The 113,932-nt window shown below is 64.3% G+C and carries 98 protein-coding genes and 1 tRNA gene (2 of these 99 running past the window's edge); 44 read left to right on the forward strand and 55 right to left on the reverse strand.

The annotated features are described in order from the left end of the window. On the forward strand, positions 1–284 hold the 3' portion of the coding sequence (locus tag EAH73_RS01195; RefSeq protein ID WP_140464475.1) for a LytR/AlgR family response regulator transcription factor. Its footprint begins 496 nt before the window's first position; the window shows 284 of its 780 coding nt (coding positions 497–780); its start codon lies beyond the left edge, outside the window; the stop codon is at positions 282–284. A 185-nt stretch (positions 285–469) separates the two neighbouring features. Here the strand turns inward: EAH73_RS01195 and EAH73_RS23945 are convergent, their stop codons facing one another. Beyond that, entirely contained in the window at positions 470–2,074 is a 1,605-nt protein-coding gene (locus tag EAH73_RS23945) for an OmpA family protein (protein WP_140464476.1), read from the reverse strand. A 1,064-nt stretch (positions 2,075–3,138) separates the two neighbouring features. Here EAH73_RS23945 and EAH73_RS01205 point away from each other — a divergent pair. From EAH73_RS01205 to EAH73_RS01225, 5 genes are all read left to right on the forward strand, one after another. Beyond that, on the forward strand, positions 3,139–6,258 hold the full coding sequence (locus EAH73_RS01205) for a SusC/RagA family TonB-linked outer membrane protein (RefSeq protein WP_140464477.1): 3,120 nt from the start codon (positions 3,139–3,141) through the stop codon (positions 6,256–6,258). Between the two features lie 85 nt (positions 6,259–6,343). Next, entirely contained in the window at positions 6,344–7,903 is a 1,560-nt protein-coding gene (locus tag EAH73_RS01210) for a RagB/SusD family nutrient uptake outer membrane protein (RefSeq protein ID WP_140464478.1), read from the forward strand. 77 nt (positions 7,904–7,980) lie between these two features. Next, a complete protein-coding gene (locus tag EAH73_RS01215; protein ID WP_140464479.1) occupies positions 7,981–8,790 on the forward strand; it encodes a hypothetical protein in 810 nt (269 codons plus the stop codon). 48 nt (positions 8,791–8,838) lie between these two features. Continuing rightward, positions 8,839–10,050 (forward strand): alkaline phosphatase, encoded by a 1,212-nt coding sequence (locus EAH73_RS01220; RefSeq protein WP_140464480.1) that lies wholly within the window; start codon positions 8,839–8,841, stop codon positions 10,048–10,050. A 331-nt stretch (positions 10,051–10,381) separates the two neighbouring features. Continuing rightward, positions 10,382–10,858, forward strand: a complete 477-nt coding sequence (locus tag EAH73_RS01225) for a fasciclin domain-containing protein (RefSeq protein WP_240047135.1) — start codon at positions 10,382–10,384, stop codon at positions 10,856–10,858. A gap of 79 nt (positions 10,859–10,937) precedes the next feature. On the opposite strand, the gene EAH73_RS01230 is transcribed toward EAH73_RS01225, so the two are convergent. Further along, positions 10,938–11,216: a GNAT family N-acetyltransferase gene (locus EAH73_RS01230; protein WP_161599404.1), complete on the reverse strand. Its 279-nt coding sequence runs from the start codon at positions 11,214–11,216 to the stop codon at positions 10,938–10,940. Positions 11,217–11,360: 144 nt separating this feature from the next. Here EAH73_RS01230 and EAH73_RS01235 point away from each other — a divergent pair, with 144 nt between their 5' ends. Continuing rightward, entirely contained in the window at positions 11,361–11,825 is a 465-nt protein-coding gene (locus EAH73_RS01235; RefSeq protein ID WP_140464482.1) for a hypothetical protein, read from the forward strand. A 62-nt stretch (positions 11,826–11,887) separates the two neighbouring features. Then, positions 11,888–12,181 carry a hypothetical protein gene (locus EAH73_RS01240; protein ID WP_140464483.1) on the forward strand — a complete coding sequence of 98 codons (294 nt, stop codon included), beginning with the start codon at positions 11,888–11,890 and terminating at the stop codon, positions 12,179–12,181. Positions 12,182–12,333: 152 nt separating this feature from the next. Here EAH73_RS01240 and EAH73_RS01245 read toward each other — a convergent pair whose 3' ends face one another. Further along, positions 12,334–14,451, reverse strand: a complete 2,118-nt coding sequence (locus EAH73_RS01245; protein WP_140464484.1) for a TonB-dependent receptor family protein — start codon at positions 14,449–14,451, stop codon at positions 12,334–12,336. Between the two features lie 112 nt (positions 14,452–14,563). Here EAH73_RS01245 and EAH73_RS01250 point away from each other — a divergent pair, with 112 nt between their 5' ends. The 6 genes from EAH73_RS01250 (at position 14,564) to EAH73_RS01275 (ending at position 22,372) form a co-directional block, all read left to right on the forward strand. Then, positions 14,564–15,271 (forward strand): hypothetical protein, encoded by a 708-nt coding sequence (locus tag EAH73_RS01250; RefSeq protein ID WP_140464485.1) that lies wholly within the window; start codon positions 14,564–14,566, stop codon positions 15,269–15,271. Positions 15,272–15,310: 39 nt separating this feature from the next. Further along, on the forward strand, positions 15,311–15,868 hold the full coding sequence (locus EAH73_RS01255) for a hypothetical protein (protein ID WP_140464486.1): 558 nt from the start codon (positions 15,311–15,313) through the stop codon (positions 15,866–15,868). 62 nt (positions 15,869–15,930) lie between these two features. Next, on the forward strand, positions 15,931–16,218 hold the full coding sequence (locus EAH73_RS01260) for a hypothetical protein (RefSeq protein ID WP_140464487.1): 288 nt from the start codon (positions 15,931–15,933) through the stop codon (positions 16,216–16,218). 200 nt (positions 16,219–16,418) lie between these two features. Further along, on the forward strand, positions 16,419–19,232 hold the full coding sequence (locus tag EAH73_RS01265) for a S8 family peptidase (RefSeq protein WP_140464488.1): 2,814 nt from the start codon (positions 16,419–16,421) through the stop codon (positions 19,230–19,232). Positions 19,233–20,036: 804 nt separating this feature from the next. After that, the gene (locus EAH73_RS01270; RefSeq protein WP_140464489.1) at positions 20,037–21,017 is read left to right on the forward strand and encodes an aspartate carbamoyltransferase catalytic subunit; all 981 of its coding nucleotides are present in this window, start codon (positions 20,037–20,039) and stop codon (positions 21,015–21,017) included. Between the two features lie 77 nt (positions 21,018–21,094). Further along, entirely contained in the window at positions 21,095–22,372 is a 1,278-nt protein-coding gene (locus EAH73_RS01275) for a dihydroorotase (protein WP_140464490.1), read from the forward strand. A gap of 341 nt (positions 22,373–22,713) precedes the next feature. Here the strand turns inward: EAH73_RS01275 and EAH73_RS01280 are convergent, their stop codons facing one another. Next, the gene (locus tag EAH73_RS01280; protein WP_140464491.1) at positions 22,714–25,011 is read right to left on the reverse strand and encodes a GH92 family glycosyl hydrolase; all 2,298 of its coding nucleotides are present in this window, start codon (positions 25,009–25,011) and stop codon (positions 22,714–22,716) included. 289 nt (positions 25,012–25,300) lie between these two features. Between EAH73_RS01280 and EAH73_RS01285 the strand changes: the two genes are divergently transcribed. Then, positions 25,301–25,549, forward strand: a complete 249-nt coding sequence (locus tag EAH73_RS01285; RefSeq protein WP_140464492.1) for a hypothetical protein — start codon at positions 25,301–25,303, stop codon at positions 25,547–25,549. Positions 25,550–25,638: 89 nt separating this feature from the next. Here the strand turns inward: EAH73_RS01285 and EAH73_RS01290 are convergent, their stop codons facing one another. Then, positions 25,639–26,364, reverse strand: a complete 726-nt coding sequence (locus tag EAH73_RS01290) for a TIGR02117 family protein (RefSeq protein WP_140464493.1) — start codon at positions 26,362–26,364, stop codon at positions 25,639–25,641. Between the two features lie 90 nt (positions 26,365–26,454). Between EAH73_RS01290 and EAH73_RS01295 the strand changes: the two genes are divergently transcribed. Further along, the gene (locus EAH73_RS01295) at positions 26,455–26,877 is read left to right on the forward strand and encodes a hypothetical protein (protein WP_205012948.1); all 423 of its coding nucleotides are present in this window, start codon (positions 26,455–26,457) and stop codon (positions 26,875–26,877) included. Positions 26,878–26,940: 63 nt separating this feature from the next. Here EAH73_RS01295 and yiaA read toward each other — a convergent pair whose 3' ends face one another. Beyond that, entirely contained in the window at positions 26,941–27,342 is a 402-nt protein-coding gene (gene yiaA, locus EAH73_RS01300) for an inner membrane protein YiaA (RefSeq protein WP_140464494.1), read from the reverse strand. A 126-nt stretch (positions 27,343–27,468) separates the two neighbouring features. Here yiaA and EAH73_RS01305 point away from each other — a divergent pair, with 126 nt between their 5' ends. Next, positions 27,469–28,230: a glycosyltransferase family 2 protein gene (locus EAH73_RS01305; RefSeq protein ID WP_161599405.1), complete on the forward strand. Its 762-nt coding sequence runs from the start codon at positions 27,469–27,471 to the stop codon at positions 28,228–28,230. A gap of 34 nt (positions 28,231–28,264) precedes the next feature. On the opposite strand, the gene EAH73_RS01310 is transcribed toward EAH73_RS01305, so the two are convergent. From EAH73_RS01310 to EAH73_RS01320, 3 genes are all read right to left on the reverse strand, one after another. Next, positions 28,265–29,227: a molybdate ABC transporter substrate-binding protein gene (locus tag EAH73_RS01310; protein ID WP_140464496.1), complete on the reverse strand. Its 963-nt coding sequence runs from the start codon at positions 29,225–29,227 to the stop codon at positions 28,265–28,267. 108 nt (positions 29,228–29,335) lie between these two features. Continuing rightward, a complete protein-coding gene (locus EAH73_RS01315) occupies positions 29,336–29,815 on the reverse strand; it encodes a DsrE family protein (RefSeq protein ID WP_140464497.1) in 480 nt (159 codons plus the stop codon). Between the two features lie 39 nt (positions 29,816–29,854). Next, complete coding sequence (locus EAH73_RS01320; RefSeq protein ID WP_140464498.1) at positions 29,855–30,934, reverse strand: c-type cytochrome; 1,080 nt, start codon at positions 30,932–30,934, stop codon at positions 29,855–29,857. A 555-nt stretch (positions 30,935–31,489) separates the two neighbouring features. On the opposite strand from EAH73_RS01320, the gene EAH73_RS01325 reads away from it, so the two are divergent. The 8 genes from EAH73_RS01325 (at position 31,490) to EAH73_RS01355 (ending at position 35,757) form a co-directional block, all read left to right on the forward strand. Beyond that, positions 31,490–31,852 carry a hypothetical protein gene (locus EAH73_RS01325; RefSeq protein ID WP_140464499.1) on the forward strand — a complete coding sequence of 121 codons (363 nt, stop codon included), beginning with the start codon at positions 31,490–31,492 and terminating at the stop codon, positions 31,850–31,852. Positions 31,853–31,964: 112 nt separating this feature from the next. Next, the gene (locus tag EAH73_RS01330; protein ID WP_140464500.1) at positions 31,965–32,390 is read left to right on the forward strand and encodes a GreA/GreB family elongation factor; all 426 of its coding nucleotides are present in this window, start codon (positions 31,965–31,967) and stop codon (positions 32,388–32,390) included. A gap of 281 nt (positions 32,391–32,671) precedes the next feature. Continuing rightward, entirely contained in the window at positions 32,672–32,809 is a 138-nt protein-coding gene (locus EAH73_RS23525) for a heme-binding protein (RefSeq protein WP_240047096.1), read from the forward strand. Between the two features lie 9 nt (positions 32,810–32,818). Beyond that, positions 32,819–32,929: a heme-binding protein gene (locus EAH73_RS23530; RefSeq protein ID WP_240047097.1), complete on the forward strand. Its 111-nt coding sequence runs from the start codon at positions 32,819–32,821 to the stop codon at positions 32,927–32,929. Positions 32,930–33,024: 95 nt separating this feature from the next. Continuing rightward, positions 33,025–33,444: a hydroxyisourate hydrolase gene (gene uraH, locus EAH73_RS01340; protein WP_140464501.1), complete on the forward strand. Its 420-nt coding sequence runs from the start codon at positions 33,025–33,027 to the stop codon at positions 33,442–33,444. Between the two features lie 24 nt (positions 33,445–33,468). Further along, on the forward strand, positions 33,469–33,915 hold the full coding sequence (locus EAH73_RS01345) for an META domain-containing protein (protein ID WP_205012949.1): 447 nt from the start codon (positions 33,469–33,471) through the stop codon (positions 33,913–33,915). 70 nt (positions 33,916–33,985) lie between these two features. Further along, positions 33,986–35,212: an amidohydrolase family protein gene (locus tag EAH73_RS01350; protein ID WP_140464503.1), complete on the forward strand. Its 1,227-nt coding sequence runs from the start codon at positions 33,986–33,988 to the stop codon at positions 35,210–35,212. A 38-nt stretch (positions 35,213–35,250) separates the two neighbouring features. After that, positions 35,251–35,757, forward strand: a complete 507-nt coding sequence (locus tag EAH73_RS01355; RefSeq protein ID WP_170214065.1) for a nucleoside deaminase — start codon at positions 35,251–35,253, stop codon at positions 35,755–35,757. Between the two features lie 279 nt (positions 35,758–36,036). Here EAH73_RS01355 and EAH73_RS01360 read toward each other — a convergent pair whose 3' ends face one another. After that, positions 36,037–36,978: a DMT family transporter gene (locus tag EAH73_RS01360; RefSeq protein ID WP_140464504.1), complete on the reverse strand. Its 942-nt coding sequence runs from the start codon at positions 36,976–36,978 to the stop codon at positions 36,037–36,039. Positions 36,979–37,041: 63 nt separating this feature from the next. Further along, complete coding sequence (locus tag EAH73_RS01365) at positions 37,042–39,333, reverse strand: aconitate hydratase (protein ID WP_140464505.1); 2,292 nt, start codon at positions 39,331–39,333, stop codon at positions 37,042–37,044. A 156-nt stretch (positions 39,334–39,489) separates the two neighbouring features. On the opposite strand from EAH73_RS01365, the gene EAH73_RS01370 reads away from it, so the two are divergent. Both EAH73_RS01370 and EAH73_RS01375 read left to right on the forward strand, forming a co-directional pair. Further along, positions 39,490–40,809: a TlpA disulfide reductase family protein gene (locus EAH73_RS01370; protein WP_140464506.1), complete on the forward strand. Its 1,320-nt coding sequence runs from the start codon at positions 39,490–39,492 to the stop codon at positions 40,807–40,809. A 115-nt stretch (positions 40,810–40,924) separates the two neighbouring features. Further along, entirely contained in the window at positions 40,925–41,779 is an 855-nt protein-coding gene (locus tag EAH73_RS01375) for a universal stress protein (RefSeq protein WP_140464507.1), read from the forward strand. Here the strand turns inward: EAH73_RS01375 and EAH73_RS01380 are convergent. Next, complete coding sequence (locus EAH73_RS01380) at positions 41,776–43,209, reverse strand: cytochrome P450 (protein WP_140464508.1); 1,434 nt, start codon at positions 43,207–43,209, stop codon at positions 41,776–41,778. The genes EAH73_RS01375 and EAH73_RS01380 overlap by 4 nt on opposite strands. A 141-nt stretch (positions 43,210–43,350) precedes the next feature. Between EAH73_RS01380 and EAH73_RS01385 the strand changes: the two genes are divergently transcribed. Continuing rightward, positions 43,351–43,662: a hypothetical protein gene (locus EAH73_RS01385; protein ID WP_140464509.1), complete on the forward strand. Its 312-nt coding sequence runs from the start codon at positions 43,351–43,353 to the stop codon at positions 43,660–43,662. Between the two features lie 77 nt (positions 43,663–43,739). Here EAH73_RS01385 and EAH73_RS01390 read toward each other — a convergent pair whose 3' ends face one another. Continuing rightward, positions 43,740–44,741, reverse strand: a complete 1,002-nt coding sequence (locus EAH73_RS01390; RefSeq protein ID WP_140464510.1) for a polyprenyl synthetase family protein — start codon at positions 44,739–44,741, stop codon at positions 43,740–43,742. Positions 44,742–44,879: 138 nt separating this feature from the next. Here EAH73_RS01390 and EAH73_RS01395 point away from each other — a divergent pair, with 138 nt between their 5' ends. Both EAH73_RS01395 and folK read left to right on the forward strand, forming a co-directional pair. Beyond that, positions 44,880–45,740, forward strand: a complete 861-nt coding sequence (locus EAH73_RS01395; RefSeq protein WP_140464511.1) for an alpha/beta hydrolase family protein — start codon at positions 44,880–44,882, stop codon at positions 45,738–45,740. Next, complete coding sequence (gene folK / locus EAH73_RS01400; RefSeq protein ID WP_140464512.1) at positions 45,737–46,231, forward strand: 2-amino-4-hydroxy-6-hydroxymethyldihydropteridine diphosphokinase; 495 nt, start codon at positions 45,737–45,739, stop codon at positions 46,229–46,231. The genes EAH73_RS01395 and folK overlap by 4 nt, the downstream gene beginning before the upstream one ends. Positions 46,232–46,267: 36 nt before the next feature. On the opposite strand, the gene EAH73_RS01405 is transcribed toward folK, so the two are convergent. The 3 genes from EAH73_RS01405 to EAH73_RS01415 form a co-directional block, all read right to left on the reverse strand. Then, positions 46,268–47,449, reverse strand: coding sequence for a hypothetical protein (locus tag EAH73_RS01405; protein ID WP_140464513.1), 1,182 nt, complete (start codon positions 47,447–47,449; stop codon positions 46,268–46,270). Next, positions 47,446–48,360, reverse strand: a complete 915-nt coding sequence (gene fabD, locus EAH73_RS01410; protein WP_262711066.1) for an ACP S-malonyltransferase — start codon at positions 48,358–48,360, stop codon at positions 47,446–47,448. The genes EAH73_RS01405 and fabD overlap by 4 nt, the downstream gene beginning before the upstream one ends. 300 nt (positions 48,361–48,660) lie before the next feature. Next, positions 48,661–51,531 (reverse strand): gliding motility-associated C-terminal domain-containing protein, encoded by a 2,871-nt coding sequence (locus tag EAH73_RS01415; RefSeq protein WP_161599407.1) that lies wholly within the window; start codon positions 51,529–51,531, stop codon positions 48,661–48,663. Positions 51,532–51,787: 256 nt separating this feature from the next. Here EAH73_RS01415 and EAH73_RS01420 point away from each other — a divergent pair, with 256 nt between their 5' ends. From EAH73_RS01420 to EAH73_RS01440, 5 genes are all read left to right on the forward strand, one after another. Further along, entirely contained in the window at positions 51,788–52,543 is a 756-nt protein-coding gene (locus EAH73_RS01420) for a succinate dehydrogenase cytochrome b subunit (protein WP_140464515.1), read from the forward strand. A gap of 1 nt (position 52,544) precedes the next feature. Next, positions 52,545–54,479 (forward strand): fumarate reductase/succinate dehydrogenase flavoprotein subunit, encoded by a 1,935-nt coding sequence (locus EAH73_RS01425; protein WP_140464516.1) that lies wholly within the window; start codon positions 52,545–52,547, stop codon positions 54,477–54,479. A gap of 139 nt (positions 54,480–54,618) precedes the next feature. After that, on the forward strand, positions 54,619–55,374 hold the full coding sequence (locus EAH73_RS01430; RefSeq protein ID WP_140464517.1) for a succinate dehydrogenase/fumarate reductase iron-sulfur subunit: 756 nt from the start codon (positions 54,619–54,621) through the stop codon (positions 55,372–55,374). A gap of 172 nt (positions 55,375–55,546) precedes the next feature. After that, positions 55,547–56,074: an NADPH-dependent FMN reductase gene (locus EAH73_RS01435; protein WP_140464518.1), complete on the forward strand. Its 528-nt coding sequence runs from the start codon at positions 55,547–55,549 to the stop codon at positions 56,072–56,074. A gap of 39 nt (positions 56,075–56,113) precedes the next feature. Continuing rightward, positions 56,114–57,250, forward strand: a complete 1,137-nt coding sequence (locus EAH73_RS01440; RefSeq protein WP_161599408.1) for an acyltransferase family protein — start codon at positions 56,114–56,116, stop codon at positions 57,248–57,250. A 149-nt stretch (positions 57,251–57,399) separates the two neighbouring features. Here the strand turns inward: EAH73_RS01440 and ftsZ are convergent, their stop codons facing one another. The 13 genes from ftsZ to mraZ form a co-directional block, all read right to left on the reverse strand. Continuing rightward, on the reverse strand, positions 57,400–58,869 hold the full coding sequence (ftsZ, locus tag EAH73_RS01445; protein WP_140464520.1) for a cell division protein FtsZ: 1,470 nt from the start codon (positions 58,867–58,869) through the stop codon (positions 57,400–57,402). Between the two features lie 117 nt (positions 58,870–58,986). Further along, on the reverse strand, positions 58,987–60,375 hold the full coding sequence (ftsA, locus tag EAH73_RS01450; protein WP_140464521.1) for a cell division protein FtsA: 1,389 nt from the start codon (positions 60,373–60,375) through the stop codon (positions 58,987–58,989). A gap of 84 nt (positions 60,376–60,459) precedes the next feature. After that, the gene (locus EAH73_RS01455; RefSeq protein ID WP_140464522.1) at positions 60,460–61,218 is read right to left on the reverse strand and encodes a cell division protein FtsQ/DivIB; all 759 of its coding nucleotides are present in this window, start codon (positions 61,216–61,218) and stop codon (positions 60,460–60,462) included. A gap of 111 nt (positions 61,219–61,329) precedes the next feature. After that, on the reverse strand, positions 61,330–62,730 hold the full coding sequence (gene murC / locus EAH73_RS01460; protein WP_140464523.1) for a UDP-N-acetylmuramate--L-alanine ligase: 1,401 nt from the start codon (positions 62,728–62,730) through the stop codon (positions 61,330–61,332). Between the two features lie 57 nt (positions 62,731–62,787). After that, positions 62,788–63,876, reverse strand: a complete 1,089-nt coding sequence (murG, locus tag EAH73_RS01465; RefSeq protein WP_140464524.1) for an undecaprenyldiphospho-muramoylpentapeptide beta-N-acetylglucosaminyltransferase — start codon at positions 63,874–63,876, stop codon at positions 62,788–62,790. Between the two features lie 77 nt (positions 63,877–63,953). Next, positions 63,954–65,153, reverse strand: a complete 1,200-nt coding sequence (locus EAH73_RS01470; RefSeq protein ID WP_140464525.1) for an FtsW/RodA/SpoVE family cell cycle protein — start codon at positions 65,151–65,153, stop codon at positions 63,954–63,956. 29 nt (positions 65,154–65,182) lie between these two features. Further along, entirely contained in the window at positions 65,183–66,553 is a 1,371-nt protein-coding gene (gene murD / locus EAH73_RS01475; RefSeq protein WP_140464526.1) for a UDP-N-acetylmuramoyl-L-alanine--D-glutamate ligase, read from the reverse strand. A 2-nt stretch (positions 66,554–66,555) separates the two neighbouring features. Next, on the reverse strand, positions 66,556–67,776 hold the full coding sequence (gene mraY, locus EAH73_RS01480; protein ID WP_140464527.1) for a phospho-N-acetylmuramoyl-pentapeptide-transferase: 1,221 nt from the start codon (positions 67,774–67,776) through the stop codon (positions 66,556–66,558). Between the two features lie 37 nt (positions 67,777–67,813). Beyond that, positions 67,814–69,262: a UDP-N-acetylmuramoyl-L-alanyl-D-glutamate--2,6-diaminopimelate ligase gene (locus EAH73_RS01485; RefSeq protein WP_240047098.1), complete on the reverse strand. Its 1,449-nt coding sequence runs from the start codon at positions 69,260–69,262 to the stop codon at positions 67,814–67,816. Positions 69,263–69,330: 68 nt separating this feature from the next. Then, on the reverse strand, positions 69,331–71,781 hold the full coding sequence (locus EAH73_RS01495; protein ID WP_205012950.1) for a penicillin-binding protein: 2,451 nt from the start codon (positions 71,779–71,781) through the stop codon (positions 69,331–69,333). Continuing rightward, positions 71,778–72,668 carry an FtsL-like putative cell division protein gene (locus EAH73_RS23335; protein ID WP_193560171.1) on the reverse strand — a complete coding sequence of 297 codons (891 nt, stop codon included), beginning with the start codon at positions 72,666–72,668 and terminating at the stop codon, positions 71,778–71,780. The genes EAH73_RS01495 and EAH73_RS23335 overlap by 4 nt, the downstream gene beginning before the upstream one ends. Positions 72,669–72,802: 134 nt before the next feature. Beyond that, a complete protein-coding gene (gene rsmH, locus EAH73_RS01505) occupies positions 72,803–73,726 on the reverse strand; it encodes a 16S rRNA (cytosine(1402)-N(4))-methyltransferase RsmH (RefSeq protein WP_140464529.1) in 924 nt (307 codons plus the stop codon). 2 nt (positions 73,727–73,728) lie between these two features. Further along, a complete protein-coding gene (gene mraZ / locus EAH73_RS01510; protein WP_140464530.1) occupies positions 73,729–74,190 on the reverse strand; it encodes a division/cell wall cluster transcriptional repressor MraZ in 462 nt (153 codons plus the stop codon). A 190-nt stretch (positions 74,191–74,380) separates the two neighbouring features. Here mraZ and EAH73_RS01515 point away from each other — a divergent pair, with 190 nt between their 5' ends. The 4 genes from EAH73_RS01515 (at position 74,381) to EAH73_RS01530 (ending at position 78,848) form a co-directional block, all read left to right on the forward strand. Then, on the forward strand, positions 74,381–75,409 hold the full coding sequence (locus EAH73_RS01515; RefSeq protein WP_140464531.1) for a PEP-CTERM sorting domain-containing protein: 1,029 nt from the start codon (positions 74,381–74,383) through the stop codon (positions 75,407–75,409). A gap of 78 nt (positions 75,410–75,487) precedes the next feature. Beyond that, positions 75,488–75,925, forward strand: a complete 438-nt coding sequence (locus tag EAH73_RS01520) for a hypothetical protein (RefSeq protein WP_140464532.1) — start codon at positions 75,488–75,490, stop codon at positions 75,923–75,925. Between the two features lie 94 nt (positions 75,926–76,019). Continuing rightward, positions 76,020–78,365, forward strand: coding sequence for a TonB-dependent receptor domain-containing protein (locus tag EAH73_RS01525; protein ID WP_140464533.1), 2,346 nt, complete (start codon positions 76,020–76,022; stop codon positions 78,363–78,365). A gap of 108 nt (positions 78,366–78,473) precedes the next feature. Continuing rightward, complete coding sequence (locus EAH73_RS01530; protein ID WP_140464534.1) at positions 78,474–78,848, forward strand: heavy-metal-associated domain-containing protein; 375 nt, start codon at positions 78,474–78,476, stop codon at positions 78,846–78,848. Positions 78,849–78,926: 78 nt separating this feature from the next. On the opposite strand, the gene EAH73_RS01535 is transcribed toward EAH73_RS01530, so the two are convergent. The 12 genes from EAH73_RS01535 to EAH73_RS01590 form a co-directional block, all read right to left on the reverse strand. Further along, positions 78,927–79,661, reverse strand: a complete 735-nt coding sequence (locus EAH73_RS01535; protein ID WP_140464535.1) for a fatty acid desaturase — start codon at positions 79,659–79,661, stop codon at positions 78,927–78,929. A 17-nt stretch (positions 79,662–79,678) separates the two neighbouring features. Next, positions 79,679–80,521 carry a 4-hydroxy-3-methylbut-2-enyl diphosphate reductase gene (locus EAH73_RS01540; protein ID WP_140464536.1) on the reverse strand — a complete coding sequence of 281 codons (843 nt, stop codon included), beginning with the start codon at positions 80,519–80,521 and terminating at the stop codon, positions 79,679–79,681. A gap of 48 nt (positions 80,522–80,569) precedes the next feature. After that, complete coding sequence (locus tag EAH73_RS01545) at positions 80,570–81,763, reverse strand: carboxypeptidase-like regulatory domain-containing protein (protein WP_140464537.1); 1,194 nt, start codon at positions 81,761–81,763, stop codon at positions 80,570–80,572. 109 nt (positions 81,764–81,872) lie between these two features. Then, complete coding sequence (locus EAH73_RS01550; protein ID WP_161599409.1) at positions 81,873–84,779, reverse strand: T9SS type A sorting domain-containing protein; 2,907 nt, start codon at positions 84,777–84,779, stop codon at positions 81,873–81,875. An 839-nt stretch (positions 84,780–85,618) separates the two neighbouring features. Further along, the gene (locus EAH73_RS01555) at positions 85,619–86,089 is read right to left on the reverse strand and encodes a hypothetical protein (protein WP_140464539.1); all 471 of its coding nucleotides are present in this window, start codon (positions 86,087–86,089) and stop codon (positions 85,619–85,621) included. A 121-nt stretch (positions 86,090–86,210) separates the two neighbouring features. Beyond that, on the reverse strand, positions 86,211–87,053 hold the full coding sequence (locus EAH73_RS01560) for a phytoene/squalene synthase family protein (RefSeq protein ID WP_140464540.1): 843 nt from the start codon (positions 87,051–87,053) through the stop codon (positions 86,211–86,213). 80 nt (positions 87,054–87,133) lie between these two features. After that, positions 87,134–88,621 (reverse strand): phytoene desaturase family protein, encoded by a 1,488-nt coding sequence (locus EAH73_RS01565; RefSeq protein WP_140464541.1) that lies wholly within the window; start codon positions 88,619–88,621, stop codon positions 87,134–87,136. 131 nt (positions 88,622–88,752) lie between these two features. After that, a complete protein-coding gene (locus tag EAH73_RS01570; protein WP_140464542.1) occupies positions 88,753–89,304 on the reverse strand; it encodes an RNA polymerase sigma factor in 552 nt (183 codons plus the stop codon). 255 nt (positions 89,305–89,559) lie between these two features. Beyond that, a complete protein-coding gene (locus EAH73_RS01575; RefSeq protein WP_140464543.1) occupies positions 89,560–90,048 on the reverse strand; it encodes a sterol desaturase family protein in 489 nt (162 codons plus the stop codon). Positions 90,049–90,101: 53 nt separating this feature from the next. Continuing rightward, entirely contained in the window at positions 90,102–90,908 is an 807-nt protein-coding gene (locus tag EAH73_RS01580) for an enoyl-CoA hydratase/isomerase family protein (protein WP_140464544.1), read from the reverse strand. Positions 90,909–91,112: 204 nt separating this feature from the next. Then, complete coding sequence (locus EAH73_RS01585; protein ID WP_161599410.1) at positions 91,113–93,386, reverse strand: ComEC/Rec2 family competence protein; 2,274 nt, start codon at positions 93,384–93,386, stop codon at positions 91,113–91,115. Positions 93,387–93,435: 49 nt separating this feature from the next. Beyond that, positions 93,436–93,870, reverse strand: coding sequence for a GNAT family N-acetyltransferase (locus EAH73_RS01590; protein WP_140464546.1), 435 nt, complete (start codon positions 93,868–93,870; stop codon positions 93,436–93,438). A 239-nt stretch (positions 93,871–94,109) separates the two neighbouring features. Here EAH73_RS01590 and EAH73_RS01595 point away from each other — a divergent pair, with 239 nt between their 5' ends. Continuing rightward, positions 94,110–94,430: a DUF3817 domain-containing protein gene (locus tag EAH73_RS01595; protein ID WP_140464547.1), complete on the forward strand. Its 321-nt coding sequence runs from the start codon at positions 94,110–94,112 to the stop codon at positions 94,428–94,430. A 77-nt stretch (positions 94,431–94,507) separates the two neighbouring features. Here EAH73_RS01595 and EAH73_RS01600 read toward each other — a convergent pair whose 3' ends face one another. Continuing rightward, complete coding sequence (locus EAH73_RS01600) at positions 94,508–95,599, reverse strand: PhoH family protein (RefSeq protein WP_140464548.1); 1,092 nt, start codon at positions 95,597–95,599, stop codon at positions 94,508–94,510. A 136-nt stretch (positions 95,600–95,735) separates the two neighbouring features. Between EAH73_RS01600 and EAH73_RS01605 the strand changes: the two genes are divergently transcribed. After that, positions 95,736–96,506, forward strand: a complete 771-nt coding sequence (locus EAH73_RS01605) for an S-adenosyl-l-methionine hydroxide adenosyltransferase family protein (protein WP_140464549.1) — start codon at positions 95,736–95,738, stop codon at positions 96,504–96,506. A gap of 88 nt (positions 96,507–96,594) precedes the next feature. Here the strand turns inward: EAH73_RS01605 and EAH73_RS01610 are convergent, their stop codons facing one another. Together EAH73_RS01610 and EAH73_RS01615 are read right to left on the reverse strand one after the other, a co-directional pair. Beyond that, positions 96,595–97,752: an alpha/beta hydrolase gene (locus EAH73_RS01610; protein ID WP_140464550.1), complete on the reverse strand. Its 1,158-nt coding sequence runs from the start codon at positions 97,750–97,752 to the stop codon at positions 96,595–96,597. A gap of 191 nt (positions 97,753–97,943) precedes the next feature. After that, positions 97,944–99,920 (reverse strand): beta-L-arabinofuranosidase domain-containing protein, encoded by a 1,977-nt coding sequence (locus tag EAH73_RS01615; RefSeq protein ID WP_140464551.1) that lies wholly within the window; start codon positions 99,918–99,920, stop codon positions 97,944–97,946. 196 nt (positions 99,921–100,116) lie between these two features. On the opposite strand from EAH73_RS01615, the gene EAH73_RS01620 reads away from it, so the two are divergent. The 3 genes from EAH73_RS01620 to EAH73_RS01630 all read left to right on the forward strand — a co-directional run bounded on the left by EAH73_RS01620 (position 100,117) and on the right by EAH73_RS01630 (position 102,165). Further along, positions 100,117–100,674, forward strand: coding sequence for an iron-sulfur cluster co-chaperone HscB C-terminal domain-containing protein (locus tag EAH73_RS01620; RefSeq protein ID WP_140464552.1), 558 nt, complete (start codon positions 100,117–100,119; stop codon positions 100,672–100,674). Between the two features lie 37 nt (positions 100,675–100,711). Continuing rightward, a tRNA-Leu gene (locus tag EAH73_RS01625) sits at positions 100,712–100,793 on the forward strand. 118 nt (positions 100,794–100,911) lie between these two features. Beyond that, the gene (locus tag EAH73_RS01630; RefSeq protein ID WP_161599411.1) at positions 100,912–102,165 is read left to right on the forward strand and encodes a tyrosine-type recombinase/integrase; all 1,254 of its coding nucleotides are present in this window, start codon (positions 100,912–100,914) and stop codon (positions 102,163–102,165) included. Between the two features lie 28 nt (positions 102,166–102,193). Here the strand turns inward: EAH73_RS01630 and EAH73_RS22940 are convergent, their stop codons facing one another. The 11 genes from EAH73_RS22940 to EAH73_RS01680 form a co-directional block, all read right to left on the reverse strand. Beyond that, positions 102,194–102,346: a hypothetical protein gene (locus tag EAH73_RS22940; protein WP_161599412.1), complete on the reverse strand. Its 153-nt coding sequence runs from the start codon at positions 102,344–102,346 to the stop codon at positions 102,194–102,196. A 157-nt stretch (positions 102,347–102,503) separates the two neighbouring features. Further along, entirely contained in the window at positions 102,504–103,079 is a 576-nt protein-coding gene (locus EAH73_RS01635) for a recombinase family protein (protein ID WP_140464556.1), read from the reverse strand. After that, positions 103,076–103,723 carry a hypothetical protein gene (locus tag EAH73_RS01640; protein ID WP_140464558.1) on the reverse strand — a complete coding sequence of 216 codons (648 nt, stop codon included), beginning with the start codon at positions 103,721–103,723 and terminating at the stop codon, positions 103,076–103,078. Before EAH73_RS01640 ends, EAH73_RS01635 begins: the two co-directional genes overlap by 4 nt. A 133-nt stretch (positions 103,724–103,856) precedes the next feature. Further along, complete coding sequence (locus EAH73_RS01645; protein ID WP_140464560.1) at positions 103,857–107,204, reverse strand: phage tail tape measure protein; 3,348 nt, start codon at positions 107,202–107,204, stop codon at positions 103,857–103,859. 13 nt (positions 107,205–107,217) lie between these two features. Beyond that, positions 107,218–107,658, reverse strand: coding sequence for a hypothetical protein (locus EAH73_RS01650; protein WP_140464562.1), 441 nt, complete (start codon positions 107,656–107,658; stop codon positions 107,218–107,220). After that, positions 107,655–109,136, reverse strand: coding sequence for a hypothetical protein (locus EAH73_RS01655; RefSeq protein WP_140464564.1), 1,482 nt, complete (start codon positions 109,134–109,136; stop codon positions 107,655–107,657). The genes EAH73_RS01650 and EAH73_RS01655 overlap by 4 nt, the downstream gene beginning before the upstream one ends. 2 nt (positions 109,137–109,138) lie before the next feature. Beyond that, positions 109,139–111,238 (reverse strand): hypothetical protein, encoded by a 2,100-nt coding sequence (locus EAH73_RS01660; protein WP_140464566.1) that lies wholly within the window; start codon positions 111,236–111,238, stop codon positions 109,139–109,141. Continuing rightward, complete coding sequence (locus EAH73_RS01665) at positions 111,238–111,783, reverse strand: hypothetical protein (protein WP_140464568.1); 546 nt, start codon at positions 111,781–111,783, stop codon at positions 111,238–111,240. Before EAH73_RS01665 ends, EAH73_RS01660 begins: the two co-directional genes overlap by 1 nt. Further along, a complete protein-coding gene (locus tag EAH73_RS01670; protein ID WP_140464570.1) occupies positions 111,783–112,604 on the reverse strand; it encodes a hypothetical protein in 822 nt (273 codons plus the stop codon). The genes EAH73_RS01665 and EAH73_RS01670 overlap by 1 nt, the downstream gene beginning before the upstream one ends. 510 nt (positions 112,605–113,114) lie before the next feature. After that, positions 113,115–113,351, reverse strand: coding sequence for a hypothetical protein (locus EAH73_RS01675; protein WP_140464584.1), 237 nt, complete (start codon positions 113,349–113,351; stop codon positions 113,115–113,117). A 1-nt stretch (position 113,352) separates the two neighbouring features. Continuing rightward, positions 113,353–113,932: the 3' portion of an amidoligase family protein gene (locus EAH73_RS01680; protein WP_140464586.1), read on the reverse strand. Its footprint extends 401 nt past the window's final position; the window shows 580 of its 981 coding nt (coding positions 402–981); its start codon lies beyond the right edge, outside the window — the gene reads right to left on this strand; the stop codon is at positions 113,353–113,355.

The following is a 113,932-nucleotide window of genomic DNA, read 5'->3' on the forward strand; positions in this document are numbered from 1 at the left end:
ACATGGCGCACTTGGTTATCCAGCACAGCCTGGTGCACCTCACTACTTTCGACGGGCAACAGTACGCCGTGGACAGTAGCCTCGACGAATTGGAGGCGCAGCTAGACCCACAGCAGTTTTTCCGCGCCAACCGGCAGGCGCTACTGGCCCGCGCCAGCGTGGTAGCCCTCGAGCCCCACCACAACGGCCGCATGCTGCTGCACTTGCAGCCCCCCGCCGCCGAGGCGGTCATCGTGCCGAAGCCGCGGGTGGCCGAGCTACGCAAGTGGGTGAGCGGCGGCTAGGGCCCCTATCCTCGCGCACAACCCAAGCAAATAATTGGGGCCCTTAAAAACACAAAACCCGCCCCCGGTGCCTCGTAAGGCGCCAGGGGCGGGTTTTATTGGGTAAGCTAAATTGCTTAAGAAAGTAATTAGAGCCTTTTGAATCGCCTAGAGCCTTTTGATGGGCCCTAGGCGATTCCGGTCACTTACTTCTTGCGCTTAGCGGGAGCCTTCTTGGCAGGAGCCTTTTTAGCGGGCGCCTTTTTCGTGCCGGGGAGGGCTTTGCCATCCTTCAGGATTTCAGAAATCGTGGGGGCAGCACCATACTTCACTTCGGCAGCGTTGGTCTCGCCGGTGAGGTAGGGGTCGAAGTCCACACGACGGTTCAGGGCCTGGCCGGCGGCCGTTTTGTTGTCGGCAACTGGGTGGGTCTCACCGTAGCCGCGGGCTTCGATGCGCTCGGCGGGGATGCCTTTGCTCAGCATGTAGGCACGGGCCGAAGCGGCGCGCTCGTAGCTCAGTTTCAGGTTGTAGTTGTCATCACCCTTGCTGTCGGTGTGGCCAGCGATGCTGAGCGAGTAGTCGGGGTACTCGTTCATGATCTGCACCATCTGCTGCAGCTTGGGGAACGACGAGGGCTTCAGGGTAGCCTTGTTGAAGTCGAAGTTGATGTACTTCGTGGCTTCGTTGAGCACCTTTTTGGTCTCGGCCTTCATCTCGGGGCAGCCTTTGTTGCTGGCGGGGCCGGCACGGTCGGGGCAGCGGTCTTCGTAGTCAGCTACGCCGTCGCCGTCGCGGTCAAGCGGGCAGCCATTGGCATCAACTTGCACACCAGCGGGGGTGTTGGGGCACTTGTCTTGGAAGTCAGGCACTTTGTCGCCGTCGGCGTCAAGCGGGCAGCCCGAAGCATCGACGCGTACGCCGGCCGGGGTGTTGGGGCACTTGTCGTCGTTGTCAGCCACGCCGTCGCCATCGGCGTCGGGGCAACCTTGCAGGGCAGCCAGGCCCTTCACATCGGGGCACTTGTCTTGGTAGTCGGCCACGCCGTCACCGTCCGTATCAACCGGGCAGCCATTCACGTCAACCTTAACACCGGTTGGGGTGTCGGGGCATTTGTCTTTTTTATCCGACACGCCGTCGCCGTCGGTGTCTTTGGCTTTGCCCAGGTTAGCACGAATGCCAGCCGTGAACTGCATGTAGCGGTCTTTCTTGTCCCAGAACGTGGTAGAGCTGCTGGTGAAACCGTCGAGGTTCTCGTCTGAGGTCTGCAGGTAAGCCTGCGAAGCCTGCACGTAGAAAACGGCCGACTCGCCCAAGTGGAAGTCAAGGCCAGCGCCTACCTGGCCACCGAAGGAACCAAAGCGGCGGAAGTTATTGGGGGCCGTACGCGAAGCGTAACGGTCGGTCAGCACCCACGAGTACTGGGGCTCTACCAACAAGTAAGGGTGCAGGAAGAAGCTATCCTTGATCGGAGCCTTCAGCTTGAAGCCCAAGCCAGCCTGGTACATCTGCGCCTTGAAGCGCTGGCCGGTGCTGTTAAACGTGCCCTCGTTTTGCGGGAAACGCAGGCGGGTGTAGTCCAAGTCTAAGCGCAAGTCAAGCCAACGGCCCACGTACCGGGTGATGTCGAGGCCACCGCTGTAGGGCATATTGTCCCACTTCCAAAAGGCGCTGCCAAGGTCGCCCTTGTACTGCGTAGCGTTGGCGTGGAGGCCAATTGAAGTTTTGCGGTCGGCCGTTTGCGCGTTGGCTTCCGAGGCAGCCAACAACCCAACCCCGAGGAGGGCGGCTTTGTAACAGAGGTGTTTCATAAAAAAAGGGCTACGCGGTGTTAACGCAGGCTTTGTTTAGGTAAAAAAGAGAGAAAAGTTTTAGTTGAAGACCTGCTAAAACCGGCGTAACCGGGGCTGCAGGAAGGATTTGCTATCTTAATATTGGGCTAATACGAGAATGAGAACTAAAAGTCTTATTATTGCCTTAGCGTTGTTGCAGAAATTCCCTTAATTAATGTTTCACTGCTAGTTAATTTTTGGCATTGAGAATCATAGAGTTTCTATACTGGGCTATTTGAGCCAGACTGGGCTATTTGAGCCAGCGCGGCAGCAAATAGCACGCCAAAACCAGTCAAATCGCGGCAAATAGATAACGGAAGCAAGAACAAGTTGGCTTCCGCAAAGAAGCCAGATAGTTCCCTTGAACGGCAATGGCCATAATACGTTTGGCAAAACCACCCGAATGCCCCGAATTAGTGGCTGAACGCACCTAATTAGCCCCTGAAGCACCGCCGAAGCTGCCAATGACAACGGCGTAGCCCTCCGCAGCGGTCCAAGGTTTGTCCTAGCGGTGCTGGCCTGCCCCAGCGGCCCCGCACGCCTGCTGCCCCACTGCACCTATACCGATGGAATAAGCCTAACAGGGGCCCCGCCGGCTTTTCCGTCGGGGCCCTAGTGTTTTCCGGACGGGCACTATTCTTAGCTGGTATTACCGGCCGACGCATTGGCGAACAATGCGTAGAACCTGGATTTCAGGGTGCTATTTGAGGAACAAGTGCCCGGGCGGGACACGAGAGCGGGCCTACCAGGCTTGCTCCGTAGCCGCTACCGGCCAGTAGGGCCCCCGGTGGCCGGGCCAGGCGGCCACTGCCCGGCAGGCTTCGTGACAATTGCATAATACAGGCAACATATTGGCTAAACCTTAGCCCGGGAACTTTGCAGCACCGAAGCCAACCCCTACCAGGATAGCGCCAACGGCCTTTTCGAGCCCTTTCCGCTGCTTGCTCGCCCTGCCCCACTGCCCGCCCTGGGGCCCTACCCTCCTGCTGCTTTTGCCACTCCCGACGCCGGCGCTGCCCGGCGCCTCACCCTTTTGTTGCCCTATGCCCAGACGCCTACCCCAGTACCGCACCGCTGCCACCCTCGCCCTCGGCCTAGCCGGACCAGCTGCCCTCACGCTGGCCCTGCCCACCACCACCCGCGCCCAGGCCCCCGCCGCGCAGACCGTGGCCGGCCAGGTAACCGACGCCGTCGGCCAGCCCCTGCCCGGCGTGACGGTGCTGGTGAAGGGCACCAACAACGGCGCGGCCACCAACGCCGAGGGCCGGTTTGAGCTGCGCGTGGCCAGCCCCGCGCAGGCCGTGCTGGTGCTCTCGTTCGTGGGCTTTGAACCGCAGGAGGTGCCCGTGGCGGGCCGGGCCAGCTTCAGCATCAGCCTCAAGCCCAGCCTGACGGGCCTCGACGAAGTGGTAGTGACGGGCTACGGCACCACCAAACGCGAAAACCTGACCACCGCCGTAGGCTCGCTGCCCAACCCCGAGAAGCAGGCCAACCGCCCAATTACCAACGTGGCCAGCATGCTGCAGGGCAACGTGGCCGGCGTGACGGTGCTGACCCAGGGCGGCGACCCCACGGCCACGCCGCAGGTGGTTATCCGCGGGGCGGGCTCGACCAGCAGCGAGCAGCCGCTGTACGTGGTGGACGGCATGCCCTACTACGGGGGGCCCCTGAACCCCAACGACATCGCCAGCATTACGGTGCTGAAAGACGCGGCCGCCGCCGCCATCTACGGCGCGCAAGCCGCCTCGGGCGTGGTGGTGGTGACCACCAAAAGTGGCAAAAGCGGCACGCCCCGCGTGACCGTGGACACCTACCAGGGCTGGCAAACGGCCTACCGCCGCCCCGGGGCCCTAAACGCCGCCGAGCAGGCCGCCGCCTACAACCTGGCCGCCGACAACGCCGGCGTGGGCCGCCCCGCCGCCCACGACGCCACCAAAAACCCCTGGGGCCAGACGACGCGCACCAACTGGCTCGACGATATTTTTCGCACCGGCAGCATCTACAACCTCAACGCCACCGTGAGCGGCGGCAGCGAGCACGGCCGCTACCTGTCGTCGTTCGGCTACCTCAAAAACGAGGGCCTGCTGGTGGGCACCAATTTGCAGCGCTACACCCTGCGCCTGAAGTCGGACTACGACCTGAGCGACAAAATAACGGTGGGCCAGAACGTGTACATCAACCGCACCAACGGGCGCGGGGCCAACACCAGCAACAGCTACTCGGGCGCAATTATCAACGCCATTTACATGCCCCCGGCGGCCACCGTGCGCTACCCAGACGGCAGCTTCGGCGGCGTGACGCCACTCGCGCCCGACCCGGCCTTTCAATTTGCCGGGGCCTACGGCGACGTGTACAACCCGGTGGCCCTGCTGCTGCGCCCGGCCATCGACAACCCCGTGCTCAACGTCAACGGCATCGGCTACGTGGAGTACGCGCCGCTGGAAGGCCTGAAACTGCGCAGCAGCTTCGGCCTCGATTTGCTGAACGAGAATTACAAGCGCTTCGACCCGCGGGTGCCCGAGCCCGGCCGCAGCAACACCATGAACTACTTGACCCAGAGCCAGTCGGCCCGCACCAAGTGGATTTGGGACAACCAGGTGAGCTACCAGAAAACCCTGGGCCGCCACGCCCTCGACCTCACGGCCGTGTACTCGGCCCAACGCACCAACTACGAGTACTCGTGGCTGCAAGGCCAGAACTTCGACCGCGAGGACGACTGGTACCAGTACATCGGCAACGCCAAGGAATTTGTGGTGAAGCCCACCAGCAGCGTGTACCAGGACGCCCTGACCTCGGCCATCGGCCGCGTCACCTACAGCTTTGCCGACCGCTACTTCTTGATGGCCAGCGCCCGCCGCGACCAAACCTCGCGCCTGGCCACGTATAATTCCGACTACTTCCCGGCCGTGTCGGGGGCCTGGAAAGTCTCCTCCGAATCGTTTTGGAACCCAAAGCTCATTCAGACGCTGAAGCTGCGCGGCTCGTGGGGCCAGATTGGCAACATCCAGTCCGTCAACTACTACGCCTACAACGTGCCGCTGGTGGCCGGCCAGGCCTACCTGGGCGGCGCGCCCGGCTACGGCACGGCCTACTACGTAGATAAGCAGTCGAACCCCAACCTGAAGTGGGAGCGCTCCGAAACCTTCGACGCGGGCCTCGACCTGGGGCTGCTCGATAACCGCCTCACCTTCAGCGTCGATTACTTCCGCAAATACACCCGCGGCCTGATTCTGCCCATCGCCCCCAACACCGGCTCGGGCGTGGGCGAGGGCCCCACCGCCAACGTGGGCACCGTGCGCAACCAAGGCCTGGAGCTGAGCCTGGGCTACAACGGCCAGGCGGGGGCCCTCACCTACCAAGTGAACGGCAACCTGGCCACCCTCCAAAACCAGGTGCTGGACCTGGATGGCTACGGCAACAGCTACATCCAGCACACCGACAACGTGCGCACGCAGCTCTACCCGTTCCGCTCCACGGTGGGCCAACCGCTGTACGCCTACTACCTCATCCCGGCGCAGGGCTTGTTTAAGTCAGACCAGGAGGCGGCCGCCTACACCACCGCCGACGGGCAGCGCATTCAGCCCAACGCCAAGGCTGGCGACCTCAAGTTTCAGGACGTGAACGGCGACGGCAAAATCGACGACAACGACCGCGTGTACCGGGGCAGCGCCATGCCCAAGCGCACCTACGCCCTCACCCTGAGCGGCCAATACAAGAGCTTCGACCTCAGCGTGTTCTTGCAAGGCGTGAGCGGCGTGCAGCTCTTCAACGCCTACAAATTCTCGACCTACAACGCGGGCCTGCAGGGCTACAACCTCGACCGCCGCGTGCTCGACGCCTGGACGCCCAATAACCCCGACGCCACCATCCCGCGCCTGTCCACGGCCGATGCCAACCAGAACTTCAGCCGCGCCTCCGACTGGTACCTGGAAGATGGCTCCTACTTGCGCCTCAAAAACCTGACCGTGGGCTACACCCTGCCCGCCGCCCTCAGCGGCCGCGTGCGCACCGGGGCCAGCCTGCGCCTCTACCTCACGGCCGAAAACCTGGTCACCTTCACCAAATACACCGGCCTCGACCCCGAAGTGGGCAACCGCGGCCTCGACGTGGGCACCTACCCGCTGCCGCGCACCCTCACGGTGGGCCTGAACCTGGGGATTTAAGCGGCCACCAGACGGGGCACCCGGGAGCATCTCCCCCCCAGCCAGATGGCCCAACCAGCATAAAATTGAAATTTACCTACTGATAATGAAACCCACTACTACCTTCCTGCTTGCCGCTGCGCTGCTCGCCACCGCCACCGGCTGCAAGAAATCCTTCACCGACCTCACGCCCCAGGGCACCATCACGGCGGCCAACTTCTGGCAAACGGCCGATGATGCCACGGCCGCCTCCAACGCCCTCTATACCTACATGCGCGACGACGACATGTTCGGGCGCGGCTTTTTCTGGTTCATCAACGCCTCCGACGACATGGTGACGGGCCGCGTGCGGGCCACCGCCGCCAACACCCGCAACTTCACGGCCACTGGCTCGGAGGGCGACATCAACAAGATGTACGGCTACTCGTACCGGGCCATCCGGCGCTGCAACGAGGTGCTCAAGAACGTGCCCGGCATGAGCATCAACGCCAGCCTCAAAAACCGGGTATTGGGCGAGGCCTACTTCATGCGCGCCTTCTCGTACTTCCACATCGCCACCCGCTACGGCGACCAGCGCGCCGGCGTGCCCATCGTGACGGAAGCCACCATGGACCAGAACGACTTCCCGCGCCCGGCCAGCGTGGTAGATAATTACGCCATGATGGTCAGCGACTTCCAGAAAGCCGCCGAGTTGCTGCCGCTCATCACCACCTACAGCAGCACCGACCAGGGCCGCGCCCACAAAGACGCCGCCCTCGCCTACCTGGCCAAAACCTACACCTTCTGGGCGCAGTACGACCGCAGCAAGTGGGCCCTGGCCGAAGCCGCCGCCACGGCCGTGGCCACCTCCGGCTCGGGCCGCGCACTGCTGAATACCGGCAACCCGGCGGCCGACTTCCGCAGCGTGTTCAGCATCGACAAAAACTGGTCGAGTGAGTACATCTGGTCGGCCGTATCGGGCCGGCAGGACGGCAGCATTCTACCCGGTGTGGTGCTCGAAAACAAGGGCTGGGGCCTGTATAACGGCTGGGGCTACTTCCAGCCCACGCTGGGCCTGTATAATGAGTTTGAAACCGGCGACGTGCGCCGCGCCGCCACCGTGCTGAGCTTCGGCGACTCGTTCCAGTTTTTGGGCAGCACGCGCCGCTACTTTTCGTCTAACTCGCTCACGGGCTTCCAGTTTAGCAAGTACATGCAGCCCTTCGCCACGCCGGTGAGCGACCACATCAACGCCAACGGCGACAAGCCCACCACCGACCTCAACGTGCCGCTGCTGCGCTACGCCGAGGTGCTGCTGCTCAAGGCCGAAGCCCAAATCATGCAGGGCAAAAGCGGCGACGACGCCCTCAACGCCGTGCGCCGCCGCGCCGGCCTGGCCGCCAAAACCGGCGCCACCCTCGCTGACCTCAAGCACGAGCGCCGCGTGGAGCTGGCCGGCGAGTTTGCCGACCGCCACGCCGACCTCGTGCGCTGGGGCGATGCCCAGGCCGCCTACGCCCAACCCCAGCTCGGCCGCGCCTACGCCAACCAGACCGACCCCAACTCGACCTTCAAGGTAGTGACCGTGTGGCCCGCCCGCACCTTCAACCCCGCCGTTCACCACGTATGGCCCATCCCGCCCAACGACTTGGCCAACTCGCACATCGCCCAGAACCAGGGCTGGTAATTATCCGCTTCCGAGATACTTGTTCCCCTATTCCGCCCCGCTGGCCCCACCGCCAGCGGGGCCCCTGTTTTCAGCCCATGCGCCTCTTTTTCTGCTTGGTGGCCAGCCTCTGTTTCTTGGCCACGGCCCGGGCTCAGCCCACTGGCTTCCAGCCCGCCGCGCCCCTGGGGCAGGGCCACTCGCACAACGACTACTGGCGGCCCCACCCGCTGTTCGATGCCCTGGCGCTGGGTTTCCAAAGCGTGGAGGCCGACGTTTTTCTGGTGGATAGTACCTTGCTGGTGGGCCACGAGGCCGCCGCCCTGCGCCCCGGCCGCACCCTCGAAAGCCTCTACCTTGACCCGCTGCGGCAGCTCGGCGCGGGTCGCTACGCCCGCCCAGCCGAGCTGTGGCTGTTCATTGACGTGAAAACCGACGGCCCGGCCACCTACGCCCGCCTGCGGCGCGTGCTGGCCCGCTACGCGCCACTGCTCACCACCCCGTTGCACCCGCGCCCCAACGGCGTGCGCGTCATCCTCACTGGGGGCTACCCGCGCGCCGAGGTGCTGGCCGATACTAGCCGTTTGGTCTTCCTCGACGGGCAGCTGCCGGTCGACCTCCGCCCCGAGCTGGCGGCGGCCATCCCCACCGTCAATGCCGACTGGCAGGTGCATTTCCACTGGACTGGCCAGGGGCCCCAGCCCGCCGCCGAGGCCGCCCAGCTGCGCCAGTGGGACGCCCTGGCCCGCCGCAGCGGCCAGCGCATCCGGTTCTGGAACCTGGCTGCCGCCACGCCGGCCCAGCGCCGCGCCGTGTGGCAGGCGCTGCTGGCCTACCCCAGCCTGCTCGTGGGGGCCGATGAGCTGGCCGAGCTGGCCCAAGTCGTTGGCGAGAACCGGGCGCGCTAGCCCTACCCCACCCCACCGGGGCCCCAACAGGGCCCCCTTGCCCGTTTTATGAAACACCTCACTTGCACCCTGCTGAGCCTATTGGCGGCCCCGGCGGTGCACGCCCAGGCCCCGGCCCCTTCCCGCAGCGTCATCATCGAGGCGCTCAAGCACCAGCCGCCGCCCGCGCCGGCCACCGCCGAGCCGCTGTATAAAACCCAGTACGAGGCCCCGCAGGCAGCCTACGCCGTGCCGCCGCTGGCGCCCTACGGGGGCCCCCGCAAACCCATCAAAAATGTCATCTTTATGATTGGCGACGGCATGGGGCCCGCCCAAGTAATGGGGGGCCTGCTCGCCAACCACGGCCAGCTGTTTATGCAGCAGGCGCAGGCCACGGGCCTGTCCTTAACCCAAAACCAGTACGGCAAGATTACCGACTCGGCGGCCAGCGCCACGGCCATGGCCACGGGCCACAAAACGTACAACGCCGCGCTGGGCACCGACTCGGCGGGCCACCAGTTCCGGTCCATCATGCACGATGCGCGGGCCCACGGCAAGGCCACTGGCCTGGTGGTGGCCTGCGAGCTGACCGATGCCACGCCCGCCGCCTTCGCCATCGTGCACCCCAACCGCAACGAGCACGAGGCCATCGCGGCCAAGTTTCTGGCCGCGCCCATCGACTTTATGTACGCCGGTGGGGCCCAGTATTTTACCCAGCGCCAAGACCACCAGAACCTGCTCGAAAAGTGGCAGCGCCTGGGCTACCAAGTGGCCACCACGCCCGCCCAGGCCGCCGCCCTCACGGGGCCCCGGGCCGTGGCGCTGCTTGCCCCCGGGGGCCCCAAGCCGGTGGCCGAGCGCACGGCGGCCTACATGCGCTTGGGCTTCGGCAAGGCGCTGGAAATTTTGGGTCGCAAGAAAGAGGGATTTTTTCTGATGGTGGAGGGCTCGCAGATTGACGACGCGGGCCACTTCAACAACGCCACCTACAACGTGGAGGAAGTGCTCGATTTCGACCAGCAGGTGGGGCGGGCTTTCGCCTTTGCTGCGGCCAACGGCGAAACGCTGGTCGTCGTCACGGCCGACCACGAAACCGGCGGCTACAGCCTGGTGGAGGGCGATGCACAGGCCGGCAAAGTCGTGGCCAACTTCGCCAGCCACCAGCACACCGCCGTGATGGTGCCGGTGTTTGCCTACGGCCCCGGCAGCGAGCTGTTCACGGGCATGTACCAGAATACCGACCTCTACTTCCGCCTCAAGCGAGCCCTGGGCTGGCCGTAGCCAAGCCCGGGCCCGCTACATCCAAACTGGGCGAGGGGCCGTATAGGGCCCCGGGCGCGCAGTTGGCGCGGCCGCTATTTCAACTGTTCTTTCTTCTTACACGATGAACACCAAGCACTTCCTCGCCACCCTCGGCCTCGCCCTCGCTTTCACCGCCCCCGCCTTTGCCCAAACCGAGGTGTCGGACGGCGGCGACAAGGTGAAGACCACGCAGGACGGCGTGATGACCAAAACCAAGGTTGCCGACGACGGCAAAATGAAGGTGAAGGCCAAAACCGACGCCGGCGACCGCCTGAAGGCCACCACCAAGCCCCGCAAGGGCGAAAAAGGCATGAAAATGGGCAAGGGCGTGATGGTGGGCGGCGCCATGATGACCCCCGATAAGGACATTGTGGACAACGCTGTGAATTCGAGCGAGCACACCACGCTGGTGGCCGCCGTGAAAGCCGCCGGCCTGGTGGAAACGCTGAAAAGCGCCGGCCCCTTCACCGTGTTCGCCCCCACCAACGCTGCCTTCGACAAGCTGCCCGCCGGCACGGTGGACCAGCTGGTGCAGCCCGACATGAAGGATAAGCTCACCACCATCCTCACCTACCACGTGGTGCCCGGCCACCTGATGGCCGCCGACCTGAAGGACGGCCAGGAGCTGACCACCGTGGAAGGCGAAGTCATTAAGGTGTCGAAAAAAGGCAAAACCGTGATGCTGACCGACGCCAAAGGCGGCACGGCCACCGTTACCATCCCCAACATCATGGACTCGAACGGCGTGACCCACGTCATTGACACCGTGCTGATGCCGAGCAAGTAAGCTGCCCGTCTCGCACAAGAAAGAGGGCCCCGCCGGATGATTCGGCGGGGCCCTCTTTTTTATGTGGGGGCTGGGGGCCCTAGGCGGCCAGCACGTCGGCGTATTCGGCGTGGTGGCGCTGGGCAAAGCTGGCCATGAACGAGCACGTGGTGCGGGCCTTCAGGTGCTGGGCGCGGGCGTAGGCCAGGCCGGCGCGGGCCAGCTCGTCGGCTACGCCCTGGCCACGCAGAGCTTCGTCGACGAAGGTGTGCACGAAGTCGATGACGCCGGTTTTGGGCAGCTCGTACACCAGCTCGCCGGTGCCCTCGGGCTGGGTGGCGGTGAAACGATGGGCAGCTGAGTCGTGTTGAATGGACATGGGAAGGGATTGATTGGTTGGGGGTTGAAGTACGAAAGGTGGCGTTTGGGGAGCGGCGGGTGAACGGCGGCGGCAGATTTGCGTAAGCATACGGGAAGGCTCCTCCGCGGGGCGTTCATTCTGCCCACTTCTCCTCAATTCCCAATGGATACGCAAGATTCCCCCCACACGTCGGCCCCTGACCAGCGGGAGCGCGCACAGGAAGCCCGCCTCAACCCCAACGACCCCGCCAAAGATCCTTCGTCTTCGCCCCAGTACGGTGACTTCGGCAAGCCCGCCGATGCCGCGCCGACCGCCGACAAGCCCGAGGGCCGCAGCGGCTCGAACGATAACCCCGACGAGTTCAGCGAATTCCGCAACGAAGAAGAAGCCAAAGCACACCCCGACAAGCTGGAAGACCAGCCCGGCCACGTGATGCAGAACCAGGACACGGCGGGCGTGGCCGAGGCCCAGGCCGAAGGTGCCGACACCGACGAGCTGCGCGCCGCGTGGTCTAAGGACGACCCGCGCTACGCCGGCGGCGGCTCGCACAACAAGGTATACAACGAAGCCCCCGGCGAAGCCAAGCAGAACGCCCGCGACACCGACCAGGCACCTAACACACTGTAGGCCCGCCTACTTGCACATTGGGGCCCCGCTCGCGTGGCCCCTTCACTCCTTACCCGCTTCCCATGTCCCCCAATACCCCCGACGCCAACCAGCAGGAGCAGCCCGAAGAGAACGGCCTGTCCACCCCCATGCTCGACGCAGCCACCTACGGCCAGCAGCTCGACAACAACAACTCGTCGGGCCAGGAAATGGCCGACGAGATGGATGACTCGCTGCGCAATTACGAGCAGGAAATGGCCGTCAACGACCGCATCAACGGCGAATTTGTGTCGTCGGACCCCGACGCGCTGCCCAAGGAGCTGACCGACCCCAGCGACCGCGCATTCACCCTGCCCGAAGAGCAGGAGCCTAAGTAAGGCTGCGTTCTATTGATAAAAAAGGGGCCCTGGCAAATATGCCAGGGCCCCTTTTTTATTGGTCTAAATACTATTACGGAGAAATAAAAAACCAGGCGGTCACGCAGCGCGCATTGGAGCATGACCGCCCGCTTGGGTAGCCCACGGGGGCCCTACCACGCCCAGCCCACCTGGGCGCCGCCGTAGTAGCTGCGGCCGGGCGCGGGCTGAAAGAAGCGGTTGCCGAAGGCGTTCAAGTCGTTGCCGAGGCTGTAACGGCGGTCCAGGGCATTGTCAAGGCCGGCGAATAGGTTGACGTCCAGGTGGCCGGCCAGGGTGTGGCGCCAGCCGCCGCGGGCCCCGTACACCCAGTAGCCCACGGCCGCCGCCGAGTTGGCGTCGTTGAGCTGAATGCGGGCCTGGTGGCCGAGGTTGGGGCTGAGGTAGAAGCCGGTGCGCTCGCTGAAATCGAGGCCCGCGCTGAGGGTTTGGGGGGCCGTGCCGGGCAGGCGGTTGCCGCTGGCGTCGCCGCCCGCCCCCGCGTAGGCGCTGCCGAAGCGGAAGTTGTTGTAGGCGAAGCTGGCCCAGGCGCGCAGGCCCCTGGGGCCCTGGCCGGGGGCCCCAGGGCCCCCCGCCGCGCCCGCCGGCTGCCACAGCCAGCCGCTGAGGCCGGCCTCCACGCCGCGCTGGTGGGTGGCGCCGGCGTTGTTGAACACGGCGATGCCTTGGGCGGTGGTGCTGCTGGTGATGGTTTGGCGCAGCTCAAAATCGAACACCGCCACCTCGTAGCGCAGCCGGTTGGCGAAGAAAGCGCCCCGGGCCCCTACCTCGTAGCTCACGCCGCGCTCGGCCTGCAAGCCGCCGTTCAGGCTGCCGTCGGAGGGCCGGATTTCCTCCACCGTGGGCGGCGAGAAGCCGGTGCTCACGCTGGCGTACACCGACGCGGCGGGGCTGAATTCCTTGAGCAGCGCTACCCGGGGCGACACCTCGGGGCGGAAGCTGCGCTGGAAGCGGTAGGCATCGGGCCGCGCGAGGGCGTCGCTCACGCGCTCGATGTTGTAGTGCAGGCGGTTGTAGCTGGCGGCCACCGTCAGGAGTAAGCCGGCGGGCAGCTCGTAATCGGCCTGCGCAAAGGCAAAGCCGGTGGTGGTCGTGATTTCGTCGTCGTAGCGCAGGGCCCCGGGCGTGCCGGCCAGGTTGGCGTAGCTGCGGCCGTTCACGAAGCCAAACTGGTACTCGCCGCCGGCTTGCAGGCGCAGCACGCGCCCGGCCAGCGCCGTGCGGTAGCGCAGGGCCGTGCGCCCGCCCAACCCCAAGCCAGTATTGCGTTCGTAATCCACCAAGTACGGCGTGCGAATGGCCGTGCCGCTGCCGTAGAGCGTGGTTTCGAGCCCCAGCGCGTCGGTGAATTGGTACGTGTGGGTGAGGCCCAGCAGCGCCGTGCGCGAGGCGTAGAACGTGCGCTGGGCCACGGTGCCGGGCGCGGCGGCGGTGCTGGGGCGGGCCTGCCGCGGGTCGGCCTCGTACTGGGCGCGGGTGAGGCCCCCGGGCAGCTGGTAGTTGAGGTCGGTGTAGAGGAAGTGGGCGGCCAGGGTGGCTTTCTCGCCGGCGGTGGTGCGGGCGTCGAGGGCCAGCACGTCGCGGCGCAAATTGCTCTGCTGGCGGTAGCCGTCGAGCTGCTGGTGGGCGTACTGGGCGCGTACGGCGCTGGTGGCGGTGGCGGCCTCGGCGGTGGCGCCGTAGCGCAGCAGGCCGTAGCTGCCCACGGTGGCCCCGGCGCTGGCGCGGGCGGTACCGGCGGCCACAGCGGGCGTTTCGAACAGGGCCACGCCGCCGGTACCGGCCCCGTACACGCTGCCGCCGGGGCCCTTCACCACCTCCAGCCGCCCGATGATGGCGGGGTCGAGCAGGTTGAGCGGCGTGGTACCGCCGGCGTCGGTGAAGGGAATGCCGTTGTAGTACGTCTTCACGTTGCGCACCCCGAAGGGCGAGCGCAGCGTGCTGCCCCGGATGCTGAGGCGGTAGCTGGCGGTGGCGCGCTCCTCCAGCCGCACGCCGGGCAGCGTGTTCACAGCCTGCGTGAGGGCGGCGGGGTTGAAGCGGTTAATCGTCTGGGCGTCAATCACGCCGATGGCGGCGGCGGTGCGGCGCAGCGGCAGGCGCTGGCCGTAGCCGGTCACGGGCACGTCGGGCAGGCGCACGGTGCGGGCGGTGTCGGGCAGCGGCGGGGCGGCGGTTTGGGCCAGGGCCCCCAGCGGGGCCAGCAGCAGCAGGGAGTAGCGAAGCATCATAAGTAGCAGTAGCGGCGGGCAGGGGCCCCAGGGCCCGATACGGCAATTTTGCGCCGGCCGCCGCCGTTGGCGTCATTAATTTCACCGCCGCCTCACCTAATGGCCCACCGCCATGCACCTCTACCTGCCTCGCCGCCACCGCCGCCCACTACTGTTTCCGCCGGGCCTGCTGGCGCTGGCGGGGCTGCTGTGGTTGGGCTGCGTGGCGCTGGGGCCCTGGCAGGACCGGCTGAAACTGCGGAGCGTGCTGCAACTGACAATGCCACCTATAGGTGCATTGTCGCCTGCCGAGGCAAAGACCTGTCTTTTTTGCGCGTCTACTCTACCTAAAATAATACGCGCCATGGGCCCTTGGCAGAAAAATCATCTTACTGGTAAGCCCGAAAATCAGTCACAAGAACGGATTCACGTAACCACTGCTATATGTGCTATGATGGCTGACTCCAGTCACCGCGGCCGGGTAAGTATTAGCCTTGACCCTACAGCTCATTATAAGGATTTGATCTTTCTGCTAGATTTAATGAATCGTGAAAACACCAGAAAGTATTGGCTTGACATCGTGCATAAACCTATCACGCTGTATGCTCTAACTGAAATAAGAAATCGGCAGGATCAGCATGTGTATGGTGACGTTATCCTGACTCCATATACGAGTCCTCAAATTCCATTATGGACCCGCCTTAAGGATATAGATAATTGGTGGCCCTTATTTGAAGTGCAACCTGAGAAGTGGCAACTACTGGCTCTACCTGTGTGGCGCTGGCCGTTGGCTCTACTAGCGCTCGTAGCAGGATTAGCCATTTGGCGGTGGCGGCCTTAGTAGAGCAACCCGGTGCTGCCGCGTGCGGTATTACCATTTATGCCTGCCCTCCCGCCCGACCTGCGCAAAGCCTTATTCCAACTGCCGCAGAAGGAGAAAGACCAGCTCCTGGCCCGCCTCGTGGCCCAGGACGCGGTGCTGACCGAGCAGCTCGCCTACCGCCTGCTGGAGGGCCCCGACGCCCTGGAAACCCGCCGCGCCGCCCTGCGCGCCCTGGTCGACGACCCGGTGCGGGGCTTCCACCACACGCCCAACGACTTGCTGGTGGTGCTGCGCCAGGTGCAGGCCCGCCTGGCCTACCACGCCAAGGTTACCGACGACGCTTTTGGCGAGGCCGAACTGAGCTGGCGCCTGCTGGCCAACGTGTTCCGGCACCAGGGCCCCACCGTGGCGCGGCTGCACGGCCCCACCCAGCCGCTGCTCCAGCACCTGGTGCGCCGCGCCCAGGAAGCCCTCAAGCTCAGCCAGCGCCTGCACCCCGACTACCACCTGGAGCTGGCCGCCACTGCCACCGATGTGCTGGGGGCCCTGGGGCAGTCGGGGGCCGCGCCGCTGGCCCGCGAGGCCGGCCTGCCGCGCGCCTGGGGGCCCCAGTAGCAGCGGGCACATCTTTTCGGGGCTGGTGGCAGTACAATGAGTTCTCACTTCCCTTCCGCACCATGTCCGATTCCGCTGCCCCCGTCCCGCCCCTTTCCGCCGCCGATTTGCGCCACGCCCTCGACGAGCTGGACGCCAAAATCCACACCCTGCGCCAGCGCGCCCATGCCACGGCCGCCGGCTCGCCCGCCACCTACCTGGCCCACGCCGACGCCCTGGAGGCTAAGCGCGCCCGCTTGGCCATCCAGCTCACGGAGCACGCCGCCGCGGGCGCGGCCGAGCCGGGGGCCTGGGCCAGCATCTGGCGCGGCATCGAGGCATTGCGCGAAGATTTGCGCAACATTTTGTAGCGCCGACGCCGGCGCCCGCCCCGCCTAGTAGGGGCCCTGACCGCGGTTTTCGTTTGGCATTTTCGGGAAAAAATAGCACCCTGGCGGCACGCCTTGCAAACTTGCAAATTTGCTGGATACGGCACCGCGCAAGTGGGCAAAATATTCCCGTATTTTACCGATAATCAAGGTGTTTACTAACGCCTGCGACTTATCGGAATATGGCTAAACTATTACGTATCTGCTATTTACTGCTGTGGTTTGGCACGGTGGGGGCCCCGGCCAGCGCCGCGCCGCCCACCATCCCCGGCCGCCTGGTGCTGAAGCTGCGGCCCGGGGGCACACCCGCCGCGCTGGCAGGGGCCCTGGCGCAGCTCGGGGCCACGGGCTGCCGCCAGAAATTTCCGCACGCGCTGCCGCTTGATTTGGAGAAGCCCGGGGCGGTGGACCTGCTGGCCGTGTACGAGGTGGCCGTGCCGCCCGGCCTGCCCCTGGCCCGGGCCCGCAAGCTGCTGCTGGGCACCGGCGAGGTGGCCTACGTGGAGCCCCTGTACGTGCGCGCCCCCCTGCAACAGCCCAACGACCCGCGGGCCGACTCGACCCTCACCGACCCCAACCAGGGCCAGTACTACCTCCGGCAAATCGGGGCCTACCGGGCCTGGGACCTGGCCCCGGGCGACAGTACGCTGGTCATTGGCATCACCGACGGCGGGGTGCGCTTGACCCACGAAGACCTCAAGGGCCACGTGCAGCACAACTACGCCGACCCCATCAACGGCATCGACGACGACAAAGACGGCTACGTGGACAACTTCACGGGCTGGGACCTGGCCAACGGCGACAACAACGCCGGCTTCGACGCCGCCATCATCCACGGCACGCTGGCGGCGGGCGTGTGCGCCGCCACCCCCAACAACGGCCGCGGCATTGCCGGCGCGGGCCTCAACTGCCGGTTCCTGCCCCTGAACATTTACCCCAACGTGCCCAGCGGCGCATTTGCCGGCTTCGAGGCCATTGTGTACGCCGCCGACCACGGCTGCCGGGTCATCAACATGTCGTGGGGCGGCACGGGCGGCTACTCCCAGTTTGAGCAGGACGCGTGCACCTACGCCGCCGTGAACCGCGACGCTGTGCTGGTGGCCGCCGCCGGCAACACCAACGCCGACCTGCTCTTCTACCCTGCTTCCTACGAGCACGTTATCTCGGTGTCGGGCGTCGACAACGCCGACCGCAAGGCCCCCAACGCCACCTACTCGTGGCGCGTGGACCTGGTGGCCCCCGGCATCGACATCCTCACCACCTACGGCTACCAGGGCACCACCCCGTCGGGGGCCCCCGATGCCGACTACATCGCCGTGGGCGGCACCTCGTTTGCGGCCCCGCTGGTGGCGGCGGGCGCGGCACTGGTGCGGCAGCGGTTTCCAGCCTACACCGCCGCCCAGGTGGCCGCCCAGCTGCGCCAAACCACCGACCCCATCGGCGCCGTGGCCGGCAACGCCGCCTTTGCCGGCCGCCTCGGCACCGGCCGCCTCAACCTGTACCGGGCCGTGGCCGCCCCCGCCCGCGAGGTGCGCGTGACGGCCAGCACCGTGGCCCCCCTGCGCCGGTCCTACGCCCCGGGCACCGCCCTGCGCCTCACGGCCACCGTGCAAAACCTGCTGCAACCCGTGGCCGGCCTCACCGTCACGCTCACATCCCTCTCGCCCTACGTGGTGGTGACGCAGGGCGCGTTTGCCGTGGGCAACTTGCCTACCCTGGCCACCGCCGACAACGCCGCCGCGCCCTTTACCGCCGCTGTGGCCGCTACCGGCGTGCCGCTCAACGCCACGGCCGTGCTGCGCTACCGCCTCACGGCCGCCGATGGCTACCAGACCGACCAGTTTGTGCCGCTGCTGCTCAACCCCGACTACGTGACCCTCGACGCCGGCGACCTGCACCTGACCGTGACCAGCCGCGGCAAGCTGGGCTACGACGACCTCGCTGCCACCCTCGGCGACGGGGCCACCTACCAAGGCGAGGGGCCCCTGCTCAGCGAGGGCGGGCTGCTGCTGGCCACCGCCCCCGCCCGCGTGGCCGACCGCCTGCGCACCAGCGGCGGCAACGTGCGGCAGTCGTTTTTCAGCACGGCCCAAGTCGGCTTTGGGGCCCTGGGGCCCCGGGCCGACCAGCTGGCCACGGGCACGTTTCAGGATTCTGTGCCGGCCGCCGGGGCCCCCGTGCGCTCGGTGGGCGTGCGCGTGCGGCAGCGCGCCTACGCCTGGGCCACGGCGGCGCGCAAAGATTTTGTGGTGCTCGAATACACGCTGCGCAACCTCACCGCCGACACCCTGAAACCCCTGTGCGCCGGCCTGTTCATGGACTGGGACCTGCCCAGCGCGCCCGGCCGAAACGCCGCCGCCTACGACTCGGCCCGCGCCCTGGGCTACTGCTACGACCTTGCCACGGCCCGCCTCTACGCCGGCGTGCAGCTGCTGCGCGGCGGGGCCCCGGCCGTGTACTCGCTTAATAACAATGCCCCCGCCGGCAGCCCCGTGCGCCTGGCCGACGGCTTCTCGCCCGCCGAGAAGTACCTCACCGTGAGCAGCGGCACGGCCCGTACCCAGCGCATCGCCGGCCTGCCCAACGGGGCCGATGTGTCGCAGGTGGTGGGTACCCGCCTCGCCCGCCTGGCCCCCGGCGATTCGGTGCGGGTGGCCTTCGCCGTGCTGGCCGCCCGCTCGCTGCCCGAGCTGCAAGCCGCCGCCGACGCGGCCCGCCTCGCCTACGCCATCGTGCTGCCCACGCGGGCCACCGCCGGGGCCCCCGGCTTCGCTGCCTTCCCCAACCCCACCGCCGGGCCCCTGCGCCTGGAGCTACCCCCCGGCTTCGGCCTCACCGAAATCCAGGTGCTGAACGCCCTGGGCCAAACGGTGCTGCGCCGTCCCAGCAGCGGCGCCTCGGCCGAGTTGGATTTGAGCGGCTTGGCCCCGGGCCTTTACATAGTCAGGGCCCGGGGCACGGGCGGCGTGCTGGCACGCGGGGTGGTACGGCGGTAGTTCCGTCGAACGGCTCAACCACAGAAGTATTTGCAGCTGAACCTAATGAGCTTCATATACTGCGGTGGCCGATGCCGGCGCGACAGGGCATGTGCCAGCGGCGCCAGCGCCTACCACGCCTTGCCCAACCAACACCGGTGCCGGCACCCGGGGCCCCAGCGTCTCAGAACCGAGGCGCTGGCCCCCCCCGGGTGGCTAGGGCTCCGCGGCCTGGCCCACCCGTGGGGCCCCAGCAGGGCCGCTCATTTCGATTATTGCAGCCGCAAGCGCCGCCAACTGGCACTCGTCTTCCTGGCTTCACAAGCCTTTTACCTTCAATAACTTGCAAATAATGACCTGAATGTTCGTGCTTGATTGGGTCACCTCATCTTTGGTTAACATGGTCGAAATACACGTAACAATGCCGTAGCTTTGCACCGTGCTTCAACCAAAAAACCTGTTGACGAAGCGCGGAATCCTGCTCGGCTGGGAACCGCGAATGGACCGCAAGGTCTTCGCCACCATTGGTTTTCCTGATTTTGCCTTTGGCGTTTCCGTTGTTTTTTCTGATTGTTGCCCCGCCGCCGTTTCGGATTCCGAAACGGTTTTTTTATGCCCGTTGAGTGCGTGGCTGCTGCCGGGCAATCCTGCCAGCCAGCGTCCCCTGGGCTCCCCCTGGGGCCCCCACCCCCTGCCCCAGCCGGGCCGGCGGCCGCCATTGCCTCGGCCCGTGCCGGCAGCCGGCCACTCCGCCAGAAGCATTGGCAGATAATACTTTACCTTATTCGTTTCAGCTAGTCAACCTCATTTTTCCTTCCATTCGGTATGGCACGTAAAGACCTGCTCGACATCGCATCCCTTCAGCGCGAGGAAATCGAGTTCCTACTCGACCAATCCACGTCCTTCAAGAAACTGTTCACCCACTCGGTGAAGAAAATCCCCGCCCTTGAGGGCAAGTCCGTGCTCATGCTGTTCTACGAGGCCAGCACCCGCACGCACTCCTCCTTCGAGGTAGCGGCCAAGCGCCTCTCGGCGGAGGTCACCAATTTCGACGTCGCCCACTCCTCCATCACCAAGGGCGAGTCGGTGCGCGAAACGATTGAGACGCTCCAAGCCATGCGCACCGATTACATCATCGTGCGCCACAGTCACCCTGGCCTACCCGGCATGATAGCCCGCCAGACCACGGCGTCGGTCATCAACGCCGGCGATGGCGCCCACGAGCACCCTACCCAGGCCCTGCTCGACGCCTTCACCATTCGGGAGAAATTTCCCGACCCTAGGGGCAAAAAAGTCCTCATCATCGGTGACATCCTTCACTCCCGCGTGGCACGCTCTACCAGCACGCTGCTGCAAAAGCTGGGAGTCGAGGTTGCGTACCTCGGGCCGGGCTCGCTGGTGCCTAAATACGTCCCGGAAAGCATCCCCCGCTTCACCGACTACGAAGCGGCCATGGCCTGGGGCCCCGATGTGGTGTACCTGCTCCGCGTGCAAATGGAGCGCCAGGACGTGCAGTTTTTCCCCAGCGTGCGCGAATACCACCGGGTCTACGGCATTACCACCGCCCGGCTGGCCGAAATCCGCGACCGTGGCCTCTACATCATGCACCCCGGCCCCGTAAACCGGGGCGTGGAGCTCTGCGACGCCGTGATGGACTACGAGCGCAGCCTCATCACCAACCAGGTTGAAAACGGGATTTCCATTCGCATGGCCGTACTCGACTGGCTCACGCCGGGCGGGGAATTCCCGAAGCAAGAAGCCTATACCGCGCGGCAACGGACTAGCTCGTCGGTGATTATGCCCTAAGCGTCCGCCACGACGACTGACTCCACTCTTTAGTTACATCTCTCATAACCCTAGCGGTTTACAGCAATTACTACTTCATGCTGCTTCTTCAAAACGCCCGCATCGCCTCCGAAAATTCATCCGTGCTGCTTGAGAGCGATGTCCTGATTGTCGAAGGAAAAATTCAGGACATCGGCCCCAACCTAGCCGTTCCCAAGGATGCCCGCGTTATCGACGCGCGAGGCCGGGTGCTGATGCCAGGCATGTTTGATGCCCACGTCCACTTCCGCGCTCCCGGCTTTGAAAACAAGGAAACCATTACTACGGGCAGCGAGGCGGCCATCAACGGCGGCATTACCGGCGTGGTGATGATGCCTAATACCCGCCCGGCCCTCGACTCGGCGACTACCGTGGCTACGGTGCTGGAGAATGCGAAGGACCGCTCGCGCATTCCGGTGTATACCTCTGGCTGCGTCACCAAGAACCGCGAGGGCAAGGAACTGGCCGAAATTGAGGGCATGCGCGGCCTCGGCGTGAAAATGCTCACCGACGACGGCGACACCACCAACGACCCGGCCGTGCTGCTGCGGGCGATGCAGTACGCCACCGAGTTCGGGATGTTTTTTGCCAGCCACTGCGAGGTACCGGAGTTAGCTGGGCCGCGCGCCCTCAACGAAGGCGTGATGAGCTACCGGCTCGGCATCAAGGGCTCGCCAGCGTGCGCCGAGGAAATTATTATTGACCGCGACATCCGGCTGGCCCGGGCGGCGGGCGCGCACGTGCACATCCAGCACGTGTCGAGCAAGCTCGGTATGGAGACCATCCGCTGGTGGAAATCGCGCGGTGATGTGAAAGTGACGGCCGAAGTGGCTCCGCACCACCTACTATTCACCGACGAGCACATCGGCGACTACGACACGAACTACAAGATGAACCCGCCGCTGCGCACGCAGGCCGACTGCGACGCGCTGCTCGAAGGGCTTAAGGAAGGCGTTTTCGACCTTATCGCCACCGACCACGCGCCGCACACGCCGTTCGAGAAAGCCCAGGATTTTATCAGCGCGCCCAATGGTATTACCGGCCTGGATACAGCCCTGGTGTCGCTTCACCACTTCTTCGTCGAGCCCGGCAAATTTGGGTGGGACCTGGTGGTAAAGCGCTACTCGGCTGAGCCCCGCCGCTTGATGGGGCTGCCGGTACCCGCCATCGAAATCGGCCAGCAAGCCAATTGTGTCTTGTTCGACACCGAAGCAGAAACGACCTTCACGCGAGATTTCATGAAATCTAAATCCCAGAATACGCCCTTCATCGACCAGACGTTGAAAGGCCGGGTGGACCTAGTGATTTTAGGCACCGAAATCCTGCTGGAGCGCTAATTAGTTAGTACCCCCAGTCCTGAAATATCCCGGAATTCGAGGGAATTCCGGGATATTTTTTTGCAGCATTTCCGTCCACAAAACACACCAGGAGCACGGGAACAATCCATTAAAACAACTGGCTTGCAGCTATAAATCAGCACCATAAAGCGCGTTTTTCATCGACCGGGAATCCTGATAAATGCCCACTTTTAATTATTTATCGGCTCAATTTATGAGGTCTATTCCCGAATTAGAGAAACAAAAAAAGGTGAACGCGCTCCGCTCGGCATGTTCACCTTTTTAATTGCAATCCTATTTATTAAAAAGCAATAAACAGCGCTGGCTCAATTGCCCAGATTTTATTGCTTCTTCGGCTTACTGCCCATCACAAACGCCAGCTCACCGCCGCTCATCACTTCGGCTACGGGGAGGAACGGGCGCGTCAGGAGCTTGCCGTTGAGACGGGCGGACTGGACGTAGACGTTTTTGGTGCCCTGGTTTTTGACGGTGACGGTGAAGGTTTTGCCGTTTTCGAGGCGCAGCGTGGCGCCTTGCACGGCAGGGCTGCCCAGGGCGTACTCGCCCGAGGCAGGGGCCACGGGGTAGAAGCCCAGGGCGCTGAAGATGTACCAGGCGCTCATCTGGCCGCAGTCGTCGTTGCCGCCCAGGCCGTCGGGCGTGGGGTGGTACATCTTGGGCAGGATCATGCGCACGCGGGCCTGGGTTTTCCAGGGCTGGTCGGTCCAGTTGTAGAGGTAGGCCACGTGGTGGGCGGGCTCGTTGCCGTGCACGTAGTTGCCGATGATGCCGTCGCGGGTGATGTCCTCGGTTTCGGCGAAGAACTTGTCGGGCAGGCTCATCGTGAACAGCGAATCGAGGTGCGGCACGAAGCGGGCGTTGCCGCCCATCTTGGCAATCAGGCCGGCGGGGTCGTGGGGCACGGCGAGGCTGTAGTTCCAAGCGTTGCCCTCGATAAAGCCCTGGCCGTTGGTGCTCAGCACGTCAAACTTGGCCCGGAACGTGCCGTCGGCCGCGCGGGGCCGCATGTAGCCGATGCGGGCGTCGTACACGTTTTGCCAGTTGCCGGCCCGCTTGCTGAATTCCTGGTAGAGGTCGGCGTGGCCCAGCTTTTGGGCCAGCTGGGCAATGCACCAGTCGTCGAGGGCATACTCGAGGGTGGTGGACACAGAGGTGCCGCTGCGGCCGTCGGGCACGTAGCCGCGGTCCAGGTAGTCGCCCAGCCCGTCGTACCAGCGGTGGCGGGCGGTGGCCACGCAGGCGGCCAGGGCCCGCTCGCCCTGCGCCGCCGGCACCGTGCCGGTGAGCACGGCGTCGGCCAGCACGGAAACGCTGTGGTAGCCGCTCATGCACCAGTTTTCGTTGGCGTAGTGGCTCCACACGGGCAGCATGTGTTCGGCGCTCTGGTCGTAGTGCGCCAGCATGGATTGCACCATGTCGGCGTTGCGCTTGGGCTGAATCAGGTTAAAGAGCGGGTGCAGGGCCCTAAACGTGTCCCAGAGCGAAAACGTGGTGTAGTTGGTGAAGCCCTCGGCCTGGTGGTTGTTCTGGTCGAGGCCGCGGTACTGGCCGTCCACGTCCTGGTACATGGTCGGGGTGAGGCAGGCGTGGTACATGGCCGTGTAGAAGTTGTCCTTGTCCGTTTTCGAACCCTGGATTTCGACCTTGCCCAGCTCCTGCTGCCACAGCTGCTGGCCCTGGCGGCGCAGGGCGTCGAAGTCCCAGCCCGGGGCCTCAGCGCGCAGGTTGCGCAGGGCCCCGGCGGTGCTCGTGGAGGAAAGCGCCATTTTCAGCAGCACCTGCTCGCCGGCCTTGGTGGCGAAGTCGAAGTGCAGGCGCAGCTGGTGGCCGGCCAGGTCGGGCCAGTCGTGCACCTGGTCGAAGCGGCCCCAGAAGCCGCGGTAGGGCTCCTTCTGGTCGTAGTTGCGGCTGCCAAAGTGGGCGAAGGGCTTGGAAAAGGCCAGCGCGAAGTATTCGGTGCGGGTGCGGCCCCAGCCGTTGGTTTGGCGGTAGCCGGTCACCAGCGAGTCGTTCTCCACGCGCACAAACGTCCACACGTTTTTGCCCGGGTAGTTGTAAATCCCGGCCATCAAATCGAGCACGATGTGCGCGTCGTTGGCCTGCGGAAACGTGTAGCGGTGCACGCCCACCCGGGCCGTGGCCGTGAGCTCGGCCAGCACGCCGGGGTCGTCGAGCTTAACGCGGTAGTAGGCGGGCTCGGCCACCTCGGTTTTGTGCGAGTAGCGCGAGCGGTAGCCGCTGCCGGGCCGGGCGGCGGTGCCGGGGTTGAGGCGCAGGGGCCCCACGGTGGGCATCACCAAAAAGTCGCCGAGGTCGGAGTGGCCCGTGCCGCTGAAGTGCGTGTGGCTGAAGCCCACGATGGTGGGGTCGTCGTACTGGTAACCGGCGCAGTAGCGGTACACGTCGGGGTTGTACTTGCCGTCGGCCGTGGCGTAGGCCAGCGTGTCGGTGTCGGGGCTGAGCTGCACCATGCCGAAGGGCACCGTGGCGCCGGGAAAGGTGTGGCCCATTTTGGCGGTGCCCACCAGCGGGTGGGCGTACTGCACGAGGTTGGCGGGGCCCTGGGCATGGGCGGCCCCGGCCAGGCCCAGGAGCAGGGCCAGCGTTGCTGTTTTCATGCCAGCAAATAAAGGCCGCCGGTCCATATACGGGCCGCTGGCGGGGCCGGGGGCCCTATTTTGCAACCCCCGGGGCCCTTTCGCTCAGCAGCTATTATGTTTAGCAAATAGCCGTTTTCGCGGCAGAAAGGGGCCCAGGCCGCAATGGCGCGTTTGGGGCCCTAATGGGGCATAAAGTATTTTTAATGAGATTTTAATCTGAAACTCATAACAATTTTCTAGTATTGACGCTGTAATAAAAATACTGCCAATATTTTTAGCGTATCACAATTATTTCGTATCTTTGAGTATGTCCAACGTCAAGCTCCCGACCCCCGCTCCCGTGCAGCTTTTCGCCCGCTGCGTGAACGCCGACCACCGCCCCACCGACTTCATCGGCGACTGGCCCGCGGCTGGCCGCGTGTACCCCGTGCGGGTGCTGCCCCACGTGCACACCGGTGCGCCGCAGGTGCACGTGCTGGGTTTCCACGCCGAGCGCCCCTACGGTGCCTTTGCCGCCCACCGCTTCGAGCAGGTGGCCGAGCTCTGGCTCAACTAACCCCATCCTTCGCCCGCAGCCAAGCTGCGAAAAGCCCCGACGGCCAACGGCCCGCGGGGCTTTTTCATGCGCGGTGGGGCCCCGGGGCCCTACTCGGCGGTGCCTTCGGGCGGCTTGCCGCTGCGGCCGTACTGGTAGAAGATGCCCCCCTCGAAGGGTGTCCAGAGGCTAGCCTTCTGGCCGGCCACTTTCAGGGCGTTGTTGGTCCAGGTGTTGCAGGTGTAGAGGATGCTGTAGGTGCCGTGCGCTTCGTAGAAGGCGTCGTCGCGTCCGTAGCTGTGGCCCGGAATCCAGCGCACGTTGCCCGCCGCGTCGTGCTGGAAGCTGGCCTGGATGTAGGCAATGAGGCGGGCGTACTCGGCGCGGCTCAGGTGCAGCGGCACGCAGGCGGGCGAGGGCGCCAGGTCGGCGGCGCGGTAGAAGGTGGCGTGCATGGCCGTGGTGCTCAGCCAGAATCCGGCCTTGATGGCCGTGCTGGCCTTGAGGTCGGCCCAGGTGGGCGTGTCCATGTAGAAGCCCTTGTCGCCCCACCCGATGCCCACGTAGCCAAACGACGGGTCGTTGGCCTGGGTGTGGGCGTAGGGCAATTGCCGCGACCAGTCGAACTGGTCGGTGCGCACGGGCAGCACCAGGTCGGAGTGCACGCCGTTGGTGAAGATGAATATTTCTACGTCGGCCGGGGCCCCGGGGTCGGCCTTGGCCACCGGAATGCGCTCAAGCACCAGGGCCGTGCCCATGTACAGGGCCACGGTGCCCACCACTGCTCCCACCGTGTAGCCGGCAATCTTCAAAGTTGTGCGGAGGAAAGCGGCCATGATACGGTTGGGTTTAGGGCCGCAAGTACGGCACGGGGCCCCCGGAAATAACGCGCCGGGGGCCCCTACCTTTGGTTTTTAGCCGCGCCCATGCCCGTTCCCCCCGCCCCCGCCGACGAAGAAATCTACCAAATCCCGGCCGCGTACCGGAAGATGGAAAACACCCACATCCTGTTCTGGCTCGTTAAGGACATCAGTTGGTGCATGATCTGGAAAACGCTGGGCCTGCTGATGGTGGGCCCCACGCTGGGCATCGCCCTGGTCATCGCCTGGCGCACGCGGGCCTACAAGTCGGAACTGGCCCACAACCTGGCCATCGTGTTTTGGATCACGGCCAACTCGTACTGGATGGCCAGCGAATTCTTCCACTTCGATACGGTGATGGTGGCCCCGGGCATCACCGGCAAGCACCTGGCGCTGGTGCCGTTCCTCATCGGGCTCGGCATTCTGCTCTACTATTACCTCGTGCAAAAGCCCCGCGAAACGCGCGAAGCACAAGTGGCTACGCTTTAAGCAGATATGGGGGCCCCAGCGAAGCGCTTGATTTACCGGGCAGGTGCCATTTAGAGCCCCGGCCTAGCCCTGCGCGGTGGGCCGGTTGGCGTCGCGCGTGTTTTTCTGCACGGCGATGGCGGCGAACAGGGCCAGCAAAAACGACATGCCGTAGAAGCCTTTTTCGCTGAGGGCCAGCGTGGCGTTCCACAGGCCCACCACCAGCAGCCCGATGGCCAGCACGGTAGAAAACCAGCTCAGGCCGTAGTAAATGTTGGTGACGGGGATGCCTTCAAGGCGGTCGCGCACGCTCTTTTGCAGCGAAATGGCCGAAAACAGCCCGTACATGAGGATGGTGAAGTAGTAGCCCTTTTCGTTCAGGGGCATCACGGCGTTGAACAAGCCCACCATGAAGGCGCCCATGCCCGCCACCAGGGCCACCCAGGAAGCACCAATAAAAGCAGGCGACGGTTGTTGAGGCGACATGGCGGTAACTGGAATTAGGTGAGGGGCGAATGAAGCGGCAAGTAAGGCAGAAACAATATATTTCCGGCGCAATGCCGGGGCCCTGAACGCAACCTTATGGGCGCACCGGCCGAACAAGGGCCCACCATGCACTTTTCCGTCATCACCCCTACCCTCGACCGCCGCGCCCTGCTGCCCGAGGCCGTGGCCAGCGTCCGGGCCAGCACCGGCGCTCCGCTCGATTTCTCTTTTGATCACCTCGTGTTCGACAACGGCTCGCAGGACGATACCGCTGCCTACCTACGCACCGCCGCCGCCCAGCCGGGGCCCCCACTGCGCCACTGGCACCACGCCACCCCCCAAACCGTGGGCCGCGCCCGCAACCTGGCCATCCGCGAGGCGGCCCCCGATGCCTGGCTCGTGCCCCTCGACGACGATGACCTGCTCCTCCAGCGCGCCCTCTACCACTACGGGGCCCAAATTGAAACCAACCCCGGCCGCCCCTGGCTGGTGGCCGATTTCCTGCGCGTGGACGAAAACCTGCGCTACATGCCAGGCGAGGATTACTACGCCTGGAAATTCGACACGCCTACAGCCATGCTCCAGGCCATTTTCCGGGCCGAGCACTTCCTGCAAGGCAACGTGTGCTACAGCCACGCCCTCATCGACCAGGTGGGCGGCTACGACGAGGAGCTGAAGATGGCCGAGGACCTGGATTTGTACGTCCGCTTCTTGCTGGCCGGGCACCTGCCCGTGGTGTGCCCGCACGTCAGCCACCTGCACCGCTTCCACACCCGCAACGTGAGCATCGGGGTGGACGCCGCTAAGCACAACGCCGACCTGCGGGTGATTTACCAGAAGTACGCCGCGCAGCTGGGGGCCCTGGGCATCGCCGAGCCGGGCCGGTAGCCGGGGCGATCGAGAACACGCTGCGCTAAATCAGCTACTTCACCGGGGGCAGGAAGCAGTACTTGCGGTACACGGCCTGCCCGGCGGGGCTGGTGAGAAAAGCCACAAAGTCCTCGGCGGCCTGGGCGTGGGGAGCGGCTTTCATCACCCCGGCCACGTAGTTGGCCGTGATGTTTTCCTTGGCCGGAATCTCAATATTTTCCACCGGGTGGCCCAGCATTTTCTGGTAAAACGCCTCCGTGTACCACACCGGGGCGGCGTCGGACTGGTTATACAGCACCCGCATGGGCGACTGCCGGTGGTGAATTTGGGTTAGGAACGTGCTACCGGCCTGCACTTTACTCGTCATCACGGCGGTGCGCAGCGCCGCGCCACCGGCCTTCTCGTACGCTTCCTCGATGCGCTTGCCAATGCCTTCCCAGGCGGGGTTGGGCATGCTCACCCGCACCTCGGGCCGGCCCAGGTCGCGCAGGCCCTGCACCTTTTTGGGGTTGCCCTGGCGCACCAGTATGGCCAGCCGGTTTTGGGCATAGCTGCTGGTGTGGGCAAACCACTCGGGCGTCATATCCATCCGGCTTTTGCCAGCCGCGTACACGTCGGGCTTCAGGGCGATGCGCAAGTTGCCCACCACCAGGGCCCCACCCTGTGCAATCTGCTTGGCCAGGATGCCGGGGGGCAGGGTTTCGACGAAAATGCGCTGGTATTGGGGATGGGCCTTGCGGAATTCGCGCAGCAAATCATCGAGCACCATGAACTGATTGCCGCCAAAAAACACCACCAGCTGCGGGTCTACCACGTCGCCGTAGAGGTCGGGCACGTTGTCGATGCCGGGCACCGTGAAGGCCTCACCGGTCTGAAACGGCGCATTCCAGGGCGGGTCGAAGCGGTGGGCCGGCTCGGGCGGGGCGGGCTTCTGGGCGGGCATGGCTTGGGCGAGAGCAGCGGCTGGAACCAGCGCCAGCGCGGCCAGGGCAAGCAGGTGAGAAAAGCGTTTCATGGGTAACCAATTCTTTGGCTGTCAGCTATTAGCTGTTAGCTTTTCCGTTAACTAATAAGTAGTTGCGGTAACTATTACTCAACTCAAAAGCTAACAGCGCAGTACTCCCTACGGGTGCACCAGGGCCCAGCCCTGGGCCTGCCGGATTATCAACTCCCCGTTGCCGCTGGGCACGTAGGAGATGATGGGCAACAGCTCATCCTTGCTTATCTTCCTCTCCCTGATTGTGTTGAGGCACTGCGCCAGGATAACGCCCTTCTGCTTAAGGGCCGTGAGTTGCGCCTCGTAGGGCTGGTCTTTGCGAAAAACGGCCGTGCCGTTGGCAAAAGCCACCAGCTCGATGGTAATCTTGCCCTTTAGACGCGTGTCTTCCAGCGCGTTGCTGAGGTTGCGCAGCGTCTGCTGAATCAGCTTGGGGTCGTCGCTATCGAGCTGGTACACGGCGTTGTAGTGGGCAAGGTCGGCGGTGGCCCCCTGGAAGGTGCCCTTCTGGAAAGCTTCGGCGTCGGACATGGCAGCGGAGGTTTGGGCGTGGCTGGAAAAGGCGAAGCCAGCGGCGAGCGCGGCGGTCAGGAGCAAGGTTTTCATGGGCAGGAAATAGGAATTAGAAAGTTAACTGCCAGCCAATTACTCCGCACCTTTCTTGCCCTGGTTCATGGCCGCGTAGGGCCCCACCTGGTGCTGGTGCTGCGTAAACTGGTCGGCGTAAGGAGGATAGGGGCAGTCGACCGGCTTCTTACGCAGGTCGGGGTAATCGTGGTCGAGGTGGGCCATGTGGGGCCGGGGCATCGAGTTGATGTAGGCCGCCACGTCGTAGGCCGCCGCGTCGCTGAGCACGGTGTGCTCGGCGGTGGCCCCAAAGGGCATGTTGGCCTTGATGAAGCGGGCCGCCGTTTGCAGGCGGTGCATGCCGGCCCCGTCGTTGTAGCTGTCGGGGCCCCAGAGCGGCGGGTACTGGTACTGCGCGTCGGCGCCGACGCGCTGGCCCTGGCCGCCCGCGCCGTGGCAGCTGGCGCACTGCTGGGCAAACACGATTTTGCCCTGGCCCAGGTCGGCCGCCCGGTTGGGCATGGTAAACTTCACAAAGCCCTGGCCCTGCACCTTCTCCCCCACCGGTACCTGGCGGCCCAGCCATTTCATGTAGGTGATGATGGCCTTCATCTCCCTGCCAGCAAGCGGCAGCGGCCGGCCGTTGAGGCTGCGGGCCATGCACCCGTTGATGCGCTCCTCGAGGGTGCTGATGGCGTTTTCGCGGCCCTTGTAGGTGGGGTAGATGCCCCAAATGCCCACGTAGGGGGCCGAAAAGGCCTTTTGGCCGGCTTGCAGGTGGCAGTTCTGGCAGGCCAGGTTGCTGCCGGCCAGGCGCAGCAGCGGGGCCTTGGCCCGGGGCCCCAGGTACTGCGGCGTGTGCGCAATCAGCGCGTGGCCGTAGCGAATGAGCTCGCCCTCGGGGTTGTGCGCCACGCTGTCGAGCAGGAAGCGGGCCGGGGCGAAGAAGTTGGCGGACTGGCTTTTAGCCGGGGCCGGCGCGGTCGCCGTGGCGGCCAGCGGCGCGGCGGGCCGGGGCGGAAACACCAGCAGGTAGGCCGTCACGGCCACCACCAGCATTAGCAGGCCGGTGAGCCAGGTGAGCAGGCCCGCCACCTTCACAAACACCTGCTTGTCTTCGGGTTGCAGGCGGGAAGCAGGATCAGGGGGCGGGGCCATGGCGAAGCGGATTACTAAGTATTAGGCTAATGACTGCTATTTAATCTTCTCAATAACAATATCTTACATTAAAAGCAATGCCTCCTTGATTTTGTCCAATTGCTTAACAATAACTGGCTATCAGCCGGCTAATATCGCCCCGGCCACCCATACATACCGCCTGCAGAACCCCCTGGGACGAAGCCGCGGAAACGACTACCCGCAGCGGCGCGCTCAAGGCGTAGGGTGGGCGGCCCACCAAGCGCTACCCCGCCGGGCCAAGCGCCCCAAATTATTGAACATCAAGTTTCAGCTCCGGTAACTTACCAATATCGGGCTACTGCACTGGGGCGATGAACGCACGAGCCTTCAACAATTCAACAGGACCCGGTCAATTAAAACGGGTTCTTGAAAAGAGCGTATATGAAGATATTATGAATTTTAGATCCCTCGGGGCCTGCCGCCAGTAGCTATCTTAGTATCCGGCGTAGGGCTCCTGGCCAGGGGCCCTACGCCGGGCGCGGCACCCGCCGGCTGTCTTATTCTTCTGCTTCCTTGTCCTTTCCCACCCACGTCATGAAAAAGGTCTTGCTATCGATTACCCTTGCCCTAACCGCCCTCGGCGCGTGGGCCATCTACCCGCAGGCCGCCGCGCCCAAGGGCTACTTGATGCTGGTGGGTAGCGGCCGGCCAGGCACCACAGGGGCCCCAGAGCTGACCACCGTGTGGCCCGACGGCCGCCGCGAGGTGCAGTCGCTGCGCACCATTAAAACCGGCACAGAGCGCTCCAGCACCTCAGCTGCCGTCGATCTGCACCAGGCCGAAGTGGTCAAGCTCAACGCTTTGTACAACCAGCAGTGGCGCTTGGTGAGCGTGGCCCAGAGCACCGTGGGGGTGGGTGCCACCACCGAAACCATCTACTTGCTGGAGAAGCGCTAAGCCAGGGCCCCTAGCCCTGGTAGCTGGGCACGCTCGTCACTTGCGGCTCACTTTATAAAATCTTGCTGGCCAGAAGCTAAGCCTCTGGCCAGCGATTAACTACCTATTGCTTATGGCAACGATTCAACGGCTTCCAGGCAGCATCTACGTGACCCGGTTGGACTACGGGCGCCTGACCGACCTTGTGCGCCAGCCGCCGCCGGGCGCCTCGCCCGAGTTGGTAACTGTGCTGGGGCAGGAGCTGGCACGGGCGCAGCTGGTCGATTCTTACGAGATTCTGCCGCACGTCGTCACCATGAACTCGCGCCTCAAGTTGCGCCAGCTCCGCAGCGACGACGAGCTGTGCTTCACGCTAACGTACCCCCCGGCGGCCGACGAAGCCGCCGGGCAGCTCTCGGTGCTGAGCCCGCTGGGCGTGGCCGTGCTGGGCTGCTGCCTGGGCGACCAGTTTCAGTTGCAACAGCCCGGGGGCCCTGCCAACTACTGGGTCGAGGCCATCCTCCACCAACCCGAAGCCGCCGGCGACTGGGACAGCTAAACGTGCCTGCTGAGGGCTTGCTGATGGATTTTTGGAGTGATGCACACGCGCCACAGGGCCCCAAAATCAGTTGGCACCGTAAATTATATGGCTGACTTCAAGCCGCTTGGGTGAGCAACCAGGCGCCTAGCCCTCACGTGCTCGTATGACAGGCCAGTTCAAGCCGTCTTCATTCAAGCTCGTTTTTTGAAAAAGCTATTCATCTGCCTGCTGGCGGCCCTGCCACTGCCGGGCACGGTAGCGGCCCAGGCTGCCCGGCCGGCCGCCCCCACCGCCTACGTGTGGTTCCCACCGCTCGCCTCACGCTGGCCGCCGCCCTGGAAATAGCTGCCCGTGCCCGCGTCAAGGTTGCCACCCTCGATAAGCAAGTGTCGGTGGCCGTGGTGGATGCCAGCGGCCGAACCATCCTGCTGCTGTAGGGCGACGGCGTGGGGCCCCACAACACCGAGGCTGCCCGCCGCAAGGCCTACACCGCCCTCTCCACCAAACCCGCCACCCTGCTGCTGGGCCGCAGCGCCCGCGCCAACCCCGATACCTAGAACCTGGCCAACCTGCCCGAGCTGCTGCTGGGCGGTAGCCGGTATTACCACTCCGTAGCCAACTGTTTAACTGCGTTTTATTTTAATTTTTTTGCATGAAAACCCTGTTCATTGCCCTGCTTAGCCTGCTGCCCCTGCTGGGCCTGGCCCAGCAAACGCCGCCCGCCTACCAGCTCAGCACCCACATTCTCGACATTAGCCGGGGCCTGCCCGCGCCCGGCGTCACGGTGCGCCTCGAGCGGTACGACGTCGCCAAAAAAACCTGGAGCTCGGTAGCCGAAAAGCAGACCGACGCCGCCGGCCGCATCGCCGACTTCCTGCCCACCGCCGGCCAGAAAACGCCCGCCACCGGCACCTACCGCCTCACCTTCCTCACCAAGCCCTACTTCGCGGCGCAGCAGCAAACCTCGTTCTACCCCTTCATCGAAGTGGTATTTGAGCTCACCGACGGCGCCCACTACCACGTGCCGATTACGCTGTCAGCCTTCGGCTATTCCACCTACCGCGGCAGCTGATAAATACTTGCTTAACTGTTGCTTGTGAAAAATATTCTGTTCGCCCTGCTGCTCGCGCCCGCCGTACTGGCGGGCTGCGAAACTGCCCAGAAAACGCCCGCCGCCACAGCTTCGCGCCCCGAGGGCATCGTTAATAAATACTGGAAGCTGGTGACGCTGGAAGGCCAGCCCGTGACGATGGGCCCCGGCCAGGAGCGCGAGGCCTTCTTCACGCTGCGCGACAGCAGCCGCGTCACGGGCTTTGGGGGCTGCAACGCGCTCAGCGGTAGCTACGAGCTGAACGAGCGCCAGTTGCGCCTGCGCTTCACCAACGTGCTCACCACCCTCAAGGCCTGCCCCGGCCCCGGCCCCGAACGCGGCTTTCTGAACGTGCTCAACCGGGCCGACAACTACACCGTGCGCGCCGACACGCTGCGGCTGAACGTGGGCCGCCGCGCCCCACTAGCCGTGTTTCACGCCGTTTATTTTTAAGCGAAAGGCGTATTTTTTATTTTCAAATTATTGATTGTAAGTAATATATTTCCCATTCCCACCTGTGCAAATGCTTGACTTACTCGTAAAAAACGCGCGGCTCGACGACCACGAGGCCAGCGTAGACATCGGCATCGTGGGCGAGCAGATTACGCTGCTGGAGGCCGGCATTACGGCCCCGGCCCGCGTGGTGCTCGACGCCGAAAACCAATTTGTGTGCGCCGGCTTCTACGAAACCCACATTCATCTCGACAAAGCCTGTATTCTGAACCGCAGCCAAATAAAGGAGGGCACCAAGGAGGAGGCCACCAAGCAAACGCTGGAGGCCAAAAAGGATTTTACGGAGGACGACGTGTTTGCCCGCGCCAGCCGGGTGGTCGAAATGGCCATCAAGAAAGGCACCATGGGCCTGCGCACCTTCGTCGAAACCGACCCCCGCGCCGGCCTGCGCTCCCTGGCGGCCCTCAAGCGGGTGAAGGCAGCCTACGCCCCGGCCATCGACATCGAGCTGTGCGCCTTTGCCCAGGACGGCCTAACCCAGGAAATGGAAACCTACGAGCTGCTGCGCCAGGCCCTGCAGCAGGGCGCCGACCTGGTGGGCGGCTGCCCCTACACCGACGACGACCCCGACCGCCACGTGGAATTGATTTTCGACCTGGCCGAGGAGTTCGACGTGAACGTAGATTTTCACCTCGATTTTGACCTCGACCCCGCCCAGTCGGGCATTCCCAAGATTGCCGAGCAAACCCGGCTCCGAGGCTACCAAGGCCGCGTGTCCATCGGGCACGTCAACAAGCTGAGCGCCATGCCCCCGGCCCGGCGCGCCGAGCTGGTGCAGCTGTTGCTGGACGCCGAAATCGCCCTCATCGTGCTGCCCGCCACCGACCTGCTGATGATGGGCCAGGAGCATACCCACCTTATTCCCCGGGGGGTAGTGAATGCCAACGAGCTCAGCACCAAGGGCCTACTCACCACCATCGCCAGCAACAACATCCTCAACGCCTTCACGCCCTACGGCGACGCCTCGCTGGTGCGCATGGCCAACATGTACGCCAACATCGCGCAGCTCAGCACGGACGAGGAAATCCGCGCGGCCTACGAGATGGTGACCACCAACGCCGCCCGGTTGCTGGCCCGGCAGGCCCGCCTGCGGGTGGGCGGCCCGGCCACTTTCGTGCTGCTAGAGGCCCCCAGCGCCACCGATGCCATCCGCACCATCGCGCAGCCGCTGCTGGGCTACAAGAACGGCCGGCCCACGTTTGCCAACCCAAAGGCCGTGCTGTACCCGGCTGGTTAAGCGGATCGCCCAACAAGCAACTCCCCACCCCTCCTCTCATGCCCACCAACCTGCCCCTCACGCCCGCCGACTTACCCCACCTGCGCCACTGCCTGGCCCTGGCCACCGAGGCCCTGCACGCCGGCGACGAGCCCTTTGGCTCCCTGCTGGTGGGCCCCGATGGCACGGTGCTGGCCCAGGCCCGCAACCGCGTCAACGAACTCAACCACCTGGCCCACCCCGAACTGGAGCTGGCGCAGTGGGCCGCTGCCCACCTCGCGCCCGAGGCCCGCGCCGGCGCTACCCTCTACACCAGCGGCGAGCACTGCCCCATGTGCGCCACCGCCCACGGCTGGGTGGGCCTGGGCAAAATCGTGTACCTCGCCTCGGCCCAGCAGCTTACGCAGTGGCTGCTGGAGCTGGGCGCACCAGCCGGGCCCGTGCGCATGCTGCCAGTGCAGGAGCTCATTACCGATGCCCAGGTGGCCGGGCCGGCCGAGGGCGAGCTGCTGGCTGCCATCCGGGCGTTGCACGTGGCCTACCACACGCAGCGGCCGGCGGCGTAGCAGCTCCTAATAGCTTTTAGCAAAAGCATGGATAGGACACATTCTGCACATTTCCGAACGGTTTCGACAGGGGCCCCAGGCCTTGGAAATAGGGGCCCCAGGAATTGGCAAGCGTGCTACGACGACAGAAAAAGTAGCTAAACTAATTCATCTCGACCCTTCTACTTATTACTTGTTTCTGGATTGCAAAAACGCCAAACCCAAGCATTCATTCAGTGAATGGATGCTTGGGTTTGGCGTTTTTCAGCTTGAGAATAATTCTACAATTTACGGAATATTTTAATTGGCGTTAACGGTAATTTCTGCGGGTTTTCTTTTCCAGCCAATTAATAAAACGACGATAATTACTAGGGCCGTGCCGCAAATTTGCTCGAAGAATATTTTCTCGTGCAGGAAGAAATGTGCTTGCAAAATGGTGGATACCGGCCCGATGCCGCTGATGATGGCCACATTGTTGGCGCCGATGCGCTTGAGGCCCTGCGACAGCATAAACGAGGGCAGCACGGTGGCCACCACGGCTAGCGCCAACCCATAGGCCCACAGGCCTTTGCTGGTCACCAAGGCCTGGGCATTGCCCGCAAGGGCAAAGTGCACGAAGATGCCCCCGGTGGCGGCCAGCATGGCGTAGGCCGTGAATTTGTTGGCCCCGACGCGGGGAATAACCCAGCCGCTGCCCGCAATGTAAATGGAGTATGTAATGGCGCACAGAAACACCATGAAGCTGCCGAGGTAGAAGTTCGGATTGCCCGCATCCAGCCGTAATTCGCCGAAATACGCCAGCGCAATGCCGGCATACGTGAGCAGCAGGGCCCCTTTCTGCACGGCCGTTATGCGCTGCTTAAATAAATAGACATTAATAAATACGGCGAAGCTGGGGTAGAGAAACAGGATGAGCCGCTCCAAGCCGGCCGATATGTATTGCAGGCCAATAAAATCGAACAAGCTGCTCAAATAATAGCCGCACAGCCCGAGGCCAATTACCAGCAGCCACTCCCGCTGCGTCAGTTTGGCGCTACTCTTTTGCCCGGCTACCAGAAAGGCTGCGGCCGCGTAAAAAGGCAGCGCAAACACCATGCGGAGAGTGAGCAGCGTCAGGGCATCGACGTGCGTACTGCCGAAAGCCAGCTTGACGATAATGGCTTTGGTAGAGAATAAGATAGCCCCCGCAACGGTGAGCAAAAAGCCCGGCACCGAGCGGGCGGGCGGCAACGAATTACGCATGGAAGACCGCACAAAAAAAGCCGCCCCAAGCGGAGCGGCTCTTTGCAAATGATTAATTACCGATTACTTCTGCGACAGCTGGGCTTCGCCGCTCTCTTTCAGGCGGATCAGGTTCAGGGCCGAACCGGCCTTAAACCACTCAATCTGGCCCTCGTTGTAGGTGTGGTTGAGGGTAATGAGGTCGGTGTCGCCGTCGTCGTGGCGCAGGCGCGCCTGTAGGGGCTTGCCGGGCTGGAAGTCCGTCAGGCCGAGGATGTCGATGAGGTCGCCTTCCTGAATCAGGTCGTAGTCAGCCTTGTTGGCAAAGGTGAGGCCGAGCATACCCTGCTTCTTCAGGTTGGTTTCGTGGATGCGGGCGAAGCTCTTCACAATCACGGCGCGCACGCCGAGGTGGCGGGGCTCCATGGCGGCGTGCTCGCGCGAGCTGCCTTCGCCGTAGTTCTCGTCGCCGATTACCACCGTGCCGACTTTCATGCTCTTATAGGCGCGGGCCGACTGGGGCACCGTGGCGTAGCCGTCGCCCTGCACGGCGAAGTTGCGCACCGAGTTGGTCTCCTCATTGAAGGCGTTAGTGGCCCCGATGAGCATGTTGTTGGAGATGTTGTCCAAGTGGCCGCGGTACTTCAGCCAGGGCCCGGCCATGCTGATGTGGTCGGTGGTGCACTTGCCTTTGGCCTTGATGAGGATGCGCAGATCCGTTAGGTCGGTGCCTTCCCATGGCTTGAAGGGCTCGAGCAACTCGAGGCGGTCGGAGGCGGGGTTAACCAGCACTTGCACGCCCGAGCCGTCGGCGGCGGGGGCCTGGAAGCCGGCGTCCTCCACAGCGAAGCCGCGGGGGGGCATTTCCACGCCCACTGGCTCATCAAGCTTCACGGGGCCGTTGGTGCCGGGCAGCGTGTCGGTGAGGGGATTGAAGGTCAAATCGCCGGCGATGGCGAAGGCGGTCACGATTTCGGGCGAAGCCACGAAGGCGTGGGTGTTGGGGTTGCCGTCGTTGCGCTTGGCGAAGTTGCGGTTGAAGCTCGTGATGATGGAGTTCTTGCGCTTGGGGTCGTCGGTGTGGCGGGCCCACTGCCCGATGCACGGGCCACAGGCGTTGGCCAGCACCACGCCGCCCATCTCGGCAAACGTATCGAGGAGGCCGTCGCGGGCTACGGTGTAGCGCACCAGCTCCGAGCCGGGCGTGATGGTGAACTCGGCGGCTACGTGCAGGCCCTTGGCCACGGCCTGCGCGGCGATGGAGGCGGCGCGGGTGATGTCCTCGTAGCTTGAGTTGGTGCACGAGCCGATGAGGCCCACTTCGAGCTTCTCGGGCCAGCCGTGCTCTTTCACAGCGGCGGCAAACTCCGAAATCGGCCAAGCGGCGTCCGGCGTGAACGGGCCGTTCACGTAGGGCTCCAGCTCGGAGAGGTTGATTTCGATGAGTTGGTCGTAGAACTTGCCCGGGTCGTTGTACACCTCATCGTCGGCGCGCAAGTGGGCCCCCACGGCAGCAGCGGCTTCGGCAATTTCGGCGCGGCCGGTGCCACGCAGGTAGTCGCCCATCTTCTCATCGTAGCCAAACACCGAGGTGGTGGCCCCGATTTCCGCGCCCATGTTGCAGATGGTGCCCTTGCCGGTGCAGCTCAGGCTTTCCGCGCCTTCGCCGAAGTACTCCACGATGGCGCCGGTGCCGCCCTTCACGGTGAGGATACCGGCTACTTTCAGAATTACGTCTTTGGCCGAGGTCCAGCCGCTCATTTTGCCGGTCAGCTTCACGCCGATGACCTTGGGAAACTTCAATTCCCAGGCCATGCCGGCCATCACGTCCACGGCATCCGCGCCGCCCACGCCGATGGCCACCATGCCCAGGCCGCCCGCGTTGGGTGTGTGCGAGTCGGTGCCGATCATCATGCCGCCCGGGAAGGCGTAGTTCTCAAGCACCACTTGGTGGATGATACCGGCGCCGGGCTTCCAGAAGCCGATGCCGTATTTATTGGAAACCGAGGCTAGGAAGTCGTACACTTCCTTGTTTTCGGAGTTGGCTTCGGCCAAATCCTCGGTGGCGCCGTCTTTGGCCTGGATGAGGTGGTCGCAGTGCACGGTGCTGGGCACGGCGGCGGTGGGCTTGCCGGCCTGCATGAACTGGAGCAGCGCCATTTGGGCGGTGGCGTCCTGCATGGCCACGCGGTCGGGGGCAAAATCAACGTAGGAAACCCCGCGCTCGTACGCCTGCTTCACTTCGCCGCCGTAGAGGTGAGCGTAGAGAATTTTCTCGGTGAGGGTGAGCGGGCGGCCCACCGCGGCGCGGGCCGCCTCGATGCGGGCCCCCATGCCGGCGTACACGCCGCGAATCATTTCCAAGTCGAATGCCATAGGAGAAGTATAAAAAGTGGTTGTGCAAATGTAACATCCCCGATTAGGTTGCGCCTAATCCGGCGGGCGGCCGTTATTTAGTGGCCCGGCCTATACTTATAACTTAGTTGGGGCGGTCTGGGTTGTGGCCATTCACGTTTGCTTTTTGCCGTTGCCATGAAGAATGTTGCATTTGCGTTGCTGGCTGGGGCCCTATTGAGCCTGGCGGGCTGCCAGGGTACCTCCTCCCCCACCGGCGCCGCGGCGGCCGGCGGCACCTCGGCAACGGCGCTGCTCACGCCGGGGCCCTGGCGCGGCGAGCTGGCCATGCAGGGCCAGCAACTACCGTTCCTGTTCGAAGTGAAGACCGAAGCCGGCCAGCCGGTGGTGTACCTCATCAACAAAGGCCTGAACGGCGAGGAGCGCCTGCGCTGCCCCGAAATATCCGCCGCCGGCGACTCGGCCACCATCCGGCTCCACGCGTTCGACGCGGCCTTGGTGGTGCGGGCCGACGGCGCCGGCAAGCTGAAGGGCAACTGGGTGAAGTACGATGCCAAGGGGCCCTACCGCGTGCCGCTTGTGGCTTCGGCGGGGGCCCAACCACTATTCGTTGATGACGATAGCGGCGAAAAAAAGTTTATAGTTAAAGTGTCTGGCGGAAAAAGTGTTACCTTAAAAGTTCTATTTGAAGACGAAAAGGGAAATTCGTATCCAGCTGTTGGTGTCCTTTCTAACACCGGCAAAAACTATACAGGAACGTTCCTAACTACAACTGGCGACTACCGGTATTTAGCAGGCAACCTCGTTGGTCGAAAAGACAGTCCTCATCTATTATTATCAACTTTTGATGGAAGCCATGCCTTCCTTTTCGATGCAAAAGAGCAGCCCAACAGCACTTTAAAAGGCGACTTCTACTCGGGCAAAAGCGGACATGAAACCTGGACGGCCGTTCCCGACCCCAAGGCCAAGCTGCCCGACGCCGACACGCTGACCTACCTCAAAAAGGGCGAAAGCCGGCTGAGCTTCAAGTTTCCGAGCGTTGTGCCGGGGGCCAGCATTTCTCCCACCGACCCTAAGTACCGCGGTAAAGTAGTGGTGCTGCAAGTGCTGGGCTCGTGGTGCCCCAACTGCATGGACGAGACCAACTTCCTGGCCCCGTGGTACGAGAAAAACAAGCAGCGCGGCGTCGAAATCATCGGCCTGGGCTACGAGCGGATGCCCGAGTACGACAAGGCCGCGGCGCGTCTGCGCGGCATGAAGGAGCGGTTCAACATCGGCTACGACGTGGCCGTGGCCGGCGTGTCGAACAAAGATTCGGTGGCCAAGTCGCTGCCCCAGCTGGCCAAGTTTCTGGCCTTTCCCACCACCATCTTCATCGACAAGAAGGGCGCCGTGCGCAAGATCCACACCGGCTTCAGCGGCCCCGGCACGGGCAAGTACTACGCGGAGGAAACGGCGGCCTTCAACCAGGAAATCGACAAGCTGCTGAAGGAATAGGGCCCCGGTGGCGGGAACAAGCGCGGGTGTACTATATTACTAATCAATCGGTAGCCGTTTGCAACGGTCGATGATTGATTGGTAATTTTCTCCTCCACCCCCACCCGCCCCGGTCATGAAAAACATCCTCGTTGCCACTGATTTTTCGCCTGAAGCGCACCACGCCTTCGAGGTTGCCGTGCAATTGGCCCAGCACACGGGCGGCCAGCTCACGCTGCTGCACGTGCAGGAAGACGCCGACGGGGCGGGGGGCGCTTTCAGCACCGTGGGCGGGCCGGTGAGCGGCCACAGCATCGACCAGATTTTCACCCTCAAACTGCTGGAAACCACCAAGCGCCGCATGCACGCGCTGCAAGCCGAAGCCGCGCAACTGGCCCCCGGCGTGCCGGTGCAGGACGTGGTGGAGGTGGGGCGCGTGGGCGAAGGCATCCTGGCGGCCATTCAGCGCCACGGCACCGAGCTGGTGGTGGTGGGCGCGCGCGGCCACGGCGCCACGGAGCACTTCTTCGTTAGCTCGACCACCGAGCGCCTGATTCGGCTGGCTCCCTGCCCCGTGCTCACGGTGAAGCACCCGGAGCTGGCCTTTAAAGTAAAGCAGATTGTGTTTCCGTCCGATTTTGCGGAGGATGCCACCGGGGCCCTCGACGGCTTACGCCAGGTGCTGGCCGCGTTCCCCGACGCGACGCTGCACCTGCTGCACGTGGCCGCAGGGGACGGTGACCACGTGGCCCAGCAGCAAATGCAGGACTTTGCCCGGCAGCACCAGCTGGCCCACGTCGTGGTGGCCGAAGTGGCCGCGAACCGCACCAGCGCGGGCATCGAGGAATACGCTCGGCGCGTGGCCGCCGACCTGGTGGTGATTCCGACCCACGTGCGCTTGGGCCTAAGCCACTTTTTCAGCGCCAGCATCGCCGAAACCGTGGCCACCCACGCCTTCCCTCCGGTGCTCACGTACCACTTCGCCGGCTAGCCGGCAGCCGCCTGGGGCCCCTCCCGCAAGCGCAACCGCACCTGGAAGTCGCCCCGCGGCCGCAGGGTGATGAGCGGCTGCTTAACTACCAACGGCTGGCCGGCGGGCCACTCCACGTCGAACACGCGCAGCAGCTCAATGGCCACCAGCTGCATTTCGGTGAGGGCAAATTGCAGGCCCACGCACAGCCGGGGGCCCCCGCCGAAGGGCGCGTAGGCAAACGGCACGAGCGGGCGCGGCGCATCGGGGGCGAAGCGGGCGGGGCGGAACTCGGTGGGCGCGTCCCAGTGCTGCGGGTCGCGGTGCAGGCCGTAGAGGTAGAGCGAGAACAGGGTGCCCTTCGGAATGCGCAGGCCCCGGTAGTCGTCGTCGGCCAGCGCCACGCGGTCCACCATCCAAGCGGGCGGGTAGAGGCGCATGGTTTCCTGCACGGCCTGCAAGGCGCGGCCGAGGCGGGGCAAATCGGCAAACGTGGGGGCCCTATCGCCCAGCACTTCAGCGGTTTCAGCTTGGATGTCCCGCGCCTCGGCCGGGTGGTGGGCCAGCAGGTACAGCAGCCAGGTGAGGGCGTTGGCGCTGGTTTCGTGGCCGGCCACGAGCAGAATCAGGGCTTCGTCGAGCAGCCGGTCGGGGGCCATCGGCTCGCCGGTGTCCTCGTAGCGGGCATCGAGCAGCATTTGCAGCAGGTCGTCGGGCGGGGCGGGGGCCCCGGGGGCGGCGCTGGCGGCCTGGCGCTGGGCAATGTAGCGGCCCAGCAGCGCCCGCAGCTCGGCCGTGAGGCGGTCGTGGTGGCGGAACTGGCCCCGCAGCCGCCGCCACCAGTTCAGGTACGGCTGGCGGATGGTGCGGATGTAAAACGCCTGAATCTCCGTAATAAGCTGGGCCAGGCGGTCCAATTCAGCCTCGGCGAAGCTGGTGCTGAACACCGAGCGGGCAATGATGCGGAACGTGAGCCGCGTGAGCAGCGCGTGGGCTGGCACGGCCACCGCCCCGCCGCTTTTGGCCGCGGCCTGCGCCAGGGGCCCCAGCGTGTCGGCCACCACTTCCTGCATCAGCCCGGTGAGGCCGGCCACCCGCTGGCGGTGGAAGCCGGGCTGGATGAGCCGGCGCTGGCGCAGCCAGTCGGGGCCCTCGTTGGTGAGCAGGCCGTGGCCGATGTAGCGCGCAAAGCCGAGCGTAAACTTCGATTTGGCGTAGTTGCGGTGGTTTTTCTGCAAAATGTGCTGCACTAGGCCGGGGTCGCGGGTGAGCACGCTGGGCTGCACCCCGCCGATGTAGAGCCGCGCCGTGTCGCCGAAGCCGGCGTGCACGGCGTCGAGGGCCCCGATGGGGTCGGCCACGAGCCGCAGCGAGCCGCGGATGGAGTGCCAGCGCGGCACTTGGGGCAGGACCAAGGGCGGGGTTTGGGGCCCCAAAGTATCGTCGGCCATAGTGCGGGCGGGGCCCTAGTGGGGCCGCGCCCAAAGGTAGGCCGGGGCCCCGGGCCATCCTTTTGCCGGGCAGCCGCGTAAACCCGGGCAGGCCCCGCCGCGGGCCGCCGCTCTTTCTTCCAAAACCAACCCGATTGCCCCATGTGGATTGCCCAAAACCCCGACCAAAACGCTCCCCTCGAAGACCTGCAAGGCCGCGCCGTGGGCCTCAAGTTTGAGTGCAACAAGTGCCACACCGAAGTCTTTACCGACCTGCTCGGCGTGCCCACCCCCGACCCAATGGCCGACTCGCTGGCCGACACCGACCAGTACGAAAAAGAGGAAGTAAAATGCCCCGGCTGCGGCATGATCCACACCCTGGAGGTGGACGCCACCTTCGACGGCGTGAAATTTAAGGTGAGCGACGTGGCCCCCGGCAGCGTCAGCTACCAGCTGGCCGAGCCTAAAGGCTAGGGCATTGCGCACCGCTACAGAAAAGGCCGTTCCCTAGGGAACGGCCTTTTTTAATGCTCCCCAGGAGTTCCAGGGCCCTATTTTTCCCGCTCAATGGTGTAGTTGATGAGCTGCTCGAGCGAAGTGCGGCTGGCCGATTCAGGAAAGGTGTGGAGGATGGCCAGGGCCTCGTCGCGGTACTTTTTCATGGTGGCCACGGCGTAGTCCAGCCCCCCCGACTGCTTCACAAACTCGATGACCTGCTGCACCCGCTCGCGGTGGCCCTCGTTGTTCTTGACGTTGAAAATCATGCGGCGCTTTTCCAGCCAACTGGCCTGCTGGAGGGCGTAAATCAGCGGCAGCGTCATCTTTTTTTCCTTGATGTCGATGCCCACCGGCTTGCCAATTTCGGCCGTGCCGTAGTCGAACAGGTCGTCCTTTATTTGGAAGGCCATGCCCACTTTTTCGCCGAAGAGGCGAGCGCGCTCCACGGTTTCCGGATCGGCGCCGGTGGAGGCGGCCCCCACAGCGGTGCAGGAGGCGATGAGCGAGGCCGTTTTTTGGCGGATGATGTCGAAGTACACGTCCTCCGTGATGTCGAGCTTGCGGGCTTTTTCGATTTGCAACAGCTCGCCCTCGCTGAGCTCGCGCACGGCCCGGTTCACGATTTTCAGCAGCTGAAAGTCGTCGTGCTCCAGCGCTAGCTGCATCCCGCGCGAAAGCAGGTAGTCGCCCACCAGCACGGCTATTTTATTCTTCCACAGCGCATTGATGGAAAAAAAGCCGCGGCGGTAGTTGCTTTCGTCCACCACGTCGTCGTGCACTAGCGTGGCCGTGTGCAGCAGCTCGATGAGGGTGGCGCCGCGGAAAGTAGCTTCGGGCAGGGGCCCCGCGGCGTCGGGCAGGGCGATGCGGGCCGAAAAGAACACGAACATCGGCCGGATTTGCTTGCCCTTGCGCTTCACAATGTAGCCCATTATCTTGTCGAGCAGCAGCACGTTGGTGCGCATCGACTGGCGAAATTTGTGCTCAAACTCCGCCATTTCGGCCGCAATGGGGGCCTGGATCTGGTCGAGGGAAGCGGAGGTGGGCTGCGGCATGGCGTGGCAATATTACGGCGTAACGGACGAGGCAGGGGCCGCCCGGGCGCAAAACTTTTGCGCCCCGAATGCCTTACTTGCGGGGCCCGCCCGCTGGCTGCGCCGCGGGGGCCCCGCCTCACCCCTGCCCCTGCACCCATGCTCGCCCACGTTCCGTTCATTCTCACCGGCTTGCGCCACGGCCGGCCGTTTGCCGCCGATGCCACCTACCGCGCCGACGGCCGCGCCAAGCCGGTGGTGGTGTTTGTGCACGGCTTCAAAGGGTTTAAGGATTGGGGGCACTTCCCGCAGCTGGCCGATTTTTTTGCCGAGCAGGGCTTTGTGTTCGTTAAGCTGAACCTCTCGCACAACGGCGTGGTGGTGGGCGGCACCGGCGACCTGGAGGACCTGGACGCTTTCGGGCGGAATAATTTTAGCATCGAGCTCGACGACCTCGGCCAGCTCCTCGACGCCCTGCACGCGCCCGGGGCCACGCCCCTGCCCGCGGCCGAGCTGGATTTGGGCCGGCTCGCGCTCGTGGGCCACAGCCGCGGCGGGGCCCTGGTGCTGCTCAAGGCCGCCGAAGACGCCCGCGTGCGGGCCGTGGCCACCTGGGCCGCCATCGCCGACATCGACCAGCGCTGGGGCCCCGAGGTGCTGGCCGAGTGGGCCCGCGCCGGCCACCTCCTGGTGCCCAACAGCCGCACCGGCCAGCCCCTGCCCATGTACTACCAGATTGTGGAGGACTACGAGGCCAACCGCGCGCGGCTCGACATTCTGGCCAACGTGGCGCACAACCTGCCCCAGCCCCTGCTCATCGTGCACGGCGACGCCGACGAAACCGTGCCCCTGGAGGCGGCCCACGCCTTGCACGCCGCCAAGCCGGGCGCCGAGGTGCTGGTGGTGCCCGGGGCCACGCACATGTTCGGCGGGGCCCACCCCTGGCCCACCGCGGGGCTACCCGAGCCCGCCGGCCTGGTGGCGGCGCGCACGGCCGATTTTTTTAATCGCCAAGCGTGAGCGCGCCCGCCCTGGCCTACCTGCTGCTGGGCAGCAACCTCGGCGACCGCGCCGCCTACCTGCAAGCGGCGCGCACCGGCTTGGCCGCTGCGGGCGAAATCGTGGCCGCCTCGGGCATTTACGAAACCGCCGCCTGGGGCCCCGCCGACCAGCCCGCCTACCTCAACCAGGCCGTGGCACTGCGCACCGCGCTGGCGCCAGGGGCCCTGCTGGCCCACTGCCTGGCCACCGAAGCCGCCGCCGGCCGCGAGCGGCACGAGCGCTGGGGCAGCCGCACCCTCGACGTGGACGTACTCCTCTACGACGACCTCATCATCGACACCCCCGCCCTGACCGTGCCGCACCCGCGCCTGGCGCAGCGCCGGTTCGCGCTGGGGCCCCTGGCCGAAATTGCCGCCGCGCGGGTGCACCCGCAGCTACACCTCACCGTAGCTGAGCTATTGGTTATCTGCCCTGACCCGCTGGCCGTGCGGCCGTGGGCAGAGGAATAGAGCGGCGCCATTGCGCTTTGGCTTAAGGCTCTTGGCTCAGCGCCGGGGCCCTACTAGGGGCGGGCGCAGGCGCAGCTCGGCCACGTTGTGGCCCACGCGCAGGGCCGAGTAGCCCAGCCAGGCGGCCAGCACCAGGCCGTTCAGCACCTGCCGCCAGCGCACCGGGCCGGCTGCCGGCCACCGGGCCAGGGCCAGCAGCAGCATGGGGCCGGCCACCGGGGCCATGTAGCGTTCGGCGTCGTGCACCCCGCCGGTGCCCAGCCGGAAGGTGACGGCCACCATGTGGCCCAACACGTTGGCCACGACCAGCCACCAGCACAGCTGCAAGGCGGCCGTGGCCGACGACAGTGGCACGCGCCCCGGCCGGCCGCCTGGCCACAGCCACGCCAGCAGGCCCACCAGGCCCAGCGCCCACCAGGCATAGGGCACGGCCCCGTACCACCCCGCGGCCAGGGGCCCAAACCAGCGTAGCATCACAAACCCGTACTGGGCCTGTAGCTCGGCGAGCATGGACCACCCGCCGGGTATCCGCACGACGCGGGGCCCCGCCAGCGCCGCGTGGATGCTCCACAACACTTCCCCGCTGGCGCAGCCGAGGCCGTGCGCCACCAACTGCCAGCGGCTGCGCGTGCGCCAGGCCCCGTTGGCCAGCAGGGCCACGCCGGCTCCTACCAGCAAAAACGCCCCGGAGGTGCGCTGCAAGGGCAGCAAGCACCCAACTAGCGTGGCCCAGCCCAGCCACCGGCCGCTGTTGGTGCGCAGCCAGGCCAGCAGCGCACCGCTGTAGGCGGCGGCCAGCAGAAAGAACACCGGCTCCGACCAGATGAACTTGGCTGGCACCAGCACGGCCGTGCTCAGGGCCAGGGCCAGGGGCAGCGCCCCGGCCCGGGGCCCTGGCAGCAAGCGGCGGCCCGCCCTGCTCCACAGCAGCAAGTGGCCCAGCAAAGCCAGGGCATACAGGCTACGAATGGCCCCAAACGAGCCGAATACGCTCAGCAGGGCCGGGTACAGGGGCCCCCACAGGCGGTAGGGCAGCCCGTCGGGGCCCAGCAGCTGGCCGCTGGCGCGCAGGCTGCGGGCCGCCGACAGGTAGCTGTACGAGTCGGCGGTGCCGCCAAACCCGCCCTGGCTGAGCACTCCGTACAGGCCCAGCACGACCAGCGCCGCGAGGCCCAGCGCCCAGTGGTAAGCACGGGCCGGGCCGGCCGCTGGCCTCACTGCGCCGAGGCGACGGTGGCCGTGGGCACAATCTTCTTCACCAGGCCCTGGAGCACCTTGCCGGGGCCGCACTCCACAAACTCCAGGGCCCCATCGGCGGCCATGCGCTGCACCGATTGCGTCCAGCGCACGGGGGCCGTGAGCTGGGCCAGCAGGTTGGCCTTGATTTCGGCGGGGGCTTGGTGGGGCTGGCCGTCCACGTTTTGGTACACGGGGCAGCGGGCTTCGCGGAAGGTCGTCTTCTCGATGGCCTCGCCCAGGGCCGTGGCGGCCGACTGCATCAGGGGCGAGTGGAAGGCGCCGCCCACCGGCAGCAGCAGGGCGCGCTTGGCCCCGGCGGCCTTCAGCTGCTCGCAGGCCAGCTCCACGCCGCGCACCGCCCCCGACACCACCAGCTGGCCGGGGCAGTTGTAGTTGGCGGCCACCACCACGTCGCCCCCGGCGCTGATTTCCTGGCAGATGCGCTCCACCACGTCGTCGGCCAGGCCCAGGATGGCGGCCATCGTGCCGGGCTGCTCCTCGCAGGCGGCTTGCATGGCCTGGGCGCGCCGGGCCACCAGGCGCAGAGCATCGGCAAAGTCGAGGGCCCCGGCCGCCACCAGGGCCGAGAACTCGCCCAGCGAGTGGCCAGCGGCCATGCCCACCGCCCGCCCGGGCACGGCCACAAACTGGGCCACCGAGTGCACGAAAATGGCCGGCTGCGTCACGTCGGTGCGGCGCAGGTCGTCCTCCGAGCCGTTGAACATCAGCTCGGTGAGCGAAAAGCCGAGAATGTCGTTGGCCTGGGTGAGGAGCTGGCGGGCGGCGTCGTTGTTATCAAACAGCTCGCGGGCCATGCCCGGAAACTGGCTGCCCTGGCCCGGAAATACAAAAGCCGGAGCCGGCAGCGAAGACGAAGAAGAAGGGGTCACGGAGAAGGAAGCGCGGGGGCGGAAAGTGGGTGGAAAGAGGGCCCCGGGCGGCGGGCGGCGGTGCCGCGCCCGCCCGGGGCAAGCGGGGCGCAAGCTGCACAAAAGCCCGCGGCCCACCAAATCGGGGCCGCTGCCTGGGGCCCCGCTGGCCGCCGCGGGGGCCCTAAAAAGCTATCCGGGCCAGGATTTATCACCCCGCCGTGGGGCCCCTAAAAAGCAAAAGCCGGACGACTCCCGTGAGGAATCCGCCCGGCTTTTAGTTGCCTGCGAATGGAAAGCTATCAGCTAAAAGCTCAGCAATTACCGCACAATCTGCACCCAGCCTTTGTAGGTGATTTTTGTGTTGGCGGCGTCGGCAAATTCGACTTCAGCCAGGTAGTAGTACAGGCCGTCCGATACCTTGCCGCTGCTGCCGCTTTCGCCCACAGCCCCGCCGCCGTCCCAGTTGATGAAGATGCGCGACGTGGTGGTGCTCTCAAAAACCTTCGCCCCCCAGCGGTTGAACGCCTTGAAGTGCACGCTCCGCAGCGGGCTGGCCGACTTGGGCTGGAAGATTTCGTTCACCCCGTCGCCGTTGGGCGTGAAGATGTTGGGCAGGATGAAGAACGGGCAATTGTTCTGGCACACCACGTTGCTGAGGGCGCTGCGCAAGCCGCCCGTGCTCACGGCCTGCACGGCGTAGCAGCCGCCCAGCTCGGGTAGGTTGCGGTGCACGTAGCTCATGGTATTGGTGGAGTCGAGCAGTGCCAGGGCCCCATCGACCGTGGGCCGGTAGAACACACGGTAGTAGGCAATGGGTGCACTACAGCCGGTGGGCACGGCGCTGGCGGTCCAGCGCAGGGAATTAGCGTAGGTCTGGTTGTCGCTGGGCGGGTTGCGGGCCAGGCTGTCGCAGTTCACTAAGGCCAGCGACAGCACCGGCACGCAGGGCTGGTCGGTCAGCGTGGTGCAGATGATCTGGCTCTTGTTGAGCAGCTCGCTGAGGTAGCCGGTGGGGTTGTACTGGCCATTGGTCTGCACGTAGTAGCAGTAGGTGTTGCCCTTCACGAGGGCGGGATCTTTGTCCACGAAGGTGCCACCGGCGGTGGTCGACGTCACCGACCCTACTTGCGCGAAAGGGCCCCCGGCCGTGCCGCTGCGGAATACCAGGGTGGGCTTTTTGGTGTTGTCCCACGGCGTCTGGTAGGTCCAGTTCACGGTGATTTGCTTGTTGGGGCTGTCGGGCACCAGCGCGGTGCGCACGCTGCTGGCCGTGCCAGCGGGCTCCACAATCTCGGTGGTGCTGCCCGCAGCCGAGGCGTAGAACAGGTCGAGCTTGTAGGTGTACTGGTTGGCCGCGGTGTTGACGTTGGTATCCACAAACACCGAATCGGTGAGCGAAAACGGCGTGGCGCGTACCACGGTGTAGGCCGTGGCGGCCGGCGACAGGCCCACGGCCCGCGAGAGGCGGTAGCCCGAGGGCGTGTTCAGCAGCTGCGTGGTGGCCAGCTTGGCCGGCGACCACCGCACCGTAATCTGGCCCGTGGCGCTGGTCTGGTCCACGTCTACGTTCTTGAGGCGCGCCGACGAGCCGCCCACAGTGGCGCAGGCTTCGGCCGAGGCAATGCTGGCCCCAAGCGCGGGTAACGGGAAATCGGCGTAGATGCGGTAGCAATACGTCTTGCCCCGGTCGAGGCCCCGGCCCGCGTTGTCGTCCTTAAAGGCCGACAAATCAGCCGTTACCGAGCCCACCAGCGTGTAGCCCGCACTCGCCGGAATACCCGTGTCGCAGGGCCCCGGCACGAAGTTCGACGAGTTCTCCTTGCGGTAAATGCGGATGAAGCTGGCGTTGGAACAGATGTAGCGGTCCCAGGTCAGGGTCACTTGGTTGCCGGCGGGCACGGCGCGCAGGTTTTGGGGCGGGGGCCCCACCACAGTGATGCGCCACACCTGCTCGTCCACCAGCGGGAAATCGGGGCTGGGCGGGCTGTCCTGGGCTCGGAAGACGACCGAGTAGGGCTCCTTGGCCACGTTGCTGCAATCGGTGGCCCAGGTGAAGCGGCCAGTGGCCGTGGGGGGCCCCTTGGCGCTTTGCGTGAACACGGCCGGCGGCAAAATGCCCGAGTAGGCATTCAGGGTAACGGGGGTTGGCGCGGCGCTGCCCGCGGCACTGCCGTCGGTGGCCGTCACGGTGCCGGTCACAGTAGTGCCGGCTATCACGCACAGGTCGGGCGGAATCGTGAGGATGGGCCGCAGGTTGTTGGTGGGTATTACGATAATCTGTATGTCTTGTATTACCGTTCCAATCTGTTGCGCAGGAAATCCATCTATCCTCCGCCATTCCTGCACTTCAAAAGCTACGTTGTAAAAACCGGTTTGCAACGGCGCATTCCACGTAATTTGGCCAGTGCGTGAGTCCTGCTGGAAAATGGCCGCCCCCGATCCGTTGGATGCAGGTACCCCGTTGTAAGGCACTTGCCTGGCGTTGGCGTTGCCCGGCGTTTTGTCGGGATACACAAAGCCGGCGATGACGGCCGGCACCGGCCTATTGTTGGTAGGCGTCGACGGGGCTTGCTGCGAAGGGCGCAGCTTGAACACCATCGAATCGCCGTCAGCATCATAGGCCCCGGGATTGTGCAAATACACTTGGTTTTGGCCAGCCTTGTCTACGGCCGGCGTGCGCAGTATGGGGCTGCGGTTGAGGCCCAGCGCCGGATCGATGGTGAGGGCGGTGCTGACGTAGAAGGACTGCGTATTAGACTGTGTGCCAATAAAGTTTAAGATGCCCTGGTTGCGGTTTTCGCCAATAAAACTCGCAGTAAACTTACCCGCCGCTGGGTAGGTATGGTCGAAGTAAAAGACATCGAGGCCGGTATCGGGGCTGCCAGCAATCGGAATCACCTGTTTATTACCAGTACCAGATACGCGGTTTACCGTCTGCGAAGTACCGTCGCCGAAGTACAAAGTGGCCGTTGGCTGGTCGGCGCTGGCCGGCGACAAATCCTGGTAGATGATCAGCTTGAAGAAGATCCGGTTGGGGTTGTGGGCAGCCGTGGTATCCACCTTGGCCTCGATGTTGCCAGCGCGGATGTGGGAGGCGCGTGCCGTGCCCGGCAGCAGGGCCCCCAGCACCAACAACAACCCAAAGGTGGCCAACTGCCAATTGTACCAAATTGCGGAAAGTGCCTTCATAACCGTTTCGTTGTGATTGAGGGCCCGCCAGCCGTCCCGCCGCGGGCCCGTAATAAACCTGTGTGCGAAGCTAACTTTTTTTTGCCCGTGCTGGTTACTTAGCCAGCCCACAACGCCGCCAACGACAGGCTCCCCCGATAAATTCACTGCCCCCGGCGCGTGCGGGCCAACGGCCTGGTTTTTTTGCCCGCTTAGCCCCTCGGCCCTACCTTTGGGCAGCACAAACCTACTATTTCTCCGCCCTGCGGACCGTTTTATGAGTTGGATTTCCAAAACTTTCTCCAGTAGCATCGGGCGCAAAATTGTCATGTCTCTCACGGGCTTGTTCCTGTGTACGTTTCTGGTGGTACACCTCATTGGCAACTTGCAGCTGTTCAAGCACGACGGTGGGACGGCCTTCAACATTTATTCGCATTTCATGGGTACCAACCCCATCATCCGCACCATCGAGTGGGGCCTGGTGTTGGGCTTTGGCTTCCACATCTACGAGGCGCTGATGCTGACGCGCCGCAACCAGGCCGCCCGCCCCCAGAAATACGTGGTGAACCACTCGGAGCAGAACTCGGAGTGGACCTCGCGCAACATGGGTATCCTGGGCAGCCTCATCCTCATCTTCCTCATCGTTCACCTCTACAACTTCTTCTGGCGCGCCCGCTTCGGCGGCCTCGACAAGATTGGTGGCACCGACGTTGAAACCCGCGACTACGACAACCTCTATATGGCCGTTGTGTCGTCGTTCCACGTGTGGTGGTACGTGCTGCTGTACGTGGCCGCGCAGTTCTCGCTGGGCTACCACCTGTGGCACGGCTTCGGCTCGGGCTTCCAGACGCTGGGCCTGAATCACCGCAAGTACACCCCGCTCATCAAGGCTGTGGGCTACGGCTTCGCCGTGGTGGTATCGGCGGCCTTTGCGGCAATGCCCCTCTACTTCTTCCTGTTTACGGACGACAACGGCCAGCTCACTTCGGCCGTGTCGCCCCTGGTCCACTCCCTCACGCTAGCCCTGAAATAATATGTTTCTCGATTCAAAATCGCCCGAAGGCCCCCTAGCCGAGAAGTGGGACCAGCACAAATTCAACGTTAAGCTCGTCAATCCTGCCAACAAGCGCAAGTACGACGTGATTGTAGTGGGCACCGGCCTAGCTGGGGCCGCTGCCGCCGCTTCGCTGGCCGAGTTGGGCTACAACGTTCACGCCTTTACTTACCACGACTCGCCGCGCCGGGCCCACTCCATCGCGGCCCAGGGCGGCATCAACGCGGCTAAGAACTACCAGAACGATGGGGACTCGGTATTCCGTTTGTTCTACGACACCATCAAGGGCGGCGACTACCGCGCCCGCGAAGCCAACGTGTACCGCCTGGCCCAGGTATCGGTAAGCATCATCGACCAGTGCGTGGCCCAGGGCGTGCCCTTCGCCCGCGAGTACGGCGGCCTGCTGGCCAACCGCTCCTTCGGGGGGGCCCAGGTGAGCCGCACGTTCTACGCCCGCGGCCAAACCGGGCAGCAGTTGCTGCTGGGGGCCTATTCAGCCCTAAGCCGCCAGGTGGCCTACGGCAAAGTGAAGCTGCACACCCGCTCCGAGATGCTGGACCTGGTAGTGGCTGACGGTAAAGCCGCTGGCATCGTGACCCGCAACCTGCTGACGGGGGCCATCGAAAACCACGCTGCCCACGCAGTAGTGTTGGCCACCGGCGGCTACGGCAACGTGTTCTACCTGAGCACGAACGCCATGTATTGCAACGTAACCGCCGCTTGGCGTGCCCACAAAAAGGGCGCGTACTTCGCCAATCCTTGCTTTACCCAGATTCACCCTACCTGCATCCCGGTGTCGGGCGATTACCAGTCGAAGCTGACGCTGATGTCGGAGTCGCTGCGCAACGACGGCCGCGTGTGGGTGCCCAAGACCAAGGAGCTAGCCGAGCGTCTGCGCAAGGGCGAAATCAAGGTGAAGGATCTGAAAGAGGACGACCGCGACTACTTCTTGGAGCGCAAGTACCCCGCCTTTGGCAACCTAGTGCCGCGCGACGTGGCTTCGCGCAACGCCAAGCAGATGTGCGACGAAGGCCGCGGCGTGGGCAGCACCGGCCTAGCCGTGTACCTCGATTTTGCCGACATCATCCAGCGCACCAGCGCCGAAGCAGTGAGCCAGAAGTACGGCAACCTGTTTGAGATGTACGAGAAAATCACTGACGAGAACCCCTACGAGCTGCCGATGCGAATCTACCCGGCGGTGCACTACACCATGGGCGGCCTCTGGGTGGATTACAACCTGCAAACCACCGTGCCCGGCCTGTACGCCGCCGGCGAGTGCAACTTCTCCGACCACGGCGCTAACCGCCTCGGCGCTTCTGCCCTCATGCAGGGCTTGGCCGACGGCTACTTCGTGATTCCGTACACCATCGGCGATTACCTCGCCAAAACGGCTCCCAAGCCGGTGAACACCGAGCACCCCGCCTTTGCCGAGGCCGGCAAAGCAGTGCAGGAACGCACCGCCAAGCTACTCAGCATCAAAGGCAACCGCACCCCCGACCAGTTCCACAAGGTGCTGGGCCACATCATGTGGGAGTACTGCGGCATGGCCCGCAGCGCCGAGGGCCTCACTCACGCTAAAGCCGAAATCCAGAAGCTGAAGCGCGAGTTCTGGCAGGACTTGAAACTAACCGGCACTAACGAGGAGCTGAACCAGGCGCTGGAGAAAGCCGGCCGCGTGGCTGACTTTATCGAGCTCGGCGAACTCATGATTGACGACGCCCTCGACCGGAACGAGAGCTGCGGCGGCCACTTCCGCGAGGAGTACCAGACCCCCGAGGGCGAGGCCCTGCGCGACGACGAAAACTACGCCTACGTAGCGGCCTGGGAGTTCATGGGTGAAAACCAGCCTGAGCGCCTCAACAAAGAGGAGCTGCAATTCGAGAACGTGAAGCTGACCCAGCGCAGCTACAAATAATTTTTCAGCTGTTAGCCATTAGCTGTTAGCTGTTAGCTCTGTGCCAATAGTTTAATAGCTCTGATGAAAACTAACAGCTAATAGCCAACAGCTAACAGCTAGAGAGAAAATGGCCGGTTCCAACCCCAACGCTAAACCGATGAACCTGACCCTGAACGTATGGCGGCAGCCCAGCCCCAAAGCGCAGGGAAAGATTGTGGAGTACCAAGTGAAAGACATTTCGCCTGAAATGTCCTTCCTGGAGATGCTCGACGTGCTGAACGAAGACCTGCTACACAAGGGCGAAGACCCGGTGGCTTTCGACCACGACTGCCGTGAGGGCATCTGCGGCTCGTGCGACTTGTTCATCAACGGCCGTTCGCACGGCCCGGAGAAGGGCACTACTACGTGCCAACTCCACATGCGCAAGTTTTCGGACGGCGACACCATTACCATAGAGCCCTGGCGCGCCAACTCCTTCCCAATCAACAAAGACCTAAGCGTGGACCGCTCGGCCTTTGACCGCATCATCCAGGCGGGCGGCTACGTGAGCGTGAACACCGGCGGGGCCCCCGACGGTAACGAGATTCCTATTCCGAAGGACATTGCCGACCGGGCGTTTGAAGCGGCTACCTGCATCGGCTGCGGCGCGTGCGTGGCGGCATGCAAGAACGCATCGGCCATGCTGTTTGTGTCGGCCAAGGTATCGCAACTGGCCCTGCTTCCCCAGGGCGACGTGGAGCGCAAAACCCGTGTCGAGAACATGGTGGCGCAGATGGACATCGAAGGTTTTGGGGCATGCACTAACATTGGCTCATGCGCTGCCGAATGCCCGGTGGGCATCTCGCTCGAGAACATCGCCATCCTGAACCGCGAGTTCTTGACTGCCAAGGCTACGTCAAATAATTTGGCATAAGCTCATAAGCAAGTACCGGAAGGGTGCACTAGCTTAGCTAGTGCACCCTTTTTTTTGGCCATTGCCCCCTTTTTGTCGTAGAATTCCCGATATCATCTTATCAACGGTCATACAACTAACGGTCGTAGGAGCGGTTTAACCGTTGACTTTTGCTCCCTTATCCGCTTTTGCTTTGATTACCCTAATTGTCGGCACTAACCGCCCCAACTCCCGTGCCCGCCGCGTGGCCACGCTCTACGCCACGCTGCTGCACGCATTAGGCGCCGAAACCCAGCTCCTGGACCTGGCTCACCTGCCCGCCGATGCGCTGGAGAGCACCCTTTACCACAACGCTGGTCAGCACGAAGCCTTCAACCACCTCGCCGCCAGCCTCGACGCCAGCGCCAAGGTGGTATTTTTCGTGCCTGAGTACAACTGCTCATTTCCCGGGGCCCTCAAGCTCTTCATCGACGGCCTCCCCTACCGCGGCGGCCTACGCGGTAAAAAGGCCGCCCTGGTAGGCCTGGGTACCGGCAGCCAGGGCGGTAGCCTGGCGCTGAGCCACCTCACCGACGTGCTCATGTACCTCGACTCGGCCGTGCTGCCCCAGCGTGTGCGCCTGCCCTTCATCGACAAAGAGTTGACTGCCGACGGGCAACTGGCTACGCCCCTACTTATGGAGCTGCTGCGCACGCAAGCGGCGGCGCTGCTGGCGTTTTAGCTTTGCGGGGTTCGTTGCTCACCCCCTCCCCTGCTTAGCTTGTCTGATTCTGCTTCCGTTGCGCCAGCTCCCGCGGGCCTTGCCGTGCCCGGCAGCCTACCCTCGGGCTACCGCCCGGCCCTAAACGGGGTGCGGGCCCTGGCCGTATGGCTGGTGGTGCTGGGGCACTGGACGCTGCTGCCCTTCCCAGTGGGCGAAATGGGCCGGCTGACGTTTTTTGTCCTCAGCGGCTACCTTATTTCGGGCATCGCCTGGAAGCAGGGGTTGTACCAGGGCCCAGCGCGCCGGTGGTGGGGGCCCTTGCGCACCTTCTACGCGCGGCGGGTGCTGCGCATTATTCCGCCTTACTACGCGGCCCTGGCCCTGGGGGCCCTGCTGCCCCTGGCCACCCTACGCGAGTACCCGGGCTGGTTTCTGCTGCCCGCTTCCAACCTGCTCTTCTACCGCCTGCAGCGCTGGGGCGAGGGCGTGGGCCACTTCTGGACCATGGCCGTCGATGAGCAGTTTTACTTGCTTTGGCCGCTGCTGCTGGCCGTGGTGGGCCGCCGCACTGCCGCCTTTCTGGCCGTTGCGGTGGCCAGCCTGCTGTTTCGCATTTGGTGGGGCACCCACCAGGGGTCGGGGTTTGTGTTGGTGCTCCTGCCGGCCTCCCTCGATCTGTTTGCCTTGGGCGCGGTGCTGAAGCTAGTGGAGCGCCGGCCCGCAGTGCAGCGGTGGGCGCAGGGACGGTGGGCTTGCCTCGCCTGGGCGACCTGGGTGGCCTTTTGGTTTGCCACGCACCTCACCAACGCCCACGGCCTTTGGCTGTTGCTTTACCCCACCGTGGGCAGCGGGGCCGCGTTCCTCACCCTGAATTGGGTGTTGAGCCTGCCCGCCCGGCCGGCCGCAGGGCAGCGCCCCAGCCTACTGCTGCACCCCGCCTTGCAGTGGCTGGGCCAGCGCAGCTACGGCTGCTACCTCTACCACCTGATGCTGCCGGTGCTCTACCAGCGGGTGGTGTACCGGCTGTTTGCCGGGGCGGGCACGCGGGCCGAGTTGCTGGGGCCCCTGCCCACGGCCCTGCTCCTCACACCGGTGCTGCTGCTGATCACGGCGGCCTCGTGGCGGTGGATGGAAGCCCCCCTCGACCGCCTCAAGCACCGCCTATCCTACACGTCCACGAGCACCGTTTCGTGAGGCCCGCGCAAACCAAATCCCCTGTTGAGTAAGCACTAAAAAACCAAAAGCGTGGAGAGGCGTTTGCTTTTGCGCAACTACTAAAACGCGCAACGGCCCGCCCCGAATACTCAGGGCGGGCCGTTGTGCGTTGGGCCAGGGGCCCTAAGCTAGTCCACGTTATCGTGCAAAAAGCGGTTGTCGCCCAGCAGCTCGTTATCGTCGGAGAGGTTAAAACGAGAAATGTTTTGCTCCGAGCTGGGCACCACGGTTTCCAGCTTCACCTGGCGGCGCAGGTAGGCCGGGGCCTCGTACTGCGTCACGGCATCGGGCGGCAGGCCGTGGCTCAGCTCCTGCATGCGGCGGCGGCGCTCCTCAGCCTGGGCGTCCAGGGGACGCGGGCGGGCCGGGGCGGTAGTGGCGTTGGCCGGCAGCAGCACCGGCTCGCCGGGGCCCGTAATGGGCTGGCCCGTCAGCGGGGGCGTGTTGCCGGTCAAGCCAGGGCCGTCCAGGGTGAGGTGCACGCGGGCGGGCTCGGCCGGGGGCGGGCCGAAGCTCGGCACGAAGGGCGCGGCGGGGGCCCCAGCGGCGCTGGCGGGCGGCGCGGGCTGGCGCTCCGGCTCGGCAGCGGCTTCGGGGGCCGGGCGCTGGCCGGGCGTGGTGATGGTGTGCGCCTCGCGGGCAAAGCCCGTGGCAATCACCGTCACCCGGATGCTCTGGCCCAGCGTTTCGTCCACGCCGTGGCCGAAAATCATCTCCGCGTCCTGCCCAGCCTTGTCCTGGATGTATTCGGTGATTTCCGTTAGCTCGTCCATCTCCAACTCGTGCTCAATGCCCGACATGATGGAGAGCAGGATTTTTTGGGCCCCGTGGATGTCGGTGTTGTTGAGCAGCGGCGAGTTCAGGGCCTCCTCGGCGGCACGGCGGGCGCGGTTTTCGCCGTCGGTGATGCTACTGCCCATCACGGCCGCGCCCGACTGCTTCATGGTCGTTTTCACGTCCTCGAAGTCCACGTTCACGTCGCTCGTCACCGTAATGATTTCGGCAATCGACTTGGCGGCTGTCGTCAGCACGGTATCGGCCTTGGCGAAGGCGGCGCTCATCGTCAGGTTGCCGTAAATCTGGGGCAGCTTGTCGTTAAGAATCACCAGCACCGTGTCGCAATGCGCACTCAGCTCCTTGATGCCTTCCTCGGCCTGCAGGCGCTTTTTCTTACCTTCAAACAGGAAGGGTGCCGTTACGATGCCCACCGTCAGGATACCCAGTTCCTGCGCTACTTGCGCAATGACCGGGGCGGCCCCGGTACCAGTGCCGCCGCCCATGCCTGCCGTGATGAAGAGCATTTTGGTACCCTGGTTCAGCAGCTCGCGGATTTGCTCCTTGCTTTCCAGCGCAGCCTGGCGGCCGCGCTCAGGCTTGGCGCCGGCACCGAGGCCCTCGGTCAGGTCCACCCCAATCTGGAGCTTGTTGGGCACCGTCGAGCTTTGCAGGGCCTGCTGGTCGGTATTGCAAATGATAAACTCCACGTCCTTGATGCCCTGCTTGTGCATGTGCTTCACGGCGTTGGAGCCACCGCCGCCCACCCCAATCACTTTAATGATGGATTTGGTCTGGGCAGGAATATCAAATTTGTAATTCATATGAATTCATTTAACATTTAGCAATTAACATTTAACATTTTCGCTCGCAGCCCCCAATTGGGGCCCCCGAAATAAAAATGTCAGTTGTTAAATGATAAATGATAATTGTTAAATGATTTAGTAAGATTTATCGTCGTAGTCGTCAATCAGCAGCCCTTTGGTGCGGCTGAGGATGTCCTTAAAGAAGCCCGCGGCGCGGCTGGGCTGCTTGGGCTCTTTCTTGGGCTCAGGAACCGGGGCAGCCACTGGGCGCGCCGGCAAGGCGGCCTGCGGCGCAGGGGCCGCGGGCAGCGCTACGGGCGGCACCACGTAGGCGCTGGGCTCCTCGTCGAACAACGAGCGCGGGCTGCGCTCCTCTAGGCCCTGATAGCCCGAGAGCACAAGGCCCACGGTAGTGGCGTACATCGGCGATTTCACAGCTTCGATGCGGCTCTTGCCCAGGTGCTGGTTGGGGTATCCGATGCGCGTGTCAAGGCCGGTGATGTACTCGGTGAGCTGCTCCAGGTTTTGGAGCTGCGAGCCGCCGCCAGTTAGCACGATGCCGGCCGAAAGCTGGTCGTGCAGGCCCATGCGGTAAATCTCGGCGTACACCAGCTCCATAATCTCCGACATCCGGGCCTCAATGATAAAGGCCAAGTTCTTCAGCGAAACCTCCTTAGGCGGGCGGTTGGGCAGGCCGGGGATGCTCACAATTTCGTGGTCGCTGGCTTCCTCGGCAATGGCCTTGCCGAATTTCACCTTCAACTGCTCGGCCTGGCCGGGGGCCACGTTGCAGCCCTGCTTGATGTCTTGGGTGATGATGTTGCCGCCGAACGGCAACACCGCCGCGTGGCGGATGATGCCGTCCTTGAAAATAGCCAGGTCGGTGGTGCCGCCCCCAATGTCAATCAGGGCCACGCCGGCCTCCTTCTCCTCCTCCGAGAGGATGGATGTGGCGCTGGCCAGCGGCTCAAGGATGAGGTCGGCAATTTCCAACCCCGCCTTCGTCACGCACTTGTTGATGTTATTAATGGCCGTGCTCTGGGCCGTGATGATGTGGAAATTGCCTTCCAGCCGCACGCCCTCGTAGCCCACCGGGTCCACAATGCCTTCCTCGTAGTCCACCTTGTAGTCCTGGGGCATTACGTGGATGATCTGCGAGCCGGGCTGCGTCACGAGCCGGTACATGTCCTGGGTGAGGCGGTTTACGTCGTCGGGACCGATCGTATCGGCCGAATTGCGCGTGATGCTGCCGTTGTGGCGCAGGCTTTTGATGTGCTGCCCGGCAATGCCCACATTCACCACGCCGATGCTGATGCCCGACTGTTCTTCGGCCTGCCGGATGGCGCGGCGGATGGCATCCACCGTCTTGTCGATGTTGAGCACAATGCCCCGCGAAACGCCCTCCGACACGGCTTTGCCCATGCCCAAAATTTCGAGTTTGCCGAATTCGTTTTTGCGGCCCACCAGGGCGCAGATTTTTGTGGTGCCGATGTCGAGCCCGACGACGATTTTATCCTGTTGCATGAGAGGGGTGCCTGGCGAAAGCAGTGGGGGCGGGTAAAAAAAAGAGCGGGCCGTCGCCCAATGTAGTTATATATCAGCGAATTGCTATTCGCAGATGATTTGATTCTGGTACTCCACATTCACCCGATGGTAGGTATCCCACCCGAGGACTGAAGGAATTTGGCGGTAAAATACCATAAGCTTAGCGAATTTCTCGGGAATGTTGTCCGGGGGCCCGAACTCTACGCGCTGGTCGCCCACTTGCTGAGTGAAAGATAAGCGTCCATCGGCCCCGATAATTACCTCCGCCACCTGTGCCCGCCAAAAGGGATGTTCGTCCACGAAACGCAAAAACCCGAGGCAGCGTTGCCCCGTGCTGTCCTGAAAAAAATCGGCCGGCAGCGCCGCCCCGCCCGGCCGGGCCACCGTGGCCACCCGCGCCGTGTAGAGGGGCGAGAGGGGCAGCGGCCGGCCGGCGGCGTCCACGTAGGTGTCGAGGCGGGCGTCGGGGTGGGTGAGGCGGGCAATGGGGCGGTTCTGCGTCACGTCGGCGTGCAGGTCGCCCGAAAGGTCGCGGTACACCTGGGCGGTGCGCACAAACGGGTGGGCCGCGAGGCGAGCTTCCAATTCGCGCAGCCGGGGGCCCTCGGGGCGGGTGCCCAGCACGGGCTCCTGCCCGCCCTTGGTGAGCAGGGCCGTCACGCCCCGCTCGCTGATGAAATAATTATCAAACTCGTTGGCGATGCGCACGTCTACGGCCCCCACCGGCCGGTGGGCTTGGCGCACGGCCGCAAACACGCCCAGCCCGCCCAGCACCAGGAGGCAAACGACAACAACTGAAAAATTACGAACGGTGCGGTGCATAAGTAACGGCAAGAAATCGAAGAAATAAATTAATTATTGTGCTTCGCAGAATTCAAAAATTGGATGCTGATTTTAATTTTACCAAGCCAAAATTTAGCGTTGCGGAATTAATTATTTTTTCCAGCGCTCGGCAAAAATCGCTCTTAATTCTGGCACGAGGGTATCAATGTCGCCGGCCCCCACCGTGGCCAGCACTTCGAGCGGGTCGGTTTGGGCCCCGGCGAGCACCTGGGCCTTGGTTTGGATGGATTTGAGCGGGCTGGTGAGGCCGGCCAGGATGATATCCGACGTGACGCCAGGCAGTGGCAGCTCGCGGGCTGGGTAAATATCCAACAGAATTACCTCATCTGCAATACTTAAACTCTGCGCAAAACCCTCGGCAAAATCGCGGGTGCGGGTGAACAAGTGGGGCTGGAACACTACCCGCAGCCGCCGCCCCGGGTACAGGGCCCGCACCGACCGCAAAAACGCCTCGATTTCGCGCGGGTGGTGGGCGTAGTCGTCCACGTACACCTGCCCCTGGGGCCCCGTGGCCACAAACTCAAACCGCCGCTTCACGCCCCGGTAGGCGGCCACGGCGGCCGTGATTTGTGCTGCATCTAGGCCTTCGATCTGCGCCACGGCGGCGGCGGCCAGCATGTTTTCCACGTTGTGGAAGCCGGGCACGGCCAGCGCCAGGCCTGGCAGGGCCCCCAGGGGCCCGTGCAGGTCGAAGTGGAACTCGTGGCCCTGGGCCGTCACGTCGGCGGCAAATAGCTCGCGGCCCGGCGCGGCGGCCAGGCCGTAGTGGATGACGCGGGTGCCAGCGGGCACGGCCGCGGCCACGCTGGGGTCGGCGGTGTGGTTGATGAGCAGCGTGCCGCCGGGCTTGATTTGCCCCACAAACTGCCGAAACGAATCAATCAGGGCCCCTTGGGTGCCGTAAATGTCCAGGTGGTCGGCATCGGTGCTAGTCACAATGGCCACATCGGGGCGCAGGGTGAGGAAGCTGCGGTCGTATTCGTCGGCCTCCACCACCACGGGGGCCCCGGGCGACTGCGGCAGCAGCAGGTTGCTGCCCAGGTTTACGGCGATGCCGCCCAGGAAGGCTCCGGCGTCGTGGCCGGCGTGGTGCAACAGGTGAGCCACCATGCTGCTGGTGGTGGTTTTACCGTGGGTGCCGGCCACCGCAATCGTGCGCCGGCCCTGCGTGAGCACGCCCAGTACCTGGCTGCGCTTGCGGATGTCGTAGCCCTCGGCGCGCAACCAGGCCCACTCGCGGCTATCGGCCGGAATGGCGGGCGTGAGCACCACCAGCGTTTGCGCCTTGTTTTCCCGCACCGCGGCCGGAATATTTTCTACCGCGTCGGCGTAGTGCACGGCAATTCCTTCCGCTTCCAAAGCCTGCGTGAGCGGCGTGGCGGTTTTGTCGTAGCCGCTGACCTGGTGGCCGTTGGCGCGAAACCACCGCGCCAGCGCCGACATGCCGATGCCCCCAATGCCCAGGAAGAAAATGTACGGAAACTGATCCAAGTGGCAATTATTAATTAGAAACAATAAATCGAAACAGCGACGCTTTAATTAATTAAATTACTGCTTAATTAATTTCAATAGTTCATCGACGATGGCCGTGGTGGCATTGGGCCGGGCCAGCTCGCGCACCCGCGCTTGCAACTGCTGCTGCCGGGGCCCATCGGCCAGCAGGCGCAGGGCCTCGTCGTAGAGGCGCTCGGCGGCGTGGGCGTCGGTGATGAGCACGGCGGCACCTTTCCCCACCAGGGCCAGGGCATTTTTGGTTTGGTGGTCTTCGGCCACGTTGGGCGACGGCACTAGGATGCTGGCCTTGCCCGTGAGAGCCAGCTCACTCACCGACAGGGCCCCGGCGCGGCTCACTACCACATCGGCAACAGCGTAGGCCAGGTCCATGCGGCGAATGAATTCGTGGGCGAACAGGCCGTCGGCGGCGTAGGGGGCAGCCTGCTGCTTGGCCTCGGGGTAGTAGAGCTTGCCGGTTTGCCAGAGCAGCTGCACGCCGGCGGCTTGCAGGCGCGCCAGGGCGGCGGCCGTGGCCAGGTTGAGGGTGCGGGCCCCCAGGCTGCCGCCCACCACGAGCAGCGTTTGCTTAGCCGGGTCGAGGCCGAAAAACGCCAGGGCCTCAGCCCGGTCGCCGCCCACAATTTCGGCCCGCACGGGGTTGCCGGTCAGCACCACCTTATCGGCGGGAAAGAACTTCTCCATACCCTCGTAGGCCACGCAGATGCGCGCCACCCGCCGGCCCAGCAGCTTATTAACCAAGCCCGCGTAGGAATTCTGCTCCTGAATGAGCGACGGAATGGCGCGGCTGGCGGCGGCCAGCAGCACCGGGGCCGAGGCGTAGCCGCCCACGCCCACCACGGCGTCGGGCAAAAAATCTTCGATGAGCTTGCCAGCCCGGCGCACCGAGCGGAACACCTTCACCGGAAACAGCAGGTTTTGGGGCGTGAGGCGGCGCTGCAAGCCGCTGATGTCGAGGCCCACGATGTCGTAGCCGGCCTCGGGCACGCGCGTCATCTCCATGCGGCCATTGGCGCCCACGAAGAGGATAGCCGCGTCGGGGTGGCGGCGGCGCAGCTCGTTGGCTATGGCCACCGCTGGGAAGATGTGCCCGCCGGTGCCGCCGCCGCTGATTATGATTCGCATAGTTTAAGCTGTTGGCTATCAGCTATTGGCTGATAGCTGCTTGTGCAATGATAATTAAAAAAGCGAACAGCTACCGGCTAATAGCTAACCGCTACTTTTGGGATGCGGGGCGCGTCGGGGTCGGAGCCCACCACGGGGCGAATTTCGGGCTCGCCCCGGCTCACGGCCAGGATGATGCCGATGCTGATGCCGGTGAAAATCAGCGAAGTGCCGCCCATGCTCAGCAGCGGCAGCGGCAGGCCCGTGATGGGCCCCAGGCCCACGGCCACGCCCATGTTTACCAGTGCTTGCAGCACCAGGCTGAAGCTGAGGCCCGCCGAAAGCAGGCCCCCGAAGGCGCCGTAGCTGTTCATCACCGTTTTCAGGCCCCGGTACAGCAGGGCCAGGTACAGCAGCAGCACCACGGCCCCGCCCAGCAGGCCGTATTCCTCGATGATGATGGCAAAAATGAAGTCGGAGTACGGGTGGGGCAGGATGTTGCGTTCGGTGCTTTTGCCGGGGCCCTTGCCGGCCACGCCGCCGGTGGCAATGGCGATGTAGCTGTGCTCAAGCTGGAACGGCGTCTTTTTATTAGGGTCGGAGAAGCTCGACACGCGCGACATCACGGTGCCCAGGCGCTGGCCGGCGGCCAGGCCCGCGCCGCCTAGCACCACGCCGATGCCCACCATCACGGCCATTTGCTTGAGCGGCACGCGCCCAATGAACATCAGCAGCATGCAGGTGGCAAACAGCAGCAGAGCCGTAGAGGCATTGCTGAGAATAATCAGGCCGCAGATGACGCCCACCCACAGCATTACCGGCAGCAGCGTGGATTTGAAATCGTGCAGGTGCTGCTGGCGGCGGCTGAGCATGCTGGCCAGGTGCGAAATCAGGGCCAGCTTGGCCAGGTCGGAGGGCTGGAAGGTGAGGTGGATAACCGGAATGGTGAGCCAGCGCGAGGCATCATTGAGGGTGGTGCCGCCCACGAAAAACGTGAACAGCAGCAGCGGCACCGAAATCAGCAGCGCGTAGAGCGATAGGCGCGAGTAGTGCCGGTAATCGACGCGGTGCGCCAGCCACATCAGGGCCAGGCCCATGAAGATGAGGCCGCTGTGCTTGAGCACAATCATCTCTGCCGAGCCGGGCCGGCCGCGCATTTCGTTGCGGTAGGCCAGCGTGCCGGTGGCCGAGTACACCACGGCGATGCTGATGACGGAAAAGATGAGCACAATGGCCCACAGAATGGGGTCGCCCTTAAGGTTGCGCTGGAGCCAGTTGGGCCGGAAAGTGGTTTCCATAAATCGCAGGTTATGCAGATTATATTGATTTACGCAGATTCAGACGGGCGTAATTCCTGCACGGCGGCAGCGAACTGACGGCCGCGGTCTTCGTAGTTTTTGAATAAATCGAAGCTGGCGCAGCAGGGCGAGAGCAGCACCACGTCGCCGGGCTGGGCCAGGGCCCCCGCGCGGCGCACGGCGTCGGCCATGCTTTGGGTTTCTTCCAGGTGCGGCACCACGCCCTCAAACGCGGTGCGTAGCTTGGCATTGTCCACGCCCAGGCAGACCAGGGCCCTAACTTTTTGGCCGGCCAGGTCCAAGAGCGACGAGTAGTCGTTGCCCTTGTCGGTGCCGCCAGCAATCCACACAATTGGGGTTTTGATGCCCTCCAGTGCGTACCAGGCGGCTTCCACGTTAGTGGCTTTACTGTCGTTAATATATTCTACCCCAGCAACCTCGCCCACGGCTTGTAAGCGGTGGTCGGCATTGCGGAAGGTGGCCAGGGCCCCTTCGATCTGGGCAATGCCTACGCCCGCTGTGCGCGCGGCCAGCACAGCGGCCAGCACGTTCTGGCGATTGTGCTCACCAATGAGCGGCGACTGCGCTGTATTAATTGTTTCGGTTTCGCTGTAATAGCCGGGCAGCAGGTCCACGCAAAGCTGTGTCGCCGCTTTGTAGTAGCCCGCAAGGTGCAGGTCGGCCCGGCGCTCCATACCAAAAGGCATTTTCATCACCGGTCGCAGCGCGGCCTGGAAGTGGCGCGTGATGTTCTCGTCGTCAGCGTTATAGATAAAGTAGCCGCTGCTGTCCTGCTTGCGGGCGATGCGCAGCTTGGCGTGGGCGTACTCGCTCAGCGAATAGTTGTAGCGGTCGAGGTGGTCGGGAGTGATGTTGAGCAGCACGGCAATCCAGGGTCGAAACTCATGGGTATCGTCGAGCTGGAAGCTACTGATTTCCAACACGTAGTAGTCGTGCTCATCGGCGATGACCTGCTCGGCAAAGCTGCGGCCCACGTTGCCGCCCAGGCCCACCTTCAGGCCCGCCTCCTTCAGCAAGTGGTAGGTGAGCAGCGTGGTGGTGGTTTTGCCGTTGGTGCCGGTGATGCAGATGCACTTGGCCTTGGTGTAGCGGCCCGCAAACTCAATTTCGGAAATAATTGGCGTTTGCTGCTCGCGCAGGGCCTGGATGACCGGGGCTTTTTCAGGGATGCCGGGGCTCTTGACCACCTCATCGGCGGCCAGGACCCGCGCCAGCGTATGCTGGTTTTCCTCGAATTCGATGCCTGCCTGCATCAGCTTTTCCTTGTAGCTGGCCAGAATGGCGCCGCGGTCCGACACGAACACGGCGTGGCCCTTGGCCTGCGCCAGCAGCGCCGCCCCTACCCCACTTTCGGCCGCGCCGAGAATGACAATGTTCATAGTTAGCGCAGCTTAAGGGTAACCAAGGTGATGACGGCCAGCATGATGCCCACAATCCAGAACCGCGACACGATTTTGGATTCGTGGTAGCCCAGCTTCTGGTAGTGGTGGTGCAGCGGCGACATGCGCAGGATGCGGCGGCCCTCGCCGTACTTGCGCTTGGTGTATTTGAAGTAGCTGACCTGGAGGATAACCGACAGGTTTTCAATTAGAAACACACCACAGAGAATGGGAATCAGCAGCTCTTTGCGCACAATCAAGGCCAGCACAGCGATGATGCCGCCCAGGGCCAGCGAGCCGGTATCGCCCATGAATACCTGCGCCGGGTACGAATTGTACCACAAAAACCCGATGCAGGCCCCCACGAACGCCGTGCAGAAAATGACCAGCTCGCCCGAATCCGGAATAAACATAACATCCAGGTAATCAGCCAACAAGGCATTGCCGCTCACAAAGGCGAAAATGGCCAGCGTGATGCCGATGATGGCCGAGGTGCCGGCCGCCAGCCCGTCCAGCCCGTCGGTGATGTTGGCCCCGTTGCTGACGGCGGTGATCAGGAAGATGACGATGGGGATGTAGAAGATGCTGTACAGGCCGTTGAAAAACGTGCCCGCGGTGGCGAACAAGTCGCCGTAGTTCAGCTCGTTGTTCTTCATGAACGGCACGGTGGTAATCATCAGGTGCACGTCGTGGTACACTTTGCTGGCGTCCACTTCCGATAGGGCCCCGTTGGGCAGCAGGTACTGGCGCACAGTTACTTCGTTCGAGAAAAACAGCACCCAGCCCACCGTGAGGCCCAGGCCCACCTGGCCCAGCACTTTGAAGCGCCCACTCAGGCCCTCCTTGTTCTTGCGGAACACCTTGATGTAGTCGTCCAGGAAGCCAATCAGCCCGAGCCACACCGTGCTTATCAGCATGAGGATGATGTAGATGTTGCGCAGGCGGGCCAGCAGCAGCACGGGCACCAGAATGGCCAGCAAAATGATGAGGCCGCCCATCGTGGGGGTGCCTTTTTTCTCGTTCTGGCCTTGCAGGCCCAGGTCGCGGATGCTCTCACCGACCTGCTTTTGCTGGAGCAGGCGGATGAGGCGGCCGCCAAAAATCTGAGCAATGAGCAGCGAAATCACCACCGCCAGGCCGGCCCGGAACGTGGTGTATTGAAACACCCCGGTGCCGGGCATGTGGAAATGGTCGTGGAGGTAGCGGAAGAGGTAATAGAGCATGGGCAACGGCGAATAAAGCGGGGCGGGGCCCCCGGCTTTACTTGTTCAAAGTTTCAAATAATTCGAGCAGGACTTCCTTGTCGTCGAAGTGCGTTTTCACGCCCTGCACGTCCTGGTAGTTCTCGTGGCCCTTGCCGGCCACCAGCACAATGTCGTGGGGCCCCACCCACTCGAGGGCGGCTTGGATGGCGGCGCGGCGCTCGGGCAGGGTGCGCACGCGGGCGGCGTCGGGGGCCAGCACACCAGCCTGCATCTGGGCCAGTATTTCGAGCGGGTCCTCGAAGCGCGGGTTGTCGGAGGTGAGCACCACCTGGTCGGAGAGGCGGGCGGCGAGGGCGGCCATCACGGGGCGCTTGGCGGCGTCGCGGTTGCCGCCGCAGCCCACCACCGTGACGATGCGCTGCTCAGGCCGCCGAATCTGGTGCAAAGTTTGGAGCACGTTTTCCAGGGCGTCGGGCGTGTGGGCATAGTCGACGATGGCCGTGATGCGCTGGCCCGCCGACACCACCGGCTCGAAGCGGCCGGGGGCCGTGTTCAGGCCCGAGAGGATGGTGAGCACCTCTGTGGGGTCTTCGCCCAGCAGCACGGCGGCCCCGTACACGGCCAGCAAATTGTAGGCGTTGAACACGCCGATGAGCCGGAACTGAACCTCGCGGCCGTCAATTTCCAGGAATAGGCCGTGCACCTCGTTGGCGATAAGGCGGGCCCGGAACGTGGCCGCCCCGCGCAGCGAGTAGGTTTCGCGGCGGGCGGCGGTGTTTTGCAGCATCACGGGGCCCCGCTTGTCGTCGGCATTGGTGAGGGCAAAAGCCGTTTTGGGCAGCGCGTCGAAAAAGCCCTTCTTGGCCTTCAAGTAGTTGTCAAACGTGCCGTGGTAGTCGAGGTGGTCGTGGGTGAGGTTGGTGAAGATGCCGCCCGCGAAGCGCAGGCCCGTGACGCGGTGCTGGGCCACGGCGTGGCTGCTCACCTCCATGCAGGCGTGGGTGCAGCCGGCGGCCACCATGCGGGCCAGCAGCGCGTTCAGCCGGATGGCGTCGGGGGTGGTGTGGGTGGCGGGCACCACGGTTTCGTCGATCTGGTTCTGCACCGTGCTCAGCAAGCCGGCGTGGTAGCCCAGCTCGCGCAGCAGGCGATGCAGCAGCGTGGCGCAGGTGGTTTTGCCGTTGGTGCCGGTCACGCCGATCAGCTGGAGCCGGCGCGAGGGGTGCCCGTGGAAAGCCGCCGCCACCAGGCCCAGGGCCCCGGCGCTGTCGGCCACCTGCACGTAGGCCGTGCCGGGGTTGAGCACGGCCGGCAGCTCCTCGCAAATGACGGCCGCCGCACCCTGGGCCACGGCGGTCTCAATGAACTTGTGGCCGTCGGTGGCCGTGCCGCGCAGGGCGCAGAACGCCACCCCGGGGCCCGCCTCCCGCGAGTCGAGGGTGAGGCCGGTGATGGGCACATCGGCGGGGCCCTGCTGCTGGAGCACGGCTACGTCGGCGAGCAAGGAAAAGAGCGGGAGTGAAATCAAGGGCAGAACCGCGGGGCCGCGGGGCTTTGGGGCGAAAAATGGGGCTAGGCGTGGGGAGTCGGCTTGCGGGGCTTGTCGGCGGCCAGGCGGGTCTTGGCGGGCTTGGCCTTGGTGGCGGGCTTCGGCTTGGGTTTATCAGCTTTGGGCTTGGCAGCAGTTTTAGCGGCGGGCTTAGCTTCCACTTTGGCCTTAGCTTTTGCCTCCGCCTTGGGTTTGGCCGGGGCCGTTTTAGGGGCCCCTACTTTGGCTTTGGCAGGGGCCGCCTTGGCAGTCACCGATCCAGCTTCCGTGGGCACTAGTAGGATATTCTCTTCCAGGTCGGTATGCTCGGGCTCGGGCAGGGCCCGGGGGGCGTCGTCGCGGGGGCCGGTGTCCACCAGCGTGAGGGTGATGGCGTCGCCGCGCTTGAAGGGGGCCCCGGCGGCCAAGCTTTGCCCGCGCACGCGGCCCGTGCCCAGGGCCCGCACGTGCAGGCCCCGGTTTTCGAGCAGAAACAGGGCATCGCGCAGGCTCAGGCCCCGGGCGTTGGGCACGCGGCCGGCGCGCATGGGATTCACCACCAGGGCTACGGTACGGGCGTGGAACGCCGTATCGGACGCGCCCCGCACCCACTCCTCGCCGCCGGTAGCCTGGGTGTTGCCGACTAGGCCCAGCTTCTGGCAGACCAGGGCCAGTTCATCCTGCATGCCGGCGCGCACCAGCGGCACGCGGCTCTTGTTCAGGCGGGCCTTGGCCAGCAGCGGGCGCTGGCTGAGCAGGTCGCGGGCCATGCACTTGTCGGCCACCTCGCGGAACACCGGGGCGGCCACGTCGCCGCCGTACACGCGGCCGCGGCTGGGCGAATCAATCACCACGATGCAGCTGTACTTGGGCTTGTCGGCCGGGAAGTAGCCGCAGAAGCTGGTCGAGTACGTCTTGGTGTAGTGGCCATTCTTGAACTTCCAGGCGGTACCCGTTTTGCCGGCGATGGTGTAGTCTTTGGGCCGGATGCGGCTGGCGGTGCCCTCGGCCACCACGCCTTCCAGCATAGCCTTGAGCTTGCGTAGCGTGTTGTCGGAGCAGATTTTGGGAATCAGCACCCGCGGCGCAAACTCCTGCACCACTTGGTCGGCCTGCTTGATCTGCTTCACGATCATGGGAGCCACCTTCACGCCGTTGTTGGCCACAGCGTTGTAAAAGGCCAGGGTTTGCAGCGGCGCCAGCTTCAGCTCATAGCCAATGCTCATGGTGCTCAGCGAGGTGCGGCTCCAGCTGCGGTCGCGGGGGTCCTTCACGTAGGGCAGCGCCTCGCCGCTCATCTGGAAGCCCAGCGGCTTGTCGAGCCCGAATTTCTTGAGGTAGTCGGTGTACTGCGAGGGGTTGGCGGCGAAGTGCTCTTGCACCAGCCGCGCTACCCCGATGTTGCTCGATTTCTCAAACACCTGCTGCACCGTGATGCGGCCGTTGGGGTGCGAATCGGTCTTCACGGCCCCGCCGATGGACATGCGCCCGGGGCCCGTGTCCACCACGTCGTCGAGCGTGATGTTGGGGTAGGCCTCCATTAGGGCCATCATCGAGGCCAGTTTGAAGGTCGAGCCCGGCTCGGTGCGGCCCTGGTCGGCGAAGGCGTAGTTGTAGTCTTCCTTATAAGTGTCGTCGGCGGCGCGGCCCAGGTTGGCCACGGCCTTGATTTCGCCGGTAGCCACTTCCATCAGAATCACGCAGCCGTACTGGGCGTTGTTATCCACCAGCGACTTGTACAGCGCGTTTTCGGCCACGTCCTGCAAGTTGATGTCGAGCGTGGTTTTGATGTCGTAGCCCGGCTGGGGCTTAATTTCGGTACCGTCGTAGAGCGGTTTCACGCCGCCTGGCACGCGCTCAAACAGGGCCTCGCCGGCCTTGCCCGCCAAGCTGGGGTCGAAGGTGAACTCCAGGCCCGCGCCGTGCTGCTGCTCATTCACGAAGCCCACGGTGCGCTGCGCCAGGCCCCCAAACGGCCGGAACCGCTTGTCGACCTTCTCAAAAATGGCGCCGCCGCGGTTGCGCTTCGCCCGGAAAATGGGCCACTGGGCCAGCAGCTTTTTCTCCTGGAAATTGATTTGGCGCGAGTTCAGGCGGATGTAGCGCAGGGCCGGCTCCTTGGCGCGGCGGGCGTTGGTGAGGCGCTGCTTGTACTCCTGCTTGGTGCGGTCGCCAAAGAAGTGCGACAGGTGCCAGGCCAGCGAATCGACGCCGGCCTGAAACACGGCTTCTTCCACCACGCCGGGGTCCCAGGCCACCCGGTAGAAGGGCAGCGAGGTGGCCATGATGCTCTCGTTGTCGGAGAAAATGTTGCCCCGCGTGGCGGGCACCGGCTGGTAGCTGATGCGCCGCTCTTGTTCCAGGGCCCGCCACTTGGCACCCTCCTGAAACTGGATGCGCGTGGCCTTCCACAGGATGAGGCCCGAGAACACGGCCACCCCCAGAAAGGCCAGCCGCACTCGCGTCACAATCGACTTTTTAACGCTGCCTTTCATCGACGGGGGGTGGTAGTGGCTTGGGCACGAGCGGCTTGCTTCTTGTGCTCGGTTGTACTCTTTGTACTTTTTTTAACTGATTTCTTATCGTTGGGCTTAGCCAACACTTTAGCTTTGGGCTTCTCGGCCAGCACTTTAGGGGCCCGACGCACGGGCACGGGTGCAGGCGCGGCGGCCAGCGAATCTTCGGGGATGGCAGCGGCGATTTCGGGCTCGCCGTCGGTGCCCGCCGCGTTGGCGTAGCGGCGGCGGCCGGCGAGGGCATCGGCCCGCTGGGCGGCCAGCGAGTCGCGGCCGGCGCGGGCAGCCAGCGTGTCGGCCGTCAGCACGGGCATCAGCTCCAGAGCGGCGGCGTCGAGGTGGCCGGCTGGCACCTGGATGCGGAAGGGCGGCGACGAGCTTTCAACCAGCCCGAAGGCTGCCACTTTGCGGGCCACCTCGCTCTGCTTACTGGCCTCCATGTAGTCCGATTTCAGGGTGGTGTAATCGGCGCGCAAGTCCTCAGTTTCCTGCTTGAGGCGCTGGATGTTGCGGCTCATGCGGTTGCCGTAGTGCGTGTTGCCAATGTAGAGCAGCGTGAGGAACATCACGAACAGCAGGTGCGGCAGGTAGCGCACCGGCAGCCCCTCGCGGAAGAGGCCGTCCACGCTCGTCATCCGGTCGAAAACCGAGAACAGGCTCCAGGTGCGGGGCACGCGCTCGGGGCGCGGCGGCGGGGCGGGCCGGGCCGGGCGCTCGGGGGCCGCCGCCCGCGGGCGGGGGGCTTCCGCCACGGGCTCCGGGACCGCGGCGGCCGGCGCGGGCGGGGGCCCATGCGCTGGCTCGGGGGCCCGGGGCACGTTGGCGCGGCGCGGCGCGTCGGTAGGTTTATAAGTATTGGCGGCCATGCAGGAGCGGAAAGGCAAAAGGATGGGGCGGCCCGCCGGGCAATACCCCGCAACAGCCACCTACTTAACTCAACTTCTTAGTTACAAATTGTTTACACTAAAATAACTCCTCCCAACAACGCGGTTACTTTGGCTCAATTGCGCACCGCAACCCGCAATTTAGCACTGCGGGCGCGGCTGTTCAGGGCCACTTCCTCGGCCGAGGCCTCATCAGGGCGGCGATTGAGGGCGGTGAATGGCTTGGTTTCATGGCCGAAAAAGTCCTTTTCTACCTCGCCGAAAAACTTGCCTTTGCCAATAAAATTCTTCGCCAGCCGGTCTTCCAGCGAGTGGTAGCTGAGCACCACCAGCCGGCCGCCGGGGAGCAGTACGTCGGCCGTTTGGAGCAGCATTTCCTGCAAGGCGTCCATTTCCTGGTTCACCTCGATGCGCAGGGCCTGGAAAACCTGCGCCAAATACTTATTCTCCTTACCGCGCGGCATCACGCTCTGGATGGCCGTTTTCAGCTCCTGGATGGTGGCCAGCGGGCGGCCGCGGCGGGCCTGCGCCACGGTGGCGGCCAGGGTGCGGGCGTTGGTCACCTCGCCGTACATGCCAAAGATGCGGTGCAGGTCGGCTTCTTTGTATTCGTTGAGCACGTCGGCGGCCGTGGGGCCCCCGTCGGTGTCCATGCGCATGTCCAGGGGCCCGTCGAAGCGGGTTGAGAAGCCCCGTTCTGGCGTGTCGAACTGGTGCGAGCTCACGCCCAGGTCGGCCAGGATGCCGTCCACGGGCAGGGCGTCGCGGCGGCGCAGCTCGGCAGCCAGGTCGCGGAAGTTGGCCCGCACGAAGGTGAACTGCGGCCGGGCCAGGCGGGCAGCTTCGGCCTCGGCGTCAGCGTCTTGGTCGAAGCTGTAGAGGTGGCCCGTGGTGAGGCGCTCGAGCAGGCGCGCCGAGTGGCCGCCGCCGCCAAAGGTCACGTCCACGTAGCGGCCGCCGGGCTGCACGTCGAGCCCAGCCAGGCATTCGGCCAGCAGCACGGGGCGGTGATAGGCGGTATCGTTGGGGCGCGGTTCCATTATTAAAAGGCCAGGGCGGTGTCGGTGGCCAAAAATTTCTGTGCCTGTTGGCTGAAGGTCTGTTGGTCTTTGATCAGGAATTCCTCGTAGCGGGCCGGGTCCCAGATTTCGCAGCGGTTGCCCAGGCCCACCACGATGGCCTCCTTCTCGATGCCAGCGTAGCGCAGCATGGTGCGCGGCAGCATAAAGCGGCTGATGCTGTCGAGCTCCACCTCCGTCATGCCCCGGAAAAAGTTGCGCTGGAACTGCCGGTACTCCTCGTTGAACTCGTCGAGGGCCATCACTTTCTCGTGGATGACGCGCCAGGCGGCCCGCGGGTACAAAACCAGGCACGGCTCGAAGCCGCGCACCAGCACCAGCTGGTTGCCCGACTCGTCGGGCAGGTTGCCCTTCACCTTGGCCGGGAGCACGAGCCGCCCCTTGGGGTCGAGCTTGCATTCGTATTCGCCGGAGAGCAGGTGCATGGCGGGGCCAGGGAAAAGGGAGGGAAGTAAGCAAAAGTACGGGCCGCCTTTTGAATAACAACCACGATTTACCATTATTTACCACAATCCCAAACCCGTTTTCAGGGCCCCAGGGGCACATTCGCTTGAGCTAGTGAGCGCATTTGCCAAAATGGCAGCTACTTTCGGGGCCACCCTAGCCGTTTTGCTCATGCGCTTTTTCTCCTGGCGATTCCCCGCCCTTTCGTTGGCCGCCGGTGCGGCCCTGCTGCTCCACGGCCCGGCGGCCAACGCCCAGAAACGGGCCCGGCCGGGGGCCCCGGTGGCCATTTTGTTCGTCGGCAACAGCTTCACCCACGGGGGGCGCTTGCCGGTGCAGCAGTACAACGCGGCCGCCGTGACCGACGAAAACTACGGGCAGCCCCAGGGCACGCCCCGCCAAGGCAACCCGCCCGAGCTGGGGCCCTGGGGCGGCATCCCGGCCATTTTCAAGAAGCTGGCCGACGAGGCGGGGCTGAACTACGACGTGCACTCGGAAACCCTGAGCGGCCAAACCCTCAAGTTTCATTACGATAACGCCCTTTCCGTCATCGCCCAGCCGCGCTGGCAGGCGGTGGTGTTGCAGGAGTACAGCACGGGGGCCCTGCCGGAGCGGCACAGCGGCAAGCGGGCCGAATTTTACGACTACGGCACCCGCCTGGAGCAGGCCGTGCACCAAGCTAACCCCGCCGCCCGGCTGTATTTGTACGAAACCTGGGCCCGCGCCGACCTGACCTACCCGCCCAATAAGCCCTACTCGGGCCAGCCCGTGGACTCGATGACGGCCGACCTACGCGCCGGCTACTACGGCCTGGCGCGGGCCAACGGCCACTTTGCGGGCGTGGCCCCGGCCGGCGATGCCTGGCTGCGGGCCATTCAAACCGGCGTGGCCCTGCCCAACCCTTACGAACCAGCCGCCGGCAAGCTCGACCTCTGGACCGACGACCATTACCACCCCAGTTCCTGGGGCGCCTACCTGAACGCCTGCGTGCTGCTGGCCACCATCACCGGCCAAGACCCGCGCACCCTGGGGCCCCAGGAGCAGGCCGCCGCTACCCTGGGCATTGCCCCGCCCGACGCCGTGGCCCTCCAACGCTTGGCCTACGAGCAGGTGCAAGCCTCGCCAAAGGCCGAGGCTATGCCCCGCCGTGGCCGGCTGAAAGCCAAGCATCAGCGTACCCAGGCCGCGCCAGTTCGCTAGGCGTCGCGGCGGAAGTTGTGCACGCAGCGGGGCCGAATTGTGTGCGCCGCCGGGGCCCCCAGGCCGTACCTTTGCGGCGTGAAACCCCGCTCCCTCGCCCACCGAATCGTCAGCCTGTGGCTGGCCGTGCTGGTGCTCACCGCCTCGGTGGGCCTCACGGTGGAGCGGCACACCTGCCGCTTTAGCGGGCGCAGCCGGGCCAACCTGGCGCTGCTGGGATCTGCCCCGCGCGGGTGCTATGGGACTGCCACGCCGCCGCGTATTAAGGATGACTGCTGCGACTTCAGCAGCCACTTGCACAAGCTGACGGCGCCGGCCCACGCGCACGCCTTCGAGAAGGTGCTGGTGCCGGGGCCCCTGCTGGCGGCGTGGCTGCCGGAGTTGGCCTGGCCGCAGCGGCCGGCTTTCGAGGCCTCAGCGGGCGCGGCTGGGCCCCGCTGGTTTGCGGCCGATGCCTCGCCGCCGCCGCCGGGCGGGCGGGCCCTGCTGCGCTGGGTGGGCAAGCTGGTGGTTTAGGGTTTTTCGAAAGAGACGGCCGCTGGTGCAGCGGCCACGGGCAGGGCTATTTAGCCCGGCCCTTCTTTTCGCAACGCCTTAACTAACAGCTATTATGAAACTATTGCGCGGGCTTAGCCCGCTGCTGACCAGCGGCTTGCTGCTGGCGCTTGGGGCCCCTACCCCGGCCCGGGCGCAGGCCGTGCCCGGCCCGGTGCGGGGCGAAATCACGGAAAAAACCACGGCCGCGCCCCTGCCCGGCGCGCTGCTGCGCTGGCTGGCCGACGCCCCCGCCGCGGCCGACAACTTCCCCACCGCCACGGCCGATGCGGCCGGCCACTTTGTGCTGGCCCGCCCGGCTCGCGCCGCCGGCCGCCTGGTGGTGCAGGCCCTCGGCTACCGGCCCGATACGGTGGCCGTGCCCGCCGCCGGCAGCCCCTACCTGCGGGTGGGCCTGCGCCCCGGCCTGGAGCTGGGCGAGGTGACGGTGACCACACGGGCCCCCGCCTACTCGGCCATCACGCCCACCAACACGCAGGTAATCTCGGCCCGCGACCTCACCAAATCGGCCTGCTGCAACCTGGCCGAGAGCTTCGAAACCAACGCCGCCGTGGAGGTCACCACCTCCGACGCCGTATCCGGGGCCAAGCAGATTCAGCTGCTGGGGCTCGATGGGGCCTACTCGCTGCTGACCGTGGACAACCAGCCGGCCCTGCGCGGACTGGCCACGCCCTACCGCCTGGGCTACCTGGCGGGGCCCTGGATCGAGAACATCGAAATCATCAAGGGCACGGGCTCGGTGGTGAACGGCTACGAAGCCATTTCGGGCCAGATCAACATTAAGCTCAAGGAGCCCGAAAAAACCGACCAGCTGCTGTTCAACGCCTACACCAACGACCTGGGCAAGTTCGACGTCAACCTCAACACCTCGGCCCGCCTCAACCCGAAGTGGAGCACCGTGCTATTGCTGCACACCGACCACCTGGGCCGGCGCGTGGACCGCAACAGCGACGGTTTTATGGACCTGCCGCTGGCCACGCAGTTCAACGCCGTGAACAAGTGGAAGTACATTTCCGGCCACGGCTTCGTGACGGAAGTAGGCCTAGGGGCCCTGCACGAAGACCGGCAGGGCGGCCAGCTGGGCTTCCGGCCCGACGCGCCCGACGCCTACCGCCAAGCCTACGGCACCACCAACACCACCCGCCGCTACACGGCCTTCACCAAAACGTCGTACACCTGGCCCACCCGCCCGTTCCAAAGCCTGGGCTTGCTGATGAACGGCACGAGCCACGATTTTAACTCGACGTACTCGTTCAGCGACGTGACGGGGCCCCGGCACTACGACGGCACCCAGCGCACGGGCCAAGCCACGCTGCTGTTCCAAAGCATCATCGGGAGCACCACGCACGGCTACCGGGCGGGGCTGAGCTTTTTGTACGACGACTACCGCGAGTTTCTGGGCACCGGCCAGGCCATTGGCACCGAGACCCTGGCCGATGCCTACACCCGCGAGCACCGCACCCGCCGCGAGCTGGTGCCCGGGGCCTTCGCCGAGTACACGTACCAAAACAGCCGCAACCTGACCGTAGTGGCCGGCCTGCGTGCCGACCGTCACAACCTATACGGCTGGCAGGTGACGCCCCGCTTCAACCTGAAGTACGACGCCACCCAAAACTCCATCTTCCGGCTCTCGGCGGGCCGCGGCTGGCGCGTGGCCAACCCCATCGCCGACAACGCCTACCTGCTGGCCAGCGCCCGCAGCTTCGTCATCGGCAACGCCCTGCGCCCCGAAACGGCCTGGAACATGGGCGGCAGCTTCACGCAGTATTTTGAGTTGTGGGGCCGCCAGGCCACGTTCGTGGCCGACTACTACAACACCACGTTTGGCAACCAGGTGGTGGCCGATATGTACACCGCGCCCCAGCTCGTGCTCATCAACAACTTGGGCCCCGGCAGCCGCTCCTTCGCCCGCAGCGTGCAGGCCGAGCTGCAAGTGGAGCCCGTGAAGGGCTTGCAGGTGAAGGGCGCCTACAAGTACCTCGACGTGCGCACCACCTACGGCGACGAGCTATTGCCCAAGCCCCTCACCCCCAGCCACCGCGCCTTCCTGAACCTGGGCTACGCCTCGGCATTCGATAAGTGGCGGGCCGATTTCACGGTGCAGTGGTTCGGCCAGCGGCCCTTGGCCCACCTCGGCAACGACGCCACCCACCAGCACGCCCCCGGCCAAAGCACGGCCGTGTACTACGCCCCGCGCTACGCCGCGCTCAATACCCAAATCACCCGCGCCTTCAAGCGGCTGGAGGTGTACGCGGGCGTCGAAAATCTTACCAACTACCGCCAGCCCAATCCCATCGAAAGTGCTGCCTTCCCGTTCAGCCCCAACTTCGACGCCGCCATGGTGTGGGGCCCCGTGTACGGCCGCCTCACCTACGTTGGCCTCCGCTACCGGATCGAGTAACAGTTTTCACGCCAAGCAGCGCCAAGTTTTCTGGTTTAATGCCACTCCGCTGGCGCGAAATCTGGCTTCGTTTTCGCACTATTTCCCCTTCTAATCTCTTTTCATTTTATGAAAGCTCTTTCGTTTTTCCTCTTCGCCGCCTTCAGCGCGGCCGGTTTCAACGCCCAGGCTCAGACGGCTCCCTCCCCTGCCAAAGCCGTGGCCGGCACCGAAACGGTCAAGTTCAAAACCTCGGCCGTGTGCGACATGTGCAAGGCGCGCATTGAAAAAAGCATGGCCTACGAGAAAGGCGTGCAAAGCGCCTCCCTCGACGTGCCCACCAAAGTGCTCACGGTGAACTACCGCCCCGAAAAAACCAACACCGCCGCCCTGCGCGCCGCTGTGCAGAAGACCGGCTACGACGCCGACGAGCAAACCGCCGACGCCCGCGCCTACAGCCGCCTACCCGAGTGCTGCAAAAAAACCGCCCCGGCCCACCAATAGGGCCCCGGGGCCCTGGCTCAATAAAAAAGGCCCGCTTCGGCGGGCCTTTTTTATTGAGCGAATTTTTGAATCCATAGTTCAGACCTTCGTTTTCCACAGGCGCCACCAGGGCAGATAAGGCTGGTCGTGGTGCTCGTAGTGGTAGCCAAAGAAGTAGCACGTGGCGAAGGCCCAAGCATGGTGCCGTAACTGGCTGCGCGACTTGTGCTGGTTGTCGGGCGCGTGCTCGCCGCGGTGCGGCAAGTAGGTGCCAAAGAAGAAAAGCTGCAAGGTGGCCAGCACCGCCGGTATCATCCAAAAGGCGATGACGTTGGCCTGCAGGAAGTACAATTTCAGCACGTTGTAGGTCACGGCCATCAGCAGCACCTGCCACCAGGTTACGTAGTTCCAGGCGAAGCGGGCCAGCCAGGGCAGAAAGCCAGCGTGGTCTTCGGGGTGGAAATCGGGGTCTTCTTGCGTGCCCACGTGGCGGTGATGGTTGTGGTGCTTGGGCAGCTGGTTCGGAAACCAGTTATAGGCAAACAGCACCGTGGCCACCGTACCAATGGCGTTGTTGAGGCGCTTATTAGGGCTTACTACGCCGTGCATGGCGTCGTGGGCCGTGATGAACAGGCCGGTATAGAGGTGCGTTTGAAGCAGCACTAGCAGGTAGGGCCCCGGCGCGTGCCAGTTGGGCTGGTAGCCGGCCAGCAACCAGGCCAGCAAACCACCCCAGGCCGCTATAATCAGCAGGGCCACCGCTACCCCCTTGCCAGCCAACGGCGCGGGGGCCACGCGACGGGCCGAAACGAAGGAGGCAGCGGGGGCACTCATGGGCTAAAACAACATAATTAAAGGCCCACCAGGGCTTCGCGCACCTGCTCCATCAGCCACATGGGCGTGCTGGTGGCCCCGCAAATACCCACCGACTGCCCCGGCCGGAACCAAGAGCGGTCAATGTCTTCGACGTTGGAAATGAAGTGGGTGTCCGGGTTCGTTTCCTTGCACACCTGGTAGAGCACTTTGCCGTTGGAGCTTTTGGTGCCCGACACGAAGGCAATTTGGTCGAACTGCGCGGCGAAGCGGCGCAAGTCCTTGTCGCGGTTGCTCACCTGCCGGCAAATGGTGTCGTTGGCGTTCACCTGGTAGCCCCGGTTTTCCAGCTCGCTCTTGATGTTGTAAAAACTGGCCGTGCTCTTGGTCGTCTGGCTGTACAGGGTCAGGGCCGTGGGCAGCTCGTGGGTCATCAGCTCAGCCAGGCTCTCAAACACCACGGCCTGGCCGCCGGTCTGGCCCAGCAAGCCCAGCACCTCAGCGTGGCCGTGCTTACCGTAAATGAAGATTTGCTCGCGCTTGTCGAAGCTGGTTTTGATGCGGTTTTGCAGCTTCAGCACCACCGGGCAGCTGGCATCAATCAGCGTCAGGTTGTTCTCCAGGGCCAGCTTGTAGGTGCTCGGTGGCTCGCCATGGGCCCGGATGAGTACGGCCTCGTCGCGCAGCTCAGCCAGCCGCTCGTGGCAAATGATGCGCAGGCCGCGCTGTTGCAGGCGGTGCACTTCCTCGTCGTTGTGCACGATGTCGCCGAGGCAATACAAATACCCTTGCTCGTCGAGCAAGTCTTCCGCCATTTGAATGGCATAAATAACCCCAAAGCAAAAGCCAGAGTTGGGGTCGATGCGAACACTGAGCGACAAAGGCGGCATAGTGGCAGGGTAACCCGAAAAGCCCGCGTAAGGTTGCGGCTACAATTTCCCGAAAATGCGGCGGCCCTCAAAATCTTCAATTACCTGGGCTTCCAGGGGGCTGTCTTTCACCACGGCGTTGTCGCGCCAGAACGCGGGATGGTAGCGCCGCTTTTTGATTTCTGCCAGGTCCTTCACATCCTGGGCCGTGTCGTGGTACTTCTGGCCGGGCGTGGGCGGGCCGTATTCGTACAGGAAAAACTGGGAAGTCGTCGTCGTTTCCGACGGCACGCCCTTCACCGTCATCTGGATGTTGGCCACTACCTGCGTGCTGGCCAAGCGGCTGAGCGAGTCGCCCAGGGCCCCAAAGTTGGTAGTGATGCGAAACGCGCAGGGCCCAAACTGGATGGTGGGGTTGCTGGACGTGAACATGCCGGCCGTGGGCAGCTCCCGCTCGAAGCGGAACAGCGCCGCCGTGCGCGAGTCGATGTAGAGGGTACCGCTGGCCACCGGGTCGCCGGCCACCCGGGGCCCAAAATCCACCACGGCCAGCTCGCGGCCTTGGTCGCGCAGGGTTTGGCGCAGCACAAACCGGAAACGCTCGGCCGCCCGGGGCCCCAGCGGCACGGCCGTGCGGGTGGTTTCGCCGGGCAGCACAAAAATGGGCAAGGCCCGCGTGTAGATGGAGAAGTTGTTCAGGCCCATAATGCCCGGCACGAAGGCGTAGCGGGCCTCGCCCAGCACCCAGCTGGGCATGTTGCGCGGCGTCAGCTTCACGTCGTAAAAGGCGTCGAAGAACTCGCGGTAGCGGCCGTTCTCGCGGGTCTTCTGGCGGTAGAAGCCCCGGCCGTACTGCACGTCGGCCTGGTGGCGCAGCAGCTTAGCGTAGCAGCGGGCCACCAGTTCTTCGGCCTCGGCGTTGGCCCGCACCGTCACCTCGGGAAGCGCCACGGCGCTGGCTTTGAGCACGATGCTCGTTGCCAGGGGCCCCGCTTGCACCGCCAGGGCCCCGGCGCGCGCATAGCTAATGCTGAGCACCACGAGCGGCTGCGGCAGCGCCAGCACCCGCAGCACGAATTCGCCCACTTCGTTGGTGGCGGTGCCGGTACGGCCATCGGCCAGAGCCACGCTGGCGTAGGGCACGGGCTGGCCCTTTTCGTCCACCACCCGGCCCGTTACCAGGCCCTGGGCAGCGGCCGGGCCGTGGGCACATAGCAGAAGTAGGGCCCCCAGCAAACAGTAGAAGTAGCGCATGGCCGCAAGGTAGCCCCGGCCATGCCAAGCCCGGCACCACCTATTTAAAAGAACAAAAAAAGGGCCTTCCGCCACTGCGGAAGGCCCTTTTAGCACAGCTAAGCGGTACTTAGTACTTCACCACGCGGCTGCGTACTTGCTGGCCGCCCACGTTGAGGAGGTAGGTGCCCACGGGCAGGGCCCCCAGGTCTATCTCGCCCGAAGCGGGCAGGCTCAGCTCCTGCACCACGCGGCCCATCAGGTCGCTGATGCGCACGCGGGGGGCGCTGGCGGCCAAAGCGGCGGGCAGGGTGATGGTCACCTTACCGCTCGTGGGGTTCGGGTAGATGCTGATGTCCACCAAGCCATCGCTCTGCACCGATACCGTGGGCGAGTAGGCCACTTTGCCATCGTTGTCGATTTGCTTGAGGCGGTAGTAGCTCACGCCCGGCAGGGGCTGGCGGTCCACGGCGTCGTAGGTGGTGCGGGCGCTGGTGTTGCCCTGGGCGTCCTTGGTCAGCACCGTAGCAAACGTCTGGCCGTTCGAGCTGCGCTGCACCTCAAAGCTGCGGCTGTTCTTCTCGCTGGCCGTCACCCAGTTCAGGTTCACCTGCTTGTTGCGGAGCTGCGCCGTGAACGACACCAGCTCAACTGGCAGCGGCGTGAGGGGCTGGTTGTTGGGCACGAGGTAGTTTTCGGCGTTCAGCACCGCATCGTTGTTAAACTCGAAGGCGTAGAAGTAATACTGCGTGTTGGGGTCCAGGTTTGTTACCGTGAAGGTGCTGGAAGCGCCGCTGAACACTACGTAGGTGTTGGTCGATGCTTCAGTGGCCGTGCCGGTGCCAAAAATGTACGCCCCGTTAGCATCCGTACTACCCGGGTTGAAATTCTGCTTGTCCAGCGGGAACAAGTTGGTCGGCAGCTTCGAGTAGGTAGTGGAAGCAATTACCAAGCGGTTCTGGCCATAAGCCTTCCCAGCGGGCGGGCTGGCCAGGTTGAACGTGATGGTGGCGCTGGCACCGCCCGAGGCCCGGTTGATGGTGGCCGTCGACTGCACCGTAGGCTCAGTGGCGATGGCGAAGCCCGAAGCCTGGCCAAAGCCACTGTCCAGTGCGTTGAAGTTGCCGTCCTTGATACTCGGGTTTTTGAACTGCATTTCCTGCGCGGCATTACCCACCCGCACCGGCGCGAAACGCACCTGCAAAAGCTGGGAGAAGTTGCCCGTCGTCGGGTCGGGCGTTACGCTGCCCGTGCTGGTGTAGGTGGTACCGCCATCCAACGAGAACTCGAACTGGGGGGTCTGCGCGGGGTTGCGGTCCGATACGTCGGCCGGAAAGCGGATGGCTACATCGCTTCCCAGCAGGAATCCGTCGAGACGAACCGTGGCGGAGGCCGACACCGTGCCTTTAACAATGTTGGTGGGGAACGAAGGAATGGCGCGGCTCAGGCGGAGCGTGGGCTGGCTAATGCCCGTTACCGACACGTCGGTGATGGGGGCAGGCGAGCTCGAGCTGCGAATGTTAGCGTTCACGGTCAAGGCGTTGTTGCCAGGCACGAAGCGCACGTACACGGTTTGCTGGGCCACGTTGCCGTTAGCATCTGGCACAAAGGTCAGCGACGATACGAAGTTTATGTTGTCGCTCGATACCTGGAAATAGCCAGCATTTTCGCCGTTGGGGGCCACCGTCAGGTTTTGCAGCAAGTTGGTACCGGCCACCCGGAACGACTGCGACGCCGACGCCGTGGTGGGGCGGGTAGCAAACGTGAAATCATTGTTGTTGGGGTTTACCACCGAGATGTCCGAAATGGCCCCGCTGTTGTTGGTAGCCGAGATGGACACCGGCGACGAAAGCGACCCGCTGGTAGCGGTGAGCTGCTCATTGTAAGCACCCTGGGGGATAGTGGCCACCAGCCGCACTTCGATGGTTTGGGTGGCTACTACGCCGTTGGTTTGCGCCAGCGTAAGGGGGTTGCTCGAGAAAGTACCACCGGCCGATGCATTGCGGAACTGGATGGTATTCTTGGTAGGAGTCAGCACAATGCCCTCGCTCAGGTTCGTGCCGCTGATATCGAACTGAAGCGTACCAGCGCTGCCGCTGCTGGTAACCGTGCCGAAGCTGAGGGCCCCGGGACTGGTAACAATCGTGGGGGTCGTGGGGGCTGGGTCACCCGTGCCGCTCACGGCCACGTTCTGGGTCACGCTGCCGCCACCGTTGGGGGTAGAGGCCACTATGTTGTCGCTGTACTGCTTGGCGTCAACGGGGGTAAAGCGCACATCGATGGTGGTGCTGGCAATACTGCCGTTGGTGGGGGCCAGCACGATGGGGTTGGTCGAGAATAGGTCCGTACCCATGCGAATGCGGAAGCCCGTGGGGGGCGTAATGGTCACGTTACCCGCCAAGTTCTGGCCATTAATCGTGAACGATTTGATGGTTGTGCTGGAGGCACCTACCACCACTGTGCCGAAGTCGGTAAGAGCATTGGACGATACGTTCAGTACCGGCGTAGGGGCCACGCCGGTACCGGACACGGAGAGGTTGGTGCTGGCGGTGGTGCTGGTCAGCATCACCCGGCTCACATATCCCTGGGCTTTGGTGGGCTGAAATTTCACAAACAGCGTGGTGTTAACCGAGCCATTGTTGCGAACCAATGTGGCCGTCGTACCATACGTGTTGCCATCGATGCTCACCAAAAAATCAGTGGGAGCCATCACCATGATATCAGCCTCGAGCGAAGTTCCCGTCACCGTCGTCGACATCGCACCAGATGTGGTATTAATAATCTGGTTATCAAAACCCAAAGCATTGGGGTTCACAGTAATAGCAGGAGGCCCGGGGGTCCCGTTACCCGTCAGCTTAATCGGCGACGGAGTAGAGGTTACCACTACTGAGTTTCCGCTAGCGTCTTGGGTGGGGGCGCTAAAATTGCGGTTGATAACCCCAGTAGCCGTCGGCTTGAAGCGCACATAGATAATGGTGTTGGCAATGGTGCCACCGGCGTCGGGCGTCAGCGTAATGCTGGTCTGGCCAAACGTCAAGTTATTGGTACTCCCCTCAAATCGGGTTGGGATAGCAATGGTAATTTCATCAGCTAATCCGCTGCCATTTACCGTGTAAGCCTTTGAGGAAGAGACACTTCCCAATTGGACATTCCCAAAATCCTGAGGGTTACTAGCGTCGTTCGGCGTGAGGGAAACCGTCTGGGCAAAGCCTAGTCCGGGCAAGGCCAGTAGCAAGCAGAGGCAGAGCCACCGCAGCCAGCTTGTTAATGGTGAGTAGGTATGTTTCATCTTATTGAAGTGTCAGGTTAACTAAGTGGACAGAGAATTAATTATGAAAGATTAAATTGTATTATCCGTAGAAAATGGTTCAGACATAAAACAGTTTGTGATTAGGCTACGAAAATATTGCACTATTTTATGCAAAATCAATCAAAATACCCAATTGAGTTGCATCAGCTAGGTATTTCAATTGACGAAGTTATACTAATCTAAGCGAACCCCCATTACTGTAGATCTATATTTTTAGTTACCCTGCGAACAGCGAATACTATTTATATCCAATAAAATCAACCGTAATTAAAATAATCTAAAGCTATTTTTATTTTATATGGTTGGTTTTCAAATTATTGTGGTAAATAAATTATCTGACAAGGATAGACTGATAAAATGCATCTAAGACTGTTTTTTTTGCGTCTGACACAATAGCCCCTCTTGGTTCAATATATTTTCTGCACGATTTTTTGCATTACGCCCAGTTGAGGCCCTGTGCCGCAGCGGCCGTAAACAGCAAAATGGGCCCCCAGCGACCCCGCCCGCTAAGGGGGAGCACGCCGGGGGCCCATCGGTGGCCGGGGGCTTATTAAGGTTATGCTACGTTATTCGGATACCTCGCCCAAGCGGGTAGCGTCGGCGGGGCTGACGTGGCCGCGGGCCACCAGGAAGCCGCGCACTGTGCGAAACGATTCGGCATCGAGGCCCGACCGGGGGTGGGCCAAAGCAGAGTTGAGCAGGAAGGCCTTGTCTTCGTCGACGTGCGTGCTCAGGCCCAAGAAGGCTGGCAGATTGCTTTCCACGGAGAAGCGCAGGAAGCGGATTTCGGCGTTGTCGGGGGCCAGGGCCACGGCCTGCGCAAAGGTGCGGGCCGCGTCCTGCACATAGGTGAGCTTGTTGAACATCGACGCGTCGCGGGCCCGGATGGCTTGGGCGGCGGCTTTGTAGCCCAGCACGAGGGCATCTTGGTCGTGATACTCGGCCAGGAGCTGATAGAATTTTTCGCCGGCGGCTTTATCGGCGGCGGCGAGTTCGTAGTGGCGGCGCAACAGCGCGGGTTCGTAGGGAGAAGGCATGGCAAAAGGGTACGCCGCTGGGCGCGCTGCGGCCGCCACCGGGGCTAAGGCAAGCAGCGCAGCGACCAATAAGTAATTCATATTCATGGGGCCCCAAAGCTACCGCCCCGCCGCTGCCCACTCACAGGCGCGCCAGCCGGTAGCGGAAGTACGAGCCCAGCAGCAGCAGCAGCTTAGTGTTGGTAGGCACCCGCACGCGCTGGTGCAGAATGTGCGCCGCGGGTAGGTTCTTAATCTTATAAAAAAGCTTCAGATAGTACACGTAGGCCAGGTAAACGCCCAGCCGGGCCGGGCGCGGCAGCTGCTGAATGCCGGCATATCCGGCCTCAAAATCAGCCCGGATGTCAGCCTCCACCTTGCGCTTGGCAGCGTCGTCAAATTCATGGTACACCACGCCGGGGAAGTACACGCGGCCCCGATCTTCGTAGTCGGAGCGGATGTCGCGCAGAAAATTCACCTTCTGAAACGCCGCACCCAGCCGCCGCGCGGGGCCCCGTAGCCGCTCGAACATGGCCGGCTGCCCGTGGCAGAAGATGCGCAGGCACATGAGCCCCACCACTTCAGCCGAGCCGTAGATGTACTCATTATACAAGCCTGGGTGGTAGTGCTGGTCCTCCAAATCCAGGGCCATGCTGTGCAGGAAAGCGTCAATGAACTCCTGGTCGATGCCGTACTCGTGCACTACGGCCTGGAAGGCGTGCAGCACCGGGTTCAGACTGAGGCCGGTAGCCAGGGCCTCGGCCGTCTGGCGCTGGAAATCGGCCAGCAGCGCTGCCCGGTCGTGGCCGTGGAAGGTATCCACAATCTCGTCGGCCCAGCGCACAAAGCCATACACGGCGTACACCGGCGCGTGCAGGCGCTCATCGAGCGTGCGGATACCCAGCGAAAACGACGTGCTGTAGCGCTTGGTAATGAGCTTGCTGCACGCCAGGCTGGTATCGGTGAATAGTTTAACGTGGTCCATGTTTTCAATGAGTGAATGGGTAAGTGAGCGAATGAGCGAATGGGTAGCCGTTGCCAGCATTCATTCGCTCGTTTACTCATTCACCCATTCTCTTTAAGTACCTCCCCTGCTACTACCTGGCCCGAAATGAGCGACGGCGGCACCCCGGGGCCCGGCACGGTGAGCTGGCCCGTGAAGTACAAGTTACTCACCTTCCTGCTCTTAAGCGTGGGCTTGAGAATGGCGGTTTGCTTGAGCGTGTTGGCCAGGCCGTAGGCGTTGCCCTTGTAGCTGTGGTAGTCGGCCTGGAAGTCGCGGTGGGCGTAGCCGCGCTTAAACACCACGGCGTCGCGGATGGGATGACCGCAGTGGCGCTCCAGGCGGTCCATCAGCTGGTTGTAGTACCGCTCGCGGGTAGCCTCGGTATCGTCGAGGCCGGGGGCCACGGGGATGAGCAGGAACAGGTTTTCCTGGCCTTCGGGGGCCACGGTGGGGTCTGTTTTGCTGGGCACCGAGGCGTAGAACAGCGGCCGACTGGGCCACTGCGGCTGGGCGTAAATCTCGCGGGCGTGCTGGTTCAGGTCCTCATCGAAGAACAAGTTGTGGTGTCGCAGCTTGTCGAGCTTGCGGCTCACGCCCAGGTAGAATAGCAGCGACGACGGGGCCATGGTGCGGCTGTCCCAGTACTTTTCGTCGTAGTGGCGGTACTCGGGGGCCAGCACCTCCTGTTCAATGTGGTGGTAGTCGGCCCCGGCCACCACGGCATCGGCTGCAAAGAAACCCTGGGCGGTGCGCACGCCGGTGCTGCGGCCGTGCTCGACCACAATCTCCGTTACTTCCTGGTTGTAAAGTATTTCGACGCCCTGCTCCTCGGCCAGGCGAACCATACCTTCCACAATTTTGTGCATGCCGCCGAGCGGGTACCAGGTGCCCAGGGCCAGGTCGGCGTAGTTCATCAGCGAGTACAGGGCCGGCGTGTTTTCCGACACGGCCCCCAGAAACAGGATCGGAAACTCAACCAACTCCAGCAGCCGCGGGTCTTTAAAGAAGCGGCGCACGTGCTTGTGCATGCTCTGGAGCACGTCCATACGTAGCATGTCCACGAGCAGGCGCGGGTCGGCAAACTCAAGCACCGAGCGGCTGGGTGCGTACACGAGCCGGTTGATGCCCACCTCGTATTTATAAGCGGCTTGCTTGAGAAACTCGTCGAGCCGGGCCGCGCTGCCGGGCTCGTAATGCTCGAACAAGGCCCGCAGCTCGCTCATTTTCGCAGGGATGTCCACCGCTTCGGGGCCCTTGAATATGACCTGGTACGAGGGGTCGAGGCGCACCAGCTCGTAGTAATCGGCCACTTTTTTGCCAAAGCGAGCGAAGTACTTTTCGAACACGTCGGGCATCCAGTACCAGCTGGGGCCCATGTCGAAGGTGAAGCCTTGGGCCCGGAACACGCGGGCGCGGCCCCCGGGGCCTTCATTTTTTTCGAGCAGCGTGACGCGCCAGCCGGCCTGGGCCAAGGTACTGGCGGCGGCTAGGCCAGCAAAGCCGGCCCCGATGACAACGGCGTGTTTGGAAGCAGTGGAAGTAGGCAAAGCAAGGATGAAATTGGACCGGCAAGCTAGCAACGCCGCTGAAGAAAGGCCGCCAAAAAAGCCGCCGGCCCCGGCGCTGCTGATGCAACGCCGGGGCCGGCGGATAGTTTTAACCAAAGGCTATTTTGTACTTAATCCTCCACGGCGTCGCTGGCATCAGCGGCGCTGGCTCCCACCGGAGCGTACACCTGCAGGGCCGCTTTCAAATCCTTGCGGGCAATGTGGATGCGGTTTTTGACGGTGCCGATGGGGATTTGCAGCTTTTCAGCAATCTCCAGGTACTTGTAGCCGATGTAATACATCATAAACGGTGTGCGGTAATCGGTGCCGAGGCTGGCAATGGCCTCGTTGATGTCGCGCACCACAAAATCGGACGTGGCCCCGTTGTGGGTGATGTAGTTCTGGTCGGTGTTGAAATACTGGAAATACTCCGTCGAATCGATATTGGAGCTGCGCTTGGTAATCTTGTTATAGTTATTGATGAAGGTGTTGCGCATGATGGTGTACAACCACGCCTTCAAGTTGGTACCCGCTTTGAACTTGTCTTTATTCAAGAGGGCTTTAAGCAAGGTTTCCTGCACGAGATCCTTCGCATCGTCGGCGTCGCGGGTGAGGTTCAGGGCCGCGGGCCGCAGGGTAAGGGATATCCGCTGCACTTGCGAAGTGAATTCTAGCGAAGTCATAGAGCCTTGGTTTCGTGACGAAATAAGCAACCACCCAGCCCAAATTTCGCTGAAAACCCAGGCTATAGGGCCCGGCTTCCCAGCCCGGCTGAGTAACGATGCAAGGTACGGCAACTCGTTGGGCTACGGCTGAAATATAGGACCCCGCAATGTTAATTTTTTGCAATTCAACCATTAGAATTGCTTATATATCCGCAGCAGAACTAATCAATACATTGACTAGCAATGTATGTACATTGATCTACCGCTGATAGCTTATTCGCTGGCCGCGGCCGGGGCCCGCCGCTGCGATTGCTCCCGTGCCAGGCGCAAATATTTGGGCGATACCCACAGCAGGCCAAACTCGGCCGAGCCATCGCGGCCGGTGGTTTTGTGGTGCATCTTGTGGGCCATATTGAGGGCCCGCAGGTAGGTGTTTTGAGATTTTTTCCAGAATCGCAGCCGGCCGTGGATCAGTACGTCGTGCACGAAAAAGTACACGGCTCCGTAGGCCGCAATGCCCACTCCCACCCAAAACCACCAGCGGCTGCCGTTGCCCCCGGTGATGAACAGTGCCGCCGAGAGGGCCCCGTAGATGACGAAGAACAGGTCGTTGCGCTCGACTGGGTGCGGGTGGCGCACGTGGTGCGAGCGGTGCAGCACCCACAGGGGCCCGTGCTGCACAAACTTGTGCATGAACCACGCCCAAAACTCCATGAAGGCGAACGTGGCGAGGGTGATGGCAACGGCGAGCAAGGCAGACATACGGGGCTAACCGGGCAAGGCGGCGGTTGGTTTTAGAACGGGCCTCGGGGGCCCTACCAGCTAATCTTTTCTTTGTTCAAAAAAGCGCTGATGCCGCGGCGGCAATCGTCGGAGCCGCGCAGCTCGGCGTTGCGCTGGGCAGCGTAGCGCAGGGCTTCTTCAAGGGCCATTTCGGGAAGGGCGGCCAGCATTTCCTTGGTCACCTCCATGCTCTGGCCCGAGTTTTCGTGGCACAGGCGCTGGGCGTAGGTGCGCACGGTGGCCGCCAACTCGTCGGCTGGCACCAGGAAGTTGATAAGGCCGAGGTCGAGGGCCGTTTGGGCCGATACCACGTCGCCGCTCAGCAGCAGCTGCTTGGTGCGGGCCTCCCCTATTTTGCGCAGCAGAAACACGCTGACGATGGCCGGCAAAAACCCAATTTTCACTTCGGTGTAGCCAAACTTAGCCTCGGGCACAGCGAAGGTGATGTCGCAGATGGCAGCCAGGCCGCAGCCGCCGGCAATAGCATGGCCCTGCACTTGCCCAATAACGACTTTTTTGAGCGTGTACACCTGGTGAAACAGCTGCATGAGGTGCGTGCTGTCGTCAAGGTTGTCTGTGTAGCCGTAGCCTTGCAGCTCTTGGATGTAGGCCAAATCGGCCCCAGCGCAGAACACGTCGCCGGCCGCCCGCAGCACCACCACTTTGCAGGCGTCGTCGTTTTCAGCGTGCTCGAACGCTTGCTTCAGCTCGGCTACCACGTCGGCGTTCAGGGCGTTACGCTTCTCGGGGCGGTTGAGGGTGATGTAGGCAATGCGGTCCTCACAGTCGTAGGTGAGGTAGCGCAGGGCTTCGAGTTCGGGCGTAAGCAAGTGGTCCATGAGCGGGCAGATGAAGCGTGGAGCGGGCCAACGGGCACCGAGGAAAAGACTCGGCCGGCCACCAAACGGTGGCGTCCCGGTGGGTAAGTAACGCAAAAAACCGGCGTTTGGTCGGCGCGCATCGGCCAATGGGGCCCCTGGCTCGTCCAAAGCAGCCCCGCGCTTGCCCCACCAGTGCTGGGCCCCGGCGGCTGGCAGGGGGCCTCAGCGGCCCGGCGGGCGCAGCCGGAACGCACCCTGAGCCGCCACGTCCCAGGTGCGGAAGCCCTGGGCACGCAGGGCCGAGTCGTGGCGGGCCACGTACCAACTTTTGCACGACGAGTCGAAAACGACTTGTGCCTGCGGGCCGAAGGCAGCCGCCAGGGCCCCCGGCGTCACGCGGGCATTGCGGCGCAGCACCAGCACGTCGAGCGGCGTGGGGCGGGCGGCCGGGGCCAGGCGGCCGCTCACGAAGCCCAGGCGCAGGCCGCGCCAGCGGGCCAGTACCACGGGGCTGGTTTGCAGGTAAAATTTGGGGTTGGCGCTGTCGGCGTCGGCGAGGCGGCGGTTGGGCACGGCGGCCCCACGCCAGCCCACGCGGCAAGCGGGGGCCCTAGCGCCGCGCTGAATGAGGCCGGGCAGCAGGCGGTAGGTGCGCTCGGTTTCGGAAAGCGGCAGCGAATCGACGGCCACAAACTCGGCCGTGGGGCCCTGCCAGAAGCCCACCACCGAGCGCCGCGGGATGCTGTACACCACGAATTCTTCGAGCGGGGCGCCGGCGCGGGCCTCGGCCACGCGGCTGCCGGCCAGGGCCACCGCCACGCTGGCCGCGGCTCCCAGCCAGGCCAGGCGGCGGGTGCGCTGCCAAACCAGCCACGCGCCCAGCAGCCCGAACACCAGCACCGTTTGCCCGGCCGTGACGTGGATTTCGCGCACCAGGGCCCCCGGCAGCACCCGGCCAATCCAGCCGATGTACTCGTTGAAGGCCCAGATCATCCACTCGAACACCCAGGCCACGGCCTGCGGCAGCAGGTCGAGGGCGGCGTTGGCGGCGGCGGGCAGCGCCAGGCCGATTACGGCCAGCACACCCTTCATTGCCAGCAGGGCCAGGCCCACGTACACGGCGGCGCTGGAGATGGGCACGGCCACCAAGTTGGAGAACAAAAAGCTGAGCGGGAACTGGTGGAAGTAGTAGAGCCCCAGCGGGAAGGTGGCCACCTGCGCGGCCAGGCTCAGGGCCGTCGCTTGCCACACGGCCTCGGCCGCCCAACCGGCGCCGCGCCAGGCAGCCTGCACGGGCCGGGGCTGCCAGGGGCGCTGGCGGCCGGCAAAGTACGCCTGGGCATCCACCCAACGGGCGATGCGCGGCTGCAAGTACACGATGCTCAGCACGGCCAGAAACGAGAGCTGGAAGCCCACGTCGGCCACCAGAAACGGGTCGTAGAGCAGCAGGCAGAACGCGGCCACGGCCAGCGTATTGATGATGCCGTCCTGCCGGCCGGCGGCGCGGCCCACAATCACGAACGAGAACATAACCGCCGCCCGCAGCACCGAGGGCGAGAGGCCCGTCAGGAAAGCGTAGGCCCATATAACGGCCAGCCCCACCCCCGCCGACCAGTACCGGAACCCGCGCACCCGCCCAAAGCCCAGCCGCAGCAGCCACGTCAGGGCCCCAAACAGCAGGCCCACTTGCAGCCCCGACACGGCCATGATGTGCGTGGTGCCGGTGGCGGCGTAGGCCTGCTTGGTGTCGGCGTCCACGTCGTCCTTAATGCCCAGCACCAGCGCCGAGGCCAGGGCGTACTCGCGCTTCGCCTTCACGTAGTGCCGGAACACGCCATCGAGCTGCTTGGCGGCCCGCATACTAATGGCCACCAAGTAGTTGGGCGGGGCCATGCCTACCACCCGGTACTGGTCGGGGTGGACGAACTGCTGGTGGTACACCTGATGGAAGGCTAGGTAGCGGCGGTAGTCGAACTCGCCGGGGTTAAGGGGACCCTTGCTAGCATCGGGGTGGCCGCGCACCAGCCACACCTCGCCGTAGCGCGGCGGGGCCCCGCCGCCGGCCCGCGGCACCGACACGCGGATGCCGCCGGTGGCCGTGCGCCAGCGGCCGGCCACGCGCACCGCCTGCACCCGCAGCGTGGTGGCGTAGGTGGCGGGCCGCACCACGGCGTAGTCGTCCACCACGGCCCGGTACATTTCCACCGGGGCCCCCAGCTGGGCGAGGTGGTCGGGGCGGCGACTTTCGGTGGCGCGCTGGGCCAGGGCGGCCCCCAGCACCGCCACGGCCAGCAGCGCGAGCAGCCCGGCGGCGTCGGTAGCGGCGGGGTGGGGACGGCGCACGGCTCCGGCCAGCAGCGCCGCGCTAGCGGCGGCCAGCCCCAGGGCCCCCGGCCACAGCGGGGGCCAACTTTCCCCCAATACCATGTAGGCCACGATGCCCAAAATCAGCGCCGGGGTGTAGCGCAGGAAGGGAAACGTGGCCCAGGTAATCATCCTAAAATAGTGGCTTGGCAAATTCAGTCGCCAAGATAGCCCAGGGGCCCTACGCCAGCCGCATCCGGTAGTGCTGGATATTGGCTTCCTCGAACATATTCCCCTCCGTTTGGAAGCCGTGGCGCTCGTAGAACGGCACGGCGCGGAGCTGGGCATTCAGGTACACTTCCTGGTCGGGCAATTCGGCGCGCACGTCGGCCAGCACGGCGTGCAGCAGCGCGGCCCCAATGGCCTGGTTGCGAAATGCTTCCAACACGGCGAAGCGCTCCAGCTTCACGCCGTGCTCGGTCTCGCGCCAGCGGGCGGCCCCGGCGGGCGTGCCGTCGGCGGCGCGGGCTAGGTAGTGGCGGGCGTCGCGGCGGTCGTGCTCGTCGTTTTCGAGGGCGGCGGGCACGCCCTGGCCGGCCACAAACACGGTTTCGCGGATGGTGAAGGCGGCGTCGAGGTCGCGTAAATCGGTGACGCGGTAGGCAGAAGCAGGCATATCGGCGGGGAGCGGAAGGAACTGGGGGCAAATATCCGGCGCGGGCCACGCATTTGCGCCGCGGGGGCCCCGGGGCGCTGGTAGCCCGGGGCAGGCCGCCGCTTTCCACCGGGGAGCTGCGCGCAGTCCTGGCCGATATTTGCGCTGGAATTATCCCGGGGGCCCTACTTTATTAAGGCCCCGGCGCTTGCTTCCGTTCGTCGCTCACCTTTCCACAACTAGCTATTAAATAGTATTTTATGTTTAAATTCTTGCTGACTTCGCTGGCCCGGCTGCGGGCCATTAGCATCCTGGAAGGCGCCTCGCTGCTGCTGTTGCTGTGCGTGGCCATGCCGCTCAAGTACTTGGCGCACGAGCCGGCGGCGGTGCGCATAGTGGGCATGGCGCACGGCGTGCTGTTTGTGGGCTACGTGCTGCTGCTGCTGCAAAACACCATCGAGCAGCGCTGGTCGGTGGGCAAGTTTTTGCTGGGCCTGGTGCTGTCGGTGCTGCCCTTCGGGGCTTTTTACGCCGAGCGGCGGCTGTTTCAGCCCGGCACCGGCGCGGGGCTGCCGGGGTAGCGGCAGAAGAACCAGCAGGGCCCAAAAAGAACCCCGTGCTTGTACAAGCACGGGGTTCTTTTTGGGCTTTCAGTATTTTACAGGCCCTGCTCGTGGTTCACGGGCAGCTCCATTTCCGGGGCGGGGGCCCCGGCTTCCTGCTGCTCGCGCAGGCGGCGCTCGTGGCGCTCGTCGCGGCGGGGTGGGGCCCCGGCCTGGGCGGCCTGGCGGCTCATTTCGTCGGTGTCGTACTTGTCGTAGGCTTCCACGATTTCCTTCACCAGGCGGTGGCGCACCACGTCTTCGGAGGTCATCTCGACGTAGCCGATGCCCTGCACGTTCTTCAGGATGTCCATGGCCTGCATCAGGCCCGATTTCTGGCGCGTGGGCAAGTCAATCTGGCTGCGGTCGCCGTTCACCATCACCTTGGCCGTGGGGCCCATCCGGGTCAAAAACATCTTGATCTGGCTCGGCGTGGTGTTCTGGGCCTCGTCGAGCAGCACGAAGGCGTTGTTGAGCGTGCGGCCGCGCATGTAGGCCAGCGGAGCGATTTCGATGATCTTGTTCTCCTGGTAAAACTTCAGCTTCTCGGCCGGAATCATGTCCTCCAGGGCGTCGTAGATCGGGCGCAGGTAGGGGTCCACCTTCTCCTTCATGTCGCCGGGCAAAAAGCCCAGGCTTTCGCCGGCCTCCACCACGGGGCGCGAGATGATGATCTTCTTAACTTCCTTGTTCTTAAGGGCCCGCACGGCCAGCGCCACCGAAATATAAGTTTTGCCAGTGCCGGCGGGGCCCAGCGTGAAGGTCAAGTCGTGCTTCATCACGGTGTCCACCAGCTTCTGCTGGTTGGGGGTTTTGGCCTTGATGACGCCGCCCTTGGCCCCGAACAGAATCACGTCGGGCGAGGCGGCCAGCACGCGGCCCTCGGCCTCCTCAGAGGTGGCGGAGAGGTACTGGTGCACGTCGCGCTCCGTGACGATGCCGTACTGGTGGTAGTGCTCGATGAGCGAGCTGAGGATGTCGTTGATGCGGGCAATGACGACCGTCTGGCCCTGGATTTTGATTTCGTTGCCGCGGCTGATGATTTTGGAGCCGGGGAATGCGGCTGCCAGCTGGCGGATATTTACATTGTCGGCCCCGAGGAAATCCACCAGGGAGACGTTTTCAAGGGTGATGACTTTTTCGACCAATCTTTTGGAGGTGAGGAAGTGAGGAAAAACGGGGGCCCCGGGCCGCCGGAAATGGCCCGGGCATCCGCCCAAACCGGCTACTTTTGCCCCGGTGCGGGCGGCTTAACAATACTACGAAAAACTACGGAACGCGGGCATGGGATTGATAACGCTGCTGACGGATTTTGGCTACCGCGACCACTACGTGGCCGCGCTCAGGGCCCGGCTGCTGCGCCTGGCCCCCGGCGTGCCGGTGGTCGACATCAGCCACGGCGTCGAACCCTTCAACACCGCGCACGCCGTGCACGTTCTCCAAGCCGTGTTTCGGGAGTTTCCGGCGGGCACCGTGCACGTGGTGGGCGTGAAGGACCACGGCGCGGGACCCGCCCCGGCTTGGCACGCGGCCCAGTACCAGGGCCACTACTTTGCCGTGGCCGACAACGGCATCCTGGCCCTGCTCTGCGACGGGGCCCCCGAGGCGTGGGTGGCGCTGGCGGCCGCCCCCACCGCCTCGCCCACCCGCGACGTGCTGCTGCCCGCCGCCGTGGCCCTGGCCCAGGGCGCGCCGCTGGCCAGCCTGGGGCCCCCGGCCACCGACTTGTACGTGCGCACCAACCGCCAGCTGCGCCTGCAAGACCACCGCATCACGGGCCACGTGGCGCACGTGGACCACTACGGCAACCTGATTACCAACATCTCGCGCACCGCCGTGGAGGCCGTGGGCCACGGCCGGCCGTTCAGCGTGCACTTCGGGCGCGAGGTGGTGAAGGGCGTGCAGCCGCACTTTTCGGCCGCGCCCGCCGGCGAGGCCGTCGTCGTGTTCAACAGCCAGGACTACCTGTGCCTGGGCATCTGCGAGGGCAACGCCGCCGAGTTGCTGGGCCAGTACTTCGACTCGCAGGTGGACGTGCGCTTCAAGGTGGAATAGGGCCCCGGGGTGGCCGGGCCGAACGCAAAACAGGGCCCCCACCGTCACCGGCGGGGGCCCTGTTTTATTCAAGACAAAGCAATAAAGCTTACTTGCCGAAAGCCTTTTTCAGGTCGGCAGCGGCGAGCTGCTCGGCTTCTTTGGCCTGGGGCACCACGGCGCCCATGCCGTAAAACTCGTGCGTCGTGCCGGGGTACAGCTTGTAATCGACTTTCACGCCGGCCTTCTCCAGGTTGTCGGCCAGGGTTTTGCCCTCGCTCATCAGCGGGTCCAGCTCAGCACCGATGATGGTGGTGGGCGGCAGGCCCTTCAGGTTGGCGTTCACCAGGTCGATGCGCGGGTCCTTGCCGTCGGCGGGGGTGCGCAGGTAGTTCTTGAAGAACCAGCCCATGGCGGCCTTGTTGAGGGGCACGTAGTCGGTGGCTTTCAGGTAGGAAGGCGTGTTTTGGTTGTAGCCAGCGATGGGGTACACCAGCACCTGGTACTTGGGCAGGGCCACTTTCTTGTCGCGGGCCATCATGCTGACGGCCCCGGCGAGGCCGCCGCCGGCGCTCTCGCCCACTACGGCCACGTTGTTAGGGTCGCCCTTGATGCTGGCGGCGTTTTTCAGCACCCACTGGTAGGCGGCAAAGCTGTCGTCGTGGGCCGTCGGGAACTTGTGCTCCGGGGCCTGGCGGTAGGCCACCGACACCACCACGGCCCCCACGTCCTCGGCCAAGGCCTGGGCCGACGAGCTGTAGGTATCAACGCCGGCAATTACCCAGCCGCCGCCGTGGTAGTACACGATGACGGGGAATGGCGCGGTGCCCGTTTTGGGCGTGTAGATGCGGGCGCGCACGCCGGGCACCAGGGTTTTGCCCACGGTGTCCACGTTCATGGGGGGCATCGGGATGCCGGCCACCTTCATTTCCTTCATGGCCGCGTCGGCGGCGGTGGGGTTTTTGCGGGCGGCCTGCGGCGTGAGGGAGGTCAGCGGCGGCGCTTTGAAGCTCATCAGCTGCTCAATCACGGCCTGCATTTCGGGGGCGATGGTGGGGCCCCAGGCAGGCTTCGGGCCGGTGGGCTTCACAGCGCCGGTGCCAGCGGCCGAGGCCACGGTGGCGGTGCTATCGGAGGCGGCGTTGGTTTCGCCGGGCACCACCACGGCGGTTTTGCTGGTGTCGGTTTCGGTGGGCTTGCTGTTGCAGCCGCCCAGCAGCAGGCCAGCGGCGGCCAGCGCGGCCGGGTACGAGAATATGCGTTTCATGCGGAAAGAGTGAGGTTTTAAAAAACTATCCTCCCTTACGGCGCCATCACAAGCTGGTTGCGGCCACGTTTCGCTACTCCTTCGCACTTGCGCCAGCGCTCGCCCCGGCCCGCGGGGGCCCCGGCACCCCTCGTTCGCCGCCGCCCGGCCCGGGGCCCCCAAGGCCCGCCCTGGCCCACTGGGGCCCAGCCTCAGCGCACCACCGGAAACGCCGTAATCCGCAGCTTGGCCGCGCCGTAGGGCACCAGGGTGAGCCATTCGGGCTGGCTGCCGGCGGGCCGCGCCACCGGGCTGGGGGGCACGGGGCCGGCCGAGTTGTCGGCCAGCTGCCAGGCCGGTAGGCGCAGGCCCCGCACCCGCAGCTCCACGGGGGCCCCTTCGGGCGAAAAGACCACGCCGGTGGTGGGCTTTTCGTGCACGGTGAAGGCCGCCGCGCCGCCCTGGGGCCCCATTAGCAGGCCGTAGTTCCAGGGCGTAGTGGCGTGCACTTCGTAGTCATCGGCCGGGCTGGGGCGCTCGCGCAGCTTGCTCCAGGCCTCGCCCAGCTTGAGGGCGTACACCAGCGGGCCGCGCTCGACGGACACCGACTGGTGGTAGCCGACCGGCAGGCGCACGGCCATCGGCAGGCGCAGCGCCACCACGTCCCCGGCCTTCCAGGCCCTTTTCAGCACGTAAAAAGTGCCCGCCCGCGGGGCCGGGGCCGCCCGGCCGTTCACGGCAACGCTGGCCGCGGTGGCCCAGGCCGGAATGCGCAGGCGCAGGGCAAACGGCCGGGCCGCACCTTTTTCGACGGTGAAGCGCACCGTTTCGCGGAACGGGTAGTCCGTGTCTTCGCGGATGACCACGCCCGGGCTGCCCCCGGCGGGGGCCGTCACGCGGCTCGGGGCGTAGGCGGCCGCTACCAGGCCGCTGTCGGGGCTGGCCAGCCAGAGGTGGCTGGCAAACTTGGGCCAGCCCTGGTGCATGTTGGCCGTGCAGCAGCCGAAGTTGGGCTCCAGGCCAAACACGTTCGACTCGTCGCCGTTGGTTGACCACGGCCGCTTGGCTTTGCTGGCCAGCACCTGGTTGGGCTGCTGGTCGTACTGGTGGGCCCACATGGTGGGGTCGAAGGTGGCGGGCAGGGCGTTGAAAGTGATTTTTTCGAGCCGGTCGCCAAATACCGGGTCGCCGAGCAGGGCCAGCAGTTCCTCGTACGAAAACTGCGCCTCCACCACCGCGCACAGCTCGATGCCCTGCGACGGGCTATGGCCCGAGAAGTGCTCGTCGCCGCTGAACATGCCGTTGGGCAGGCCGTGGTATTGGTCCAGCACCTTGAGCTGCTGGTAGATGCCCTGGCGGTCGGCCGCCGTGCCGCCGGTCATGCCCCAGAGCACGGGCATCTTCAAGGCCATCGCGTTGTTGACGCCGTGCGCCTTCAGGGCCAGGTCCTCGTCGTGGCTGCCGTCGGGCTTGCTCATCGTGGCCCAGCTAGTGGGCGCAGTGAAGGGAAAGTGGGCGTAGAACTGCTGCCAGTCGAAGCCCTGGCCCGCGAGCTGGGCGGCCAGCGCCAGCAGCTGGGGGTCGTGGGTTTTCTCGTAGGCCCAGCGGATGGGGAGCAGCTCCTCGGCCCAGCGGTAGTGCGCCCACACCTGCAGGGGGCGGGCGGCCAACTGCTGGCCCTGGTAGGCAAAGTACCGGGCCATAAACGGCAGCACGCGCGCGTCGCCGGTAGCTTCCTGGTACTGCATCAGGCACTTGAGCACGAGCATATTGGGCCACCAGTCCTGGTTCTTGGCCGGGCCGATGCCGCCGTCGGGCCGCTGGCTTTGCAGCGTCCAGTCCACCCATTTCTGGGCCCGGCTTTTGAGGGCGGCATCGTCGAGCAGGTAGGCCAGCGGCAGCAGGCCGTCGAGGTAATAGGGCCCCCGCTCCCACCCCTCGCCGCTGCCGCCCAGCCAGGCACTATTGGGCCCCAGATCGGGCCAAAATTCCTCCAGGTGCCCGCTCAGGCCGTCGGCCTGCACCCGCAGCTGGCGTTGCAGCCAGCCCGCCGGCCGAATGGCCCCCAGGGGCAACGCCTGAAACGCACCGGGCCGGTAGGCACCGGCCGCCGCCGGCGCAAGGGGTTGGGCCGGGGCGGCCAGCGCCGGCAGCAACGCCAGCAGCCAGCAGATTGAACGATTGGGCATAAACGGAAGGAAATGATGGAAAGCACGCCGGGGGCCCCAGCCAGATGGCTGGTACAGCAGCCCAGCCAGAGGGGCGACTGTCGTGGGCAAAAGTTGCACCGGGCCAGGCATTTGCCGGCGGCCGGCGCACCGGGCAAAACCATCGGGCGGGGTTTGTGGTAAGCAGGGGCCCCATCGCCCGACCTACCTTCGCCCCATGCCCGACGCCACCCCCGCCCCCGCCGATTACTTCGCCTTCTACGGCCTGCCCGAGTCGTTTTGGCCCGACGCGGCCGCCCTCAAGCGCCTCTACTACGCCAAAAGCCGCGAGACCCACCCCGATTTCCACGCCACTTCCAGCCCCGAAAACCAGGCCGAAATGCTGCGCCAGGCCACCCTCAACACCGACGCCTACCGCACCCTGGCCGATGCCGATCAGCGCATGGCCTACCTCCTGCGCCACCACGGCCTGCTGGTAGAAGGTCAGTCGGAGCAGCTCCCGCCCGATTTTTTGATGGACGTGATGGACCTCAACGAGCAGCTAATGGAGCTGGAAATGGACCCCAACCCCGCCGCCGTGGGCCCCGTGGCCGCCGAGGCCCAGGCCCTGGCCGATACCCTCGACGCTGGCATCGCGCCCGTACTCGCTGGCTACGAGCAGCTTCCCGCCGACCACCGCCCCGCCGCCCTGCGCCAAGTCCTCACCTACTACTTAAAGAAGCGCTACCTGTTGCGCATCCAGCGGCAAGTGGCTACCTTTGCAGCCCGCTCCTGATACCGGCAGAGCGGAATTGTTCTGCAAAACTCATCCTGCCCGGATGGCGGAACCGGTAGACGCGTTGGTCTCAAACACCAATACCGCAAGGTGTGCCGGTTCGACTCCGGCTCCGGGTACTTTTTAACCTTTTTCTGGCCCCCAACGGGGCAAATCAGCCGAAAAGCGGCCTTTCCAGTGATCTGGAGAGGCCGCTTTTCGGCTTTTTGGCGTCCACCATTTAGCAATCATTTATCAGTGAATTTTTCTGCTAAAATCAAATTGCGGCGTCCGGCCCGCCGCGACGGCACCTGCGCCATCCTGCTGCAAATCATCGTGGGCACCGAGGTGTGGCCCCGGGGCCTGGCGCTGAGCTGGCCCCCGCTGTTCTTCGACGAGGACCGCGGCGAGTGCCTGGCCTCCCTCCCATCCGCCGAACGCCCCGCCGATTATGCGCAGCAGTTGACCGCCGCCGTAGCCCTGTTTGGCGGCACCCCCAAAGCCCTGGCCAAGCGGGCCGACGATTACAACCTGCTCATCGGCCAGGCGCTGGCCAAGGCCAACCTGGTGCGGGTGAACTGGCGCCTGAGCGGCGAGGTCATGACGTTGGAACGGTTCAAGCGCGACTTCGAAACGGAGGGCAGCAAAACCGACTTCGTGGTTTACTTCCGCAACAAAATCATCGAGCGCCACCGCAAAGGCCAGATTGGCGACACCACCCGCAAAAACCACTTCAGCACCCTCAACGCCTTAATCGCCTTCCGCCCCGTGGTGCCCTTCAACACCCTCACCACCGAGTTCGCCGATGATTTCGACCGCTACTTACTGAAGCACGTGCCCGGCGTCAACACGCGCTGGGGCCGCCACAAGGATGTCAAAACGTACCTGGCCAAGGCCCGGGAAGACAAACTCCGCTTCGAGGACCCCTACAAACACTTCAAAAACCGCGACGAGCCCGGCAAATGGAAGCCGCTCAAGTCCGACGAGCTGGCCAAGCTGGAGCACTACTACCGCCTCTGCGGGCCCCGCACGGTGCACCGCCGCATCCTGGCCAAGTTCCTCTTCAGCTGCTCCTCTTCCCTGCGCCTGGGCGACCTCAAGCGCCTCGACGGCAGCAAGGTGGAGAACCAGGAGCTGACGTTCAAGGCCCATAAAACCTACGCCAAAAGGCTCCAGCAGACGCTGCTGCCCCTCACCAACAAGGCCCTGGCCTATTTGCGCGATGCCCAGGAGGAGGAGGAATTGCCCGGCTTCCGCAACTACGCCGACCAGTACTCGAACCGGGTGCTCACGGCCATCGGCCTCCAGCTGGGCATTGTTTCGCGCCTGCACTGGCACGTGGGCCGCGAAACGTTCGCCACCGAGTTCATCCGCCGCGGCGGCCAGGTGGCGGTGCTCCAGAAACTGATGGACCACGCCAAGATCAGCACCACCATGAAATACGTGCACGTCGACGACGACATGAAGCGGGCGGCCATCGCCCAGCTCAACGTTCTGGATGAAGCACAATGAAAAGGGGCCCCAAGCTGGGGCCCCTTTTTTATTTAGCGTTGGCTTGGCCCAGGGCCGCCAGCAGATCGCCCAGCGCGTGCAAGTGGTCGACTTCCTCCGCAGAGAGCGTCGGGCTGGTGCGGAGGAACTCGAAGAACATGCGGCGCGTGGTGGAGGCAAGCGCCGGTAGGTCATCGTTCATCTCCAGGAATTTTGCGACGGCAGCCGCCGCAATGGGAGGGATAGGATAGACTGAGGAATGTGGACTCATGTGGGAATTAGTGAAGTGTTTGCCAGGGGGTAACGCTGGCGCCACGAAATACGGCTACTCCCACGTCATCCGATTTTCACGTTGAGCCCTACTGTATGTATTTAGCTACGGTACTGGGGGAAATCTTCATTGCCCGGGCGATGGCCCCGTTCGAGGCCCCGCCCGCCTTCAGCCGTTTCACCTGCTCGATAACGTCCGCACTTTTCACCGGGGGGCCCAGCTTGACGCCCTCGGCCCGCTTGCGGTCGAGGGCGGCCTTGGTGTTCTCCCGAATCTTGATCAGGTCCTGGGCGGCGATGGTGGCCAGCATCGAGACGATGACGTCGCCGAAGGGCCCCAGCGAGTTGAGGTAGGGCTCGGTGAAGGATTTGTAATCCACGCCGTGGTCCTTCAGCTCCTTCAGGTACTTGAGGGTTTGCAGAGCCCCCTCGCGGCTGAAGCGGTCCAGCCGCCAGAACACCACCAAGTCAAACTTCTTCTGGTAGGCGTCGAGCATCATCCGCTTGAACTCTGTGCGGTCGGCCTTGCCGCCCGATTCCCGTTCGATGTACACCTGGTGAATCGTGCCGTGCTGGTCGGCGAAGTCGCGCAGCTGGTGGAGCTGGTTCTCGGTGTCCTGGCCCTTGTCCTTCGTCGACACCCGGGCGTATAGGGCTACTCTCATAACCGGGCCTCAGGGAATGCACGCGTAAACTCTCCGGCTCTAAGATTATGATAATTCACAATGTGACGAGCTTGATCTGCTGCGCTAATTAATAAAACGAGGTTGTCCTGATCAATTAATTGCCAAACGGAATCTACTTTCCTTACATAAGCACGAACCCTACTCCCTAAGTAATCAGGTAGGTCCACGATATCCATCTCGTACAGATTATCGCCACTCCTACCAACGGGCCCATAGACCATTGATATTTTATTGCGAAGCCGATACGATGCATCAGCTAATTCTGCTGGTGTTACTCTAATCTTATTGATTAGCCCTGCTAATTGCCCCCAGCTGTCGGGGCGGTGCCATCTATTATTGTCAGTCCACACAACCAAGGCAGGCATCACCAATCCTTGTCGTTCCATATCCTCCTGAACTTGGTGCCAAGAGTGCTGTAAGAACATCGGCACCATCACTGGGTGAATCCAAACATCCCGCTCCATCTCTACGGAGAACTGAAAGCCAGTTTCGAACTGCTGTCCGCGAAAAACAACTTTGCCTTGTCTGGGCTCGTGTACAAAGTCAACCTCCCAACCTGCATCGCGGTAAACCTGTAGTTCAGCTTCGTATTCTTGCACGGTTGGAACAGTAACTGCTGGCATGATGGAATTCGTTTAGGTGGGCCGAAATATACCCTCCAAAAAACGTCCGTTCATTGGAGGGCAATCGACCCCACGCAAACAGCCCGGAAACGCAGGTTTTCCGGGCTGTTTTTTTACACCTTTTAATGGAGGGCTATTCGGGCTTCGTTCCGATGCCCGATTTGTTCTGCACCTGCTTCACCTTTTTCAAATCACGGTCCAGCCCGAGCAGGTCGTTCACCACCTGGAGCTGCGTCGCCCAGTCCTGGACATCCTGCAACTTTCCATCGAGCGAGGTCAGCACCTGCAGCAGGCGATCTTGGTTAGCATCGGCCGCCGTGGGCCCGGGGGCCGCCGGCACCGGGGGCCCAGCCTGACTGCCGCCGTCGCTGGTGGCCCCGCCCTGGGCGAAGCCGCGGAGCCGGCGCGTTTCCAGCCAGTCCTCTACCTGGAGCACCTGCGGGTCTTCGCGCAGCCAGGCCGGGATGACGTACTCGTTCTCGTGCACGATACCGGCCACGTTGAAGCCGCTGTCGTCGCGCAACTTGCCGTTGGCCCCGAGGCGCAGGCCGGTGGCCGCCCCGAGCATGCTCAGCGAGCCGGCCGCCGTGGGGCCCTGCACCTGCATCCCGTCGCCGGTCGCGCCGCCCTTGGCGAAGCCGGCAATCTTAGCCGAGGCCCCGATGCCGCGGGCGATGGCCAGCGCCGACATCGCCGTGCCGTAGATGGGGCCCGCGATGGGCCCCAGCGTGGCAGCCGTGGCCCAATAGGTCTGCACCTCCTCCACCACTTTCACGCCGATGTTGGCGATGGCCGCGGCCTTGCGGGCCACCTGGAACGCTCGGTAGGCGATGGTCTGCTTGCCGAGGCTATCGGCCAGGAACTGCACGTTCTCGTCGTTGAGGAGCTTGTCGGCGGCGCTGAGTCCCTTTTTGAACTTGACCATGCCGTCCTCGGTGGCCTTGGTTTTGGTGGTGTGGGCCGCCTGCTCCCGCAGCTTCTCCGCGTTCAGCTTCTTGTACTCGGCCGACTCCTCCCCGTTTTTGGCCTTCACCATCGCCAGCTCCCGGTCGCGCGACGCCTGCTTGGCCTGGAACAGGGCCTCGTCGTACTGCTGCTGGTTGAGGATGCCCTCGGCCAGCTTCACCTGGAGCTTCGCCACCGACTCCTGCTCGTCGGCCTCGTTGAGGGCAATCTTCTTGTCGATTTCGGCCTTGCGGTCCTGCTCAGCCTGCTGGTCGAAGCGGGCCTGCAGCTCGCGCAGCTGCAAGTCGCGCTCGGCCATGATGGCTTTCACGCGCTCGGTGTAGTCGAGCTCCTGCCCGGTCAGGGCGTCGGCCTGCTTACCGGCCGCCTCGAAAATCTTCTCCCGCTGCTGGTCGTGCCGTTTGAGCTCGTCCGAAATATTGTCGCGGTCGAGCTGGGCCCGCAGTACGTTGCGGGCGGTAATCGCGTCGCCCTCCTCCTTCACCCACTTTTTCACGGCGTCGAGCCGCTCCTGGTCGGCCTTGTCCTGGGCCGCTTTCCGGTCCTTGCGCTCCTTCTCGCGGGCTTTCTGGGCCGCCTCGCCCGCTTTTTGGCGCACGGCGTCGGCCTGGCCATCGCCGCCCGCGGCGCGTTTGGCGGCCGGGTCCTCACCGCCGGCCTGCACGGTGGCCGCCGTGACCACGGCCTTGTCGGTGGCCGCCGTGAAGGCCAGGCGGTAGGCGTCGCCCGCGCTTTTACCCAGGGTGGCGAACTCGGCCGAGGCCCCGCTGAAGTTGCGGTCCTTCACCAGCTGCCACACCCGGCCCAGGGTGCCGAAGCTGGCCGCCGCCGCCGCGCTGAAGCCCTGGAAGTAGGCGGGCCCGTTGCTGAGCAGGTCGTAGAGGGCCCGCACCGGCGCGGCCACCAGGTTGAGGTAGCCGCGGGCGTTGTCCGACGACTTCGCCCACTCCACGGTGGCCTTGGTGATGTCGGCAATTACGCCCCACAGCAAGCGGGTGGGCGTGAAGATGGCGTGCAGCACGTCGCCGAGCAGCTGGCCGGCCGACTTGGCCGTCATCGTGCCCTCGCTCAGCCAGCCCATGCTCTCGGCCAGCTGCGTCAGCTGGCCCCACACCTCCTGCACCGGCTGGAACAACTCCTTAAAGGTGGCCCCCAGGCTGGCCAGCAGCGTGTAGAGCACCGTCATGCTCTTATTGGTAAGCGTGTCGAGGATGGTGCCCCCGCCCTCGAACGACTTGGTCAGCTCGTTCTGGGCCTCGGCCAGCTCGGTTTGCGAGTTCAGCAGCCGCTCCTGGCGCTGGGTGTACACGTTGGTTTTGTCGACCAGCTCGTCGACGCCCTTGCCCACGTTCTTCAGCGACTTGAGGTAGTCGATGCCGGCGTCCTCGCCGGGGCCCCCGAACACGTCGGCGATGACGGTCTGCAGCTGGTTGGCCGGAATCTTGGTCTCGTCCATCTCCTTGCCCACGCGCTGCAGGGCCTGCTCCACGGTGATGGTGCCGTTGTTGATGCCGTCGAAGATTTCCTTGGTGAAGTCGGAGCCGAACGCGGACTGGAGCGCCTCGGTGGTGGCCTTGGTCTGCTCCCGGATGCGCAGGCCGAACTCTTTCACCACGTCGGCCCCCTTGTCGGAGAAAATGCCCTGGGTGGCCGACTGCGAAATGTGCCCGATGAACTCCTGGGCCGCGAAGCCCGCATCCTTGAACTGCGGGGCGTACTCCTTCACCTGGTCCAGGAAGTCGCCCCCGGCGTCGGCCCCGGCCAGGAAGCCCTGCTGGATCAGGCGCATGGCCTCCTGCTGGCTCACGCCCATCTGCTTGCTCAGCGTGTTGCTGGCCTGCAGCACCTCGTTGAAGTCCTTGCTGAAGGTGCGCGACACGGCCAGCACCGACGTGGTGAGGCCGTCCAGGTCCTTGCCGGTGGCCCCGGTCAGGGTGTTGATGTTGCCCCGCAGGTTGGCCACTTCCTTCGTGGTGTTCACGATTTCGGCCCCCAGTTCCTTGATGCCCTCCAGCACGGCCTCGGCCCCTACGGTCACGCCCGCGAAGGCCAGCGCTTCCTTAAATACGCTGCTCTCCTTTTCGGCCGCGCCCATTTCCTTCTTCACGCCCTCGATCCGCTCCTGCAGGGCGTGGTAGTCGTCGAGCAGCTTCTTGCGGCCCGGGGCGTCGGAGTTCATGTGCTCCAGCTGCTTCTGGAGCACCTCGGCCGAGTCGGTCATGTTCTTGAACGAGGCGTTCACTTTCTGCCCGTTCAGGATGACCTCCGCGTTCTTTTTGTTGAGTTGCTCCTCGGTTTCGATCAGGCCGTTGGCCTGGTCGCGGGCCCCCTTCAGGCGGTCCTTTAGCTCCAGGAACTCCTGGTTCAGCTTGGCCCGGCGGGGGTCGTCGGCGGCCATTTTATCCAGCTGATTCTTCATCAGCGCAAAGCCCGCGCCCAGCTCCTTGATGCTGGCGTTGGCTTTTTGGGCGTTCAGTACAATCTCTAATTCCCGGGTTTCCTTATCGGTAGCCATAACAATACTTCACTTATAAGTTAATAATTGCCTCGCCCGGCAGCGCGTCCGTGGCGGTGGTGAGCAGCACCTTCCCGTAGAGGTCCAGCATCAGCTCGCTGAGGCGGTGGGTCTGGTGGGCGATTTCAGTCGAGTACCAGGCCCGGGGCTTGCGGGCCCGGCGGCGCAGCTGGCCGCGGGTGTTGCGCAGGCGGTCGTAGCCGTCGTCGCCCTTCTTGATGCCGGCCCCGTGGCCCCGGCCCACGCCCATGTCGACAAACTTGCCATAGAGCGCATAGCTCAGGCGCAGGCGGATTTGGTCGCCCTCGGCCGCCCCAATGACCTCCTTTTTAAAGCTGGCCATCAGGGCCCCGGTGTTCTGAATTTTCAGCCGGCGCATGTTGCCCACGAAGCGCTCCACGGTGATGTCGAGCCAATCAGCGGCCAGCTGGCGCGGGCTTAGGGCCTGGCTCATAAGCGGGTGTAGCGGTAGGTGAAGGCCGCCGTTTCAAGCTGGCGGCCGGTGGTGCTCAGGCTGAGGGAGACCTTCTCCCACAGGTATTTCTTGTGGTCGACCAGGTCCTTGCGGGCGGGGTCGAGGCTGAGCAGGTCGGCCACGCCGAATTGCACGGTGCGCTCCTTGGTGGTGGCCCGGTCCAGGAAGGCCAGCCAGCCGGCGTAGGCCGTGGCGTAGAGCCCGCCGTCGCCGGCCCAGCGCAGGGTGCGGGCCCCCACGGTGCGGCCGGCGAAGTCCACGGTGTCCCAGGTGGCCAGCGGGTAGGTGGCCCCGCGGCTGTCGGGCTGGAGGCCGCGGTCGTAGAGCAGGCGTAGGCCGCAGCGCGAGTCGTCGCCGGCTTCGAAGGCGGCCGAGGCCCCCTTCACCTCCACGGCCGGCACCAGCCACTGGCGGCCGGCGTCGAGTGGGTCGGCCTCGCGCAGCACGTGCAGGGTGCCCGCGGCGGTGCTCAGGGCCTCCTTGCCGTTGCCTACGACCAGGCTTTTCCAGCCCGTGTCGAGGGTTTTGTTCAACTCGTCGTCGGCCTCCAGCTCCATTTCCAGGGTGAAGCCGTCGCTGGTCACGGCCGTGGTGCGGGCGGGGCCCCCAACGCGGTCCACGTAGGCCGGGTCGGCGATGACGTCGGCCAGCGCCACGAAGCGCACGTCGCGCCGCACCGGGTGAAAGCCGTAGCCCACGCCGCAGAATTTCTGGATGGCCACCAGGAAGTCGCCGACACCGATGTCGGGAACATGCCGGTTCAGGGCAAACTCGGTGAGCAGGTTGCCGGCGGCGTCCTCGGCCGCCCGGTCGGAGTACACCACCAGGCGCTGCACCTCCGGCTCGGCCAGCCAGGGCCCGCTGGCGGTGTAGCCCACGGCCCCGAGCACGGCCCGGATCAGGAACACCAGGCGCGGGAACGGCACGATGGGGGCCCGCTTGCCGCCGGGCTTCAGCTGGTAGAGGCCGTCGCGGTAGTAGTTCACCACGTGGCCGTAGGCGGGCACCTTTTCCACGTCGTAAAACAGGGTGTTGCGCACGCACGGCAGGGCGTAGGCCGGCGCGTCGGGCACCAAGGTCAGCGGCACCAGGCCCAGGTCGAGGCCGGGCAGCGACACGCCGTCGATGCGGGTGGCCAGGTCGGCGGCGTCGGCCACGAAGTTGTACTGGAACATCTGCTGGGCCTCGTCGCAGTCGAGGTACACCAGGCTGCCGGCCCAGCGCAGCACGCCGTCCAGGTAGAGGCCCGCCGGCTCGGGGGCAATCTTATCGCCCTGGTCAGCGCGCAGGTGGGGGAAGTTGAGCCGGGCCAGGTTGCCGGCCGTCATCGGTAGCCCGAACGGGTACGTGATGGTGCCCGGCACCGAGTCGGCGCTGAAGAACGGATTATTGATTTCCAGCGAGATGGCCCCTTCGGCCAGGTCCAGCCAACCGGCGGCGTTTTTGAGTCCGACCATCGTTAGGGCTGAAAAATAGTGGCGTAGGTGACCTGGGCGGGCCCCAGCGCGGGCGTGTAGAGCCGCTCGGCCGGCAGGTAGAACTCGAACTCCTGGGTCTGCACGGCCTTGCTTTCGTCGAAGAGCGACGAAGTTTTGGCCTTGATGTAGCCCGGCTGCCAACGCTGGCCGTCGTGGCTGAGCAGCAGCACGCGCTTGCTGAGCAGCAGGTCCTGCGAGGCCAGCATCTGGGCCCGCGTCCGGGGCCCCGACGCCGCCTTCACCACCGGGCGCAGCACGCGCCCCTGCACCGCCGTGTCGCCGGCCAGCGGGTCGTAGTCGGGGGCCAGGGTAAGGGCGGCCTCCTGGCCAGTGGTTTCGCCGTCGAGCTGGGCTTCGCCGGTGGCGGCATAGGTGGCCATGCCCCCCAGGGAGGTGGCAAACAGGAAGTAGCGGCGCTTGGGGAAGGTGCGTGCGTCCAGTTCGAAGCGACGGGTTTCGCTGAGCACCGTGGCCCGGTCGGGGCTGGTAACGAACACTTCCCACCACAGCACCGCCGGGCCGGCCCCGGCCAGCTCGGCCAGGCGCAGGGCGGCGTAGCCCACCGGCAGGCAGTAGACTTCGAAGTCCAGCGCGTCGTCGGCCCCGCCGTGGGCCACCAGCTGCTCGGTGCCGTCGCTGAAGTGCACGCGCACCTGGCATCGGAAGGCCGGGGCCCCGCCGGTGACCATGAAGTAGAGGAACTCGGGCTGGTCGCGGAGCACGGCCTTCACTGGCGGCTCCCAGGTGAGAAACGGCTTCACCTGGGCCTGGTAGGCCGTGAACCAAGTGCGGGCCCGGTTTTCGTAGAAGCCCAGGCCCCCGAGCAGCACGTAGCTGCGCTCCAGGGTAACGGCGGGCACGGCCACGCCGCCGAAGAATTCGGCGTGCTTGAGGAAGAAGCGGCGGAACAGCGGGGCGGCCCGCTCCACGGCGGTGCTGGCCGGGGCCGGCACATGGTAGTCCAGGAAGGCCACCAGCAGGGCCTCCACCTGGAACACCGAGCGCCCGTCGCGGTCGGCGGGCTGCTCCACGGTGGTGCCCACTTGCTCGAACACGTTGCTGCCGTACTCCTTCTCCAGCCACACTTCGCAGAGGAAGCTCAGGTCGGGTTTGGTGGTGGGGTCGGCCCGGTAGTCGTCGCCCGCGTCGACGGCCAGCGTGATGGGGTTGCGGCCGAAGTAGAAGTGGAAGGGCGAGAGCACCACCACTACGTCCAGGGTAGTGCCGCGGGCATCCTGCACCCGGCACTTGTAGGTGCCGGTGGCCAGGCCGGTGCGGCCGGGCCCCGTTGAGCCATCATCCTCCCACAGAAATGCGTAGGGCGCCAGGCCCCCGCTGGGCACCAATTGCGCGGTAGTGGCCGTGGTATTCACGGCCACTTCGAAGCGGGCATCCGACTTGACGACAACCGGCAGCACCAGCGAGGCCCCGCTGGTGGCCGTAATGGTGCACCGATAAGTGCCCGCTTTTAGCTTGTCTCGCTGATAAAGGGTGGCGGGGCCCTGGTTAGCGGGCAGGGAGAGGTCGTCCGCCCAGACGAAGGTGTGGGGCTGGGCATCACCGTCAGTTATGTAGACGTCGGCGCTGCCCGTCGCCGTGCCAAACGCCAGCGCATCCCTAATGATGGCCACGGCGGTGACCGGGGGCACCGTGGCTTGGTTAGCGATGACCGTCCAGCCGCTGGGGGTGCCGGTGTAGCGGCAGAAAAAGCTCAGGTCGTAGCTCTTGACGTACTCCAGGGCGGAAATATCGAACTCCGCCACGCCCTGCTGGGTGGCAAAGTCGAGGGGCAGCGCCCGCACTTCGCTCACCAAATAGGGCAGGTTGCGCTGCTGGACGGTGTTCTTAATCAGCCCCACCAGGTTGGTGACGGCGTTTTTCACGTAGTCCTCGCGGCCGTCGTCGTCGTCGGGGTCGGGCACCACAAACTCGTTGGCCAGGGGCCCGTTGCCCCCGCGCCGGTAGGTGAACCAGGTGCCGGCCAGTCGGAAACGCACCTCCTCGGATTGGGCCGCGCGCACCTCGTCGGCGCGCGAAAAGGAGACGCGAATGGTCAGTTTTGCTAAGTGTTCGCCGGGCATTAGGGTACGGGAGTAAAGGCCGCCGGCTTGTAAACCAGGGCCGCGTTGGCGGGAGAAATGATTTCGAAGTCGAAGCGCGTGCCGTACCAGGTGCCGTCGCCCAGGGGCCCCACGGCGTCGGCCAGGATGGCCCCGATGGGCCAGCGCGTTTTCACGTCGCGGCCCTCCTCGTAGTCGCGGCGGGCCCCGGCCAGCAGCTCCTCGCCGGTTTGCTCAGTGCGGTCGAGCACCTCCCAAGCCTCCACGTCCTTGGTTTTCTTCTCCAGCACGAAGAAGGCCCCGCGGCCGCGGCGTTGGTAGTTGTCACCGGCGTTGTCGGTGAACTGCACTTGGAGCGATTCGAGGACCAGGACCTGCTCCCCGGCGCCGGGCTTCAGGAAGCGGCCCAGCAGTACTTCCTGCATTTCCATCAGGTCGACCTGGCGCTGCAGCGGGTCGACGCTGACGATGATTCGGGCGAAGCGGGCCGAGTCCTTTCGGTGGCGGATGCGCACGTGGCGTGCGGCGAGGCCCTCAAACAGGGCGGCGTAAGTGGAATTGCGCATCAGTGGGTGGCTTTTTGGTTTTTGAGGCGGTGGTAATCGGCGGCCAGGTCCTGCATTTCGGCCAGCACCAGGCGTAGGGGCTGGCCGGCGGTCTGGTCCACGGCCCCAAAGGCCCCGCCCGCCAGCTTGCGCAGCACGCGGGCCCAGTCCGGGGCCTTGGTGGCCCGCTTCTTGGCGTCCTCGTCGGCGGCCACGAACACGTCGGGGAACTCCTGGGCGAGCTGGGCGCGGCACCCGCGGTACCAGGTGAGCACGGCCTGCCTCTCCAGGATGCCCAGGGGCCCCACCCGCGGGGTGCGGTTTTCCAGCTGATGCTCGTTAAAGGGCAGGCGCACGTCGCCGGTCCAGTCGGCCGAGGCGGGGCTGGCCCCCACGCGCCGCGGGCGGTAGAGCACGGCCAGGAACTTGTCGAGGTGCTCGGCCTTGCCGTGCAGCGCGTAGAGCACGAAGAAGGTGTCGGCGAAGATGAACTCGCCAAACAGCACGTTGCGCAGGTGCCCCCGCGGGCCGTGCCAGGTCACGGCCCGCTCAGTCACGTGGCGGCCGGGCAGTTGCAGGGTGGGCAGCAGCTGCTCGGTGAGCAGCTGGTCCTCAGCCTCCAGGAAGTGCGCCAGCGGCAGCAGCTGGGCCAGCACCACGACGGGCTGGGTGCCGAGCAGCGGCAGGGGAAAGCCGGTGACCACGCTGAGCAGGCGCAGCGGCCGGCCCGGGCGGGCCGGCGCGTAGAGTTCGGCCACCACGGCCAGCAGCTGCCGGCGCTTCAGCTCGTTCCACGAAGAAGGCACTTGCTTGGTGATGGTGCCGATTTGTAGGGTTTCCATGCCCCGAAGTTGCCGGGCCCTGCCACGGGTAGAAAGGACACAAAAAAGCCCCGGCGTAGGCCAGGGCTTCGTGCTTTTGGTAAGGGGTCCCTAGTCGAGGATAATCCAGTCCGTGGCTTTTCGGTCTTCGGAGGTAAACTCCTGAACTATGATTTCTCCAGTGGGGAGCAACACGTACAGTATGGAGCTAATAGGCACCGTAATTTCTTCTCCGGTGGGGCGATGCGTTTGCGATCCGTGCGGCCGACGCAACTGACGAATTACTGCTTTGGGTAACCAAGAAACGCTATCCAGCGTGCGCAACGGCAATTCGGTAGCAGGAGCCAGAAACACTGTGTATTGCCCGTCCCAGAGCACGCGGGTAATGCAGTGGCCCTGGAGCGCGGCCCTCCAAGCCAGGTTGAAGGGAAAAGTTTGGGACTCGATAGTGGGGGCCATTGGGGCAGGTTTGAGGTAGAAGATGCTCAAAGTTGCCGGGGCCCGCCACGGGTGAAAAGGACACGAAAAGGCTCACTCAGAGGCCTGGGAAATAAAGCCGTGCTCCTTGAGGTCGGCGACGAAGTTGGCGATGCCATTGGTGCGCACGGTCACCCCTTTCTGGGTGCGGCAGCGGTCGGCCATGCCTTCCATAAAGTCCTCAATGCCTACGCTGGGGGCCCACGCCTGGCTGTCCTGGCGCAGGGCCTGGACTAGGCCCAGGTCGGTGGCGGCCGTTACGTGGCCGCCACCTAAGATTTCATATTTCATACTAGCGTGTTTGTAGCGCCATACGGCGGCGCTGGTAGAAGGTGGCGATGTCGCGCTGGTTAAAGGTAGCAAACTCGGCTACGGGCAGGGCCGGCGTTACGAGGCGGGTGGCTGAAAATTCGATCAGGTTGTTGAGCAGCTTGACCCAGAAGCTGATTTTCTCAAAGTTCGTGGTGCCGCTGTGCTGGCGAAATTCGATGGTGCCGTGTCGGAAAAAGCTCTGCAGGTTGACCTTGTGGTAGCGGCTGCTGCTGCCGGTGCCGTTGGCGGCCTGGGCCAGCTGCTCGGCCGTGGTGGCGGCGAGGACCTGGGCTTCGGCGGTGGCCTGGGTACGGCCGCGCAGCAGGCCCTGGCAGTAGCCGTTGGCGTTGCCGCGGCGGCCGGCGGGCATCAGCTGGTCCAGGGTGGGCTCCAGCACCAGGTAGTTGCGGACCACCTGGCGCAGGTGCTCGATGCGCAGGTCGCGGGCCCCGAAGTGCACGTGCAGGCCGCAGGAGTCGTTGACCTGGGCCCCGCAGATGCGCAGGGCCCGGCAGGCGCGCTCCAGGTCGGCCAGGCCTTCGAGGCCGCGCAGCACCGGG

The sequence above is a fragment of the Hymenobacter nivis genome (assembly GCF_006439025.1).
Lineage (GTDB): Bacteria > Bacteroidota > Bacteroidia > Cytophagales > Hymenobacteraceae > Hymenobacter > Hymenobacter nivis_A.

What these genes read in the sequence shown, in the direction of transcription:
- EAH73_RS23945 (WP_140464476.1), bottom strand. Translation starts at nt 2,074, where the DNA reads ATGAAACACCTCTGTTACAAAGCCGCCCTCCTCGGGGTTGGGTTGTTG.
- EAH73_RS01205 (WP_140464477.1), top strand. Translation starts at nt 3,139, where the DNA reads ATGCCCAGACGCCTACCCCAGTACCGCACCGCTGCCACCCTCGCCCTC.
- EAH73_RS01210 (WP_140464478.1), top strand. Translation starts at nt 6,344, where the DNA reads ATGAAACCCACTACTACCTTCCTGCTTGCCGCTGCGCTGCTCGCCACC.
- EAH73_RS01215 (WP_140464479.1), top strand. Translation starts at nt 7,981, where the DNA reads ATGCGCCTCTTTTTCTGCTTGGTGGCCAGCCTCTGTTTCTTGGCCACG.
- EAH73_RS01220 (WP_140464480.1), top strand. Translation starts at nt 8,839, where the DNA reads ATGAAACACCTCACTTGCACCCTGCTGAGCCTATTGGCGGCCCCGGCG.
- EAH73_RS01225 (WP_240047135.1), top strand. Translation starts at nt 10,382, where the DNA reads ATGAAAATGGGCAAGGGCGTGATGGTGGGCGGCGCCATGATGACCCCC.
- EAH73_RS01230 (WP_161599404.1), bottom strand. Translation starts at nt 11,216, where the DNA reads ATGTCCATTCAACACGACTCAGCTGCCCATCGTTTCACCGCCACCCAG.
- EAH73_RS01235 (WP_140464482.1), top strand. Translation starts at nt 11,361, where the DNA reads ATGGATACGCAAGATTCCCCCCACACGTCGGCCCCTGACCAGCGGGAG.
- EAH73_RS01240 (WP_140464483.1), top strand. Translation starts at nt 11,888, where the DNA reads ATGTCCCCCAATACCCCCGACGCCAACCAGCAGGAGCAGCCCGAAGAG.
- EAH73_RS01245 (WP_140464484.1), bottom strand. Translation starts at nt 14,451, where the DNA reads ATGATGCTTCGCTACTCCCTGCTGCTGCTGGCCCCGCTGGGGGCCCTG.
- EAH73_RS01250 (WP_140464485.1), top strand. Translation starts at nt 14,564, where the DNA reads ATGCACCTCTACCTGCCTCGCCGCCACCGCCGCCCACTACTGTTTCCG.
- EAH73_RS01255 (WP_140464486.1), top strand. Translation starts at nt 15,311, where the DNA reads ATGCCTGCCCTCCCGCCCGACCTGCGCAAAGCCTTATTCCAACTGCCG.
- EAH73_RS01260 (WP_140464487.1), top strand. Translation starts at nt 15,931, where the DNA reads ATGTCCGATTCCGCTGCCCCCGTCCCGCCCCTTTCCGCCGCCGATTTG.
- EAH73_RS01265 (WP_140464488.1), top strand. Translation starts at nt 16,419, where the DNA reads ATGGCTAAACTATTACGTATCTGCTATTTACTGCTGTGGTTTGGCACG.
- EAH73_RS01270 (WP_140464489.1), top strand. Translation starts at nt 20,037, where the DNA reads ATGGCACGTAAAGACCTGCTCGACATCGCATCCCTTCAGCGCGAGGAA.
- EAH73_RS01275 (WP_140464490.1), top strand. Translation starts at nt 21,095, where the DNA reads ATGCTGCTTCTTCAAAACGCCCGCATCGCCTCCGAAAATTCATCCGTG.
- EAH73_RS01280 (WP_140464491.1), bottom strand. Translation starts at nt 25,011, where the DNA reads ATGAAAACAGCAACGCTGGCCCTGCTCCTGGGCCTGGCCGGGGCCGCC.
- EAH73_RS01285 (WP_140464492.1), top strand. Translation starts at nt 25,301, where the DNA reads ATGTCCAACGTCAAGCTCCCGACCCCCGCTCCCGTGCAGCTTTTCGCC.
- EAH73_RS01290 (WP_140464493.1), bottom strand. Translation starts at nt 26,364, where the DNA reads ATGGCCGCTTTCCTCCGCACAACTTTGAAGATTGCCGGCTACACGGTG.
- EAH73_RS01295 (WP_205012948.1), top strand. Translation starts at nt 26,455, where the DNA reads ATGCCCGTTCCCCCCGCCCCCGCCGACGAAGAAATCTACCAAATCCCG.
- yiaA (WP_140464494.1), bottom strand. Translation starts at nt 27,342, where the DNA reads ATGTCGCCTCAACAACCGTCGCCTGCTTTTATTGGTGCTTCCTGGGTG.
- EAH73_RS01305 (WP_161599405.1), top strand. Translation starts at nt 27,469, where the DNA reads ATGCACTTTTCCGTCATCACCCCTACCCTCGACCGCCGCGCCCTGCTG.
- EAH73_RS01310 (WP_140464496.1), bottom strand. Translation starts at nt 29,227, where the DNA reads ATGAAACGCTTTTCTCACCTGCTTGCCCTGGCCGCGCTGGCGCTGGTT.
- EAH73_RS01315 (WP_140464497.1), bottom strand. Translation starts at nt 29,815, where the DNA reads ATGAAAACCTTGCTCCTGACCGCCGCGCTCGCCGCTGGCTTCGCCTTT.
- EAH73_RS01320 (WP_140464498.1), bottom strand. Translation starts at nt 30,934, where the DNA reads ATGGCCCCGCCCCCTGATCCTGCTTCCCGCCTGCAACCCGAAGACAAG.
- EAH73_RS01325 (WP_140464499.1), top strand. Translation starts at nt 31,490, where the DNA reads ATGAAAAAGGTCTTGCTATCGATTACCCTTGCCCTAACCGCCCTCGGC.
- EAH73_RS01330 (WP_140464500.1), top strand. Translation starts at nt 31,965, where the DNA reads ATGGCAACGATTCAACGGCTTCCAGGCAGCATCTACGTGACCCGGTTG.
- uraH (WP_140464501.1), top strand. Translation starts at nt 33,025, where the DNA reads ATGAAAACCCTGTTCATTGCCCTGCTTAGCCTGCTGCCCCTGCTGGGC.
- EAH73_RS01350 (WP_140464503.1), top strand. Translation starts at nt 33,986, where the DNA reads ATGCTTGACTTACTCGTAAAAAACGCGCGGCTCGACGACCACGAGGCC.
- EAH73_RS01355 (WP_170214065.1), top strand. Translation starts at nt 35,251, where the DNA reads ATGCCCACCAACCTGCCCCTCACGCCCGCCGACTTACCCCACCTGCGC.
- EAH73_RS01360 (WP_140464504.1), bottom strand. Translation starts at nt 36,978, where the DNA reads ATGCGTAATTCGTTGCCGCCCGCCCGCTCGGTGCCGGGCTTTTTGCTC.
- EAH73_RS01365 (WP_140464505.1), bottom strand. Translation starts at nt 39,333, where the DNA reads ATGGCATTCGACTTGGAAATGATTCGCGGCGTGTACGCCGGCATGGGG.
- EAH73_RS01370 (WP_140464506.1), top strand. Translation starts at nt 39,490, where the DNA reads ATGAAGAATGTTGCATTTGCGTTGCTGGCTGGGGCCCTATTGAGCCTG.
- EAH73_RS01375 (WP_140464507.1), top strand. Translation starts at nt 40,925, where the DNA reads ATGAAAAACATCCTCGTTGCCACTGATTTTTCGCCTGAAGCGCACCAC.
- EAH73_RS01380 (WP_140464508.1), bottom strand. Translation starts at nt 43,209, where the DNA reads ATGGCCGACGATACTTTGGGGCCCCAAACCCCGCCCTTGGTCCTGCCC.
- EAH73_RS01385 (WP_140464509.1), top strand. Translation starts at nt 43,351, where the DNA reads ATGTGGATTGCCCAAAACCCCGACCAAAACGCTCCCCTCGAAGACCTG.
- EAH73_RS01390 (WP_140464510.1), bottom strand. Translation starts at nt 44,741, where the DNA reads ATGCCGCAGCCCACCTCCGCTTCCCTCGACCAGATCCAGGCCCCCATT.
- EAH73_RS01395 (WP_140464511.1), top strand. Translation starts at nt 44,880, where the DNA reads ATGCTCGCCCACGTTCCGTTCATTCTCACCGGCTTGCGCCACGGCCGG.
- EAH73_RS01415 (WP_161599407.1), bottom strand. Translation starts at nt 51,531, where the DNA reads ATGAAGGCACTTTCCGCAATTTGGTACAATTGGCAGTTGGCCACCTTT.
- EAH73_RS01420 (WP_140464515.1), top strand. Translation starts at nt 51,788, where the DNA reads ATGAGTTGGATTTCCAAAACTTTCTCCAGTAGCATCGGGCGCAAAATT.
- EAH73_RS01425 (WP_140464516.1), top strand. Translation starts at nt 52,545, where the DNA reads ATGTTTCTCGATTCAAAATCGCCCGAAGGCCCCCTAGCCGAGAAGTGG.
- EAH73_RS01430 (WP_140464517.1), top strand. Translation starts at nt 54,619, where the DNA reads ATGAACCTGACCCTGAACGTATGGCGGCAGCCCAGCCCCAAAGCGCAG.
- ftsZ (WP_140464520.1), bottom strand. Translation starts at nt 58,869, where the DNA reads ATGAATTACAAATTTGATATTCCTGCCCAGACCAAATCCATCATTAAA.
- ftsA (WP_140464521.1), bottom strand. Translation starts at nt 60,375, where the DNA reads ATGCAACAGGATAAAATCGTCGTCGGGCTCGACATCGGCACCACAAAA.
- EAH73_RS01455 (WP_140464522.1), bottom strand. Translation starts at nt 61,218, where the DNA reads ATGCACCGCACCGTTCGTAATTTTTCAGTTGTTGTCGTTTGCCTCCTG.
- murG (WP_140464524.1), bottom strand. Translation starts at nt 63,876, where the DNA reads ATGCGAATCATAATCAGCGGCGGCGGCACCGGCGGGCACATCTTCCCA.
- EAH73_RS01470 (WP_140464525.1), bottom strand. Translation starts at nt 65,153, where the DNA reads ATGGAAACCACTTTCCGGCCCAACTGGCTCCAGCGCAACCTTAAGGGC.
- murD (WP_140464526.1), bottom strand. Translation starts at nt 66,553, where the DNA reads ATGAACATTGTCATTCTCGGCGCGGCCGAAAGTGGGGTAGGGGCGGCG.
- mraY (WP_140464527.1), bottom strand. Translation starts at nt 67,776, where the DNA reads ATGCTCTATTACCTCTTCCGCTACCTCCACGACCATTTCCACATGCCC.
- EAH73_RS01495 (WP_205012950.1), bottom strand. Translation starts at nt 71,781, where the DNA reads ATGAAAGGCAGCGTTAAAAAGTCGATTGTGACGCGAGTGCGGCTGGCC.
- EAH73_RS23335 (WP_193560171.1), bottom strand. Translation starts at nt 72,668, where the DNA reads ATGGCCGCCAATACTTATAAACCTACCGACGCGCCGCGCCGCGCCAAC.
- rsmH (WP_140464529.1), bottom strand. Translation starts at nt 73,726, where the DNA reads ATGGAACCGCGCCCCAACGATACCGCCTATCACCGCCCCGTGCTGCTG.
- mraZ (WP_140464530.1), bottom strand. Translation starts at nt 74,190, where the DNA reads ATGCACCTGCTCTCCGGCGAATACGAATGCAAGCTCGACCCCAAGGGG.
- EAH73_RS01515 (WP_140464531.1), top strand. Translation starts at nt 74,381, where the DNA reads ATGCGCTTTTTCTCCTGGCGATTCCCCGCCCTTTCGTTGGCCGCCGGT.
- EAH73_RS01525 (WP_140464533.1), top strand. Translation starts at nt 76,020, where the DNA reads ATGAAACTATTGCGCGGGCTTAGCCCGCTGCTGACCAGCGGCTTGCTG.
- EAH73_RS01530 (WP_140464534.1), top strand. Translation starts at nt 78,474, where the DNA reads ATGAAAGCTCTTTCGTTTTTCCTCTTCGCCGCCTTCAGCGCGGCCGGT.
- EAH73_RS01535 (WP_140464535.1), bottom strand. Translation starts at nt 79,661, where the DNA reads ATGAGTGCCCCCGCTGCCTCCTTCGTTTCGGCCCGTCGCGTGGCCCCC.
- EAH73_RS01545 (WP_140464537.1), bottom strand. Translation starts at nt 81,763, where the DNA reads ATGCGCTACTTCTACTGTTTGCTGGGGGCCCTACTTCTGCTATGTGCC.
- EAH73_RS01555 (WP_140464539.1), bottom strand. Translation starts at nt 86,089, where the DNA reads ATGCCTTCTCCCTACGAACCCGCGCTGTTGCGCCGCCACTACGAACTC.
- EAH73_RS01560 (WP_140464540.1), bottom strand. Translation starts at nt 87,053, where the DNA reads ATGGACCACGTTAAACTATTCACCGATACCAGCCTGGCGTGCAGCAAG.
- EAH73_RS01570 (WP_140464542.1), bottom strand. Translation starts at nt 89,304, where the DNA reads ATGACTTCGCTAGAATTCACTTCGCAAGTGCAGCGGATATCCCTTACC.
- EAH73_RS01575 (WP_140464543.1), bottom strand. Translation starts at nt 90,048, where the DNA reads ATGTCTGCCTTGCTCGCCGTTGCCATCACCCTCGCCACGTTCGCCTTC.
- EAH73_RS01580 (WP_140464544.1), bottom strand. Translation starts at nt 90,908, where the DNA reads ATGGACCACTTGCTTACGCCCGAACTCGAAGCCCTGCGCTACCTCACC.
- EAH73_RS01585 (WP_161599410.1), bottom strand. Translation starts at nt 93,386, where the DNA reads ATGATTACCTGGGCCACGTTTCCCTTCCTGCGCTACACCCCGGCGCTG.
- EAH73_RS01590 (WP_140464546.1), bottom strand. Translation starts at nt 93,870, where the DNA reads ATGCCTGCTTCTGCCTACCGCGTCACCGATTTACGCGACCTCGACGCC.
- EAH73_RS01595 (WP_140464547.1), top strand. Translation starts at nt 94,110, where the DNA reads ATGTTTAAATTCTTGCTGACTTCGCTGGCCCGGCTGCGGGCCATTAGC.
- EAH73_RS01605 (WP_140464549.1), top strand. Translation starts at nt 95,736, where the DNA reads ATGGGATTGATAACGCTGCTGACGGATTTTGGCTACCGCGACCACTAC.
- EAH73_RS01610 (WP_140464550.1), bottom strand. Translation starts at nt 97,752, where the DNA reads ATGAAACGCATATTCTCGTACCCGGCCGCGCTGGCCGCCGCTGGCCTG.
- EAH73_RS01615 (WP_140464551.1), bottom strand. Translation starts at nt 99,920, where the DNA reads ATGCCCAATCGTTCAATCTGCTGGCTGCTGGCGTTGCTGCCGGCGCTG.
- EAH73_RS01620 (WP_140464552.1), top strand. Translation starts at nt 100,117, where the DNA reads ATGCCCGACGCCACCCCCGCCCCCGCCGATTACTTCGCCTTCTACGGC.
- EAH73_RS22940 (WP_161599412.1), bottom strand. Translation starts at nt 102,346, where the DNA reads ATGAACGATGACCTACCGGCGCTTGCCTCCACCACGCGCCGCATGTTC.
- EAH73_RS01635 (WP_140464556.1), bottom strand. Translation starts at nt 103,079, where the DNA reads ATGAGAGTAGCCCTATACGCCCGGGTGTCGACGAAGGACAAGGGCCAG.
- EAH73_RS01640 (WP_140464558.1), bottom strand. Translation starts at nt 103,723, where the DNA reads ATGCCAGCAGTTACTGTTCCAACCGTGCAAGAATACGAAGCTGAACTA.
- EAH73_RS01645 (WP_140464560.1), bottom strand. Translation starts at nt 107,204, where the DNA reads ATGGCTACCGATAAGGAAACCCGGGAATTAGAGATTGTACTGAACGCC.
- EAH73_RS01650 (WP_140464562.1), bottom strand. Translation starts at nt 107,658, where the DNA reads ATGAGCCAGGCCCTAAGCCCGCGCCAGCTGGCCGCTGATTGGCTCGAC.
- EAH73_RS01655 (WP_140464564.1), bottom strand. Translation starts at nt 109,136, where the DNA reads ATGGTCGGACTCAAAAACGCCGCCGGTTGGCTGGACCTGGCCGAAGGG.
- EAH73_RS01660 (WP_140464566.1), bottom strand. Translation starts at nt 111,238, where the DNA reads ATGCCCGGCGAACACTTAGCAAAACTGACCATTCGCGTCTCCTTTTCG.
- EAH73_RS01665 (WP_140464568.1), bottom strand. Translation starts at nt 111,783, where the DNA reads ATGCGCAATTCCACTTACGCCGCCCTGTTTGAGGGCCTCGCCGCACGC.
- EAH73_RS01670 (WP_140464570.1), bottom strand. Translation starts at nt 112,604, where the DNA reads ATGGAAACCCTACAAATCGGCACCATCACCAAGCAAGTGCCTTCTTCG.
- EAH73_RS01675 (WP_140464584.1), bottom strand. Translation starts at nt 113,351, where the DNA reads ATGAAATATGAAATCTTAGGTGGCGGCCACGTAACGGCCGCCACCGAC.